Source organism: Nostoc sp. DedVER02 (assembly GCF_034530675.2).
In the GTDB taxonomy this organism is placed as follows: Bacteria; Cyanobacteriota; Cyanobacteriia; order Cyanobacteriales; family Nostocaceae; genus Nostoc.
In genome coordinates, this window is record NZ_JAVRCP020000004.1 from 26,824 (window position 1) to 142,166 (window position 115,343).

Here is a 115,343-nt window from a genome sequence, read left to right on the forward strand (position 1 = left end):
CATCTTCCTCTGGCAATTCTTCCCGTTGTAGTGAGGGAATATTGGCATCGGAAAGGGATTTCATTTGTAATTCTTCATCCTCCTCCGGCAATTCTTCCCGTTGGATAGATTGCTGATTTCCAGAAGGTTCGCTCATCCTCTGCATTACCTGCTGTGCTACTTTATCAGCTTCCTGCTCATAAACATCTCCTGGCTGGTTAACTGTAAGTTTTGTTTGTGAGCGTAATGATATTCGGCTAATGTCGTGTCCTAGAGATTTTTTAAGCTGTACCTCAGTAGTTACTTGGGACGAAGCACCAGGATTTAAACCAAAACCACGTGTCGGTTGCTTGAGTGTAGGTATTGAGAAGGAGCTTGCCGTAGCTTTTTTGTGCTGTCCTACGTGTTCTCCCATTTTATTCTCCTGATGACCGAGCAGTAAGGGGGCGAATATCTTGTTAATACCAACATACATCTAGAGTACTGCGATCGCACTGAATCAAGCAATTCATCCAAAGTATAAATTTTTGAGAAGTTGATTAATTAGTTAACACATCCGACAACAGTGATCGCAAGACTATGTAAGACAGTCGCTACAAGATCAGGCGATAGCTGCGGCGGGCTGCGCCTACGCACTAAAATGTTAAGTAAATCAGAAAAGTTTAACGATGGCAGCTAAAGATAAATTTCATGCTGTGGTTAGAATTGCTTTAGAAAAAGATCAGTGGAAGATAACCGATGATCCTCTGCGACTAGAAGTTGGCGGAACTAAGTTTGAAATAGATTTAGGTGCAGAGCAACTGTTAGCAGCAGAGCGAGGTGAACAAAAAATTGCAGTTGAGATTAAAACGTTCCTGAGTGATTCACCACTAACAGATTATCATGCTGCATTAGGACAGTTTTTGAATTATCGGCTTGCCTTAGAAATCAGCGATCCAACTCGCATTCTGTATTTGGCAGTGCCTATAGGTGTTTATGAAGCTTTTTTCAAGCGGTAATTTGCCCAAATATCTGTAGACAGATATGAGATTAAACAAATTATTTATGACCCAATTCAAGAGGTAATTGTACAATGGATACCCTAGAATCTTATCGCCATATCATTCAGTCTTTGTTGACGGCTTATGCTGCTATTCCAATAGCCAATGGTCAAATTGATTGTTACACTGTTTTTGATACAAAACAAGACCATTACATGGTTATGAATGTGGGATGGGATGGTCATCGGCGAGTCTATAGTTGTGTTTTACATTTGGATATTAAAAAGGGAAAAATTTTGATTGAGCAGAATATGACGGAAATGAGAGTGGCTCAAGAACTTGTAGAGCTAGGAGTTCCAAAAGATAACATTGTTCTTGGATTTCAATCTCCTGAAATGCGGGAATATACGGCCTATGGAGTTTTTTAACGACAACATTGCGATCGCACTACGTTAACGCACCCTACAAGATCCGCGATCGCACTCATCAGCAACTCACCCAAAGTATAAATTTTCGGGAAGTTGATTAATTTAGTTAACACACCCGACAATAGCGATCGCACTGAATAGCCTACAGATCATTTGAGTGTAGTGATTGGTATTGTTAATAAGGCTGAGACCTAGAGGTGCGACCCGACCGCGTAGTGCTTGCGGATGGACTTTTATTATACCCACTCCAGTCATCGTCATCTCCTTTATATATAGTCTTAGACGGTTTTACTTTAGTCGGTGGTGTTGTACCAGGAGCAGGAGGATACGGAGGTACATTCGGCACAATTGCGTCGGTCACTTTGTACGCTGACATTTCCGGCCAAGGTTCTTCTACTTTCGTTACCTTGTGGATACGAATAGGCGTAATTGATACCTTCAGACCACTCACGAGTAACATCTCTGGAATCAAGTTTGCGGTGCCATCTGGACTGGGGGCAATTACCTCTACTCTGTAGTCAGCCCCATGCTCATACGCTTTATCTCCATATTTTTTAGTCAAACTGACATCAGAACGCTCTATAAAATCAGCCCAATATCCTAACTTTTTCAATTTTGATTCGTAGCCCTTATGGGTATTATTAGACTTAACACTAAGTACAGTCAAATTCGGATTGTCTGCTAGTCCTGCTATTTCTTCATTCATTAAATGTCCCGCTACATAGCGACCTTTGAGAGGCCCGACATCATTGATGATTGGAGGTATCCCTACTCCCGGAATTTGCCCTCTAGGCCAACCGTTTTCTGCTCCTACTCTGGCTGTAATACCCTTACCACCTGTGTAGGGATGATCTGCATCTGTGGTGTAATCAGTTGCAAACCGTTGGATAACAATTGGCGTTACAATCCTGTCTATCTGTCGCTGCACAGCCCCCCCATTCTGCTGCACAACATGAGTCAACTCATGCGCCAATAACTCCTGTCCGCCCCGACTCCCAGGATTATATTCACCCGAACGAAAGAACACATCCTGTCCCGTTGTGAAAGCACGCGCCTGAATTGACCGATTTAACTGGTCAGATTGACCATCTGTATGAATCTTCACCCCACTGAAATCAGCGCCAAACGCCACCTCCATCGGTTCGCGGATGTTGTCTGCGATCGCCACTCCTCCCCCCCTTGCTTGGTTAATGGACGCTTCTATATCAGGCGTAGCAGCCATCCCAGCCTCAGCCTGACGCTGCACCATCGGTTTCATCTGTAATTCTTCCTCATCCTCTGGCAAAGCTTCTCGTTGCAATGTGCTACTGTCCAGAGATTTCATCTGTAATTCTTCCTCATCCTCTGGTAATGCTTCTCGTTGCAGTGTGCTACTGTCCAGAGATTTCATTTGCAATTCTTCCTCATCCTCTGGCAATGCTTCTCGTTGCAGTGTGCTACTGTCCAAAGATTTCATTTGTAATTCTTCTTCCTCTGGTGCTGCTTCTCGTTGGATAGACTGAGGATTTACAGGTTGCGCCATTCTTTGCATTACCTGCTGGGCTACGCTATCAGCTTCCTGTTCGTAAATGTCTCCCGGCTGGCTAATTGAGAGTTTGGCTTGGGTACGCAGTGGTATGCGACTGATATCGTGAGTAAGTGGTTGATGGAGTGGTTGTATTTCAGGAACCGCTTGGCGTGAAATTGCCGATGACTCCAAACCAAAGCCGGGTGTCGGATGTTTCAAGGATGGGATTGAGAAGCCTGTACTAGTTTGTTTCTTTCGGCTGACATATTCTCTCATTTTCTTATCCTGTTACCCAAGCAGTGGCTGGATAAATATTTTGTCGTGACTAACATCTAGAGTACTGCGATCGCATTTTCTACACAATTCCTCAAAAGTCTAAATCCAGTTAAAAACTAAGTTCGACTTTTGGCTACTTTTGATTCTGATGCAGTACCTTTAGCCTGGATTTAGGGAGAGTTTTTTTATTTATGGACTCAAAACAGCAACAAAAATTTTTTACCTTTGATGGAGATGTTGGTGGTACTGCTGGATACGCTGGGGTTTCGGCGGCATCTGATGCAAGCAAAGCGGCTAAAACGGCAAGCAAATATCTCAACGATTCACGGTTGATGAACCAACTTACAGAACACGTATATAAACTTTTACTGGATGATTTGCGATCGCAGCGCGAAAGGGTAGGTAGTTATGATTCTCAAAGGTGGTTGTGATGGCTACAGGCGCTAACAATGGCAACATTACTCACGAATTAAATTATGTCACTACTAATCGGTTCTACGTAGAGATAGATAGTTCTATTGCTGCATCTTTCGCTGAATGTACAGGATTAAGTGTTCAAATCAAGAAAAATGTTTTTCAGGAAGGTGGTGTTAACGACCAGCAAAGAATTTATTTAGGTCATACAGAATTTGCAGACATAACTCTTAAACGAGGATTTACCGATCATCCAGGTTTTTGGAACTGGATGAATGCAGTTTTTGATGAGCAAAAGAAAACATCTCGGCGTAATGTTAATATTCTGATTTTCAATCAAGCTGGTGAAACCATGATGAGTTGGACTTTGATTGGTGCTATTCCTATAACCTGGAAAACACCTGCACTCCAAGCAGATGGGAAAGCAGTTGCAATTGAAGAATTAACTTTAGCTTATGAAGGGTTACAAATTGCCAGGTCTACAGGAGGAGGCAGTTCTGTACAAAGAAATCAAAAAACAGGATATTTCGTTTCTAGTTAATTGGCTAATCTTCAACTATAACTATGCAAAATATTCAATCTCCATTAGGAAACAATATTCATCCACTTGGGGTAATATCATTTTTATCTAATCCTCAGAGAATGATATTGAGAAAAGCATCCCATTCTTTACATTCTCAAAACAATTTCATCAGTACAATACAAACCAAACCACCATTAGTTACGTCATCTAAATTTTTCTTGTCTCATCAGTATGAACCATCGATTCAACCGTTAATAGGTTGGGATAGCTGGGATACTGAGGATATAAGTAGTGAATTTCCGTTGATTGATTTTGATGCTTCTGATTCAATAGCTACACTAGAAAATAGTAATGAATCAGTAAAAAATAGTATTCCAGAGATAACGCCAACTCCCACTGAGGTAAATACGAGTAATGATACCTCACAAGAAGTAGATATAAAAATTAAATCTAAGTCAAAAAAAACAAACAAATCTCAACAGTTATCAGAAAAAAAATCAACTTCAAAATCTAGAACTAAGAAATCTAGCAAATCATCTACGGCTAAAAATGTTAAGCAAGTTGTTGATAAAAATAATGCTTCCATTAATGCTAAAAAGAATAAATCATTAACATCAGATGAGTCTCTACCTCTTGAGACTAATTTGGAAACACCAAATTTACAACTGGATATTGCGTCAGACATTTCTGCCAAAGAGCATAGTTATGTTAGTAACATAACGGCAGATACTTCGCCCAGTTTTCAAAATCAATCTAATTTATTCAGGAATATTACTAACGATGGTCTATCAGTAAATTCTGAGTTAATATCTAGTTTACCTAATACGGATTTGCCTTTAATAGAAAATAATTTCACATCGCAAGAAAATATTGAATTAGAAAATGAAAATAATGAATTAATAAATAGTTCATATATAGAACTTCCTTCAAAAAATAATATAGAAGAAATACTTATACCCAATACTAATTTTACAAATACCGAAGAAAAACTAATACCTGAGATATCAGAATCAGTTAAGTTATCAGGTATGCCAGTTAGCCAAACGCCATCACAACAAAACATTGAAATAGATCGATTTTCTTCTATTACTGACAATAGAAACAGCGTAATCCAAACAAATTTAATCCAAACAAAAGAGATTTTAACAACCTTAATCTCTCCATCGCAGGAAGCCGAATCACCAAATACCAATACTAATTTTGAGGCAATTACAGCCATTGAACCAGACTTAATATCAGAAAAAAGTACAAATAATTTTGTTACAGATAATGCTGTCTATGATAATTCTTCAACTTTATTTTCAGAACTTAATTCATCTAAAGTTGATGATGCACCAACTTTACTCCATTCTTTAGAGAATGATGAAAATACTGTAGAGGCGCATGTTGCTTTACCTAATTCTGAGTCTTCAGTTGCAAAAAATCCTATTACAGTACAACAAGAAATTGCTCCTGACTTTTCACATCATTTAGAAAAAACAACGCAAGATATAAGCCTTCAACCTCCTTTACTACCAGAGAAAGGAGAGAATTTAAAGCCTTTATCTTTGCAGAGGAAAGGTTTTTTAGATTCCGTGAAAAGTCAGGAAATTGATTCCATTATTACGAGTGAGTCTCTAGACAGTGCGCCTGTTCAGTTAACACATACCTCAGCAGAAATTGAAGACACCCCTAGTTTATTCGGCAACCCTGTAGCTTCAGAATTACAGTCTGCTATAGCGGTTAATGTCTCAGATATCTCAGCAAATGTGGCTCCACTACAACGTGATAGCAATGTCGAGAATACTACCAGCGAGTTGACAGAAAATTACCCTATTTTTGCATCACCTGAAATTGCTGAAACACCAATAATTACTGCTACATCACCCGAAATTGGTAAAGCATCGGTAGTTAGTGTTAGTTCAGATGAAATTAGTGAAACATTAGCAATTACTACCATACTGCCTAAAATTGGTGAAGCGTCAACAATTACCGCCACATTGCCTGAAATTGGTGAATCACCAACAATTACCGCCACATCGCCTGAAATTGGTGAATCACCAACAATTACCGCCATATCACCTGAAATTAATGAAGCATTAGTAGTCAGCGCCAGTCCCCCTGAAATTAGTGAAACACCAGGAATTACTACCATATTGCCTAAAATTGGTGAATCACCAACAATTACCGCCACATCACCTGAAATTAATGAAGCATTGGTAGTTAGCGCCAGTTCACCGGAAATTAGTGAAGCACCAACAATTACCGCGACATCGCCTGAAATTGGTGAAGCATCGGTAGTTAGCGCTAGTTCGCCTGAAATTACTGAAACACCAATCATTAGCGCCATTTCACCTGAAATTGCTGAAGCATCAACAATTACCGCCACATCACCTGAAATTGCTGAAGAAGCAAGTATTTTTAGAAAAATTATTGAGAGTGAACAAACAGTAGAATCAGAAAATCCTGAAATATCAGCCTTTACTGATACCTGGGATAATCCAGAGATTCTAGAAAACCCAACTTTTCCACAAGATGAGGTTAGTACAGCACCTAAAGTTGAGCAAAATTTGCCTGCACCTAAAGGTTATGCTACTGGTGGTCATGTTACAAACTCTCACGTTGACAATCGCCAGTATATAGCTCCCTCAGATACAATACCTGCAATGCTTACGCCTGGGGAGTTTGTCATTAATACTAGGGATGCACAGAAGAATCTACCCCTGCTACATCACATCAACACTGGTGGAACACCGCACGATATTATCCTTCCAAGTCTACAGACACCCAATCCTATAGAACCAGAAGAGACAATTTCTCCAGAGACTCCGACTAAAGTCGATTCTTTTTCAGACACTTCATTACAGCTAAAAAGCGCTGAAACTGATTCACCTGAGATATCCAATTCTTTAATTCCTCCTTCCTTGGGATTGAATATTAGTCAAAATAAACTTTCGGTTCTCAATTCTCCACAGCTTAATCCTCTCCAAAATGAAACAATAAATGTCGGTGAAGCTTCACCTCAATACTCATCGCCTCCCCTAGTTTTCCGAAAAGCAAATCCTACGACTAATACATCTTCCCAATGGTCAAACACGCCTTCTCAATGGTCAAGTGTGGAAGATTTACTAAATGGAAATAATGATGATTTCACTAGCTTCAACTTTAATGATGAAGAATCTAACAACCAAAATTATGAATTTTCTCATGGTTCGGAATCGCCACAAGTTTTTGCTAAACATCTTCCTGCACCTAGAGGCTTTGCTAATGGTGGAGAAGTCACTCTACCCGACATATCTAGAGAAATCCAACCGATAACAGAGACGATAGAGAGCGCACCCGCTTCTTCTGAAGGAGATGAAAAAGATGATACAGCCAATCTTGAAGCTCTAGCCCGTGAAATTTATCACAGATTACGACAAAGGATAGAAATTGAGCGGGAGCGTCATGGTGGTTATTCAGGTCGATTACCTTGGTAAGTTTCCATTCAATAATTAATTTTTGGAGAATATTCAAATGGCAAGTCCAGCAATTATTGTTATTCAAAAGCGTCAACCGCAACTTGAAAAAGCCAAGCTTGTAGCTTATAACGGTGAAGCGCCAGATATTGAATTAATGTTTAATCCTACAGATATTAGTTTTGCTCGGACTGTTAAGTGGGAAAGTAAGGATGGGAACAGAGGAACTACTCTACTTCCGAAAGTAAACTTTTCTGGCGTTGAACCTTACAAGTTTACACTGAAACAGTTACTTTATGATACTTATGAAACTAAAGAGTCGGTGATGAAAAAATATATAGACAATATCAAGAAAGGTGTAGAAACTATCAGTAAAGCAACTGATAAACGCCCACCTGTTTATATATTCACTTGGGGAAATGAGTATTTTTATTGCGTAATTACAAGTTTAACCTACACTTTAAATATGTTTTTGAGTGATGGTACACCAGTAAGGGCACTTGTAGATATAGCTTTACAAGAAGTGGATAAAAATAACCTTCCTGGAGGACGACAATCTGCTTCTAAAGGCAACGCTCGTGATTCAGACCAAAAGGGGCAAAAACTGAGTAAGAAAAACAAATAAAGCGATAAATTATTATTTGCTTTGTCATTCAAGGCTGCTCTGAAAATTTCATAAGTTATCAAATAATAGTTATGCCTCCTAAAAAAAGCCTTTATTTAAGCGAACCTAAAATACAAATAGATGGAAAACAAGCTTCTCCTGAATTAATGAAGGATTTGTTGCAAATTACAATAGAAGAAAGCCTTCATTTACCAGCAATGTTTACCCTAGTAATCCATAACAGCTATATTCCCACATCCGATCGACCAGAAAACAAGGCTTGGCGACATGATAAGTTGTTTAAAATTGGGAACAAAGTTAAGTTGGGTTTTACTTCGAGTACTACTCTAGATAATAATTTTCAGGAAGAGGTAGAAGAATTCCTCATTGAAGCCGAAATTACAGCGATGGAAGTTCACTTCAATGAAAAATCTGAAGCTGATATCATTGTTCGCGGCTATGATATTTCTCATCGTTTACATAGAGGTCGTTATAATCGTTCTTTTTTAAATGAAACTGATAGCGGTATAGTCAAGAAAATAATTCAAGAAGTAGGTATAAGACCTGGCAATATAGAGGCAACTGGTGAAGTTCATAAGTATGTTTTTCAAGAAAATCAAACTAATATGGAGTTTTTGCGAGAAAGGGCTGCTCGCATTGGTTTTGAATTATTTATTACAGAGGAAAAATTAAATTTTTGCAAACCAAAAACTCAGGGAGCCTTATCACTAAAATGGCTAGTTGATATTAATAAATTTAGTACTCGTGTTACTAGTGCTGAACAGATAAGTTCTGTAGAAGTACGCGCCTGGGACTATACCAAGAAAGAATTGATTAGTGGAACAGCTAAGAAAGAGAAGCAAGTAACCGAGACAGGTAATAAGCTAGGAAGTAGTACTAGTAATGCATTCTCTAATCTTAAGTCTCCCAAAATGATTGTTGTAGATAAACCTGTTGCCAGCAAAAAACAAGCAGATACGATGGCTCAGGCTTTGTGTGATGAACTGGGAGGAGAATTTGTTTACGCAGATGCCAAAGCCGAAGGGAATCCTGAGATTCGTCCTGGACGGGTTATTAATCTTGAAGGTATGGGCGATCGCTATAGTGGTAAATATTATGTTACAGAAACGCGCCATTTATTCAGTCAGCGCGTTTATGAAACTGATTTCAGCGTGCGGGGACTCCGTTCTGGTAACTTATTCACAACTCTATCCCCAGAAAAACGTCTACAGCCATCTGAGACTTTATTAGTTGGAATTGTGACTGATAATAAAGACCCAGAGAAAATGGGCAGAGTGAAAGTCAAGTTTCCGACTCTCACAGAAGATCATACAAGTGACTGGGCGAGAGTTGTAGCTGTGGGAGCAGGCCAAAACAGAGGCTTCGACTGTTTACCAGAGGTAAACGATGAAGTTTTAGTAGGTTTTGAACATGGCGATATTCACCGTCCCTACGTCATTGGTGGGGTATGGAACGGGAAGGATGCACCACCGGAAAAGGTAAGTGATTCGGTTACAGGTGGTGTAAGATTACGCACTATTAAAACTCGTGTCGGTCATGTTCTACAGTTTGTTGAAGAGGATAAAGGAAGTAGTAAAACAGGTATTCGCGTAGAAACTACAGGCGGTCATAAAATATATCTCAATGATAGTCAAAGGTGCATAGAGATTGAAACCACAGGTGGTCATAGAATCAAAATGGACGATATGGGAAAATCTGTTTCAGTGAAATCAACAGGTAATATGTCATTAGATGCTGCTGGAAATATAGACATTTCAGCCAACGGAACGATTACAGTCAAAGGTGCATTGATTCGACTTAACTAATTCGTAATGACGCTCGTTCCTCGCTACCGCTACGCTAACGTAATTCGTAATTCGTAATTAACACAATAGGAGGTTGTCATGGGTAGACCGGCAGCAAGAATTACTGACAATGTGGCGCATCCTTTACCCCCAGTTTTAACAGGAGGGCCAGGTAGTCCTAATGTGTTGATTGGATCTTTACCTGCGTGGCGGGGCGTGCTTGCCGCAGCAGTACCAGGTTTGCAGTCCGCCAAACAAGTTTCTGATACAGCTATTCAAGTGGCTGAGGCTGCTACCCTAGCGGCGGCAGGTACGCCTGGCGCACCTGCTGCTTTAGCTACCGAACAAACTACAAAGGCAACCTCAGCTGCTACTATGGGTAGTGCGATCGCAGCAGCAGCAGCCGGTGCTGATATTCATAATTGCGCTACACCTCTGCCCATACCTCCTCACGGCCCTGGGGTTGTGATTGACGGTAGCCAGACTGTGCTGATTAACAACCTGCCTGCTTCTCGCATGGGCGACACTATTCTAGAAGCATTAGGGCCACCGAATAAAATTATCAAAGGTAATCCTACTGTTTTGATTGGCGGTTGAGTGAAGATTATGAGTCGTAATCCGTAAAACCCCCGTTATTCATGCGTTGTGCTGCGAAATTTGTGGTGGGAGTAATACACAGACATTGTTTAAAGGTTTTTGGGTTACTCTGAAAGTATAGTCAGTAAGGTAGTCCTGCTATGAGTATTGTCATTTCAGACGAAATCCTGCAAGCATCTAGGCTTACACCAAGGGAGTTTCGGCAAGAAATCGCATTGCACCTGTTTCAAACAGGCCATCTAACGTTGGGCTATGCCAGCAAATTAGCAGATATGCCCCTTAATGCTTTTCGTCATCTTCTCAAGCAACAAAATATTCCGCTTTACTCTTATGATGTTGAGGATTTTGAACTGGATTTGAAGAACTTACGAGATTTAGGGCGGTTGTGATTGTCATTAGCGATACATCGGCAATCACAAGTCTGGCAGCAATCAACCACTTAAAACTGCTACCTCAACTCTACAATCAAGTCACGATTCCTGAAGCGGTGTATCGTGAACTCGCAGATATCGATCCCCCTGTTCCGGGAACCACCGAAGTTCAAACGGCTTCCTGGTTAAAGGTTAGACAAGTCATTAACCGCGAGGTTGTTGAGCGTCTTAAAAATGAAGTGACGCTAGATCCTGGAGAGTCTGAGGCGATCGCTCTTGCTCTAGAGCTTGATGCAGATTTGCTATTGATTGATGAGCGTCGTGGCAGAGCGGAAGCTAATCGTTTAGGAGTCAAGATTACTGGATTGCTAGGCATATTGGTTGAGGCAAAGCGGAAAAAATTGATTGTTGCTGTAAAACCGTTGATGGATGTACTGATTGCCACATCAGAGTTTAGAGTATCTTCAGCCTTGTACAATCAAATTTTGGATATAGCGGACGAAACTTAATTCAAAGGGAAAGGCAACCAGTCTTTAATTACGAATTACGAATCAGTAATTATCTCGACCTTTGGCGAATAGGCTTAAACCTTCTGTGCCGATATCTTTGAAGTTATCCATGTAAAAACTGTCTAAGTGCCAGATATGGTTTATGGTCGTGAACGAGCCTATTTGGGAACAGGTTGGGCTTATCCACTGCATTTAAGTGTGCAAGGCGGGATACAACTTAGCCGTGAAGATCAAAAAGTTAAAGAATCTATTTGGATTATCCTCCGCACGGGAGTAGGTGAGCGGGTTTACCGACCTACCTTTGGTTCGCGCTTGTCGGAACTGGCGTTTGCACCTTTGAATAGCGATACCCTACTCCGAATCCGTCTTTATGTTTTGGAAGCTTTAGAAGTTTGGGAACCACGCATTATTATCGATGAAGTTGTCACCGATCCTGACCCCGTGCGTGGCAGAGTGGATATCATCATCAATTATCGACTTAAAGACAGTCCCGATATTTATAGTTTTGTTTATCCTTATTATTTGGTTTCAGCTGGGGAGGAATCGTGATCCGAATTAAAAATTAAAAATTAAAAATTAAAAATTTAGAAAGCTCAATTCCATCTGGGTTTCTAGACTTGTATAGCACAAGCCTTGGTGGTTAGGACATCAACAGATGATGAAACTTAGATACAAAAAGACTTTTCACCCAGTCCCCAGTCTCCAGTCCCCAGTCCCCAGTCCCTTGCTATATCTGTCACATTCTTTTTTTTAATTGGTATGAACTTTGATTTTTTACCGAAATTACCTTCTTCTAACTTAGACGATCGCGCCTTCGATGATTTGGTGGAAGAATGTATTATGCGTATTCCTCGCTACTGTCCCGAATGGACAGACCACAATCTCAGCGACCCAGGAATTACGCTAATTGAGTTATTTGCTTGGTTAACTGACCAGATGTTGCTCAGATTTAACCAAGTACCTCGAAAAAATTATGTCGCATTCCTAGAATTACTGGGTATTCGTCTCCAGCCTCCCGCCCCAGCCCGCACGGAATTAACTTTTTATTTAAGCGCTGCATTACCCGAAGCCTACACTATTCCAGCCGGATTAGAAGCCTCAACTATCCGCACTGAAACTACAGAAGCGATTACCTTTAGCACAGATTATCCTCTAATTATCGGCAATCCTCGCATCCAACATTTCTTAACTGCCCAAACTACCGAAGATATCCCCCAATCTCTGCGCGAAAGAGTCACAACTTCATGGACTCGTCAATCTAACGGTTTCTGGACAGGTAATGAACAACCAATATTTGAAGAGGAACCCCAGCCCGGTAACTGTTTTTATTTAGCAATTAATTCTGACGATCCTTTAGATGCTAATGTTTTAGAAATTATTTTCCAAGGGGCGGCGGCTACTCCTGCTGGGATTAATCCCAATCAACCACCGCGCAAGTGGGAAGCTTGGGACGGGGAAAATTGGCAACTAGTTTTATTGCAAGAGTCGGATGATAAAACTCGCGGTTTCAGTTTTTATGAAATGGCTCAACAGGGTGGAAATCCGTCTCAAGGTGCAGAGGTACGTTTGCATTTACCTCAAATTTGGCCTGTAGCTAATTTTACTTCTTACCGAGGTCGCTGGTTGCGGTGTAGTTTTATTAGTACAGAAGCCAATGAATCTGGTTACAATCGTCCGCCAAGAATTATTGGTTTAGCAGCGCGGTCAATTGGTGGTACTGTTAGAGCTAGTCATAGTACGCTGATTCTAGATGAGCGATTGGGAATTAGTGATGGTACACCTGGACAGAGTTTCGATTTACAAACAGCACCAATTTTAGAACGCCGAGAAAATGAGTATATTTTAGTTACTCCCAGTGGTGGTTTGCCTCAGAAGTGGACTGAGGTGAGAGATTTTGCTGATTCTGGGCCGCATAATTTTCATTACACCATCGATTCGATCGCTGGTACAATCCAGTTTGGGCCGCTGATTCGGGAACCTAGCCAACTTAAACAGCATACCCAGATGCGATCGCGAATTCAAGAACCATCGCTAGATAACACATCTGTACAAGTTCTAGAAAATAATCAGTCGGAACACCAATATGGGGCGATTCCTCCCCGTGGTGCTGAGATTAAAATGGTTGCTTATCGCACAGGTGGCGGTAGGGAAGGCAATGTGCAAACTGGGGCAATCCAGTTTTTGAAGTCTGCGTATCCATACATTACGAGTGTAGTCAATCGTGTACCTGCAATCAATGGTGCGGATGCCGAATCGCTGGAGCAGGCTGTAATGAAGGCTCCCCGCATCCTCCGCACACGCGATCGCGCCGTCACTGCTGAAGATTTTGAAGTTTTAACTCAACAGGCGGGTGCTGGTGCGATCGCGCGTGTCCGGTGTTTGCCAGCAAATTCTCGTAGACAAGCTGGTATAGTTAGTTTACTGGTAGTTCCATTCGCAAATACAGATGCGATCGCCCAAGGTAATGGTATGACACCAGAAAATTTTGCTCTTAGTAATGCCCTGCAAGAGCAAATTATGAGTTACTTAGATGAAAGACGGTTATTAGGTGTACAAATAGAATTACAAGAACCAAATTACGTAGGTGTTTCTGTACAGACAGAAATTGCTTTAGAACCTGCTTATGATAATCCTTTTGCCAGAGAAGAAATTCGCCGGAATTTAAGGGTATCACTGTATAAATATTTAAATCCATTGACTGGAGGAATGGACGGCAAAGGTTGGCCATTTGGGCGACCAGTTTATACATCAGATATTGTCGCATTACTGCAACAAACCCCAGGCGTGCGTCATTTAGGCCCCGTCCTACTGTTTCCCATCCGCAAGCAAGGAGAAAATTGGCGACGACAACCATCACCAGAACAATTAATTGACCCAGGCTCGGAAGGTTTGATATGTTCTTGGGCTGATACCAATCTACGCTCAAATCACGACATTCAAATAATTCGTAATTCGTAATTCGTAATTCGTAATTTGCCATTTGTCAGTAGTTATTCTCCTTCCTATTCCCAATTCCCAATTCCCAATCCTATGGTTCAAAGTCGCTCTAGTCCGGCTGTAAGCATTCAATTAACGCCAATGCAAATACCCGAAGCTTTACCTGTGGCGGGTTTAGGATTTACAACCGCGGATATTGATATAGGTGGACGTACTTTACTTTTGCATCCTGGACATCCCAGCGAGATGATTGTGCAAGTGCAAAACTTAGAACAACGTCCTTTGCGGGTAAGCTTAAGCGTTGACGGAAACTTTCCGTCTCAATGGTGTCAAATTGGCACAGAGGGTAGTGAAATACCGCCTCGTGGACAAATGGATGCTGTTCTCTACTTCTCAATTCCTGATACATTTTTTGAAGACCAAGAAGCAATTTCTCCTGGAAAAAAAGACAAATTAACTCTCAATTTTCGCAGCCTAATTACTTTACATATAGACTCAGGCACGGAGAACGAACAAATCGAGAGAAGCGAGTATTTCGATTTATATATCCGTCCTTACACCGCCTACATGGAATTCTTGCCAATTTTGTATCGAGAAGTAGACTTTATTGGTCGCTTCATGAAGATATTTGAGCAAGCTTTTCAACCAGTAGTTGATAGTTACAATGTCATGTGGGCAAATCTCGATCCTTTGACAGCACCACAAGCATTACTACCTTTTATGGCTCATTGGGTTGCTTGGCAAGTAGATTCAGTTTGGGATCTCCGGCAACAACGGCGTTTAATTCGTCGGGCTGTAGAACTTTATCGCTGGCGCGGAACTCGTAAAGGATTGCGTCTTTATTTACATCTTTATACTGGTTTACCGCTAGACGAAGATTTACCAAATGAAGCTGATAAACATATTAGTATCACAGAACCTTTTGGCCCAAGTTTCATTATCGGAGATGCCCAATTAGGAAATGCAGTTTTAGCAGGTGGCCAACCATATCATTTTATAGTACGTTTACGTTCAACTATTTCTAGTGGCATCATCAACGAACAACTTATCCAAAGAATCATAGAACAAGAAAAGCCTGCTTTCTGTACTTATGAATTATCTATTGAAAATCCTTCTAGCCAATAAAATTGTAAACTTTTTCTCTCTGCACATCTGCCTGAGCTTTTTTGAATTTTGAATTTTGAATTTTGAATTATTTATGTCTCATCCTTTCCCACCCCCACCAATCAAATCCTTAGAACGTCTACAAGCCGCAGACGGATTACTAATCAATGCAGAACGCTGGCGCACAGCCCATGATTATCATCGAAATCGGCAAAACGCTCAATATCAAAGTTTAAACCAACCGGGGATTGTCTGTGGTTTAGGCGTTCGAGATGTGGCAGCCCCAAGCCAAGTAGAAGCTAGATATCGAGATGGGCGTTGGGTGCAAATTCAACCTGGTATTGCAATTGATTTAGCAGGTAATTTAATTGTTGTACCAACTTCTTATGATTTTCCCATCGATATAGAAGTAGTAAGTTCTGAACCACTGATGATCTACTTAGTAGTTAGCTATGTAGATCCTGATGAATTGAGGCGTGGACAGCAAAGAGATATTGTTCAAGAAACCTATCGAATTGACCAAAGAAACTCAATACCAGCCAGTTCAGAAATAGAAATATGTCGAATACTTTTGCAACCAGGACATACTGATATTACCCAACCTGCGGATGCTTTCTTTCCTGGATATAATAATATTGATTTACGTTATCGCCGTCAGGCACAAATGCGTCCTCAAGCACTTGTGTGTATGGCACAGGCAACTCATAGCGATCCTGAATGTGCGCGTAATTTTTTCAGCCTTTCGTATTTGTTACAAGCAGTAGAACCTTTATATCCCAGTTTGCGAGGGGCTGATGAACCAGGCCAGGTTTCTTTAAGTGAAAATATTCAAGATTACGATCTACTTTATCTGACAGGTGGACAGGCAATTTCTTTAAATAGTCTCGAATTTGAATCCCTCAAAAATTACTTAAATTTAGGTGGTGTGCTTCTGGTTGATGCACCAACAAATGCTACTGCTCTAATTGAGAGTACTCAAGCATTAGCACAACAGTTAGAAAGTCCTTTAAGACCTTTAGAAGAATTGCAACGGAGTCATCCTTTAAGGACAAAACCTTTCTTATTTGCTGCCTTGCCAATGGTTAATCAACAGCAAATTAAATTGTTAATCGGTGGTGGAATTATTTTAGCGATTGGTGATTTAGCGACTGCTTGGGGGCTGGATAGAGATTTGAGTTTACCCAGATTAACTATTCGTACAGCCCAGGAACTTGGAATTAATATTCTTCACTATGCTTGGAAGCGGCGACAGTTGATAGGTTTGCAACAAGAAGATAATTCAGGGCAGTGGTGATATTACTTTTTAGTATGATTTGATAGTTAAGATCAATCTTCTGCCTGTAATAACCAAAAGCCGCTATAAGTCATCCCAGAATCATCTGGTTGCACTAACAAAAAATGCAATCCTCGGCAATGCTTTTTTCGCTGTTCAAATGTTTGGGCTGCTGTTTTAACTTCTGGATCTTCAAAAGTGGCAACAATCCACCTATCTACTAAGCCAGCTTCTAATACTAAGCCGTCTGGTGTGCCAGATATATAGTTTAACGCCACAGGACGGGCTTGCTGTAACCAGCGTGCTAGGCGCATCGATTGCCGTCCACCATAAATTACCACACCAGGGACGGGCACTGTTGACGCTAAACCCAAATTGATGGGTTTGAGATGTTCTGGGATGTGCAAAATGGGAATAGGGCGATCGCTAAAACTCGTTTCTACATCACTAGCAGGTAGAGTCGCAAACCGCCATTGTTCTCCCCAGAGGTTCTCTGGTAATGGTACTGGGGGTGGTTTATCTAGGGTTGAGGGATATTGCTTTTCTTGTAACCACTGCTTCAGTGCCAAAGTATGGCGGGTTGGTTCGACATTTATACTTAAATTGCGTCCCGCCGCCTCAATTAAGCTTAGTGACTGCGGACGAAACACCTGAATCACATCTGGTAATTTTTCACCAGCCGCTAACTCAAGTTGATCTGCAACCCAATTAGAATTTGCTGCTGACTGAAGACAGGTTGCTTCATACTCAAAGCTGCGAGTTGCATCACAAATCAACAAATCCCATAAAATTTGTCCAGATGCATTTTGTGAGGGACGACGATAAAAATCAACCTGCCAAATTTTCATAAATTGGGAATGGGGAATTGGGAATAGGGGAGGAGAATTATCAGAAAAATTGGTTTAAAACCCTGTGCTTCCAGCACGGCTTTAAAGTAATGAGTAATGAGTGGATGAAAAATGGGGATTTACTCATTACTTATTACTTGTTACTCATTACTCCTTCTTAAGAGTGCGTTCACGGCGGTGAGGATGTCAAAATCAATGCCCCATGCCCAATTTATAAAGCTTGAATCCATTCTTTGACAGAATATTCAGTCCAGATGCCATTTTTCCAGTAGGGATCATTTTCAATTAACTGGCGTACAGTGGCTTCGTCTTCGGCTTCGTAAATCCCAAAAACTTTTGTGACATCTTTGGTGGGGCCAATGGTAATCAGCACACCGGATTCTTTCTGTTTTGCTAATCCGTCTAAATGAGCTTGACGGTATGGGGTGCGTTTTTCAAGAACGTCTTTGCAGTAACTTCCCCAGAGTACATATTTAGGCATGGTTAATCAATTAAAAATTTAAAATCTCAGTTTATAGGTTACAGGGTACAGGTTACAGAGAATAGTTTTTCTTTGCTGTACCCCGTCACCTGTAACCTTTTCCCGTATTTACTCCTAACTTCTCAAGTTCACGCCGAATTTTTCCACCAAGGCTTCGCGGACTTTATTGTGTACTGGTTCAACTTCAGCCTCAGTCAAAGTACGATCGCTAGCCCGATAAACTAGACGAAATGCTAAACTCCTTTGTCCTTCGGGGACATTTTCACCCCGATATTCATCAAATAATTCCACCGATTCGAGCAAATCTTTACCAGCTTTGGTAATTACTTTTTCAATTTCGGAAACTGAGATTTTCACAGGTGCAAAAAAGGCGATGTCGCGATCGCTAGCTGGATAGGTAGAATAGGGCTGGAATATTGGCACAAGAACTTCATCTTGCCCTAGAGAGTCTAAAAGCACATCTAGATCCAACTGGAAAACATAAACGGAATCTGGTAAACCTTTTTCTCGTCGCAGTTGAGGATGGAGTTGGCCAAAAATACCCAGTCTGTTACCCCGAATCCACAAAGAAGCGGTGCGTCCTGGATGTAAGCGATTATCTCGACAATCGGGTTGGAATTCTACCTGGAAGGCAAGTTGCCGAAATACACTTTCTAAAATGCCTTTGGCTTCAAACCAGGTGATGGGTTCTTCGCGTCCACTTTTTGACCATTTGCCAACGGTGCGATCGCCTCCGATAATCCCAGCTAAGGCTTCTGTTTCTTGCAAACCGTCTTCTTCTCGCCAGAAGATTTTTCCGATTTCAAAGCCGTTCAGCGCCCCATTACCCTGCTCTAAATTGTATTGAAAGGCATCAATCAACCCAGATAACAAATCGTTTCGTAGGGCTGAATATTCAGCAAATAAGGGGTTTGACAGTACTATCTGTCTGTCTTCTCCTGGTTTGACTAAAGAATAGTGAATTAATTCTGTCAATCCTTCAGCCCGGAGGAAAGCTCGTAACTTGCGAATCACTTCCTCATCTAAAGATAGATAACCACCTTCGGCTCTTTCTGGTAAGGTATCACAGAATCTGTTGTAACCGTAAAGACGGGCGATTTCTTCAATTAAATCGATTTCTCGCTCTAAGTCGCGGTAACGATAAGGTGGGACGGAAACTGACCATGTAGGTTGATTGCTGCTATCTTCACCTAAAGCAGTCAACTTACATCCCAAAGCAGTTAAGATGCGCTCAACATCTTGTCCTTGGAGTTCACCTGTATCCTCGCCCAAATCGATTGGCCCTAGTATCTGATTAACTCGGTCTAAACGCAGTGCAATAGAACGACTCCAAGTAGCAGGATCGGGGCGGGTGTCGGCAATTTCCTGCTGGACAAGAATTCCACTAGCCAATTCACTAATTAAAGATAAAGCGCGACGATTAGCTATTTCCAACTCAGCGCTGTTAACTCCCCGTTCATATCTGCCAGAAGCCTCACTTCTTAACCCTGCACTGCGGGAAGAACGGCGAATTGCCACAGAATCAAACAAAGCTGCTTCTAAAACTAGGCTTTGAGTCCCTTCATGGACTTCTGTTTCTTCTCCACCCATGACTCCCGCCAATGCAACAGGTCTGTCGTTAGCGGTAATTAACAAATTTTGGGTTGAGAGGGTGCGAGTTTGTCCATCCAGGGTTTTAAGGGATTCTCCATTATTAGCGAAACGGACACCAATGGTTAAATTTTCGCTACTTGCAACAGATTTTAGGCGATCGCGGTCAAAGGCGTGTAATGGTTGTCCCCACTCCAACAAAACGTAGTTAGTAATATCCACAACATTACTGATGGGACGTACCCCAGCCGAACGCAAACGCTGTTGTAGCCATTCGGGAGATGGAGCAATTTTCACCTGTTCAATTACTGTACCGATGTATGCAGGACAAGCTTGGGTATCGGCAATTTTTAAAGCTAAGTTTCCCGAACTTTTACTAATAGAGACTTCACCAGGTTCAGGAATGCTCAATTTTCCACCAGTTAAAGCTGCTACTTCGCGTGCTACGCCTACCATACTCAAAGCATCAGCGCGATTAGCAGTTGCTGTCAGGTCTAAAATTACATCATCTAAACCCAACAACGGACGCACATCACTACCCAACGGTAAATTTTCTTGAGTAAAAATATGAATTCCGTCTACATCGGTGGGCAAACCGAGTTCCTTTAAAGAACAAATCATGCCCTGAGATGGGACACCACGGAGTTTTGCAGGTTTAATTTTTAAATCGATGTTGGGTAAGTAAGTACCTGTAGTTGCTACTGGCACATAAATATCTGCCTTCACATTGGCAGCGCCACAGACAATATTTAAAGTTTCAGCTGCACCGATATCAACTTGGCAAACACTCAATTTATCGGCGTTGGGGTGGGGTTGACGCTCAAGCACTTTCCCTACAACCACGCCATTTGCCCAAGTGCGGCGATCTTCAATATCTTCAACCTCAAACCCCGCCATTGTCAGGGTTTCGGCTAATTCTTCTGGACTAAGTTTTATCTCTACTAGTTCGCGCAGCCAATTTAGAGAAATACGCATGGAGTGTGCTTATTTTAGGAATCTTCTTTTGTTCTTATTTTAGGGTGCAAGAAGCGATCGATGGCTACTCATCCCGCTAGGCGTACCCTTTCACTTGAACAATCCTACTACGTTAGACTGGCAGAACAATATTATTGAGGCAGAAATTTGTGGTATAGAGTTACAACAAAGGTGTATTTCCAGGTTATGGACGGCTTTGAAATATTATCGTGTATCGTTCTTAAGCTTTTAATGATGGAAGAAAACAATGAGTTTGATAGGCTTGTAAATCAAGTTAAACCTCTTGTTAAAAGTTGGACTCGCAACCGTAGTGGCTTTGGGTCTTTTCAGCATTACAAAAAACTTTTATTGTCTACTGCACTTTTAGTTATGGAGTCCGGCATCTTCGTGTCACCAAAATCATTATCAACTCCAATATTTTTAACAGAAGATTTATTACGTCTATTGATTAGCAACTACAGAGATTTTTATGAAAATATTTTGACGAATCCAAATACATTATTGAAACAAGGTTATGGGAATATGCTGACTAAAATTATCAAAATCTTTATCTGTGGTTATTATTTTGTAATTTCTCCGAGCAGCTGCGGCACAAATTAGGAAATCTGTGTTTGCACCTTGAATACCATTGCTTCTGCAAGTGTTATAAAACTCAGAAGCAAGTTCATAGTCTTCCATATCTAACTCCAGATTGGGAAATGCACGGAGATAATTTTTCAACCGATTGTATTGATTGGCATCACGAATTCCTGAGAGTATCTCTTGCCGAACAGCGCCAAGCAAAGCAACTCGACCATCAGTAATTAATTCTTGCAACACTGCAACATAGGGTGATTCATCAACTTTATAATTGCGTCTGAGAGCTAAAGACCAGACTGAAGTATCAACAATGACTTTCATCGACTCCGACGCTGTTGCTTGTAGTCATAATCATCGTCATATTCAATCATGCCAAATAGCTCCAGAATTTTCAGTTGCTTTCGACGTTGCACATACTCTCGTAATGCCTCTTCAACAACCGCGTCCTTAGTTGGATGACCACCAAGTTCGAGAGCTTCCTTAATTAAGTTTTCGTCAATTTCTAGATTAGTAGCCATGTACTGACTCTTTTAATTACGAATTATCTCTCTCACTCTACAAGAGATTTGAGCGCACTTAGTAATTGCTGTTTAGTAAAAGGCTTAGTTAAATAAACGTTTGCACCTTGTCGCATTCCCCAAATCCAGTCAATCGGCTGATTTTTAGAACTACAAATAATAATTGGTACTTTTTTGAGTCGCTGGATTTTTTTTCAGTTGGTGACAGAATTCAAACCCGCTAATTTCTGGCATTACCACATCAGTAATAATCGCATCCAGAAGATGATTTATTGCCTTGCTCATCTCATAATTACCTTATATCCGCTGTCACTTAAAAAACCATTGATTAACTCCAACTGACAAGGAGCATCTTCAACAACTAAAATTGTAGCCATATTTATTTATCCTCAATAGCTCAAAGTCGTTAGATTTTGTGGTTCATTTAACTCAAGTGCATAAAGATTATTTTCAGCAATTCGGCGCGAGTAAACGGTTTAGTTAGATATCCAGATGCCCCGACCAGTTTCGCTTTTACTTTGTCTACAATTCCTTTATTCCCCGTAACAAAAATAATCGGAGTATTTTGAAATATTGGATTATTTCGTATAATCCGGCACAACTCATAACCATCAATTCCTAACATGTTTAAATCCAACAGAATTAAGTCTGGTTTATGCCTTATAATTGATAAAACGGCTTTTACTGGATCGTTAATCGTCACTACAGAAAAATTTTCATTTTCTAAGAAATAACTAATTTCTTTAAGAATTGTCGGGCTATCATCAACAGAAACAATTTTGTGAACTTTTTTAACCGTGACAGTAGCAGCTGTTACTGTTTGGGAAACAGGATTTATGTTATTTGATGTTGTCGGTTCCTGAAAATTTTCTTTTGGAGGCTCAGAAATTTGTGGTAATTGTGGAACAAGAGCTATATTCTCCTCAGAAATATCTGGGTAAGGGTTAACGGTAGTATTTAACTCTTGCTTGATATCGGCTATATCCGTAATTAATTTTGCCAAAAGCGTAGGCATAGCCCGTCGTAGACATACCTCTTCAAATATCTTTGGTAATTTATCAAAAGGTGGATCGGGTTCATGCAAGACGATCGCACCCTTAAGTATATAAGGGTATAAATTGCGAGCTAATTGGATTTCATCTTGATTCAAAATTGTCGCCAAATGACACAGGCTAAAACCCTTCATCCAATCAGTTAAATCTGGCTGAAGTTTTGGTAAATCTTTTTCCTCAATTTTGCTGTTCATCAACAGATATGGACGTTGATAGGGAGAAGAAATTTGCGGAACCAAAGCCTGCCAATTCTGTAATCTTATTTGGCAACGTTCTAAAATTTTTTCGACATCTAGCCGACAAATTCTTGGCATTCTATCAAGAGGTTCTGTTAATTCATAAGTACCTTCTGCGATCAGCAAAAATGATTCAATTACTTCTTTAACTAATTCTTGAATCAGCACGGCTGCTTGTGTAGAATGTAGATGTTGTTGACTAACAAGCCAGGATATTGCCTGATACTCAGGAGGGTGGCTTCTGGAATTGCTGTCATCTTCGATTAACTGAGTGTGATAGTCAGGTTCAAACATCAGACGGACTTGAACACGAACCTTGCTAGTAAGCACAGGAATTTGGTGACTAAGGCGGCGCAAATGGCGTTCTAGTCTATCAAAAGGTTCTACTGAATGGGTAGCGTAAGTTATTTTTCCTTGTTCTAAGTAAATCGACCAATAAACTGAGTTACTTAATGCTTGTAAACAAGTACTATCGGAGCAATTGGATAACTGTCTTAACAAACTTAGAGGACGTAGTTTGGTGAATGCACCTGAATTATTCATATTTTTCAAGTTTTTTTGCGGAATCAATAACCGAAGATTTGTAGATTGAAAATATCAGTGATGAAGCATCCTCTTCTTTGTAATATTTATCTACGAACAAGTTATTCCTTTTAAAATATGTAGATATTTTAAAAATTATAAGTTTTATAACTTATTTGTTACATTTGGTACTTTTTACTTAACTTTTCTCAAAGAACAACAAAACGGGGATGAATAAAGATAAGCATTTATCATAGCTAAATTATCAGTAGATGTTGGTTAATACTGGATTTGACCAACTTTTGACACCTGTTGTCTTAAGACTTTAAGAATGATGTTTATTTCTGCCCACTCACTAAAACAGAAAAATTTGATTCCAAGTTCACGCAGTTACACTGGCATACTTCTATTGACGATATTAATTATCGTTAATAATGTTTGTGTAAAGGAAGAATTCTTCTACATAAAATCTTTAAAAAGTTATATAGGAAAGTCTACGTATTTATTGTACTGTAGGTTTAATGGATATAAATTTTTGGTAGATACATTACAACAGGTAAGGCTGGGTTTTGATATACTATTTTTTGCTAAACTAAAATGTACACAAGTTCTTCTTAAAGATATAGAGAACTTCATGAAAATAATTTGTTTAATAAAGATTAGAGCATCTACCACTAGGTACTATATTCTGTAGTCGCCTTAGCGATTGAAATTATATACTCTGACGAAAGGGAAATAAAGCTTTGAATTTTAACATAACACAAAAAGTTATGCATGATACGTTAAGACTTGATGAAGTCGTAGAATTTGCTGAGAACCCAGAGCCACGCTGTCCTTGCGTACTTTTACTAGACACATCTGGCTCGATGCAAGGAGATCCCATTGAGGCTTTAAATCAAGGTTTACTCAGCCTAAAGGATGAATTAGTCAAAAACTCCTTAGCTGCCAGACGAGTAGAAGTGGCGATCGTCACTTTTGATAGTAATGTCAATGTAGTACAAGACTTTGTGACTGCCGATCAATTCAATCCGCCCATTTTGACAGCACAGGGGTTGACTACAATGGGTGCAGGCATTCATAAAGCTTTGGACATAATTCAAGAGCGAAAATCTCAGTATCGTACTAACGGGATTGCTTACTATCGTCCCTGGGTATTCATGATTACTGATGGTGAACCGCAAGGCGAGTTAGAGAATGTAGTAGAACAAGCATCTGTGCGCTTACAGGGAGATGAAGCGAATAAACGGGTAGCATTTTTTACAGTAGGTGTCGAAAATGCAAATATGACACGTTTAAATCAAATAACTGTGCGTACACCTTTGAAGCTCAAAGGATTAAATTTTATCGAGATGTTTGTCTGGTTATCAACTAGTATGTCAGCTGTTTCTCATTCGCAAGTGGACGAACAGGTAGCATTACCACCTATTGGTTGGGGGACTGTTTAATTAAAATCGCAGCTTGATGTTTACGCAGCTAGCTGTTGAAAAAAAATCTATGAATATATCAAAAGAGATTGCTCAATGGCGGATTGTAGCTGCATCTGTATGTGGTACAAGCCACTTAAAAAACAAGCAGTTATGTCAGGATGCTCATCACTGGCAAATATTGTCAGATAATGTTTTAGTGGCGGCCGCAGCAGATGGGGCTGGTTCTGCTAGCCTTGGAAAGGTGGGAGCGATGATTGCTGTGGAGACAGCAATAGAAAACATTTCCAGTAAAGGAATCACGCGAAAACTTTTGAGTGATGATGCTTATGTGCGATCGCTCTTAAATGATGCCATACTAGCCGCCAAAAAAGCTGTGGAAGCTGAAGCGGCTACTTGTGAGAAACAGCTTCAAGATTTAGCAACTACCTTAATTATGATGGTTGCCACACCAGAAGTTGTCGCTGTAGTGCAAATAGGTGATGGTTTAGCAGTGGCAAAAGATAGCACGGGCAACCTTCTAGCACTGACTATACCTGATAGCGGCGAATACATTAACGAAACCACGTTTTTAACTTCACCTACGGCCCTAGATACAGCGCAGATGAGATTATGGCGCACCGACATAGTTAATGTTGGTATCATCACAGACGGACTACAAATGCTGGCTTTGAATATGGTTGTTGGTGAACCTCACAAACCTTTCTTTTTTCCGCTATTTGAATTTGTAGCCAATACCGAGGATAAGACAGAAGCAAAGGAGCAGTTAGTAAAGTTTTTACGCTCAGACCGAATTACACAACGCACTGATGATGATTTGACACTCATTATAGCTGCATTCAACTCATGAGCAATCAATTTACAGGTTTCACATCTAAATAACTTCCGTTAGCGGTAATTTCATTATGCAGGTACTACGTTGTTCCCCTAGTAGAAAAGAAATCCTCAGCCTCAATGTCAGTTTGGGGCGTGGCGGTGAGGCTTGTGTTTATGCAGTGCCATCCGATAACAACTTGGTGGCAAAGATTTACCACAAGCCAACTACAGCCCATGCTGATAAACTCCAAGCAATGCTTGCCAACCCGCCAGAAAACCCTACGGCTAGTTTGGGGCATATCTCTATCGCTTGGCCAGAGGATTTATTACGGGCGGCAGATGGCAAAAATCCCATTCTGGGTTTTTTGATGCCACGGATTGAGGGGATGCGTCCAATCATCGACTTTTACAACCCCAGAACCCGTCGCCAACACTGTCCCCTATTCAACTATCAGTACCTGCTCCGCACGGCTCGTAACTTGGCAGCAGCTTTTGCTGCTTTGCACGCTAGTGGATATTGTATAGGTGATGTGAACGAGTCAAATATCCTCGTCAGTGACACCGCACTAGTGACTTTGATAGATACAGACTCTTTCCAAGTACTCGACCCCAACAGCAATGTTGTTTATCGCTGCCCAGTCGGGAAACCAGAGTTTACTCCACCAGAACTACAGAATAAAACTTTTGCCCAGCACGATCGCGAAATTTCTCACGATTTATTTGGGTTAGCAGTGCTGCTATTCCAACTTTTAATGGAAGGCACTCACCCATTTTCGGGGATTTTTCAAGGCGCTATTGAGCCACCGCCCTACGAAGCTCGCATTGCATCAGGTCATTTTACTTACAGCCAAAAACGGTACGTACCCTACCTACCTACCCCCATTGCACCCCCTTGGGAAATTCTTCATCCTAGCTTACAAGAATTATTCGTCCGTTGTTTTGAAGAGGGTCACAGCAACCCACAATTGCGCCCCAGCGCTCAGACTTGGCTCTCAGCAATTGCTGAAGCTGAAGATTCCCTAATTACTTGTACTACAAATCCTCAGCATCGCTACAACAACCACATGCGTAGTTGTCCGTGGTGTGAACGTACCGTGCGATTAGGCGGACGCGACCCCTTCCCATCACATCGGGCTATAGAAGCTAGAGAACATCTCCAACCGCGAGTCAAAGCGAAAAAGCGCTACACCCAAACACCGCATTTTCCACAGCGAAGTATGTCACCGCACTTAAGTAATTACTGGCAGCCAGTAATGACCCCAAGCGGTTCACGTCAAAAACGTTCCAAAAAGTCAAAATTGTACCCGGTTATTTGTTGCTTACTGGGTTTTGGTTTATTGGGATATGCGGACGTAATGATTAAATTTACTCAGCCGTTGGTTTCTCAAAATGCTTACACTCAACAAACATTGAAGTCTCGCCAGACAGTTAACAAACTCAGCTTCGCTGATTACTATCAGCAGGGTTATACTGCTTACAAAGACCGAGACTATGAAAAAGCAATTGCTAGTTTTAGCGAAGCAATTGAACAAGAACCGACACATGCCAGAGCAATTGTAAATCGTGGCAATGCCCGCTATAACCTGAAAGACTACGAAGGAGCAGTTGCAGACTATAGCCAAGCTCTCAAAATCAATCCCAATCAAATCAAAGCTTTAGTGAATCGGGGTAATGCCCGCTATATGCTCGGCGAATATAGCAACGATCCTGATACCGAGTATCATCTAGCGATCGCAGACTATAATCGAGCCATCGGTCTGGATAATAACGAAGTTGAAGCTCATATCAGACGAGGGATTGTCCGCACCCAAATGGCTAAATATAGCGGTGAATCTCAACAAGATTACAAAAAAGCAATCACAGATTTTACTCAGGCGATAAAACTGAATGTATCCAAAGCAGAAGCTTACTTTCAGCGAGGTGTTGTCTATTATCAAATTGCTCAATATAGCAGCGATTATGAGCAACAGTATAAACTAGCGATCGCCGATCTGAACGAAGCATTAGCAATTAGCCCCAAACTAGCAAAAGCATATCTCAAACGAGGTATGGTTCGTTATGAGCTAGCACAATATGGTGGTAGTGAATCTAACAAGAACCAAACGAAAGCTATCGAAGATGTACAGGCATCTGCCAAAATGTTTCTTGAGCAAGATGATATGGATAATTATCAACAAGCACTAAGTAACTTATGTGTTGTTGTAGAAAACAAATGCGATCCTTTATTCCAAACCTCAAGCGATCTGGACAAAACTAACTAAAAATAAGTAAGTTTTATTACTTGTATATTATTAGTTTTGAGTGAATAAACCAAGCCTGACTAGGGTTAGCATAAGCTAATCCTAGTTATTTTATTGGCGACATTTTTTATTTAATTAAGTATAGCAAGGGACTGGGAACTGGGTGAAAAGTCCTTTTGTGTCTAAGTCTCATCATCTGTTGATGTCCTAACCACCTTGACTGTTGCTATACTTGATTTTCATGTTTATAGATATTCATATAGCTTTTATATAGAAAAGATGTTAATTTATCTTTCCTTTATAAATTTGGGGAAAATTACAGTTAGATTGTTGACGGAGAAAAACAAATCAGAAATCAATTTTTCTCAATCTAAGTGCATCCTCTTCATGTCAAAAAGTCAATCAATTTTAGATTTTGGATTTGAGATTTGCCATTAGTTATCGAATCTCACGACCGGATGAACAGATTTATTCCGCCCACTCTCAGAGCGGGGTATGTACCAAAAAACTCTTCTAATCCAAAATCCGTCTTGGTGCAGTCGCAAAGAGAAACCCATCCGCAGGGCTGCACCGCAAAATCTAAAATTGGCACGGTCAAATAATAATATCCCTACAAATCTCTGAGGTAATTGCATGAAAGCGGTGATTTTGGCTGGAGGGCTTGGTACACGTCTCAGTGAAGAAACCAGTATCAGACCCAAGCCGATGGTTGAGATTGGTGGTAAGCCAATTCTTTGGCACATAATGAAGACTTACTCCGCCCACGGCATTAATGACTTCATCATTTGTTGCGGTTACAAAGGTTACATAATTAAGGAGTATTTTGCTAACTACTTCTTACACATGTCAGATGTTACCTTTGATATGCGATTTAACCAGATGAATGTGCATTCTGGTTATGCAGAACCCTGGCGTGTTACCTTAGTAAATACGGGTGATAATACCATGACAGGCGGACGCTTAAAGCGAATCAGCGAACATCTTGGTAATGAGACTTTTTGCTTTACTTATGGTGATGGTGTAAGTAATATTAATATCACCGAGCTAGTGAAGTTTCACAAAGAACAAAATACATTAGGAACACTCACAGCCGTTCAACCAGCCGGACGTTTTGGAGCCATTTCCTTGGGATATGAGCAAACTAAAATTACCAGCTTTCGGGAAAAACCTGAAGGTGATGGAGCTTGGATTAATGGCGGTTATTTTGTGTTAGAACCAGAAGTAATCAATTTGATTGCTGATGACTCGACAGTATGGGAACAAGAGCCATTAGAAAAGCTAGCCGATATGGAACAGCTATCTGCTTTCAAACATGATGGTTTTTGGCAGCCAATGGATACTTTACGTGATAAAAACTACTTAGAGGGGCTATGGAATAGCAATCAAGCTCCTTGGAAGGTATGGTAGAAAGAGTTAGGAGTCAGAATTCAGAATTCAGAAGTCAGAAGTTAGAAGTCAGAATTCAAAAATTAAATGACCAATGACAAATGACAAATGACAAATGACAAATGACAAATGACAAATAAATTTACTGTAACTTGAAGTGCGATAATACTGATGTATGATTTTGCGATTATAGGCGGGGGAATAGTTGGACTCTCTACAGCGTTAGCTTTAGGAAAACGCTATCCAAATGCGCGTATTTTAGTACTAGAAAAAGAGAGTCAATGGGCATTTCACCAAACTGGCAATAATAGCGGGGTAATTCATTCTGGCATTTACTACAAGCCAGGAAGTTTCAAAGCTAAATTTTGTCGTGACGGTTCTCGCTCTATGGTAGAATTCTGCCAAGAGCATGGAATAGAGCATGAAGTTTGTGGTAAAGTAATTGTTGCAACTGAAGAACAAGAACTACCACGTTTAGAAAATCTCTACCAACGCGGCTTAGACAATGGCATAGAAGTTAAGAGAATTAGTCCCGAAGAAGTCAGGGAAATTGAACCTCACGTAAAATGCGTAGGTGGAATTCGGGTATTTTCAACTGGTATTGTTAATTACAAGCAAGTTTGTTTGAAATATGCCCAGCTAATTCAACAGCAGGGTGGGGATTTGCATCTCAATACAAAAGTTCTGAAAATCTCCCCAAGCGGTAAAAATCAGGTACTAGAAACAAACAAAGGTAACTTTGAAACGCGCTTTGTAATTAATTGTACGGGATTGCATAGCGATCGCACCGCCAAACTAGGTAAAGTTGAACCCCAAGCCAAAATCGTCCCATTCCGGGGAGAATACTACGAACTCACCCCAGAAAAACGCTATCTAGTCAAAACACTAATTTACCCAGTTCCCAATCCAGATTTCCCCTTCCTCGGTGTCCACTTTACCCGAATGATAGATGGTAGCGTCCACGCAGGGCCAAATGCGGTTCTGTCACTCAAACGCGAAGGCTACAAAAAAACCGACTTTGATTTACGGGATTTTCTTGAAGTCGTCACCTATCCTGGTTTTTGGAAATTGGCAGCCAAACACGCAGATGAAGGCATCCAAGAAATCATTCGTTCCTTTAGTAAAGCAGCCTTCACCAGAAGTTTGCAAAAACTAATTCCCGAAGTCCAAGCAGAAGACTTAGTTCCCACCCATGCAGGAGTCCGCGCTCAAGCCTTGATGAACGACGGCAAGCTTGTAGACGACTTTTTGATTGTTTCCGGTCAAAACTCCATCCATGTTTGCAATGCTCCTTCCCCTGCGGCTACATCTTCTCTAGAAATCGGCAAAGCGCTGGTGGCAGAAATCCCCCAACTCGCGCATCTAAATAATGTAGTAACTGCATAGATATCATAGTTACTTCCGGTGCTGCTGAATTAAGCAATGAATATTGTGGGGTGAGCAAAATGAGTGCCAGGAAATACAAGAGACGGACAAGATTGCCCATCCCACAAGAAAAAATTTAGTGCATTAATTAGGAACCGCTATAAAGTGCTGCTACCCAACGAGTAAGCCTGTAAAAGGTTTTAGTAACTACGTAATGACTCTTAGCCGATTTATATATAGCGTTTCTGGGTTGAGTCCAACGACCTAACCCTCAACCCCTTCCCTACAAAGGAAGGGGAGTAAAATTCAAAGCCTCTCTCCTCAGAGGAGAGAGGTTTGGAGAGAGGTCGAGTTATTACGTACAAACGAAAAATATAGCCGTTCCCTTCAGGATGCAACACGCTGTAGGGCGCACAGATGCGTGTCCCTACTAAACGAAAAATTTAACTCATCAATACAAAGGTATTAACCACAATGAAAATATTAGTAACTGGAACAGAAGGCTATCTTGGTTCATTATTACCGCCTCTGTTAATTGAACGCGGACATGAAGTTATCGGTCTAGATACCGGTTTTTATAAAGTTGGTTGGCTATACAACGCTAATGGGGTAACACCCAAAACCCTTAACAAAGATATCCGCAACATCACCCCTGATGATTTAGAAGGCGTTGAAGCAATAGTTCACATGGCAGAACTCTCCAACGACCCAGCCGGACAATTAGCACCGAATATTACCTACGAAATTAATCATGTAGGTTCAGTTCGTCTCGCTAGCCTAGCTAAAGCTATGGGTGTGCGCCGCTTTGTATATATGTCTTCGTGCAGCGTCTACGGCGTTGCTACCGCAGGTGATGTCACAGAAGAATCCCCAGTTAATCCCCAAACAGCCTACGCAGAATGCAAAACTCTCGTAGAAAGAGATGTTAGACCACTCGCTGACGATGACTTCTCTCCCACCTTTATGCGGAATGCCACAGCCTTTGGTGCTTCACCCAGAATGCGCTTTGATATTGTTCTAAACAACTTAGCAGGGTTGGCATGGACTAGCAAACAAATCAAAATGACCAGTGATGGTACACCTTGGCGGCCATTAGTCCACGCATTGGATATTTGCAAAGCAATAGTCTGCGCTTTGGAAGCACCACGCGACATTGTACATAACCAAATCTTCAACGTCGGAGATACAGCAAACAACTATCGCGTCAAAGAAATCGCAGAAATTATTGCTGATATTTTCCCAGACTGTAAATTGTCCTTTGGTAACAACGGCTCAGATAACCGTAGCTATCGGGTATCTTTCGAGAAAATCAACACAATTCTCCCTGGATTTAAATGTGATTGGAATGCTCGCCTTGGTGCCAAGCAGCTATTTGATTTATTCAGTCAAATAGATATGGCTGAAGATACTTTCTTATTTAGAGGATTCACCCGTTTAAAACAGTTAGAGTATCTAATTCGTACCGAGCAAATTGACAAAGATTTCTTTTGGAACAAAAAGTAGATATAGTTGCCTAGCAGCAAAGAAGAAATAATTTAAACCTCCGAATCAAATATTATTGGTTCGGACTTATTTCATCCATCAAATTATTTGCAATCAGTGAATTGGAATTTATGGCTAACGCAAAATGTCGTTTCAGTGGTCAACCTCTGCACCAAACCTTTATTGATTTAGGAATGTCACCTTTAGCCAATGCTTATCTAACAGCAGAACAGCTAAATCATGCCGAAAAATTTTATCCTCTCCATGCTTATGTTTCCGAAGATACTCTTTTAGTTCAACTAGAACAATTTGAAACTCCCGATTGTATATTTAGTGATTATGCTTATTTCTCTTCTTACTCAGTAAGTTGGCTAAAACACGCCAAGGCTTACACTGACATGATGGTAGAAAAATTTGGGTTTAATCATCATAATCAAATTATTGAAATTGCCAGCAATGATGGCTATTTACTGCAATATTTTGTAGAGAAAAAAATTCCGGTTTTAGGAATAGAACCAGCCGCAAATATAGCCAAGATAGCTCAAGATAGAGGGATTCCTAGTATCAACAAGTTTTTTGGAGTTGAAACTGCCAAAGAACTAGTTATACAAGGAAAACTAGCCGATCTTTTGATAGGCAACAATGTTTTAGCTCATGTACCAGATTTAAATGATTTCATCGCTGGAATGAAACTCATCCTTAAACCGAATGGTATTTTGACGATGGAATTTCCTCACATTTTGCAACTGATTCAACAAAATCAGTTTGATACAATTTATCACGAACATTTTTCTTATTTCTCATTCCTAACTATCGAAAAGATTTTTACAGCGCACAACTTACAACTTTTTGACGTAGAAGAATTATCAACTCACGGCGGTTCACTAAGAATTTATGCCAAACATGATGATGCTGATAACCCTGGTATTAGTGAACGAGTTAACTATCTAAAAGCAAAAGAAATTGCTGCTGGACTGCATCGGATAGAGACTTACATTACATTTGGCGAAAAAGTCAAAGAAACAAAGCGCAAGCTGTTAAATTTCCTTTTGACAGCTAAAGCAGAAGGTAAATCAATCGCTGGTTATGGCGCACCAGCTAAAGGCAACACATTGCTTAATTACTGTGGGATTGGGAAAGATTTTATCGATTATACAGTCGATTGCAATCCTTATAAACAAGACTTATTTTTACCTGGGACTCATATTCCCATCTTTGAACCAGAAAAAATCCGCGAAACTAAACCAGATTATGTCCTAATTTTACCTTGGAATCTCAAGGAAGAAATTATGGAACAAATGGCATTTATTGGCGAGTGGGGTGGACAGTTTGTTGTGCCAATTCCTGAAGTCAAAATTTATCCGTGTCCTATTCCGGATAGGCTTTTAGTAGCACAGTAATTACTAAATATAACCCAAAAAGCGCCTTTTGTTACTATTTATGTTGTCATTATGAGCATAGACAATAGGTAAATAGTAATTAAAAGGCGTAGTTTTAGAAAGCTTCTGTTACCAAATTACAAAAAAATCAAATACAAAGCAGCTTTTTAATTAATTAGGAATCTGCTGTTAATAGCCTCTTCAATACAGATTTGAGCTTAATATGAATAAACTTCTGACTATTGCTATTCCTACATTCAATCGTGCCCAGCTTTTAGATAAACAACTTACTTGGTTGGCTCACGCTCTCAAAGGTTTTGAAGATGAATGTGAAATTTTAGTATCTGATAATTGTTCAACAGATAATACTCAAGAGGTGATCCAAAAATGGCAAGCAATACTTAACAATATTACATTTAGATCCAACAAAAATTCAAAGAATTTAGGCGTAGTCAAAAATATCATGTATTGCCTAAAGTCTACAACAACAAAATATGTTTGGACAATCGGTGATGATGACCCAATTCAAGATAGAGCTATTGGTTATGTAATTAGTAAGCTCAGACAACACGAAGATTTATCATTATTATTTCTCAACTTTTCCGGTCGTAACCAAATTACCGGTGAGCCAGTTCATCCACCAACAATTGTTGGGAATCGCTGGTTTGATATTGAGAGCGAAGATGCAAAGGGTGATGGTAAAACCATATTTGAACATTGTTTTTCAAAAAGTGTCGGCGCAGTTATCTTTCTAACTGCTACAGTTTATCGCACTGACTTAGTAAAACGCGCTCTCCAAAATTGGCAAGATGCTGAGAATAACTGGATATCTTTAGCATATTTAGCCGGATATTGCGCTGCAAATGGTAGTGTAATTGTAACTAAAGAGACTTATTTAGAATGTGTTGTTGGTGTGAGTTATTGGCAGAAAGAACCAAAATCAGCGCTGTTAATGCAATACAAACACATCCCCGAAGTGATTTTGAAATTAGAGCAGAGTGGATATTCTAAGCAGTTTTGTCGGCGGATGCTTTTGCAGAACAGTAAAGAAGTAAACTTGAAAGTTTTCTTGGGTGCTTTAAGAAGATGGCCGATGTCCGCCATCAAAATAGTAGTTCCATTTTTGGCTTTAGTCAGCTTATGTGCTTTTGATGTGATGCTTTCTAAAGAATTAGCTTTAGCAGAATCAAATGAAATCTCTACTGAAGAAGTACGAATCCATAAGCCCTAATCTACTAAGTTATTAACAAATACATCTCACAAATAGAAGGGATTTACACCATGTTTAACGCTATTAAACACAAAATAGCTACACTTTCGGCTGACTTTGCATATTACCTAGCTCGTTGGAAGCATAGCAGAAATTTGCCAGCATTGGAAGAGCGCGATCGCAACATCCTTAATACTCTCAAAAAAGATGGTGTTTGCGTCACAACACTAGCAGATTTAGGGTTCAACTCTAGCTCTGAAATGCTCAAAGCTGCTCACCATCAATTATCTCAGATGGAAAATCCTACCAATGAGCATCTCAATGAACGTTTGCCACAAATTTATACAGTTACGGGTTTACCAGAATTTTATGCCTGGGGTGTAGAGAAAAGGCTACTCAACATCATCGAAAATTATATCGGTCTTCCTATAGCTTTTCATGGTATACATTTACGCAAAGATTTCAAGAGTAAACATCAGTTTGGGACGCTACTATGGCATAGCGATGCAGAAGACCGTCGGATTATCAAAATCATTATTTACTTAAATGATGTAGAAGAAAAAACTGGCCCTTTTCAATATCTTCCCCGCTCTTTAACTCCTTTCTTTAGTTGGAATTATTTTCAACTTTACTACAAACTTTATAAGTCAGGCTATATGGGTATCGATGATGAACAAGTAAAATCAGTCATCCCCAAATCAGCTTGGAAATCCTGCCCAGGCCCAGCAGGTACTGTCATTATTGTAGATACGAAAAATGCTTTGCATCATGGCACAGTTCGCACAGAAGATAGGTCAACACTATTCTTGTGTTACACCGCCAATCCCCCCGAACGGCCAGACCTCTGCACCCAATACTGGGATGATACTTATCCCAGAATAGAGTTACATTCTACATCTGATGCAGTTAAAGTTTCAACTTAAAAATGCAAATTTAATTAACCACAGAGACGCAGAGAACACAGAGTAAGAGAAGGAAAGGGCATTGCTCGACTGACACAAAACATCTCTCAAACTCTCATATCTCTGTGCCCTCTGTGCCTCTGTGGTTCGTTTCTTTCTGACGCAAATACTAAGCTTTTCTTATTCAACATTCATCTCAAAGGAATCACATGATTTTCACCGCAACCGCACTCAAAGACGCATTCATTATTGACTTAGAAGAAAAACCAGACCACCGTGGTTTTTTTGCTCGGTCTTTCTGCGCTCAAGAATTTGAAGCACACGGATTAAAGCCAACTGTTGCCCAATGTAACTTATCTTTTAACTACAAAAAAGGCACTATCCGGGGAATGCATTATCAAATTCTGCCAGCAGCAGAAACAAAGTTAATTCGCTGTACTAAAGGTGCTATTTATGACGTAATTATTGATATGCGTCCTGAATCTCCTAGCTTTTTATCACATATTGGTGTGGAACTTACTCCAGAAAACCGCCGTGCTTTGTATGTTCCAGAAATGTTTGCTCACGGCTATCAAGCGCTTACGGATGAGACTGAGGTTGTATATCAAGTGGGTGAATTTTATACGCCAGGGTATGAGAGAGGTTTACGCTATGACGACCCATTTTTTAACATTGATTGGCCTTTAGATGTGACTGAAATCTCTGAGAAAGATTTGAGTTGGCCTTTGTTGAGAATGATGACTGTTGGCGGTACTTCTAGATAAGTATTGAATGGTTCGTAAAAATATTTTTTTAACGAACCGCAAAGGACGCAAAGAGCGCAAAGAAAAGAAATAATTAGAATTGATACATATCCAGAGGTCAATTACTAATTAAAGCTGAGATATTAAGTTAATTAAATTAGGTAGAAATAAATGTCAAATATTCTATCTCGCGTTGAAAATACTATCTCTTTTGTCTCCAAAAAAGTTCAAGCTCGGATTAATTACGCGAAAACATTACAGGTTGTTTCTCTAAAGCCAAAGCAGCCTTCTAAGGGGAATGTACTTCTTTCTTATCGGATTGAGCCATTCCTGTTAAAACCTGGTCAGCCAATGCCTAATGACCATACTTGGTACTGGGAAGTTTGGCAAATCGCCCAAACTTTTTTAGATTTGGGCTACAACGTTGATGTTATCCAGTTCCACAATGATAAATTCGTTCCCCAAAAGGATTACGCTTTTTTCATTGATATCCGTCACCGGATGGAAGCGCTTGCACCAAAACTTAATAAAGATTGCATCAAAATTTTCCACGTTGACATTGCAAATATGGTGTTTCGCAATGCAGCTGAATGTAACAGGCTTCTAGAAGTACAACAGCGCAAAGGTGTAACCTTAAAACCACAGCGATTTGAGGTTCCTAATTTGGGAATTGAATATGCCGATTGTGCAATTGTGTTGGGTAACGATTTCACAACTGATACATTCAAGTATGCCAACAAACCAATGTATCGTATCCCAATTTCTTCGCCTGTCGTTTATCCCTATCCTGACAAGAAAGATTTTGAAGCGGTAAGAAAACATTTTCTGTGGTTTGGTGGTAGTGCTTTAGTCCTTAAAGGATTAGATTTGGTTTTAGACACTTTTGCCCAAATGCCGGAATACCATTTAACAGTTTGTGGCCCGGTAAGTAATGATAAAGAATTCGAGCAAGCTTTCTATAAAGAACTGTACGAAACACCTAATATTCACACTTATGGGTGGATTGATGTTAGTAGCCCTGATTTTATAGAGGTTACAAATAACTGTTTAGGACTGGTTTATCCTTCCGTTTCTGAAGGACAGTCAGGAGCAGTAATCAGTTGCTTACAAGCTGGGTTAGTTCCCATTTTAAGCTACGAATCTGGTGTAGATGTTCACGATTTTGGTGTGATTTTCGAGAACCTTTCCGTTGAAGAAATTAAGACGAAAGTTATAAGTATTTCCAATTTGCCTGTTGAAGACCTAAAGTTTATGTCTCGTCAAGCTTGGGAATATGCAAGAGCAAATCATACTAAAGAAAAGTTTGCTCAAGTCTACAGAAATGTTGTGGAGCAAATTATCGAAAATCATAGCCAGAAAAAACATACTGGTTCTATAGCATCTAGCAGAGAAACAGTTAGTAGCTATCAATAATCTTAATTCCGATGAAAATGTACTTAATATTTAGCTGTAAAAAATTATTAAGTGCAAGTTTATAGAGAATTTGTATCACAACCAACAGTTCCAAAAAGGAGTTTAGTTCATGATTATTATCGATCGCGCCTTACAAACCCGTGCAGCAGCAGGAAATCCTATCAAGGTGGGAATGATCGGTGCTGGTTTTATGGGTCGAGGAATTGCCAACCAAATTGTTAATTCCGTGCCAGGAATGGAGTTAGTTGCTATCTCCAATCGCCAGATTGATGCAGCTAAACAAGCTTATTCGGAAGCAGGAATTGAAGATATTCAAGTTGTTGCAACTGTCAGCGAATTAGAAGATGCGATCGCAAACGGTAAGTATGCAGTCACAGAAGACGCTAAGTTACTGTGTCGGGCTGAGGGCATCGAGGCCATAATCGAAGTCACAGGTGCAGTGGAATTTGGCGCTCACGTCATCATGGAAGCGATCGCTCATTGCAAACATGTGATTATGATGAATGCCGAACTCGATGGCACTATTGGCCCCATCCTGAAAGTCTATGCTGACAAAGCAGGTGTCATTCTTACTGCTTGCGATGGCGATCAACCAGGGGTGCAAATGAACCTCTACCGCTTTGTCAAAAGCATTGGTTTAACTCCCTTATTGTGCGGTAACATTAAAGGACTCCAAGACCCTTATCGCAATCCCACCACCCAGGAAGGATTTGCTAAACGTTGGGGTCAAAAGCCCCACATGGTGGCTAGCTTCGCCGACGGAACCAAAATTTCCTTTGAGCAAGCGATCGTTGCCAATGCCACAGGGATGAAAGTCGCCAAACGGGGAATGTTGGGATATGACTTCAACGGTTATGTCGAGGAAATGACCCATTTATATGATGTTGAACAACTCAAAGAACTGGGTGGTATTGTCGATTATGTAGTTGGAGCAAAACCAGGCCCAGGCGTATATGTATTTGCCACACACGACGACCCCAAGCAACGCCACTATCTCAACTTATACAAATTAGGCGAAGGCCCTCTTTACAGCTTCTATACTCCTTATCACCTCTGTCATTTTGAAGTTCCCCTGTCCGTAGCGCGTGCAGTCCTCTTCGGTGATGCCGTTATGTCTCCACTCGCAGGCCCATTAGTAGATGTTGTCACCACTGCCAAAATCGACCTGAAAGCTGGAGAAACCCTAGATGGCATCGGTTACTACATGACCTACGGACAATGTGAAAATTCCCCCATCGTCCAACAGCAAAATCTCCTACCAATTGGTTTAGCCGAAGGATGTCGCCTGAAACGGGATATTTCTAAGGATCAAGTTCTCACTTATGAGGATGTAGAATTACCTGAAGGCAGACTCTGCGACCAACTAAGAACTGAGCAAAACAATTATTTCGCCCCAGAAAAAATCTTGGTAGCAGTTGGGTAATAGCAACAAATAAATCGGCTGTAGGGGCGTACAGCTGTACGCCCCTACGTATTTGTCGCCAGAATTTCGTTAAGAGGATAGGAAGCTATACTGCGGGACACTAAAGTTGTTGATAGTAAGTTACTGGGGAGCGTTTAAACAAACCCGATCGAAACTTTAGGTCAAATTGATGAAAATTGCTCTAGTCCACGATTATTTAACCCAGCGAGGTGGGGCAGAGCGTGTATTTGAACTGCTTTGTAAGCGTTATCCCGAAGCAGACATTTTCACATCTCTGTACGATCGCCAAAAAACTATCGATTTAGGCGATCGCATCGTCAACACAAGCTTCTTACAAAAAATCCCTGGTGCAGCAAAGTATTTCAGGTCAATGGCTCCTCTATATTTTCCTGCCTTTCGTGCCTTGGATCTGCAAGACTACGATCTAATTATTAGCAGTAGCACCAGCTTCGCCAAAGCAGTCCGAAAAAATCCCAATGCTCGCCACATTTGCTTTTGCCATAACGTCACCCGTTTCTTATGGGATACAGCAACTTATTTAAGAGAATACGGAGACTATAGATATTTTGCACCTTTAATCGAACAAGTATTTCAAGTAATGAGAAAGGTAGACCTGAAATATGCACAGGAACCCGACCTTTACATAGCTAATTCTAGTGTTGTTGCCCGCCGTATTGAAAATATTTATGGCAAAAAGGCAATGATGGTGAACTATCCAATTGATACTAGTAAATTTGTTTTTTCAGATATAAAAGATGAATATTATCTGGCTTCAGCCCGGATGATTAGCTATAAACGCCTTGATATAATAGTCGAATCTTTTAACTGGCTAGGATGGCACTTATTAATATCAGGTGACGGGCCAGAATTAGAACGGTTAAAATCTAAAGCATTAAAAAATATTGTGTTCTTGGGACACGTAAGTGATAGAACCCGCAAAGACTTGTTTTCCAAAGCCAAGTCTATTATTGTCGCAGCCTTAGAAGATTACGGGTTAGTTCCAGTAGAGGCAAATGCTAGCGGCACACCAGTCATCGCTTATGGTGCAGGTGGAGTATTAGATACTCAAATACCAGGTGAAACAGGAGTCTTTTTCAAAAGACAAACACCCGAATCTCTACAAATTGCATTACAAGAAGCTAATGGCATCTCTTGGGATTACGATCGCATCCGTAATCATGCAGTAGCAAACTTCTCAGAAAATGCCTTCTTTAGTAAAGTTGAGCAAATTATTAACCAAACTTGTGGCGGGCATCAAATATTCATTTGATTCCCTAATCTCTCCCCGCTATAAGAATACCTATTTATTTTTTTCTCTCCTCCTTGGCGTACTTGGCGCACTTGGCGGTTCGTAAAAAATAGGAATTCTTCGGGATATCTCTTAGCGTAAGTCTTGAAGACAAGGATAATAAAAGTGGTTCATAGCCTAAATCCTCAGATAAATCCAGCCTCTGAAACCGAACCAAGTTACGGACAATTGTTTGCCGTATTTGTGCGAAGATTTCCTTGGTTTTTAGCAGTATTGATTAGTTCTATTGCGATTGCAGGCATAGTAACTTTAAAGACTAAGCCTACTTATAAAAGTTCAATGCAACTGCTAGTAGAACCTAACTATCAAGGCAAAACAGAAGGTGCTGGGTTAGACAACCAGTTTACCGACTCTAATGTTGTGATAGATACTGCAACTCAGCTTAACTTGATGCAGAGTTCGGGACTCATTCAAAAAGCAGTTGAGAAACTTCAATCTGATTATCCAGACATCAGTGTAGGTGAAATTAAATCTTCTTTAGTCTTAACTCAATTGAGAAGCAAAGAAGATAATGTCGCTACTAAAATCTTTCAAGTTGAATACACTGCTGGAGATCCAGAAAAGACACAAAAAGTTCTGGGTGCAATTCGACAAGTTTATGTTGAATATAACAAACAGCAACAGAGTTCGCGTTTACAAAAAGGTCTACAAATCATCAGGGAACAGTTAAGTAAAGCCAGCGAAGAAGTAAACGCGGCTGAGACAAATTTACAAAGATTTCGCAGAAATCAGAACTTAATCGATCCAGAGTCGCAAGCCAAAGCGATTGAGACAGGTTTAAATAATATTGCCCAAGAAAGACAGACAACTCGCGCTCAGTATGGCGAAGCTTTAGCACGCCAAAAATCTTTGGAAGAACAACTTAACCGTTCTCCTCAAAATGCTCTAGTTGCTTCTCGTCTGAGTCAGTCTACTCGCTATCAAGGCTTACTGAACGAAATCCAAAAAACAGAACTGGCACTAGCACAAGAACGTCTACGCTTTACAGATCAGACTCCGAGTGTGCAAAAGCTCAAAGAACAGCTTCAGGGCCAGAAGGAATTATTGCAACAAGAAGTAGGAAGAACTTTAGGTGAAAAGTCTGCTAGTGCATTCACTTCTGGAGACTCTCTTCTTGAAAAAGGACAACTTGGCCAAATCGATCTTAGCCTTGCTGGTCAGTTAGTAGAAACGCAGACAACTATAGTTGCTTTAACTGCTCGCGATCAAAGTTTAGCTCAGAAAGAAAACGAGCTACGTTTGGAAATCAAACGCTTCCCACCTCTTTTGGCTTATTACAATCGGATGTTACCGCAGTTGCAATTTAGTCGTGAAAGATTAGAGCAACTTTTAAGAGCAGAACAGCAATTGCGGCAAGAACTTTCCAAGGGTGGATTTAATTGGGAAGTGGTAGAAGATCCCCAAAAAGGCGCACAATTAGGGCCCAATCTTCAGCAGAATTTGCTGTTAGGTGCTGTAGTTGGGTTGATGTTAGGAAGCATTGCTGCCTTTATTCGAGATTCGGCTGATGATGCAGTTCATACCACTGCTGAGTTAGAGAAGCAAATGGCGCTACCATTGCTCGGAACAACCCCCAAGTTACCGCCAGCCAAACCCAGAGAATCAATGATAAAATTGCCCTTTGGCAAGCCAGAAGTTCTCGCCCCTTGGACAATTCAGGTATTGCAATCTCCACCACGTTGGGAATCGCTGGATCTGATTTACAAGAACATTGAACTTTTAAATACAGTTGCTAACTTGAAGTCTTTAATGATTACCTCAGCTTTAGCAGATGAGGGTAAGTCAGCTTTGGCGTTAGGTTTAGCGATGAGTGCTGCCCGTTTACACAAAAGGGTGTTACTGATTGATGCCAACTTACGCGATCCCAGTTTGCATCATCAACTGAATCTTCCTAATGAACAGGGGCTTTCAACTCTATTGGCGAGTGATGCAAATCTACCCAATCAGATTAGTCTTCAATATTCAGGTTCCGCCTACATCGATATTTTGACTGCTGGCCCCAAACCTGCCGATCCAGCTAATCTGTTGAGTTCCCCTCGGATGATGCAATTGATGGCAGCTTTTGAAGAAAACTATGATTTGGTACTCATAGATGCTCCTCCAGTTCTCGGTTTAGTAGATGCCATGCTTACTGCATCATCTTGTCGTAGCGTGGTCATGGTGGCAAGTATTGGTATTGTCACACGAAGCCAGTTGACTCAAGCTACAGCAATGCTGAGTAAGTTAAATCTGATTGGAGTTGTAGCTAATGGGGTATCAAATAGCAGTAATTACGTACCTTATATCAAACAACAGCAATTGGCTCTCCGTCAAGCTGTGGAAAAGTAGCAGCTTAATTCGTAATTCGTAATTACTGTTACTTAAAGTAACATGGAGTAGGGTAGCATATCAGTGTTACCCTACTTTTTAATGAGCAAAATTTAATTTTATTGCTATCAGGAAAATTTTAGTAGATTTATCCGATCTTTATGGCTTTTCCGAGAAATCACTGGCTCTTTAAAGAGTAAATAAAGAATTTATTGGAGCGATCGCTATTCCTAAATAGTCTTATATTCTAGAGATTAAAGCACTTCATAAAGGCTAGAAGATAAAAGCAGACTGGTTTTAGGAAATCTATCGATACAACAAACACTTCAGTGCAAGTAAACGTAGATATAAATTTATGGGTAATTTCTCTCTACATATTTCTACTTTCAGTAGTTACCGGAAAATACCGATTACCCATGAATATTGATAGTAACGTTGCTAGTAATTCAGCATAATTTGTCAGACCCCTAACTCCACAGATAACTCTATTTCAAATGGGGATTGAAACTTCACTTGAAACATAATTACGAATTACGAATTACGAATTACCTTTGATAGCGCCTCAGTAATTCACTCCTGTATAAACCCAAAGACATTATGACAGCTTCAATAATTCCAACTCTAGAGAATTTATATGATGTAACCCAGGAACACCAAGATAATCGTGGGTACTGCACACTCCAGTGGCGGCGGGGTCAGTTGTTGGTGAAGCAGCCTGGACGAGTGAAACAACCGCATCTGCCTGCATTAAATAGTAAGCGATCGCTAGTAGAATGCTTACAACATTCTCCAGTAAGTTTGGTAAGCATAGATCCAAAGCTGGGTGAGGCTTTGCTGAGATTTTGGGCAGATGCGTGTCAAGAAGCTCAAAAACCAATATTCCTCAGCATACCTGCTGGCAATAAACCTTCAAATCAACCCTGGAGACAATTGCAGCGATTAATTGATTGGATTGCTGCTTTAGTATTGCTGCTATTAGTAAGTCCAGTCATGCTGGGATTGATTGCATTGATGCAAGTTTACTCACCAGGGTCACTCTTTTGTCATGAATGGCGTGTCGGAGAACGGGGTAAACTCTTTCAAGCAATGAGGTTTCGCATGCACAACATCACACCGCTAGCGCATTGGATGGGTAAATACAATCTCGACAATCTGCCCCAGTTATTCAACGTGCTGCGCGGTGACATGAGTTTGACCGGATCTCATGGTTGGACTTTAGAAGATGCAGTACAGCTAAATAAACTACCAGAAATTAAACCTTCCTGGGAACTAGAGGCACAGTCTCATCTGTTACATCTAGATAGCCAAACCCTGTAATTTATATGTGCGGTATTTTATCTACCGCACTGAGACTAACGCAAAAATTGCTTACATTGCATCTATAGTACAACACGCTTCAGTTAAGCATTTCTTCCTTCTCTTCCTTTGCGCCCTTTGCGTCCTTCTCTAACGAGACGCTGCGCGAATGCGGTTCGTTCAAAAAAAGAATTAACCCTTAACTGAACAGTATTGATCTATCTACCTTCCCAAACTATTATTATAAAATCCATGAATTCTCAACTCCCTCAAAAATTCCGTAGTCTGCTCAAAGCTTCCAGCTTTTGGCAAGATAACTATTTGATATTGCGAGAATTTAAACACTTTCGCAAAATAGTAATTTTAGCTCTGACATTCTCAATTTTAGCAGCAACCTTTGAAGGGGTAAGCATTGGTTTTTTACTTTCCTTCTTGCAAAGCTTAACTAGTCCAAACGCTCAACCTGTCCAAATAGGAATAGAATGGTTTGATACTTTAATCTTAGGGTCTAAGTCATCAGCAATTAATCGTCTATACCGCATATCATCGCTGATATTATTGAGTACTTGGTTACGTGTAGCCTTCAATTATTTTGGACAAGTTTATACAGAATTATCACAACTGCATTTTGGCGATCGCTTACGCAAGCAAATTTTTGAACAGTTACAATCATTATCGTTAAGTTACTTTGCCAAAACTCGCTCTGGTGAACTGATTAACACAATAACCACAGAAATCGAAAGAATCAGACAGGGTTTTAGTGGGGGAGCATTTTTAGTAACTAGAGGCATAACAACTCTTGTCTACTTAATATCAATGTTTTTGATATCATGGCAACTAACTGTAATTTCAGCATTACTATTTACACTTTTAGGAGTAGGGTTATCCAATCTGAATGCCAGAGTTAGAGAATCCAGTTTTGGCATGACGACTGCCAATGCTAACTTTACATCAACAGCTATAGAATTTATTAATGGGATTCGCACTGTTCATTCTTGTGGTACTCAAGAATTTGAACGTCAGCGTTACTACAAAGCTAGCGACAAGGTAGTAAGTTCTACAACTAAAGTTGTATTCACTTGGACACTTGTCAAGCCAATTGCCGAAGGAGCAGCTACTACGGTACTGGTGGGGATGATTGTTTTAGCATTCACTAGCCTGGTTAGTAATGGAACGCTACAAGTCGCTTCTTTGCTAACATTTTTCTTTGTGCTATTTCGCTTTGTCCCATTTGTTCAAGATATTAATGGCACACGAGCATTTCTCAGTACTTTACACGGTTCAGCAGACAATATTAAAAATCTGTTGAAAAGTGATGATAAATATTATTTTCAGAATGGAAAACTTGAATTTAAAGCTTTAGAAAGGGCAATAAATTTAGTATCTGTAGATTTCGGCTACGATGAGCAAAATATAGTGCTACATAACATTACCCTAACCATTGAAAAGGGTAAAATGACTGCACTAGTTGGAGCCTCTGGTGCTGGTAAAACAACTCTGGCTGATTTAATCCCTCGCTTTTATAGTGCTACAGAGGGAAATGTTTATATCGATGAAGTTGATATAAGACTGTTTGAAATTAACTCTCTACGTCGCCAAATAGCTGTCGTCAGTCAGGATACATTTATTTTCAATACTGATGTTTGGCAAAATATTGCTTACGGCACTCCACAAGCCACTAATGAGCAAATTCAAGAAGCTGCTAAATTAGCGAATGCGCTGGAATTTATTTTAGAAATGCCCGAAGGTTTTAATACCCAATTAGGAGATCGGGGTGTTAGATTATCTGGAGGACAAAGACAGCGAATTGCGATCGCGCGAGCGTTACTACGGAACCCAGAAATTTTGATTTTGGATGAAGCAACTAGTGCTTTAGATTCTGTATCCGAGCGCTTAATTCAAGATTCCTTAGAAAAGCTATCTGTAGGTAGAACAGTAATTGCGATCGCTCACCGTCTTTCTACTATTTCTAAAGCAGATAAAGTTGTGGTCTTAGAAGCAGGAAGAATAGTAGAACAAGGCAAATATCAAGAATTACTTGCACGTCAAGGCAAGCTTTGGGAATATCACCAGATGCAATACTATAATTCGTAATTCGTAATACTCGCCTCTGGCGAGAAGCAAGCTACGTAATTCGTAATTTGCGAATTACGAGTTTATTCTCCTAGCTAATTATTTATAATTTTAATCAGGAAAAATAAATGGTAAACATAGGCTATCATGCTGCTAAAGTTCAGGGTAAATTTAATCGCTCCCTATATAAAGCAGCTATTTCTCAGATTGCTAGCATTCCCATCAAACAAACTCGGCAAGTTCCGATAAGTGTCTATGCATTCTCATGCGAACGCGATTTACCAGAACAAGTGGCAAGTATTCGCTCATTCATTCGTCATGTCGGCATTCCAGATACATTTGCTGTAATTTCTGATGGCAGTTACACCGAGTCTAGTTGTAATTTACTCCACCGCATCCACCCCTGCGTTCAAGTAATACTTTTACAAAATTTCCTGAGAACGGATTTACCTCAATGTGTTCTTGATTATGCTCAATTGCATCCACTGGGTAAAAAGTTGTCGGCATTAATGTCAATTCCTGTTAATGGTACTACGATTTATACTGATTCAGATATTTTATTTTTCCCCGGTGGAATTGACTTAATAGATTTGAGTAAGTCGGAGGAAAAATACTCTCTTTATCTACCTGATTGTTCTTTGTCGCTTGACAAACGAATTATTTATGATGATTGTGAAAACTTAAATCCAGTAAATGGTGGATTTATCTTATTTAGGCATGAATTTGACTGGAGTTTTGCTATCGAACGTTTAGCAAATCTTCAAGAAGCTCCTATTTATTTTACTGAACAAACGATTGTACATTTGACAATGCACCACAATCATGGTCAGCCTCTATGTACAAAAAAATATGTTCTCAATGTAGAAGATCAGTTCATCTATCCAGATAAATCTGCAAGTAAAAATATTGCTCTCAGGCATTATGTGAGCGATATTAGACACAAGTTTTGGTTTAATGTTGGCATATAAATTGATGAAGTAAACCTCTATTTATATGAGGAGTTCAATGAATAATAACGTAAAGAATGGTGGTTAATGCTTAACTCAATCAATGATGCCAAGCAAAATAATAAACAATTGCCCAGAGGAGTTTTTGAAGAAGACCTGATTTATCAATGCTCAAATTTTGATGTAGGCGAGGGTGGAGGTGTTGAAACTTATCTAGCTTCTCTGTTTGAGCATCGGCCACCTGAAGTTAGCGATCGCGTGATAAAATCGCTCAAGGGTGTTGACCAAAGCCAATTCAAGCTACTGCACATCCACAGCCCAGATTTACTATTGCAGCTTACAGGCGAATGTCCGACGGTTTTCAGCGTTCATAATCACTCATTCTACTGTCCTAGTGGCACAAAGTATCTAGCAGGGCAACGGACAATCTGCGATCGCAATTTCTCTTACTTAGGTTGTACCTGGGGTAAATTAGCAGATAAATGTGGTAGCCGTAGACCGTTAAGAACTCTTAAGGAACTTCAAAATACTCATCAGTTATTAGATACCTTAAAAAAGGTAAAAATTACTTTTGTTGCTAATAGCGAATATGTGCGTCAAGAGTTGATTAAAAATGGCGTACCCTATGAGCAAACTGTAACACTACACTGCGGTATTTCTGTACCACAAATAAAGACTGTTCCTCTGAGTTTAGAAGTTCACCAAAATCATAGAATTTTGTTTGTTGGTCGCATTGTTTCTGATAAAGGTCTGGAATGGCTGCTTAAATCCTTAATACATACAAACCCGCAAATTAAACTTGATATTGCAGGTGAAGGCTGGGAACGACCCCGCTTAGAAAAGTTAGCAAATACACTCGGATTAAGTAATCGGATTGTTTGGCATGGTTGGTGCGATGCTGACAAAATAAATCAACTTTATCAACAGTGTTTTACAGTCATATTCCCTAGTGTTTGGCCTGAACCTGCCGGTCTTGTAACTCTGGAAGCATACTCTAATTATCGTCCTGTAATTGGTAGTGCAGTCGGAGGCATCCCAGAACATTTACGAGATGGAGAAACGGGTATTCTGGTTCCGGCTAATGATATCAAAAAGCTGGTTGATGCTATTCATGATTTGTATGAAGATTATCAAAAAAGCCGGCAAATGGGCGAACAAGGCCATGCTTTATTGATGAAGGAATTTACAATGGCTGCTCATGTAAATAATTTGCAAACAATTTATGCAAAAACAATAGCTGACTTTCCTTCGAGAGCGAAAAAATTATATGGCATTCCTCAAGTGAAATAAGCTGAGTTTAGTTGAAACTTTATAAAGTGCATCTTTTCTCTATTAAATATAAAGGAAAAAAATATGTCGTTATCTCAAGAATGCCAACAGCCTTTAGTCAGCGTTATTATCCCTACCTATAATAGACCGGATTATCTCAAGCAAGCGATCGCTAGTGCTATTAAACAAACTTATCGAAATATCGAAATTATTGTTTCAGATAATTGCAGTGCAGAAAATACTCAAGCCGTTGTCGCATCTTTTGAAGATTTACGCATCAGATTTTGGCGACATGAGCAAAATCTAGGTATGCTTGCTAATCAGCAATACGCTTTTAAAATGGCGCGAGGTAAGTATGTTGCGAGTCTTCATGATGATGATATCTGGAATGAAGACTTTCTAGCAAAACTTGTACCAGTACTAGAAGCAAATTCTGAGTTAATTCTCGCTTTTTGTGACCAATATATCATAGATGCTGATAGCATAATTAATCATGCTGGAACTGAAGAAAATACACGCGGTTATAAGCGAGACAAACTAGCAAAAGGAATTCATCAACCTTTCTATAAAATTGGATTAATTGATAAAAGCATACCTACTGCTGCATCTTGTGTGATTCGCAATAATGTAGTCAATTGGGATAGTATTCCTCCAGAAGTTGGCGGAATGTGGGATTTATATTTAACTTACCTTTGTTGCATATCTGGTTATGGTGCTTACTACTATCCAGAAAGATTAACGCGATATCGTGCCCATGAGCAAACTGACACTATGCTCAGTGGTAGCCGAGATATGCAAGCAAAAATTCGTAAAGCTAAAAGCGAAATGTTCTGTTATCAAGTCTTTATGGAAGACGCTAGTTTACAGCAATTTAGGGTATATTTTCAACAGAAATGGTTAGAGGCTAATACAACTTTGGGAATTGGTTTATTGCGAAGTGAACAGATAGCAGTAGCACGTCCTTATTTTTGGCAGGCGCTGACTAAACAAAAATTTAATGTGCGGACTTTAGTGGCATTAAGTCTTAGTTTTACTCCACATTTTTTTGCAAACAAATTAATAGATTTGTCGAAATAGTAGATTTTTTTAGAGGTAATTAATGAATTGCCTCTACCTGAGAATATTTTTTTAACGAACCGCCTTCTCTGCGAGACACTACGTGAACGCGCAGCGTCTCGTTAGAGAAGAACGCCAAGAGCGCGAAGGTAAGAGAAGAAGATGGTTTTAAGTTATTTGGCTGGAGTTATGGGTGAGCTTAGATTATTAAGAGGGTAGTAGATGAAACTTTGTATTGTTACTCATAAAATTAAAAAAGGTGATGGACAGGGACGGGTAAACTATGAGGTTGCTAATGAAGCAATTCGTCGTGGTCATCAACTTACATTATTAGCTAGTGAAATCGCACCAGAACTAGAAAATAATAGTCAAGTTAATTGGGTTAGAATTCCAGTCAAAGACTATCCGACAGAATTTTTACGTAATTTCATATTTGCTCAAAAAAGTACAGATTGGTTGCACAAACATCGCTCTGAGATTGATTTAGTTAAAGTCAATGGCGCAATTAATCTGGCTGCGGCTGATGTAAATGCTGTACATTTTGTGCATAGTTCATGGTTGCGATCGCCTGTTCATATTTCCCGCAATCGCCGCGATTTATATGGTTTATACCAGTGGCTGTTTACGGCTTTTAATGCCCGTTGGGAGAAACAGGCTTTCCAAAAAGCGCAGGTTGTTGTGGCGGTATCGGAAAAGGTAGCGCAGGAATTAGTCAATATTGGTGTACCTCGTTCTCGCATTCGCGTAATCATCAATGGCGTTGACTTAGAAGAGTTTGCCCCTGGTGAAACCAATCGCCAAAAGTTAGGTTTACCAGAGAATGCCACCCTAGCATTATTCGCCGGAGATATTCGCACACCCAGAAAGAACTTAGATACAGTACTGCACGCCTTGGTGAAAGTTCCCGATTTACATTTGGTGGTAGTGGGACACACTCAAAATAGCCCTTTCCCTCAGTTAGCAGCCTCTTTGGGGTTAAGTAAGCGCGTGCATTTTGTGGGATTTCGCCGTGATATCCCCCAAATTATGCAAGGAGTAGATTTATTTGTTTTTCCTTCCCGATACGAAGCTTGCAGCCTCGTATTGTTAGAAGCACTTTCTTCAGGGCTGCCAGTAATTACTGCCTCAGCCACCGGAGGCGGAGAGTTGGTGACACCAGAATGTGGCATCGTCTTACCCGACTCAGATGATATTGATGCTTTGGCTGTGGCGTTGATGTCCTTGGTGAGTAGTCCCGCCCTCATCCAACAAATGGGTAAAGCTGCTCGTTCTGTGGCAGAAAAACATAGCTGGACTACTATGGCACAAACTTATGTGGATTTATTCGAGGAGTTAAGCAATGCGGAACACCGTTCTGATACCAACTTATCGCCGTCCACAAGACCTATCACGCTGCCTTTTGGCGCTACAGGAGCAAATTAAACCCGTCGATCAGGTGATAGTGGTTGTCCGCGATACGGATGCAGATACTTGGCAATTCCTGGCGCAATTAAACGCGCCCAATCTGCCTCTGCATACTGTGAAAGTGACACAACCAGGGGTAGTAGCAGCCCTCAATGCCGGACTAGCAGCAGTGGAGGGCGATATTGTCTCCATTACTGATGATGATGCTGCACCCCACCCAGATTGGTTAGAGCGCATCGCCGCTTACTTTACCTCAGATAGTCGCCTCGGCGGTTTGGGAGGGCGTGATTGGGTATACCACGGCAACAAATTAGAAGATGAATCCCGCCCAGTAGTGGGACAGTTGCAGTGGTTTGGGCGAGTGATTGGCAACCATCATCTGGGAGTGGGAGAACCCCGCGAAGTCGATATTCTCAAAGGCGTAAACATGAGTTTTCGTAAAGAGGCCATCGGACAATTGCGCTTTGACGAGCGGATGCGTGGTACTGGGGCGCAAGTACATTTTGAAATGGCATTTACTCTAACATTAAAGCGGGCTGGTTGGAAGATAATTTACGATCCTAATGTTGCTGTAGATCACTATCCTGCACAACGTTTTGATGAAGATCAGCGAAATAATTTTAACGAGATTGCCTTTATTAATTTAGTTCATAATGAAACCTTAGTTTTACTAGAGCATTTGCCATTCATCCGCCGGATTGTATTTTTATTCTGGGCAGTATTTGTGGGTACGTGCGATAGTTTGGGTTTCGTACAATGGTTGAGATTTTTACCTAGCCAAGGGCAGTTGGCGGGGAAAAAATTGCTGGCATCTTGGCGGGGACGCTGGCAAGGGTATAAAGAATTCGTAATTCGTAATTCGTAATTCGTAATTTTGGAATCTGCCAAATTTATGTATATGTACATCTAAAATTGAATGAATTCTAAGCAGATACTTTTCAATAGTTTTTTAGAAGAAAACTATTCTCCCCAAGAGCGATCGCAGCAGGGGTGGATGGCGATCGCAGGCTTTATACTACTAATTGTAGTTTGCTATTTTGCTGGTGCTACTGCTGCATTGCGCCTAATTTATCCGGTGACAGCTTTAGTTGTAGCGGTGTTTTTATACTTGCGGCATCCCATTCTCTACATCAGCTTTACCTGGTGGATTTGGTTTCTCACACCCTTAGCTACCCGCTTAGTTGATTATCGGGTAGGTTGGGATGCTACCCGCCAGATGCTCATAGCACCATATTTGGTGGTATTTGTAACTATCGCCACATTCTTACGACATTTTCCCCGTGCCTCACGTCAAGGAGGTTTGCCGTTTGTTATGGCTTTTATTGGAGTCTTTTATGGGTTTCTCATCGGTCTGATTTATAATCCACCAATCCCTGTAGCACGCGGGTTGCTGGATTGGCTCAGTCCGATTATCTTCGCTTTTCACTTATTTATAAACTGGCGAGATTATCCTAGTTATCGCCAGAATATTCAGCGAACATTTCTTTGGTGTGTGTTAATTTTAGGAACTTATGGCATATATCAATTCGTAGTAGCTCCTGAGTGGGATAGGTATTGGCTCATCCAATCAAAACTATTCATGAGTTCTGGAAACCCTGTACCTTTCGGGATGCGTGTCTGGAGTACATTGCACTCAGTCGGGCCTTTTGGTTCCGTCATGCAAGCTGGTTTACTGTTATTATTTACCAGTTCAGGAAGTTTAATTTTTCCTGCTTCAGCTGTTGGCTATTTATCCTTTTTGCTAACACAAGCGCGGACTAATTGGGGAGGCTGGTTATTTGGAATAATTATGATCGTGGGTTCAGTTAAGGCACGAATTCAAATGCGCTTAATTATCATAATTGCGGTGATGGCAATTTGTGTTGTGCCATTAACAACTATTGAGCCAATTGCTGGGGTTGTGTCAGCCCGTTTGGAAACTTTTTCTAATCTTCAAGATGATACAAGTTTTAAAGATAGATCGGGAAGTTATGACAAAAACCTTGGTCTAGCCCTTTCTAATGGTTTGGGTAACGGCTTAGGAAATATTTGGAAAGTTAATGAAAAGACTGGTCAAATTGAAGTTGTGGTAATTGATAGTGGCATTTTAGATATGTTTTTCACCCTTGGTTGGTTTGGAGCTATCTTTTATATGGGTGGATTAATTTTGTTAATTATTAGTGTTAGCAGTTATAGTGAGGGGCGTTTTGATAGTTTTATTAGTGCTGCCCGCGCCATTGGGATAAGTTCTGCTACACAGCTAATTATTGGTAGCGGAATGTTAAGTGTAGCAGGGATGATTCTTTGGGGATTTTTAGCTATGGCGATGGCAGGACATAAATACTATAGCAATCCGAAGAATTCTTGAAGAAGAATTCAGAAGTCAGAATTCAGGAGTCAGAATCAAGACACGACACTCGTTCCTCTCTACGAGACGCTGCGCTATCCGCAAGTCGTACAGAATTTATTTTGAATTCTGACTCCTGACTCCTGAATTCTGTTTGATAAATATGAATTGAGTTAAAAAACAAAATCTTACAACTTAAATAGGACTGATATAAATTATGAAAGCAATTATTGTAATGCCACTAGCCGAACAACGAGGCGGCGGTGAGATGATGCTGTGGGATTTGGTACAGCAAGGACGTAATGCTGGTGTTGAGTGGCTAGTGATATTTTTAGAACACGGCCCAATGGTAGAACAAGTAAAGTCCCTTGGTATTGATGCGCGAGTTGTGGAAAGTGGGCGTTTGCGCCAAATCCACCGTTTTATTGGCGCTGTTTTTCAGATAGCTGCGATCGCACGCCGCGAACGTGCAGATATAATTGTCAATTGGATGTGGATTACGCATATATCTGGAGGTTTGGCGGCAATGTTGGCAGGGCTGCCTGCTGTCTGGTATCAACTAGAAGTACCTAGCGATAAAACTTGGTTGGTGCGACTCGCTACTTTAATCCCAGCCCGCGCAATTATCACTCTTTCCCAAGATGGCAAGCAAGCACAAGCAGAGATTTGGCCTCATAGACCAACACCTTTGGTTTATCCTGGTGTCGCGCTAGACCGATTTGAGCCTAATGCTTTGCCAACTCCTGAAGAAGCACGGCGTAAACTCGGCTTACCTTTACACGGGCCGTTGATTGGAATTGTGGGACGATTGCAACGATGGAAGGGAATGCACGTATTGGTGCAAGCAATGCCCAAAATTTTAGAGAAGTATCCTGATGCCCATTGTGTGGTGGTTGGCGGTAAGCACGATTTAGAACCCGACTATGAGGAGTTCTTAAAAGCAGAAATCACAAACTTGGGCTTAAAAGAGCAAGTAATTATGGCTGGGTTACAGCGTAATATCCCTGAGTGGGTGCAGGCGATGGATGTATTCGTTCATGCCTCGGATAAAGAACCCTTTGGAATTGTGATTATTGAGGCGATGGCGCTAGGTAAGCCTGTAATTGCTGGCGATGCAGGCGGCCCGACAGAAATTATTACCGATGGGATGAATGGACTATTAACACCTTACGGCGATGCGGATAAATTAGCGATCGCAATTCTCCGTTATCTTGACGAACAAGAATTTGCCCGGAATGCGGGAATAGCTGCTAGGCAACGCGCCCTAGATTTTTCAACGCAGAATTATGCCCAAAACTTTATTAGTGCAATTCGTTCTGCAATACCAAGTGTTTCATCTGTTGAATGAAACAGTAAACTTTTTGCAAAAGTCAATTTTATGAAAATTAAACCACAGATTCACATAGATTAATTATCTATGTGAATCTGTGGTTAAAAATAATAAAAATGTCAAGCGATTGGCATAATTAGAACGATCCACCATCTACTCGGTTCAATATTGTTAGTGATAAACGCTCTTTAGTTGAAGTGCTTTCTCTGAAAGGGTTGCCGTAGTAATCACCCGCTCTTGAGGTATCTTTAAAAATTAATGCGACGATAGATTTCAGTCATAGGAATTTCTACGTTTAAACTGTGCAAAACAACTGCCCGCTCAAGGTTACAGTGAACCTGCCATAACCAGCGATCATTACTGTTACGATCTAAGTTGTGATACTGCTCAATGTAGGGTTCAGTTTGGCTCACAAGCAAATATTCACAAAAGCTGGCAAGAGAGCGATATTTTCTGAACTTCTCACCTCGGTCATAAGCTTCGGTAGAGGGCGATAAAACTTCGACAATAAGTATTGGATTAAGAATTTCATCATTGCGTATGCCATTCAACTCTGGTTCGCCATTTACAACCATCAAATCAGTATAAGTACCACATTGATATTCAGGAATCCAAACTCGCAAGTCGCTATTATATAAACGAAAATTGCTGTCTCTGAGCAAAAACCCCAAGTAAATTAATAAGTTGCTAGCGATCGCACTGTGAGCTTCGGAACCTCCCGACATAGTAATAACCTCTCCATTACGGTATTCATGGCGTTCTGGGTTAGTTTCTTCCATAGCCCGATACTCGTCTAATGTGAGGCGAGTTGCTATTACATCACAGGGACTGCTTTGAGCAAAGACCACAATCAGACCTCTTGAATAATTACCTCTAAAATTATTATCAGCAACGGCTGTCAGAATTGCCAGTTTAATGGAAAAAGCAACATGACTTGGCATCGGCAAAAAGAAACTTATGAAACATCAAGAATTTTATAACCCGCAACTTGGGTTACTAGTATTCCCGTAGTCATTTCAGATATAACTCACAACTCAATGATAAAACTATCTCGCAAATGAAAATCAGCTTCTGCACCTCTATGAGTTAGCGCCCAGTAAGTCACCTTACCATCTCTATCTTTGATGACAGTAGTAATGCCAATTTCAATAGCTTGTTTTGCTAAGATAATTTTATCCAAATCAATATTTAAAGCTAGTGCTAAACTGTTACCTTGATTTTGAACATGAAAGGGTAGGTTTTGAAAAGCAGTTTCCTCTTGCATTCCTTCACGATACCCATCAAGCCGATAGATATTCCAGTGTCCGGCGGGTGATAGGTTGAATTCCCAATATCGCGCAGAGTTCTTGATGCCAATAAATAACTCGAAGCACGTGTCTTTCCACAATTCATCCTTGCGTGATGGTGTGTTTGATGGGGGAAAAATCGTAATTTCTTTTAAATCGCCTTCAAGCATATAGCGGATGGCAAGTTGATTACCATTTCGGGTAATATTGCCTGTAATTTTCAAATTAGGCGGTGATTCATTAGAAGGAAAGGGTTGTAGAGAAAATGTCTGGTTGTTCATTTCATATCTTTGATAATATTACAAATCTGCGTTTTTTGAGATTCAATACTTTCGGTAAGCTTAAACTGGACGATCGCTCTTGCCAAGTTATGTTCTGGGTGCTTTATTTTAAAGTAGGTATTCCCAGCTAAATAATCAGCAAAAAATCTCAATCCTAATTCAAAGGCGATAAGACGGATGGCATCGTATATATATGCATAGTCATTCTCGGTAAGAAATGCTTTCGCTACAGACAGATAACCTTGCAAGATTCCCTGGCATAGATCGGTGTCAAAATAGACACTTTTCCAGTTCTCTGTTTCTTCTCCAGCCGGATTGCAGCCCGATCGCAAACAATCGCCAATATCGTAATGTACCAAACCAGGTTTAACGGTGTCGAGGTCGATCACACTCACGGCTTGCTGGGTAACAATGTCGAACATGACGTTATTAATTTTTGGATCGCCGTGCATCAAACGCAGAGGTAATTTGCCCTCAGCTTTGGCATTTTCTAGGATATGTGCAAAGCCTTGGCGATCGCTAACAAACTGTAAACAATAATTAACTTCGGCAGATTGACGCGCACTAGTTTTCGCCAACGCTTCTTGGTAATGCTGGAGATAAAGCGGTGTAATATGAAATCCTTCAAGGGTGTCAGCTAGTTTTTCTGGTGGCAAATCGCTGATTAAATTGTGGAACATCCCCAAGGCATAACCTATTTCTTGCGCTTGTAAGCGATCGCCCATAGTATCAAAAGACTGGGAGCCTTCAATAAAGCTAATCGCCCGCCAAAAGCAGCCGTCTGCATCCTGAAAGTGGTCTTCTGCATCCTTAGTTAATAGTACGCGCGGTACTTCCCAACGACGATTCAAGGGGCTGTGCTGTAACCGTTTATGAACATGGTCAGTGAAGGTACGCATATTCTGCATAATCAGTTTTGGCTGGCGAAACACCTGCGTATTGATGCGTTGCAAGACAAAATATTGTTCTTTCGAGGAATCTAAAGTCACTAAAAAGGTGTCATTGATATTACCACTGCCAAATGGTTTAACATCTGTAACCTTTCCCTGTTGGGCGAATTGCTCTGCGATCGCAACCAGATTCTCTGTACGCTGTGTACTAAATTCTTCTATCATGTTCATATTTAACCTGCACTACTCCTTACGTACATTGCATGAAGGCAATAGGGGATATAGTAGCGCAAGTGTCAAAATAATTTATACTTTTTAAAAGTACTATATGCTAGCTAGTGGTTCGTGTCATTATTTCTGAAAACTCAGTAAAATTAGTGCGATAGACCACTAGTAGTCTGTCAATAAATAATTGATGGATAAAATCCTTGTAGAGACGGCGATTTATCGCGTCTCTCTAACCGTCAAAATGAATTTGATAGACCACTAGCACAGGGCGCGACACCGAATAGCCCATCAGAGATATTGCGATCGCCGCCCCCGTGCTAATTCAATAGTTAAGAAATTTCGTCGCTATCGACCCACTCATCATAAGATGAATCATAACCAGCATAGTGAACAAAGTATTGCTGATTTTGGATTTGCTGAATCGTTGCAGAATACCAAGCCTCTTGCTCATCATCCCAGCATTTTACTTTTTGACCCACTGCATATCCATTGTCATCAGCAGCGCGAAGATCGCGAGTCCGAATGTCATCTTCGCCTACCCACTCGTCATAAGATGAACCATAGCCAAGGTAATGAATAAAGAATTGGTCATCTTGGATTTTCTCAATTGTTCCCTGATACCAATCTTCGTCTTCACTATCCCAAACTTCTACAGTTTTGCTGACTTCATACTGATTTTTATCTGACTTGACAGCAGAAGCAGACGAAACATCTTGGATCAGCTTTTGTTGTTCTTGTTTAATTTCTTCTTTTACTAAAGCGTAAGCTTCCAAAATCAAGCCACGAGCGACTGTTTGAGTTCCTGTATGTTCGTAGTAATTGGTAGTTTGATCTAGGAATGCGGCAACAAAATCTAAATTATCATCAGCAATCTGAATAAAATTACCCAAATGACTAGAAATTGATTGCGGAGTTATACCTGTTTTCGATACTAAGTTATTCATCCAGCCTTGCACGGAGTTAAAACTCTGACTGATAAAACCAACTTTATCAGAGGGATTACTACCTGGGAGAAAGTTATTGATGCCTAAGAAAACCGGATTTTGAGTGATTGCGCCAGTATCAGCACCACTAATAACGCTGTGAATCTTGCTGAGAAAATCTGGGCCTAATGGCATAATTCCGTCTATACAAACTAAAGCTACCATCCGCATTAGGGATGCATTTTGATAGTTGTTAGCAAGGGAATTAGCAAACTCTTGGGGGTTAGGTTGAGGAATACCATTTAGTTTGCAAAAGGCGATGATTTCGACGGCGATTTTCAGTGCCAAGTCAATGGATTGAGTGACATCAGCTTTGGGAGTAATGTTGCCTAAAAAAGATAGAAAGCCGATTTTCTCACTAACTTTATTCGCTAAAGCTGCTGTTGCCATAGCTGTATCTGCCTTATCAATTGTTTGATAAAGTTTGATTGCAAACTCGTAGCCTTTTTGAGGATCTTGGTATAAGACGGCAGCGCGATCGCGGATTCTCTGAATCACCTTTGCATCGGTTTCTCCTGTAATGCTGCGAATACTATTGTCAAACCCTGTCAGATTGCTCCATTCACCTGGTGCTACGTAATCAAGAGCCTTTAAAACTTTGACAGTAATATTGTCAGTTGGTAATTCGTCAACCAACTGAATAATTGATTTATCCATCAGCCGATCCTCAAAACTCAAAGTTATCCTTACAACACAGTTCAACTAAACCTACAACAACCACCTACGGAAAGCCTTTCTGTGGTTAATGCTGCACGAATTACTGAATCGTATTCATAGAGTTCCCTGACTTGAGTAAAAAATAACAAATTGCGATCGCTACTACAGCACCGCTAATCAGACATGATGCCAATAGTTTTTTAACAAAGATTGAATGACAGATATTGATTTTTGTCACTTGACTGATTATCATAGTTTTATCACCACAGTGGAGAAGTTGCTATGTTGTCGCGTCAACTCGGAAAAAACGGTTCAACAATATCGGCGCTTGGGCTTGGCTGTATGGGTATGTCTGATGTTTATGGGCCAGCCGATCGCAAGGAAAGTATTGCAACAATTCATGCAGCCCTTGATGCAGGTATTAACTTACTAGATACAGGCGACTTTTACGGCATGGGACACAATGAATTGCTGCTAAATGAAGCCTTAACAGGACGGCGGGAAAATGTCTTCATTGCTGTCAAATTCGGTGCGCTGCGCTCTCCTGATGGCAACTTTCTTGGCTTCGATGGTCGTCCTGAAGCCGTAAAGACTTCACTTGCCTATACATTGAAACGGCTGGGAACCGATTACATTGACCTTTACCAACCAGCCCGGCTCGATCCGAAAGTGCCTATTGAAGAGACTATTGGGGCGATTAGCGAAATGGTGAAAGCTGGATATGTTCGCCAGATTGGTTTATCTGAAGTGGGTGCAGATACAATTCGGCGCGCTCATAAGACTCATCCAATCGCTTTGCTTCAGATTGAATATTCCCTCCTGAGTCGTGGCATTGAAGATGACATTCTCCCAACCGTGCGGGAATTGGGCATTGCTGTCACCGCTTATGGAGTCCTCTCACGGGGATTGTTGAGCGATTATTGGTCGAAAGAACGCTCTGAGCAAGCGCAAGACTATCGAGTACATCTACCCCGCTTCTCTGGAGAGAATCTAGATCGCAATTTGTTGCTAGTGGAAGCCCTGCGCCTGATTGCCCAAGAACAGAATGCAACGGTTGCTCAAGTGGCAATTGCTTGGGTGCTGTCACGGGGGAACGACATCATACCGTTAATTGGCGCACGGCGTTGCGATCGCTTAAATGAAGCTCTGGGTGCATTGGATTTACACTTAAATAAGGATGATATCGCCCGGATTGAGGCAGCCGTGCCACTAAATGCCGTCGCAGGCGATCGCTATGGCCCAGAACAAATGGCAATGCTCGATAGTGAAAAGAGGTAAAAAAGTTATCGCATGAATGATTCACCTTTGACACCGGAGCGGATTCTCGATGCAGCAGAAGAAGTTTTGCGTCGTTACGGTCTGGCAAAGGCAACAGTCGTCGATGTGGCTCGTTTTTTAGAGGTGAGCCACGGCACGATTTATCGGCATTTTCCCAGCAAGGCTGCCCTGCGCGATGCAGTAGCAGAACGCTGGCTGCATCGGGTTTCCACACCGTTAGCAGCGATCGCCCAAGAGCCAGGTTCCGCCAGAGAACGGTTGCACCGATGGTTTGAGCAACTCATGACTCTGAAACGTCAAAAAGTTTTGAAAGAACCAGAGTTATTTGCAACCTATTCAGCGATTACCCAAGAGGCACGAGGAGTAGTTGAAGCTCACGTTACTGAACTGCTTAGGCAAGTCACTGCGATCGTCGAGAGCGGTATTTCCAGTAATGAGTTTGGGGTAACTGATCCGCAAGCAGCAGCCAAGGCAGTATTTCAAGCGACAGTTCGATTTCATCATCCAGCACACGCATCCGAATGGAGCGATCCAGATATCGATAGGGATTTTGCCCAAGTATGGCGCTTGATAATTGCTGGTCTTGTAGTGGTTCAGCAGTTTTGAGTACTCAATACCAATCAGAAGATGCGCCTAAATGAAGCAAATAAAAGAAAGGTCTCCAAAATGTTTCCATCCCCGTTAGGGGAAGTGGTTATGTAAAGTCAAGCTGTGTCTGAAGCGAACAACTTCGTAAAAAACGTTTCCATCCCCGTTAGGGGAAGTGGTTATGTAAAGTCAACAGCAGCAAATCAAATATGTCTATGACTTATTGTTTCCATCCCCATTAGGGGAAGTGGTTATGTAAAGTAATTTTTTCTATTGTTGATGGAGGATACTTAATGTTTCCATCCCCGTTAGGGGAAGTGGTTATGTAAAGTATGTTCGTTGTGAAGGCTACTGTGACATTCAGTGTAGGGTTTCCATCCCCGTTAGGGGAAGTGGTTATGTAAAGTCGATTTAAAAATCACGGTGAGCATCGGCTTGACTTCGTTTCCATCCCCGTTAGGGGAAGTGGTTATGTAAAGCTGTTTTACACATGGAGAGAATAGTCATGTCAAATAGGTTTCCATCCCCGTTAGGGGAAGTGGTTATGTAAAGACAAAAAGGATACGTTATTCAACAGTTCAACGATTTGGTTTCCATCCCCGTTAGGGGAAGTGGTTATGTAAAGATAATCAGTTCAGCTTGCTAAAATCCGCTAAACTTTTGTTTCCATCCCCGTTAGGGGAAGTGGTTATGTAAAGAACTGTTCCAACTTCTCCATCTATCTCCGCTCCTGCTCGTTTCCATCCCCGTTAGGGGAAGTGGTTATGTAAAGTCCTGAAAATTTAGATGAACAATTTGTAACTCTAGTTGAGTTTCCATCCCCGTTAGGGGAAGTGGTTATGTAAAGTTGAAGTGAAGGGGCGTACAGGCAATGGTAATGTGTTTCCATCCCCGTTAGGGGAAGTGGTTATGTAAAGCTTTCCCAAGTTCAAAGAATCGAAGCTATCGGCGTGTTTCCATCCCCGTTAGGGGAAGTGGTTATGTAAAGAGTTACCTTTTGGAAACCTTACAGAGCAAGGGTTTAAGACCCCCAAATCGGCACCACTTTTTGAATTATCAATAACTATTAATTAATTATCAATAAGCGACTAATTTTACAGCCTGAAACCCTTACTGTGCAAACAATCGACACCAGTCAACGGAATTATGCGGTTTTCAAGGTTCTGATGAGTGGTGTCGATGAGTTACAACACACTGTATAAACAGTAAAATATGTTACTTCAAATTGTCAAGCTGTGTTGCCTCTTTCCCTGTCTCCACTTGCTTCCGTTGCTCACCATACTCCCGCAACTGCTTCAACAGAACTTCTTGGGATGAGTTAGAGATAGACGGACTGGGAGTTGGTTCAAGGGTGATTTCAGTACTTTCAAAATTAGTAGGCAAAGGATTAACTCTGTAAACGGGTAGCGACTTGTCATGAGACATCGCCTGTTGGGTTGGTGCTGGGTTAGGAATTAGATTATTTTGTTTGTTCACAGCAGCTTTTACTGTATCTAAAGTAGTAGCAACTTGTATTTGTTGCTGCATCTCTTGTGTAGAAGAGACTAAACCACTTAAACCATTCACCAATTGCCGTAAATTTTTTCGGAAATTAGGATCGCCTGTCAATTCATCTAAATCAGATGTAATTTTTTGGGTATTTTCAAAGGTTACTCGTGCTGAATCTAAAGTTTGTTGCAGCAACACCGCATTTTTGGGATCGTTTAAAGTTTTAGAAGCATCGCGTAAATTAGCTGAAGCTTGCGCTGCATTTGCTGAAAGAGTTTCTAAATTGTTGAGTAATTGTCCTTGAGTCAATCGATTGACAGATGGTGATAGGCTACTGACTGTAACACGTAGTTGGTTGCTGGTTTCGGTGATATTATTTAAAGCGCCAACTAGTGAAGAACGATTTGTTGTTAAGAGATTATCTAGGTTGGTGAGCAAACGATTTGCTTGATTTGCAGTTGTACCGAAGTTATTTAGTGTTTGACTCGCCGATGCATTAAGTTGATTTGTCGCTCGTTGCACTGAATTAGCAGTGGTTGAAAATGTATTGAGTTGTTGTCGCAAGCTTTTAGTCAAACCTTGTAAATCCTGACTTAGCTCAGTAAAACTAGATGCTGCACCTGTGGTAGTTTCTAGAACCCTATTTACATTTCTATAAAATTTGGGGTTATTATATGAAGCCGATAGCTCAGTTGAACTGCGAATTAATTCATCAACACTGATGCCAATCTGACCTTTTAAGCGAGAACCATTACAGACAATGAGATTATTATCACAACTTCTATCTAAGGGTTTAGCAAGCACAATCCCAGTAGGTAAAGTTGTTTTTGGTGTAATGTCGATAATACTTTCGCTAATTAATCCACTTTGATTAGCTTCTACCACAACATTTCGCGGGATAATTAAGTCAGTTTGGGAAATATCAATTTCTACATCAATAGCATTTGGCCCTGGTAAAATTTTGGAAATACTTCCTACTTTCACGCCTCGATAGCGAACTACTGTTCCTTTTTGCATCCCGCCAGCGTTAGCAAATTCTACAATAATTTTGTATGAACGACCAGCAGCAGTCAATCTATTTAACCACAGAAAGAGTAACCCAAATACCCCCAGTCCTAGCAGGAGCAACAACCCTACAGAGCCTTCTCTAAATGTTCGCCCAGAAGCGAAGCGGCTTGTCATCAGACCTCGCATTTTTTGCCTCCACCAATAATTAGTTATGAGTTGGGAGTTAGGAGTTGGAAGTTAGGAGTTATGAGTTATGAGTTAGGAGTTGAATTTAACTCTCGCTCCTCATCTTTAGAAAATTCTAGTGGGTTAAGTCCTTCACTTCTAACAACGTCTTGTTTTGTTGCAGGGTCTAAATCCCAGTTGCAAAACTTAATTACGAATTACGAATTACGAATTACGAATTAGTTTAGCTCCTAACTTTTGACTTTCTAACCGACGACTTGAATCGGCCCATGCACACTGCCACTTATAAATTGTTTTATCAACGGATTTTCTGTGTTGTATATCTCACTAACTGTACCCTGCCACTGCACTTTGCCTTCATAGAGAAATATAAGTCTATCAGCTGTCCGCCGGATAGTGCTGTCTTGGTGGGTAACAACAGCATAAGTACTACAAACTCCATGTAAACATTGCAAATGGCGGATTAAATCTTCGATTACTGTTGAGGCAATGGGATCGAGTCCGGCTGTCGGTTCGTCGTATAATAGAACTTCTGGGCCTTCTGAGGGATTATCGGGATTAGACATAATTGCACGGGCAAAACTGACCCGTTTTCGCATTCCCCCAGAAAGTTCGGCTGGATAAAGGTCGCTGATTGATGGCAAACCGACCATTTCCAATTTTTCGTGTACCAAATCTCGAATGCGCGATCGCGACAGTTTTGAATTTTGATAAAGTAAAAATCCCACATTCTCCTCTACCGTCAGCGAATCAAATAGCGCCGCCTGCTGAAACACCATACCAATACCAACCTGCTGGCCACCATCCTCAATTAAACCGTCTCGCCGCACCCCTTGCACATAAATTTCTCCTTCATCGGTAGTCAGTAACCCCGCTATTACCCGTAAAATTGTTGATTTACCAGTCCCCGATGGCCCAATAATCCCCAGTGCTTCTCCCCGGTAAATAGTCAAGTCTACATTATCTAGAACTTTATGGCTACCAAAGGACTTAGAAACACCTTTCAGTTCAATCAATGGTTCAGTCATTAGTTATTAGTCATTAGTCATTGGTGAGCCAGTGCCTTGGGCGGGTTCCCTAATTTGTTACCTTTATAAGGAAGCAAGCTACGCGCTATATCTCCTCGTCTCCCAAAAGAAGAGGCTAGTGCCAAGAGAGAAGCAATTAGCATAGTTTCCCTAATGAACAACTGGTGTTAGACGCACCAGAAGGATCATTACCCAGAGAGACATTAATCAGTATGACTACTCACAATTAAGCAAAGGACAAATATGCCCAATCAGTGATGTCATACTTATTGGTAGGGCATTGTATAGTACATTATAAGTATATGATTAGCATTCTAATTAGCAAACTCTATTTTTCTAGCATAATATTATTTACGATGTTTGCCGTCCCATAATCCTCTCAAACTAAGCCCGACAAAGACACCGTAGTAACTTAACGTCTCAGTAAACAGAAACTTAGACCCCTATTTTTTATGGACATCAGCAAATCTATTTAATAGTATAAATATACTAATTGAGGTCATAATTACTAAAATAAAATATAGCAATTCGATTTTTTTTTGGAAAAAAGTTAAGTATAAGTCAATACGGTTCAGTTAAGGCTAAAACTCTGTTATCCAAGTCAATTTTTTAACGAACCGCCAAGGCGCAGAGGACGCAGAGAGAAGAAAGAGAAGGAAAAAATTGCTTAACTGAACTGTATTGAAGTATAAGTAATCAGACAGAATTAATTACACAAGTTTTTTCCTGTAACCTGTAACCTATTCCCTATTTCCACCAATGAATTTAATTGTGTCCGACTACTTATGTATGGGTATGGCAAGACTGAATTTATGCCTTAACTTTTTTATAGTTTATTGGGGCTAAATCCTTGCTCCCCATCTTTAGGCATTACCCTATTTTAGCTATACTACCACGTATATTTAAAACATTAAATATCAGCCTGATAAAGAAAAATCAAAGTAAAAATTATGAGTAACAACTTAGAACAGTTTGCAAGCGATAATTCTTCTGGTATTTGTCCAGAAGCGCTGGAATATATGATTAGGGCAAATCAAGGTAGTGTTCCAGCTTATGGAAATGATGAATGGACTCAAAAAGCCACAGATTATTTTCGGGAACTCTTTGAAATTGATTGTGAAGTATTTTTTACCTTTAATGGTACAGCCGCCAATTCTTTATCTTTAGCAGCCCTTTGTCAGTCATATCACAGCGTCATTTGCCATGAAACATCTCACATAGAAACAGATGAATGTGGCGCACCTGAATTTGCCTCTAATGGCTCTAAACTGTTACTAGCTCCTGGCAAAAATGGCAAGTTAACATCAGAAGCGATAGAGGGAATTGTCACTAGACGTACTGACATCCATTATCCTAAACCTAAAGTTATTAGTATTACACAATCAACCGAATTAGGAACCTTATATTCTATTGAAGAACTTCTAAAAATTAAAGAAGTTGCGAAAAAGTATAACTTAAAGGTTCACATGGATGGCGCTCGGTTTGCCAATGCAGTTGCGGCTATGAATAAAAGTCCTGCTGAAATTACTTGGAAAACGGGAGTGGATGTGTTGTGCTTTTGTGGTACTAAAAATGGAATGGCATTAGGTGAAGCGATTATTTTCTTTAACAAAGAGTTAGCAGAAGACTTTGATTATCGATGCAAGCAAGCAGGACAGCTAGCCTCAAAAATGCGGTTCATTTCGGCTCCCTGGTTGGGTTTATTAGAAACTGGTGCTTGGCTAAAAAATGCTAGACATGCTAATCAATGTGCTGAATACTTAGAAAATCAACTACTCAACATAAATATAGAAGGCGTTGAGTTGATGTTTCCCAGAGAAGCCAACGCTGTATTTGTGAAGTTACCTGAGCAAGTTATTCACAGCTTAAAAGCAAATAACTGGCAGTTTTATACATTTATTGGTGTGGGAGGAGTGCGTTTTATGTGTTCTTGGAACACGACTCAATCAAGAATTGATGAATTGATTGATGATATTAAAAAAGCAACCGTCTAATGCAAAATCGCTGTAATTGCAGTCTGAATCAGCAAACAAGGCAAAAGAAAAATTTTAAACAAATTTTACAGTATAATACACTAATTCGATAGAATTAGTGTATTATATGAGCGACACTAAAAAAGTTAGTGAAGACTTGAGCGCTGCTGGACAACTAACTCCTGAAGAATTAAAACAGGCAGCCCAAGAGGGATTTAAGTCGGTGCTAAATCTGCGTTCTCCCGATGAACCAGGTTTTCTCAGTGATGAACAGCAACAAGCCCAAGCTGCTGGACTGCAATATGCCAATATCCCGTTAAAGCCTTCAGAACCAAATCAAGAGCTAACAGATTTAGCAATTCAGGAGATTGAAAATTTACCCAAACCAATTTTAATTCACTGTGCAGCTGGAGCAAGGGCTGGTGGTATTGCCTTGATTGCCAATGCTATTAGCGAAGGTCTGACCTATGAAGAAATTAGTCAAAAAGCACAAGACCTTGGTTTAAACTTAGAACAACCACACCTTAAGCAATTCCTACTTGAGAAGTATATTTCCAAGCAAGCAGATAAAAGTCAGTAATTTTGTGCAACTACCAAGCTTTAATATTTAGCCTAGCCCTGTCAAAGTAAGTTCTAAAGTTTCTTCTTTCTCTCTGCATCCTCAGTATCTTTGTGGTTAAAAAATCTTTTATTTAACCGCTTAAAACACATATTAAAGAAGTTAAGAAGGAGGTTAGTGAACAAAATTTTTACCCACTTTCAAAGGGTTAGCCTTGCCTTAATCTTTTAGGAATAATCTAGAACTACATGAAAAATATTTCCTAGCAAAAATGACTAACTCAGCACCTAGTCCTTTAGGCGAACTCGCCAAACTGTTTTTTAAACTGGGCATTATCGGCTTTGGGGGGCCAGTTGCCCATATCGCCATGATTGAAGATGAAGTGGTTAAGCGTCGTCAGTGGTTGACAAGGGAGCATTTTCTGGATTTGCTGGGAGCAACTAACCTAATTCCTGGGCCAAATTCTACAGAAATGGCTATCCATATAGGCTACATCTATGCAGGATGGCTAGGGCTGATTGTCTCAGGTGTCTGTTTTGTTTTACCTGCCGTTCTAATTACTGGCGGGTTTGCTTGGGTTTATGTCGCCTATGGTACTTTACCCCAAGTTGCTCCCTTACTTTATGGCATTAAACCGGCTGTTTTAGCAATTATTATCAATGCCCTCTGGGGCTTGGCAAAAAAGGCTGTGAAAACTCGCCAATTGCTGGTAATTGCTTTGGCTGTGGCATTACTGACATTATTATTCAAATTAAATGAAGTAATTGCCCTATTAATTGGGGGACTGCTGGGTATGGTTTGGTTGCATTCTGGCGATAAAAACGACAAACCAGGAGATAAAGCCAATTTTTTGATTGCTAGTCTTACCACAGGCGCGACTTTAAAGGCATCAACGGTTGCTGCATCGGTAGCTACTGCATCTACTATAACCAACGTTTCTTTATGGCAGTTGGGTTGGTTTTTTCTCAAAGTCGGTAGTGTCTTATTTGGTGGTGGCTATCTTTTGGTGGCTTTTCTCCAAGGGGGATTAGTTGAAGAATATGGCTGGCTAACACAACAGCAGTTACTAGATGCGATCGCAATTGGTCAATTTACTCCTGGGCCAGTATTGTCCACTGCTACGTTTATTGGTTATATCATTGCTGGCATACCTGGCGCAATTGTTGCCACAATCGGAATTTTTCTACCTTCTTTTATTTTTGTAGCTGCCCTAAATCCCTTAATCCCCCGCTTACGAGCCTCTTCTTGGACTAGAGCATTTTTGGATGCTGTGAATGTTAGTGCTGTAGCGCTAATGATTGTTACTACCTTGCAACTAGGAGTAGCCACTTTAACATTACCACAAGCTCCATTTATAGATTTTCTCGGTTTGGCGATCACTATCGTCTGTGCCATTTTAGCCATTCACTTCCGCATCAATGCTGCATGGCTAGTCTTTGGTAGCGCTTTTATTGGATGGGGCGCTTCACTCTTGGGCTACACTCGTTGAAATTACATATTTAAAATAGATATATTAAATCTTGCTTTCAAACTATTTTCATGTGATAATACCTCTAAACTCCGGTAAATTAGTAAACTAACCGGAGTTAATAATATTAGTATAGTAATTAAGCTTTTTATCTATTGAAAAGCTGTAAACATCCTCCTTTATTTAAAAAGCTAACTGAAACTGAGGTGAAACAATATGCCAATTCAAAACACAGTATTTGACTGGGAAGAACTATTAGAAATTGCCCAAAAAAATACCCCTGCTCGACGAGTGCGTAGACCAGGGCAATCGCCTTCTACTGCTCCCATTCCTAGTAGTCTTCATAAACTGCCACCAGATACAGAGCCGCCAGTCTTGCTCTACCGGGATACTAACTCTTGGTGTCCATTTTGCGAACGGGTTTGGTTTGCTCTCGAAGAAAAAGAAATTCCCTTTGCAACAGAGTTTATTGACTTGACTAACAAACCTAAATGGTATACAGATTTAGTTCCTACAACCCTTGTTCCGGCTGCCAAAATTGAGGGCAAGTTAGTCTATGAATCCAAAGAAATTTTGTTAGCGTTAGAAGAACAATTTGGCCCTACTTTGCTTCCTCAAGACCAAAGAGAAAACGCTGTTGCTAGGCAGTGGCTTGAAGATGCTGAAACCAATGGTATCAGAGATATCGCTTACAAATTTCTCAGACAAGCCCCTGAAGATCCTCATGAATTAGCAAGCTTAAAGGCAGCTTTTGAAGCTAAATTAGACGAGCTAGAGCAACTTCTAGGAAAGTATCCTGGCCCCTACTTTTTGTCAACATTTAGCGTGGTAGATATTACCTATAGTCCTCATTTAGATCGCTTGGCGGCTAACTTACCTGTTTATCGAGGATATCACCTCAAAGGAAATCCCCGCTATCCTCGCATTAACGCTTGGTTTGAAGCACTCAAACAGCGTCCCGCCTATCACCGTGTCAAATCGGATGATACCACCAACAATTTACTTCTGCGTCGCCGATGGGGTGTGACACCAATCGGTAATCCTTTACCCCCAGATGCAGCAATTAGCCAGGAAATCGAATTTCGGGCAGAGGCGGCTGAGAGATTGACTGATAACCGAGAAGTTGCTTTAGGAGATATCTTAAAAAACTCTGGGGTGCAAGCATTGGCGGTTAATAGTGACACAACAACCGTTAAAGAAGCAGTTGATTTTCACCTCAGATTGCTGGCTGACTATCTCATTAATGGGAATAGTGCAGCATTACCGTGGGGGCGCGTGGGCGGCCAAGATAACGCCGATCCAACCGTGGCTGCGGTTGGAGCCATCACACTCGCCTATGTGAGAAATCGCATCTGTGCGCCACGGGATATGAGCGCTGGTGCAGCAACTGCATTCCGGGCAGCAGCAGATAAGGTTTTGGCATCTCTTTATTAGCGATCGCTGCGATCGGCTGATTTGCATTCAAATTACATAATCAGGGCGGGCAAAGATGCCTACCCGACAAAATATTGAGAAAATTTTAATATCCCTCTCCTAAGAAACTATTCTGTTTTCTTAGAAGAGGGCTACTGCCGTGATGCAAGCATACCCTAACAAGGCAAAGAAATACTGACAATAGTCTCTTTCTCAGGAATGCTATCGATTGTGAATTCACCACCATATAATTTTACTATATGTTGAACAATAGCTAGTCCTAAACCAGAGCCTTGTTGCTCCCATAACTTTCGATTAAACTGTACAAAAGCTCCAACTTTATTAATCTCTTCAATCGTCATTCCTTTGCCATGATCAATTATATATAAATTAAATCTATCACCTTCTACCTTACTCATAATTTTAATCTCATTACCCGATGAAGAGAACTTTAAAGAATTATCAAGTAATTCTTCAACAAGAGTAATTAATTTCTTTTCTGGTAGCTGGATCGTAGATTCTTGGATATATAGTTTTAGATCTTTTTGTCTATAATTTGCTGTACTTTTTTTGACAGCAACTTCACTAATAATTGTTTTAGCAAAGCATCGATCTCCCTCTTCTTTTATTTGACGAGCTTTTTCGGGATTTTTAGCTATCAATTCTAGATTACTATATAATAAAAATCTTTGAACTAATGTATTCAAACGATTAGCAGATTTGTAAATTAATTCTGCAATTTCGACTTCTTCCGAGGTGGGCATGATTTCACAATTTTCTATTAAAAACTGTGACATACCAAGAATACCATTTAAAGGAGTATTAAGTTCGTGAGGTAATGAGTGAGCGATATTCATTCTGAGTTCGTCTAGCTTGGCTTGGGTTTGGCGCTCAACCAAAGCGTGCTTTTCAAGGCGAGAAGCGATCGCCCGGAGTAGTTCTTCAGGACTAAATGGTTTAGTTAAATAATCATCTGCTCCAAAATCCATACCCTGACGAAAATCTGAACGCTCTGCTTTGGCGGTAACAAATATTAAAGGTATATTGATAGTTGCTTGGTTTTGACGCAAAGCAGACAATACACTAAAGCCATCCAACTCCGGCATCATAATGTCGCAGATAATTAAATCAGGTAGTTTCTTTTGGGCAATTTCTAATCCAACTTGACCGTTTGGAGCTATCAAAGTGTCAAAATCAGAAAGCTCTAAAATTTCCTGAATATTTTCCCGAACTTGAGGTTCGTCTTCTATGATTAAAATTGTGTTCATCTAACAATACTTCACAACATATAAGGTCTAGTTTTTCTGTTTTAGCAAATGGCAACTTTATTATTCCCTAAAATTATTGACTAATAACACATTAAATATTTTCAATCGACGAGATGGCTTATAATTACTGGTAGTTCCACCCTAAATATCGTACCTGCTCCCACCTGGCTAGCAAGGGTAATTCTCCCTCTATGAAGGTCTATACACTTCTTAACTATCGCCAAACCTAATCCGGTTCCTGGGGTATTCCCAACATTACTCGCTCGGTAGAATGGTTCAAATAAGCTCTGCTGTTCTTCTGGTAAAATACCAATACCTTCATCTTGAATTAGAAAAACCGCGCTTTTGTCTTGAACGAATAAATCAATTTTAACATTACTGCCATGTCGTGAATATTTGACAGCATTTGAAAGCAAATTGCTAAGTATCTGTCGCAAAATCTTCTTGTCTGTACAAGCCGTAAAGAGATCGTCTATTGATGAATTACCCCAGTATTGGGGACAGAAGATTAGAGTATGGTTGGGAGAACTTAGTTGAATTTCCTCTACCAATGAGCGACAGAAATCAACCAATTTAATACAAGTTGGCTCAAATGCTAATTTTCCAGCTTCAGCCTTATTAATTAGCAAAATATCATCTAAAAGTTGAGTAGTATGTTGAACGTAAGTCTGAATGCATTGGAGATGTTTTTGCTTTTTTCGTTCATCTAGTTTATGGCTAAAACTGTTTAAAATTCCAGCCGAAGAAGCAATCACAGCTAAAGGAGTTCTGAACTCATGGGAGGTCATAGAGATGAAACGAGATTTTAACTCATTCAATTCTTTTTCCTTCTCTAAAGCTTTACAAATATTTTCTTCAGCTTGTTTGCGTTCGCGTATATCTTTAACTACCCCAATTACATAAATAGGTTTGCCAATAGGATCTCGAATTAGAGAAACTGTTAGATTTACCCAAATTACATCACCATTCTTATGTAAATAGCGCTTTTCTATGGAAAATGTCTCTACTTCTCCTGCTATTAATTGTTGCAAATTACTCAGATGGACTTGTGTATCCTCTGGATGTGTGATGTCTCTAAAGTTTTTATTCAGCATTTCTTCTGGACTATAGCCTAAAATTTCACACAAGTTCTGATTAACTTTAATAAAATGGCCATCTAAAGTTTCCAGTTTAATTCCAACAGCTGCTTGATTAAAAATAGCCCGAAGTTCTGCCTCACTTTTTTGTAAATCTAAAGTGCGTTGTTTAACCCTAAGTTCTAAATCTTGATTGAGTTTTTGTAAAGCTTCTTGCGCTCGTTGCCGTTGCAGTTCGGCAGATGCTCTGGCTGCAAATACTTTGAGAATTCCTTCAAATTTATGGCGGTCAGGTATGGGTTTTTTATCTAATATACAAAGCGAACCAATCGGTTGACCAAAATCATCACTTAAAATAACTTCCATAAAACTTTCAGCTTGCATCGCCATCCATCTTTCAGTAGTAGGGAAAAGTTGTTGAATTTCTGAAGGATAGTAGTAAAATCCTTCCTTGAGCAAAATTTCACAAGGCGTTGATTTTGGGTCATAGTAAATATTTGGCTGTAACTGCCCATCCGACCAAAACCCCAAAGTGTGAACTTGCCCATCAATTAACTCAGTTACCAAGGTATGAGGAACATCTAAAGTAGAAGAAATATGCTCAACTAATGCCGGGAAAAAGTCGCGTCCGGTGGTAGAAGCAGTACTTTCTATCAAACCTTGTAAGGCTATTTCAGCTTGTTTGCGTTTTGTAATATCAATTCCTACTGCAACTGCTGCTGTGTTATTTTGATATTTTTGAGCAACAAGTAAGTAATTGCATATTTTGCCATTTATTTGGGTATCAATAACCTTAGAATCTGCGACATCTTGCCTATTTAAAAATTCACGCATAAATTCTGTAAATTGCCGACTGTTTTCCATAAAGCCCAATTCTTGACCAACAAAAGCATCGGTAGTCAAGTTAAAACTTTCAGCTAAATGGCGATTAACTCCTAAATAATATCCATCAGAATTGACCCAAGAAACAAACCCAGGTACTGCATCTAAAACCGTTTGTAATTGCTCTTTTGCTTGTTGCAGATTTTTTTCTGCTCGTCTGTATTCTGTAATATCCTCGGAAATACACAACAGATATTCAGGTTGTTGATCTTTGTCATACAAAGGGATTTTAGTTGTGTGTAAAATTCTTTTGCCAAAACTAGGGTTATCAATAGGTTCTTCAGGAGTATCTTGAGGTACACCGAGAACAAAAGTTTCTAGGTCTTTTTGAAAGAAAAAGTCTGCTTGTTCTTTCGAGAATAATTCGTAATCTGTTTTACCAATAGCTTGCTCTGCTGCGATCCCAAAAATGTTTTCGCAGGTATGATTCCAGAGTTTAAATGTGCCAAAACTTTCTGGTTTGGCATCTTTAACAAATACTGCTACTGGCAGATTATTAATCATCGACTGTAAAAAGTTGCGAGTATGCTGGAGTTCCTCTTGAGCTTTTCGACTCTCAGTGATATCAATACCCGTACAGACGATATACTCAAGTTGATTATCCTGATTAAGTAAAACTTTATTTGACCAAGAAATGAAGCGGCGATCGCTATCTTTGGTGACTAAACAAGTTTCGTAGCGTTGAGGAAATTCTCTCTCTTCTAAATTGTAAAAAATTCCTTTGATATATTGTGTTATTTCAGGTAGCAATAGAATATCCCAAACAAATCTTCCTTTAACTTCATCAAATGTATAACCTGTAGCTTGCTCGCAAGTATTATTAAAGCGAACAACTTTCCCCTGACAATCTAGTACAATAACCAAAGCATCGGCTAAATTCAAAATAGCCGAAATAAAATTCCGCTCTAATCGCAATTCTGCCTCGATTCTTTGGCGTTCTGCAAGTTTAACTTGTGCATAATTGTAGAGTCTGGCTTGTTGAATCGAAACTGCTAGCAGACTAGCAGGAGTAACTACTCCAACTACTTCTCCTTTTTCTCCAATAATAGGCAAATGGCAAATTTGATGTTTCTTCAGCAAATTTAACGCAGTAAAAATATCTTTAAAATCTGCTAACTTCAATGTGATTAATTCTTTTGTCATCACTTCTGCAACACTGATTTTCTCTAGATTCTTGCCTTGTGCTGTCAGCTTAATTAAATCTCTTTGCGTAATTATTCCTTGCAACTGGGAGTTTTCTATAACTAAAACACAACTGGTAGCTTGAGATGTGATGCTATCCATATTTTTATTTGAGCTTGCCAACGCATTGGTATCTTTGATTGGTAAGCTATCACAATTACCTGCCGCTTCATTGATTAGTGCAATTACATCTGGAAGCAGAATTGCAGAGTTAACAATAAGTGGATGACGAACGATCGTCAGTTGTAAATTATCAGAACTTATAGGGTTAATAAGCATTATGTATAGATGTATTTAATCAAAAAAATCTTCAATCAAGATAGTATTGATATCTTTAACTTAATTTTCAAAATGTTTGAGGTGGGGATTTTAACTCCACCACAAAAAAGCAACTTACATAAATCGCGGCTTCTTACTTCCTTGCGGGAATAGGGAAATCTTAACTATTCCCCATTCCCCATTCCCTCCCTTGGTGAATGCATTGTGTAAAAGTCTAATTTAAGCATATCTCAGGGGTTTTGTCTGTTCCGCATCGCAATTTCCTATACTAGTAGGACTCAATTTATATCAAGCTATTAACATGATATAAATCAAGGTATAATTTTTTTGAGGCGCGATCGCGTTTGTATTTTTAACTTATGAGTCATTGCTCCCCCTTGATAATTCTGCTGATTGATGATTGCGCTAGAGATCGGGAAGCATATTGTCGCTTTTTGAAGCAGGACAGCCTGTATACCTATGGCATTTTGGAGTTTGAGACAGCAGCACAGTCCATAAAATGGTGTCAACAGGAGGTACCAGATATCATTTTGTTGGATTATGGTTTGCCCGATGGGGATGGCTTGAAGTTTATTCAGCAATTGCGGAAATACCATAGCAATACCCAAGTTGCTGTAATTCTGCTGGTAAAACAAGGGGATGAAATCAACGCTGTCCGTGCTATAAAAAATGGTGTTCAAGATTATCTAATGAAAGATAAACTCACGGCTGAAGTTCTTCAAGGCGCAATTCATCATGCCGTTGAACGGATGCAGCTAACTCGACAGTTAGAAGAAAGCCGAGAATACGCCATTCAACAGGAGAGAGCATATCAGCAAGCACAGGCAGAACTGGCAGAATGGCAACGAAAAGAAGCAGCCCTCAGAAGTATTTTGGCGACCTGCTCCGATCGCGTCATTAAGTCAGATCAAGACAGCAATTCCCTCCACGTAGTTGGTTGCAACATAGACAGCAACGAGCTTCCCTACCAAACACTATGCAAACAAGCTCAACAGGAACTCATCCACAACATAGATTTGCGAGAAGCAATTTTTAATGAATCTGCCGATGCCATCTTTCTCGTCGATCCACAAACGCTGCTCACCCTAGATTGCAATCGGCGGGCGGTAGAATTATTTGAGGCAGCTGATAAAACTGAATTGCTCGATATTAATGGGCAGACACTCCAACTCCGTCCATTCACTGCTAGCGAAACAGATGCGATCGTAGCAGATATGCAGATCAAAGGTGTCTGGAGTCGAGAGATTGAATATATTACTCTCAAAGGTCAGATTTTCTGGGGAAACATAGCAGCGAAACCCATTACTGTAGCTGGACGTACCATGCATTTAATCCGGCTCACTGATATCACAGAACGCAAACAAGCCGAAGCACAAATGCGGCAGACGAACGAGCAACTTGCCCGTGCTACTCGCCTTAAAGACGAATTTCTGGCAAACATGAGCCATGAACTGCGAACACCTCTAAATGCAATTTTGGGGATGTCAGAGGGTTTACAGGAAGATGTGTTTGGCTCCATCAATGAAAGACAAGTAAACGCGATCGCCACTATTGAGCGCAGTGGCAGACATTTATTAGAACTAATCAACGATATTCTAGACTTATCTAAAATCGAATCTGGTAAACTGGAACTGCAATGGAGTGATGTTTCTGTCAGAAGCCTCTGTGATGCCAGCCTGGTTTTTGTCAAACAGATGGCTTTGAAAAAAAATATTCATCTTAGTATTCATGTTGCTGAAAATATTGACAGCATCCAAGGAGACGATCGCCGACTACGCCAAGTACTGATCAACCTGCTGAACAACGCTGTCAAATTCACGCCAGAAGGAGGATCTGTAACCCTAGAAGTCCGGCTAGAAGAAACAGGGGCACAGGAGAGCAAAGGAAATTATGCCTCATCTTCCCTAAATCTTTGCTTCTATATTAATGACACCGGCATCGGTATTGCTCATGAAGAAATTAGCAAGCTGTTTCAGCCCTTCATCCAGCTTGATAGCAGTCTCAACCGCCAATACAACGGCACTGGTTTAGGTTTGGCACTAGTACAGCAAATTGTTAGCTTACATCAAGGAACAGTCTCAGTTAGCAGTAAAGTTGGCGAAGGAAGTTGCTTTACAGTCCGCATTCCCTACCGTCCCAGCGCTAATTTGCTAACAATGCAAGTAACTACTTTATTGCCTAGTTATTGCTTACTTGGTAAGAATGCTCAAGTTTTGATTATCGAAGATTCTATGGTGGCGGCCGACCAAATTACTCGCTACTTCAGCGAAATGGGAATGCAAACTATTATCTATTCCAAAGGTGAAGGAGCCATAGAAGAAGTGCTGCGCGTTCAGCCCAGTTTAATTATTCTCGATCTGCAACTACCGAACCTATCAGGTTGGGAGGTGCTAAATCAACTCAAGACCAACCCAAAAACCAAAAATATTCCAACGATCATTATTTCAGTTGTGGATGAGCGTAGCAAAGGATTGACTGAGGGAGCATTTGAATATTTGGTCAAACCCATTACCCGCGCTCAACTTCAGGTAACTGTAGAGAAACTGCAATGTTTTAACCGTTCCGAGTCGCCAAATTTAACTGTATTGGCAAAAGCCGCGACAAAACCACCTTTGATTTTGCTGGTAGAAGATAATCAAGCAAATATTGATACCATATCCGGTTATCTTGAAAGTCGAGGGTATCATCTCATTTTGGCGAACAATGGACAACAAGCTATTGACCTGGTTAAAGTTCAACGCCCCGACTTAATTCTGATGGACATTCAAATGCCGGGAATGGATGGATTAAAAGCAATGCGCCACATCCGTGACGATGGAAAATTTGGGAATATTCCAATTATTGCACTAACGGCGTTAGCTATGGCTGGCGATCGCGAAACTTGTTTAGCAGCTGGAGCTAACGAATATCTTACCAAACCCGTAAAACTCAGGCAGCTTGCACTCACCATTCAACAAGTTTTAGCTAGGTGACAGAAATTTTTCATGGATACTCAACCTTCTATTTTAGTGGTCGATGATGAACCCGATAACTTTGATGTTGTTGAAACCTTGTTAGATAATCAAAACTACGAACTACACTATGCTTCTGGTGGTCAACAAGCTCTGAATCGTCTCAATAGTCTTCAGCCCGATCTGATTTTGCTGGATGTGATGATGCCTGACCTAAATGGGATGGAAGTATGCCAACGCATCAAAGCCGATCCACAATGGCAGATGGTGCCGATCGTTATGGTGACAGCATTAACTGCTAAAGAAGATTTGGCTCGATGTTTAGCAACAGGCGCAGATGACTTTATTAGTAAACCTCTTAATGGCGTAGAATTACGAGCTAGAGTTAATTCGATGTTGCGGATTAAGCAGCAGTACGACAGCCTGCAAGTTTTGCTCAAACTGCGAGAAGATATGGCAAACATGATTGTCCACGATCTGCGAAATTCTCTTACTAGTATTGTCCTCGCAGCTGAGATTCTCCGGTTTTCCGGCTTGTCATCCGAACAGCAACGAGGCAAGGTCGAGCAAATTTTACTTGCAGGGCAACAGCTACAATCATTGATTAATAGCTTACTGATCGTGGGAAAGCTAGAATCGGGAAAAATGCATCTCAACTATACAGAAGTAGACCTTTCTGCACTCTGTATATCAGCCTTAAGAGATTTTGAAGCGATCGCTACCCAAAAAAACCTGCTTTTGATCGGCGAATTACCTGAACCTGGTGGCATAGTAAAAGTAGATGCAACAATCTTTCGTCGAGTTCTGGATAATTTGCTCTCCAATGCCATTAAGTTCTCTCCGGCGAACTCTCAAGTTACCCTACGGGCAGAGTATTTGGCAGCAGGTGGTGCGAAAGTGCAAGTCGCAGATTTAGGCCCCGGAATCCGTGAAGACTTACGACAAATCATTTTCGAGAAATATGAAGTTGCAACCCGCATACCAGAAGTTTCGCAAATTGGTTTAGGATTAGCTTTCTGCAAAATGGCGATCGAGGCGCATTGTGGTAGGATTACCGTCGAAGATAATTATCCAAATGGTAGTATTTTTACTGTATTTACAAAATTGCATCACCAATAGTTGCAGGGAGCAGGGAGCAGGGAGCAGGGGGAACAGGGGAAGCAAGAGAAGAATAACTATGGTTATTGAGCAATTCCCCATTCCCCATTTTCCATTTTCCATATCCAGATTAACAGGGTTAATCACATATTTGGGCAATATTTCTGACTAACTGTAGTCTGTGAGTATACTGAGTCAGAAGGCAGAATTACGCTCATCTAAGGGCAGCAATCTCCCCAGGTTTTTCAACGTGGGACTTGGGCTGTGGATGCTTTATAACTACAGGTAGGAGAGTTTTTCATGGAGCCTGTCCTAGTCTGGATCTCGGTAGTAACCAGTTGGAAAATATGGGGAAAATGGTATTTGTCTATCTTCTCGGTTACGAAACTGGCTTCTCCCTTGCCGCATCGTTTTCTTCTACTGATTACTCCTATTATCTGCGCTGGAATCCTTTATGGGACTTTGCGGATTCTAGCATCACACGATGTCCGTAATAATGTTTTATATCTAACTTTCTACTTACTGATGGGAGCTACTTGGGTAGGAATAGCTGTAGAAGCCTTTCTATTTTGTGGCTTAAGCGTTCGTGATGATGCCATAGAAAGGCAGAATGCAGCTGTTTCCTATGGTATTAGCGGTGCTTTGATTGGTATAACCCTCTGCTTCGCTGGTGGAAACATTGGAGATGGCCCTGGCTGGTGGGTTGTTGCCTATTCAGCAATGCTATCTACAGGTGCATGGTTTTTGTTATGGCTGGTTCTAGAATATTTTACGCAGATTTCCGAGGCGATCGCTATTGATAGAGATAGGGCATCGGGTTTGCGTCTGGCTGGGTTTTTAGTAGCGTCTGGTGCAATTTTGGGTCGGGCTGTTGCCGGAAACTGGGAATCCTTCGATGCGACTACAATTGATTTCGTCAGGTATGGCTGGCCTGTGATTATTTTAGCGATCGCAGCAATAAAGGTCGAAAAAGTTTGTCAGCCAACAGCAAAGCAACCATCTCTACCCATTACAAGCCACGGTTTGATTCCATTGTTCTCTTATATATCTAGTAGCATTATCTACATTTTAGTTTGGGGAGGTTTGAGATGAAACCACCCTGGCAAGCAGAGATCCCAATGTCCGCAACGATATTTGAGGAAGTCAGACTCCAGACCATTTTTGACTGTTGTAAATGGGATTCTCAAGTAGAAGATGTGGCAACTCTAGCCAACTTTCCCCTGCTTTTAAATCTGGAAACATGGCAGGAGTTAGCCCAACTTGCAGAAAAATTAGCTTCGGAAACCCTCGCAGCCGAACAAGAAATTTTACTCCAATCTCGCCTGCAAAAACAGTTAAATATACCGCCAGTAATTCAGAAATTATGGCAGCATCCATCATTTATCCAGACATTATCCAAAGCAGTGCGGGTGATTCGTTTCGATTTTCACTTCACCACTGAGGGCTGGCGGATTTCTGAAGCCAATTCGGATGTTCCCAGTGGTTACATTGAAGCTTCTGGTTTTACTAACTTAGTTGCACTACATTATTCACAAACCATCCCCTTGGGCAACCCCGCCCTAGCCCTAGCTTCCGCCATCCGGGAATCTGTTGGTGAAGGCGCTCATGTTGCTTTAGCTCATGCCACTGCTTATACTGATGACCGTCAGGTTATGACTTATCTGGCGCAGCATTTCCAGCAAGCCGGATTGCAGACTTATCTAATTAGTCCCGCCCAACTCCGATGGCAGTCAGGGTGTCCGTTGTTACTTAACAACCAGTCCCTAACATCAATTGATTTCCTCTATCGATTTTTTCCTGTGGAGTGGTTGCCCAATCTGCCCAAAATCTCTGGCTGGCAACACCTGTTTAGTTCAGTCCAAATCCCTCAGTGCAACCCTACTTCTGCCTTAATTACCCAGAGTAAGAGGTTTCCCTTAGTGTGGGATGCCCTGAAAACACAACTACCAACTTGGCGTTCCCTATTGCCAGAAACTTGTGACCCCCGACAAGTCCACGACCTGAAAGACGAAGCCTGGGTACTCAAACCCGCCCTGGGTCGCATAGGAGAAAACATCGGTATTTTGGGAGTAACCAAAAAAGAGGATTGGCTAAAGATTCAACAACAAGCCAAGAAACATCCAGAAAAATGGGTGGCACAACGGCGATTTGAACTGATACCTTTGTTAACCGCAGAGGGTTATTTCTATCCCTGCATTGGAATTTATACAATTAATGGTCGTGCGGCTGGGGCTTATGGTCGTCTGGGTAGCAGACCACTAATCGATGCAACTGCCCAGGATGTGGCTATCCTAACTAAAAAACCAGTAGGTGAATAATGCAACCAAGAGAATTTTTTGCGATTTGGGCACCCAAGGAAGTAATTTGGTCGCGTTGGGCTAAACCAGTGGTCTTTAGTCAATTGACTCAGAATCGTGTTGCTGCTGCCGTTATCAGAAATGAGTTCACCATGAATACTGATAACATTCCTACACCGAATAACAGCACATTGATACTGGTAAATTTGCCGGGAGTAGAGTCGATTGAATTAGGTATGGCTTTAGCCCAACTGGGTCATCGACCTGTTCCTTTATACAATTGTTGTGAAGGTGCTAATGCAATCATTCCAATGGCAGCGATTATAGATAGCCTGGTGAGTGCAACGCCGATATTACAAAAATTGCAGCTTCCCTTACTTGCTCCCCCGGCGTTTTTGATTGATGCCAACCGAATGCGAGATATTGCAAAACCTTCTCCAGGAGATTTTGATAATCGCTGGTTAGTATTTCCCCAAGATTTTCCGTCTGGCAAGTTTCTTTTATCGCAAGGTATTCAACGGGTGTTGCTGCTACAAAGAAACGATACACCTGAGTCTGACCTCGCCCACGTCCTATTACTCTGGCAACAACAGGGAATTCAATTGCTGAGGCAGAATTTTTCAGTCTCAGGTATACCTGTACCTTTAAAGGTCAGTCGTCCTCGTTGGTTTAGATATTTCTGGTATCGTGCCTTAACGCTGCTGTCTCTTAAACGCAACAGTGCTGGTGGCTTCGGTTCGGTGATTCCTGATGAATCTACTACTGGTGGTGGGTAAACGATTTGCATGGTTCAGGGATAGATGCAATTAATTGTGCCAAACTTGATTAGCATGTTCACAAAACTGATGCAAAAATCTTCTTCTTAAACAAAAATCCAGAATATTTACAAGAAACTGGTATCATTTTTCATTGCTTTAGCTTCATTTTAAGGATTTGAAAGGGCAAGCAATATAACGATCGTCTAAGCTCGTTGTACAATTGTGCAAACTTAGAAATAAACGTTGTTAAAACGAGTGAAAAGTCCGATATGCATTTAATGGACGACCAACAGGCAAAGCGCGAGGCAGACAGAGCGCAAGCCAACAGAGACGAACTGACTCAGCACATCTCACAGGCTATCCTTAATGATGGGACGATTGAGCCGATGAAAGGATTTCACCTCAACCGCTCCTCCTCGCCTGCGGAATGCGTTTATGGTGTCTCTGTCCCTGCCTTTTGTGTGATTGCCCAAGGCAGCAAAGAAGTCCTTCTGGGCAGCGATCGCTACCAGTACGATCCGATGCATTATCTACTGGCTACGGTCGAACTACCGATTGTCAGCCAAATTCTGGAAGCGTCCCAAGCGCAACCGTACCTTAGTCTTCGTCTCGATCTCGACCCCATCCTTGTGGGTTCAGTCATGGTTGAGGCAGGCTATCCCTCACCACAAAGCCGTGCCAATGTAAAAGCGATAGACGTGAGTCTGTTGGATGCGCCTCTGCTAGATGCCGTAGTACGGCTCGTTAGGCTTCTTTCGTCTCCCGCCGAAGCTCGGATTCTGATGCCACTGGTAACACGGGAAATCATTTACCGACTCCTGATGGGAGAGCAAGGTAATCGGCTCCGTCATATTGCAGTTCTGAGTGGCTACACCCACCACATCGCTCTTGCCATCGCGCAACTTCATAAAAACTTTAAGGAGCCGCTTCGAATTGAAAGCATCGCACGAGATTTTGGAATGAGTGTCTCAGGTTTCCACCATCACTTCAAGTCTGTCACTGCAATGAGTCCCTTGCAGTTCCAGAAGCAACTGCGGCTCCAGGAAGCTCGCCGTCTGATGCTGGGGGAAAACCTTGACGCTACTAGTGCTGCCTACCGTGTGGGTTATGACGATGCCTCACACTTCAATCGGGAGTATAAGCGACTGTTTGGCGCACCACCCATGCGCGATGTGGAGCGGCTACGAGAAGCTGCTAGGGAGACTGCTAGTTAAATAGGATCTTCTCAAGACACGTCAATCTTGCCATAAGTCGCTGGGGGCAGGGGGCAGGGGGCAGGGAGCAGGGGGCAGGGAGCAGCTGGGGGCAGGGGGCAGGGAGAAAGGTACAAACAAACTCAAGCAAAATTGTGGACAAAAGCCCCCTTGCTCCAATTATGGCTTGGTTGAGAGTAACAAGCGCTGCCAACACCGAAGTTTAAGAAAATTGGCACTTTTCACGATTAGTAAAATCAAATCTTTAAATCCAAGAGAGCCAAACGAATTTGTTCCATACGCCTGCGGTTGACACCAAGATCCGACTCTCCCACACGAGATGCAGAGCGCAGATGAATTACCGACTCATTGGGAGGTAAATAAAACTCTACATCATCAACAAATTTAAAGATGCGGCTTTTAGAAAGAGCATGAATGTAATTAGGAGTCTGTTCTATAACTTCTGTGCGTGGGACAACGCTAAGAACTTTTAGTAGGATTTCTCTGGCCGCATCATGGTCTCGATGATAACTAATCGGGTCGATAGCGTGTTTAGAATCTGCGTTTTGACTTACAACACAGTTATCTGAAGCCGGACAAGAACTAAGATAACCATTATCAACTCCCAACCTAGAAGAGGCAGCCCAAGTAGTAGCAGGAAATATTAAACTACTAATCAAAGTTAGGAGTATTGCAAAAGTAATAGTCTGGAAAAATCTCTGCTGAAAACTTTTTAGCAAATGGGACATGATAAATCTATATATAAGACTCCTATATTATTATAAAAAAACTCGGTACACCTTAGTCTTCTAAAATCATCTTGCCTACTAAGCCCAATAATTTCAGTAATCAGACAGGATTGCTATAGGATTACTATTTGATTTTTGAAAAGAATTAGGTATTGTAGAGGAGCTAGTGCGTTGCGGTGAGGGGGTCGCAGTCTAGGCGGTTCCCGTCGATTGCGAACCCCCGAACCCGAAGGGAGGTTCCCGACGCTCATTTGCGTAGCGTCTCCGACAGGAGAAGACTCGTTTGCCGCCAGCGCTATCCGTTGTAGCAACTGGCGTTGTGTTAGAACGGAGTTCGTAACGCCCTATTATCAAAGGTTTGATGCCGTACTCTTTGCGCTCACATCCTACGTATATTTTCAAAAATCAAACCGGATTCCTATATATAATCTTGATTAATTACTGAATCCGCTATCATTAATAACTTTGAATGCAATAAGACCAGTTAATACTAATAAACCTAACGCTTTGCGAAAATAATTAACGCCTTCAAATAATTCTAGCCATGCCCAAGTAAATAAGGAGCCGTTTGCCAGTATGTCTAACAGTGTATTGATTTTGCCAGTCGTAAAGATTAGAGAAAGTATAGTGGTTACTATCCAAATAATCAGAGGAAGATTTGGCAATTGAGCTAGAACAATTTTGCCTTCACTGTCACGAAATATTTTATCGACAAATGTATTTTCCATAACTTTTAATTGCCTGTTAGCTAAAAATCACAAATTTACAAAGACTACTGATTAGACTTTGATAATATGCTGAATAATATTAAAACATTCACTCAATTCTATTTGAAACCATCTAATTGCATAGATGAGAGCGTTAAAGCATATTCATATATGAGTATATTGAAAGGGATACTCATGCCATTTATGTTTTAAGATGCACGGATGATAAGGTCAACGATCCGAATAGCATGAAGAAAAGGTTAAACCTCGCGTTTCCCTATTTGTTGGGTGTAGTGTTTAAGACAATTGAATTTTAGTGTGTTCCATTTATCAAAACGAGAGAGTCTTTTCACAAGTGCAATCACTTACGTTTAACTTAATTAAGCTTCTGATTAGATTTCAGTTTCCTACTGTTGAGAAAATTAATTGCGAGGAATTAGCTCAATTGCTATTAGATTCTGTAAAGCCAGAACCATTAGTACTAGATGTACGAAGTCATACAGAGTATGCAGTGAGCCATATCAAAACAGCAGTACATATAGACGCTTTTACACCTGACTTAGCAGCACTTTCAATAGTTTCAAAAGACAGAGTAATTATCGTGTACTGTGCTGTTGGCTACCGTAGCGCTAAATTAGCCCAGCAGATGGATGAAGCTGGGATGAAGTGCATTTATAACTTGAATGGTGGGATTTTTCAATGGGCAAATGAAGGAAGGACTATCTTTAAAGACGAGCATCCGACACAGCTTGTACATCCTTACAATAGAATCTGGGGAAAACTGCTGAAAGCTAGTTTCCATTTTGATTTATGTTCGCGCATTTAGCTTCAAAGGCAAGAGGTAACGCAATACGGTTCGGATAAGCATTTTTCATTTTCCTTGTGGTCTGGGGAATGGGTTTGCGGGTAAAGGGTAAAGGATGTATTCAAAACCTTTCCCCTTTAACCGAACCGTATTGAAAGGTAACGGTAAAGAAGGCTCTTTTTTTGTACTGATACCAAATTTAAAAATGATTGCGACAAATTAAATTATCCAATCCTTTAAGAGAAGAATTCTCAATCCAAAATCTAAAATGGTATGAGTTTTTCAAAAATAAAATAGGAATTCTATATCTCAATACGGTTCAGTTAAAGACTATTGGTAAAAAATTTTGGGTTTTTGAGACGCGATAAATCGCCGTCTCTACAAGTGTTTTGGTCTTATCTGAACTGTATTGTCCTATATTTTATGGGTAAAGGAAAGAAAAATTCCTTTCCTTTACTCCTTAACTAAACCGTTTTATCCACGTTCCTATTTCGTGGCTAATGATTGCTATCTAAGCATTAGTCGAGGTATTTTTATTCAAAGCTTCTGCTTTTATCTTGGCATTAACTTTGGAATATTTACTTAGGGAAGAGTGCTTAAATCTATATCTTCCGGAGAGGGTGTTGAAATTGAAGAATTAGAGCTAATTTCTTCTGGTTGTGAATTAAAAGCTGTTTTTCCTTCCCACGAATAATTGCATATTTTGGTATGAAGTAGTGTGCCAAATGTGGCATTAATTACAAAGGCAAAAGAATCTACAAAGATTATGTCTATAGCCCGATTAATCATGAGTCCCCCTTAAGCCGATGAATGCATCAAGTGATATTTAAATGTGAATGTGACTACACAAGGTATGATGCTGATTCCAGAAATCCTCCGAAATACTTTTACTTAGCTTTGGTAGTCTAAAGACATATATAAAAGGTATTATGATTACGAATTAGTTTTTGCAAATGTATGTTGTTTATAATACAGTACTTGCATAGGTAATCGAAAATTTGCAGTATCTATATCTCAGATTTATTAAAAAGTTATGGGATATAATTTTTCACTTTAAAGGCAGATAAATTTGTAAAGTTGTCCCTTCTTTGACTACACTTTTGAGACTAATCTCGCCGCCATGAGATTGAACTATTTGTTGAGCAATAGCCAACCCTAAACCAAATCCTCCAGTTTTGCGAGAGCGTTTCTTATCTACCCGATAAAACCGCTCAAATATGTATGGTAAATCCTCTTCAGGAATCCCAATTCCATTATCTATAACTTGGATAACAGCCGTATGGGATTGAGTAAATAACTGCAATTGCACTTGCCCCCCAGCAGGAGTATATTTACAAGCATTATTAACTAAATTTATCACTGCTTGACGAATCAAGTTAGCATCACCAAGCACTTTTATACTATTTTTGGACAATTGGGAAATTAAACTAAGATGTTGTGCATCTGGATGTGTGACATAATCATTTGCGATCTGCACAAGTAAGTTTTTGAGATCGACATCTTGGAGTAATTCAGTAGGTAACTGACCTTGTGAACGTGCTAGAAACAACAGATTATTCACCAATATACTCATAGACTGGGCGATGTCAAAAATCTTTTGGAAGCGTTGACGCTGTACCTCAAGGTCGGTAGATTTAGATAGAAAACCAAACTGAGCATTGCTAATAATTGCTGTCAAAGGCGATCGCAATTCATGGGAAGCATCAGCTGTAAACCGTTGAAGGCGATCGTAGCTGTGGCGGATTGGTTGCATCGCTAATCCTCCCAACCACCAACCAGTCAGAGCAATTGCACCCAAGGTAATAGGTACTGAAATCGCCAAAACTAGCCGAAATTTAGCTAAAGCATTTTCAATAGATGTAATTGGCATTGCTGCTTGCATATAACCAATTAATAAACCATCTTGGTAAACAGGTAACGTTACCTGACGCAACCATACTTTATTATCGGTCTTGATAGTATCAAATCCACCTAGTACCGAAAGGCGATCGCTTGGAGTCGCACCAAAAAATTGTACTAGTTGCTTTTGGTCATCATACCAACTTGCATAGACTAATCCTATATCTGGTAAGGGTTCTACCATGCTTCCCAACAATGGTACATGTTCCAAGTCTAGCTGTCGCTTGCCATTGTACAGTTCTGACTTCACATTCGCCGCCATCACACTGGTTTTTTTATACAGTAATATATCCAGTTCCTCTAATTCATCTATGACTTCCACATAGTAAACTACCGCCGCAAACCCAATTAAAATACTACCCATTGTCAGGGTGAACCAACTTGCAAGATTGCGACGGCTACGATTAAACATAACTTGTCATTTATCGTTGAAGGAAAGATTTTAAGGCTCCTAATTTTCAACTTAATTATTGTGGATTTAAGCGATAACCCATACCGTAAACTGTTTTAATCCAGTCTGCTGCACCCAATACTTGCAAGCGCTGCCGCAACTTGCGTACTAGCACAGTTAAAGCATTGCTTTCTGGTTCCATACCCCACTCCCATAATGCCTCTTCAATTTGGTTGCGATTTAAAACCTGATTAGGGTGACGCATCAGGTATTCTAATAATTTTGCTTCACGAGGAGATAATTCGACTTTTACATGACTTCGTTCTACATTTAATTCAGCTAAATCCAATTGCAAATCTGCTACCCGCAGGCTGTCTCCCTGCCAATTAGGAACTCTCCGCCCCAAAGCACGTACCCGCGCCAATAGTTCCAGCAAATCTACGGGTTTAACTAAATAATCATCTGCTCCCGCATCTAAACCCATGACTTTATCAGGCGTGGTATCTTTAGCAGTTAATATCAACACAGGTGCAGTCTTACCAGAGAGACGATACTGGCGGCACAGACTCAACCCGCTAATTGTTGGTAACATCCAGTCTAAAATTAATAGATCGTAATCTTTTTGGGATATCAGCCACTGTGCAATTTCCCCATCTTCGGCAGCATCTACTATATATCCTACTTCCGATAAAATACCTTGTAATGGCTCTAATTGTTCAAAATCATCTTCTACTAGTAATATCCGCATAAAATCTTTCGATGTAAAGTTATTACAGGAGAATTGCCAGCACTATTTTAATAAGAATAAAGCCAGTTTTATCTTAGGTGTCGTATTAGTACTATCCCAACTTGAGGGTTTAAAATGTTCTACCATAAGACATATTAATAATGTGTCTCATGGTAGTTTTCAGGAGTTGATAACTCTGAAATTTTAAAATAAATAATTATGCTATATAAATTAATAAATTAAAATAAATGCCTTATTTAAGACTACAAATTTTACTACTTATTCTCCCTCTTTTATTGGTAGGGATTATCTTTTGGACTGGTAGTGATTTGTTAACAAAGCAATTATTAGGGTTTTCTTATAGGACGTTGGATAAGTTACAAGCTGATACACTCCCACAGGTGGAGTTAAAACTGAATTTTACAGTGGTTGATATGAAAATAGATCAAGAGCCAAAATTTACGCAAGTGAAAATTAAAACAGCCAATTCTCTGCTAAAAAGGTTAGAACTTGAAATTCCCAACTCAAGATTTCCAGAATTAGCGATCGCACAAAAATTTGGGTTATATCCCCAACAAGAAAATCTGGAACTTAATAAACAAATGCAGGTAAATATTCCTGTGACTTTAAAAGCAATCAAAGCTGAAATTCAAAAAGAGCAAGGACTTAGCTTTATTGAAGTCAGAACCGCTAATAATACTTTGAGGAAGTTAGATTTTGTGCTGCCAGTAACAGAGATTAATATGGTAGAAACAATGACTGCTAAGTTATTAAATCTGTCTCCTAAAGAAGTTAAAAAGCTAATACGTTATCAAGTTAGAAATCAATCTTTATTTAAATCACAGCCCAAACAACGCATACAAACAAGGAAAGCTGCTAAAACTGAGATAATTTCAAATACCAATTGAAATGACATGGGAGTTAAAGCAAATCCCCAAACCAGAGAAATTGTCCCAGCTACCATTGCCGCAATACGATTAATTTCGTCTTGAGTTCTCCAAACCAAGAAAAAAGTCCCTAAACCAGTTAATAATAAAACTATGCTACTCATAACGATATTTATTGCTTAGAAGCTGAAAGTAAACCATGCAAAGCTACAATGCTCTGGCCACTTTACCAAGGATTGCCAACCATTGTGAATCCAGACCAATAATAAGGATGATTAAGTAATTGCTCCCCTTCATCAGCATCTTCAGTAGGTAAAGATAAGTTCCCCACTACTCCCAAACCTTCCAATTGACCATTCTTAACATAAATTTGCCCTTTGGCCATAGCTACCTGAGCCTGTCTGAGGGCTTCTGCCTTAATTGGAGCCGTCCTCAAGTTTTGATAAAATTTCGTCATCAAGGCTGCTGTACCAGCATCGTTGACCGACCAAAGACTGGCAACAGTAGTTTTCACACCTGCTAGCACAGCTAAACCTGCAAATCCAAGCTCTGACTCTTCATCCCCTAATGCTGTTCTACAAGCACTCAGCACCAGCATTTCAACTTCAGGTTCATTCAAACGCAACTGTCGTAATTGATTCAAGCGTAACTTGTCTTCCCACAGTTGAATATAGGAATTACTCAAAGCGCCAGCAGTAAAATCGGCATGAGTTGCCATGTGAATAATCCCAAAAGGTTGTTGACGGCGGGTAGTTTTGAGATTTTCTAAGGTGGCTTGCTTGTCTAACAATAATTTGCCCTGCCAAAGTTTGGACACGAGTGTTGATAACTCTAGGGGAACTGCTGGTAAAGGCTCTTGTCCTTGTGTACTCTGAGAAACCCCCAATGCTAAAATTTGAGATTTTCTAATGTCTTTATAAAGGGTGTTAGTCAAGCTGAGACTAGGCATCAAGCCAATGCTATATTTTTCTACTAAAAACCCCTTGCCATCATGAAGTGCTGCCATTGGGGTTGAACGTAACCCAATATCTGGTAAAAAGACCAGATTATTGATTCCTTGCGCCTGTAAATCTGCCTCTAGTGGTGCAATAATCCAGCGATAAAGTTGTTGAGATGAACGCAAATAACCAGTGCGGCGACGGTTTTGTGGACTAACTATTTGGTCACGAAATTCCTGAGCGACTTGGAGAACCTTGGCTCTGGTTGTTTCTGGGATACGCTTGCGGATAGGATTACCTTTTCCAGTTACTACGACTATTTCCAGTTGGTCGCTACTTTGCTCTGCTATGGTGTTTAACTGTTTAGTCGATTTTTGAGCTTTGCCTAAATTTCTCTCTGGTATTATCTCTACAGGGACAAAACTGGTGTATATGAATGCAGGTTTAACACCAGTAGCTTCTTGAATTTTGCGAGCAATTTCTTTAGCATCATCTAGTGTTTTCATTCTAGGACTAGCTACGCCTAAATGGTCAGCAAAATCATCTGTGAAATTGCCTTCGGGAGTTGGATCGGTATTAATAACAGGGGGTTCAGGTCTAAAGCTAGGGAGGTTAGGGTTAGGCGGTGTAATTGGATTGCACTGGAATGTGCAAGGAGAAGGAGTTGGGGTTGGAGGCGTGGTTGGAGGCGTGGTTGGAGGTGTGGTTGGAGGCGTGGTTGGAGGTGTGGTTGGAGGCGTGGTTGGAGTCTGATTGACATTAATTCCTATTTGTACAGGTGCAGAAGAGGAAACGACATCATTTGCACTAATTACAAAGGCATTTAGTGACCCATTAGTATCTGCTGGAGGTGTGTACACCAAAGTATCGTTGCTAGATAAGGTAGTGACACCAGGGACAACGGGAAGACCATTGACGGTGAGAGTTCCTGTATTCACCACATCAACCTTGATGGAGGTGATGTCATTGTTAGCATCGCTGACCAATGCAGCTAAACTAGAGAACGTAAAGGTTACTGCTTGATTGGTCTGGGTATCGGGTAGTGATGAGTTTGCCGCTAATGTCGGCGGGGTATTTACGGAAGTAATATTAATACCGCTTGGCGTGCCGCTAGCATCTCCGCCAGTGGGCAAAACTGGAAAGTTACCCGAAGTGAGTGTTGTACCGTTCCCTACATCAATTGATCCGGCTGTGCCATTAATAACACTCGTCCCATTACCTACGATAAAATCTACATTCGCTGGGCCACCATCATGTCGAATTGTGACAGTACCACTATTGCCTCCACCAAGGCTAGAAATTCCTCCTCCTCCAAAATCGAAAATTCCACCAGTAGCGATTGTGACACCTGTATCGGTTCCACCATTATTAATTGTACTTATTCCTTGAACTAGTCCGTTGGTCAGCACTTGGACATTAGCACCTTGAACAGTATTATCACCATCAGCAAAATCTGTTGTCGCCTGTGTGTTGATGCTGCTAAAGCGAATTGTGCTACCAAAGGGATTGGTAGTTTGTAAAGTAACATTGCCACCTGTAGCACTTGCAGTCCCATCGACCCCGGTGGCAGATGCCGAGGCATTAATGGCACCATTAACGGTGATATTATCTCTGGCGGTTAAAGTGACTGTGCCAGCCGTGCCAGTAAAATTGCCACCTCCGGTTTTGACTAAAGAGGAGTCAATCGCTCCTGTAGTGATACTACCGGCTGTGCTTGTTGCGACTATATCACCACCTTTACCTGAGCTATTAGCATCATTTGAAGAGGAATTAATAGTGCCTGTGAGGATATCACCTGCGGCAGTCAAATTTACTGTTCCGGCATCAATAGTATTACCGCCATAACCAAATCCAACTCCTTCATCATTGCTAGAATCGAGATTATTTAGGGTAATTTCACCATTTGTACTTTGGACTGTAATATTACCTGCCGAGTAGCCCTGACCATAGAAATCACCGTTGGTAATAATGCTGGTAGTAATGTTACCCGCAGTAATATTGCCAGTTGCAGACAAAGTTACATTGCCACTGTCCCCATTAATAGTACTTGTATTTAGATTGCCCAGCGATAAACTAGCTCCTGAAATGTTGATGGCTCCACCGTTTGTCTGGATTGTGTTGGTAGGGTCAATAAAGATTACAGAACCGCTTTGTGAGGTGAGGTTGAAACTACCACCACTACCCAAGTTTAAATTAGCAATACCATCGGCAGTAGTTACTCCGGCTGTAGCTCCGGTGATGTCATTGATGGTAATATTGCCTGTGGCCTGTAAGTCGATATTTGTACCGGACGCTGCGATCGCTTCCCATGAAACTGTATTCGCCCCAATATCTGCATTACCAAAAGCAATATTGCCTGCTGTACCATCAAAAGTCCCTACTCCACCATCGATAATGGTCAATGTGCTGGGGTCTAGCAATAATGTACCAAAGCTACCATTGGCGGCTGAAGTATCGACTAAACCGTTAAAGGTCAAGAAATTTTTGCCTGATACTTCGACAAAACCACCATTGCCGACATTTGCTCCTCCACGTGCCGAAATGTTACCAAAATATTGAGTTGTATCGTTACCCCAAACAATTACCCGTCCACCGTTTCCATTCAATTTGCTATCGGCATTAATGACGGAGTTGGAGTTAACATAAGTCTGCTCTGCGTTGGGTAAAGTCCCCTTTCCTTGGTAATCGCCGCCAATTAAGACAGTACCACCACCATTGGTTCCAGAGGCGTTAATATTGGCATCAATCACTCCGACTCGTTGACCCAAAGCAGTTACAGTACCGCCTGTTTGACTCGATACATCAACTTTACCAGAAACAATGGTTGTTCCTGGTTTTGTGGGAATTGTTACATTGGAGCCTGTCAATTTTACAGACCCATCAGAATTGGCAGTTAATCCCGTATTACCAACTGTGAGCAATTCCGGTATTGAGGTGATGGGAATTGTCCAGTTATTGGGTTGAGTGCTACTAGAGGCAAGGGGCTGAATTTCCAGACTCAACAGATTTCCTGGTTGACTCAGACGCACCCAATTTTGTCCAGGTACGGATGTGACAGAAATTTGTCCTCCCGGTGCTGAAATTTGCCCGGTGTTGACTACAGTACCGCCCAATAAGGTCAAATTCTGCCCAGTACCTACTGCCAAATTTCCAGCATTTACGATCGCTCCTGGCTGGTTTGTACTAAAGGCAAATCCGTTGGGGTTTCCAACCAAAGCATTGTAATCATTAACACCTATGGCATTGAACCAACTGCTGCCAAAACCGATGCCATTAGCTGTTGTCACCGTGAAAGCACCAGGCACATTTAAAGTAGCGTTCGATCCAAAAACAAATCCGGCGGGATTCATCAAGAAGAGGTTAGGGTTGCCTCCTGTCACCTGAATTAAGCCATTAATGATCGAAGGATTTCCACCTGTAATTCGACCGAGAATATTTTGCAGCGCCGGAGTAGCTTGAAAGTTGGCAATTTGTTCTGGTGAAATCCCAAATTGCTGAAAGCTGTGGAAGAGGTTAAGACCATCCCTAGAAGTTGTACCCCCAGTGATATCAAGTCGATTACCGTTTGGTGTGACAATTGTGTTTGTCCCATCAGCAGCAGGGACAATTGGTTGTGTTTGGGCTAATCCGGCACTCGTGGCAGTTACCAGAGGCACAATAGCTAGAACTGAAGCGGCAATTTTATGCAGTAAAGGTTTTCTTCGCCGCAATATGAAGCGACCTGCGGGCAATTCTACATCGATTTGTAACTTGTCTGCTAATCCGCGTCGCCAAAGAGCTTGAGCGATCGCCCGCTTAGACCAGAGAATTTGTTCTTTTCTTCTAGTCACAGAGATGCTTTGAGAATGAATCCGGTAGAGGTAAAGTGGCTCTGGAACGCGGCGCACTTGAGCTACTTCTGAAAGCCGCAGACATAGGTCATAATCTTGAGCGCAGAGGAACGATTTGCTAATACCTCCCACGCGATCGTAAACCGACCGCCGAATCAGGCGGAAGTGAAATGTCATAAAGTTTACTAAAATTCCTTCTGGCGAGTAAGGAATGCTACAGCGATGCCCGTAGCCGATTACTTTGCTGTGTCGATCGATATTTAAGTAATCGGTGTAAACAAATCCTGTTTCTGGATGACTGTTGAGAACTTTAGCGGTTTGAGCTAGGGCGGTGGGGGCTAGGATATCATCACTGTCTACTAAACCGAAATAAGTGCCGTTAGTTAGGTTGATTGCTGCTTGCAGTGCTGCCGTATATCCCTGATGCTGTGCTTCTATTACCCGCACCCGCTTATCTTGTTGAGCGTAAGTATGAGCGATCGCCACTGAGCCATCTGTAGAGCCATCATCCCAAATTAGTAGCTCAAAGTCTTGCCATGTTTGCGCTAAGACACTGGCGATCGCTACCCCAAGATAAGACTCCCGGTTGTAATTGACGATGACTATAGAGATCAGTGCTGACATCGGAGTATTCTCAACTTTTCTACCTATTACCACAATATAATGCTCAGGGGTATCACTTAGAATAAATTGTTATTAATTAACACGATGTGCAACTTATTCTTAGAATCCCGCTTTCAAACCTCTCCCCCACTCCTGAGAGGCTTTAATTCTTGCTCCCTAACGTTACAAAGGTTAAGGTTTGAGAGAACCTTTTAATTTACGATAATTTTTTAGTCATTTTATAATACAAATGTATTTCTTATTCGTAAATTAATTATGGTACAAACAATCCCAGCGCGGGATATCAGCCTTTACGAACTCGAAGAAAAATTTGGTTTACAATTGGTTACAAATGCTGATTTTTTTACAGAATGGACAAATGATTTACCATCGGTTAATGATGCAGAATTTCTCTCGCTAGAACGAGTTAAAAGTAACTATTTAAATTTAACTCAAGTCGTCCGATGTCAGAAGAAGCGGTGAAGATGGTAGTGCTGTCTCCACTGCTTGATTTAGTTGGTTTTTATCAGCCACCTTTTGAAATTGAAACTGAAAAATCTACTGATATTTCTGCTGTAGATGAAAGCATAATAGTCAAAGGTAACATTGATGTTTTGGTAATTTAAAAACGTCTTTGGATACTAGTTCTTGAATCTAAAAACACTAAGTTTGATGTCTTAAACGCATTACCTCAAGCACTCGCTTATATGCTTGATATTCCCAATATTGAACGACCAATGTTTGGGTTACTTGTCAACGGTAGAGAGTTTGTTTTTGTGAAGTTAGTTAAGCAAGAAAAGCCAAAATATGCTCGTTCTTATGCATTATCAATTGAACGAGATGCAGAATTCCAACAGGTACTAGGTGTATTAAAACGCATTAGTCAATTAATTTTATAAGCGCACACACAAGATAAATTTGACCGCGCAGACAACACGAAAACCTATCAGAACTGACCTTCAATGGGGACTTGGGGTGAAATAATGGAATTGTTGCGATCGCTAACTATTTCCGATTTAGAACCGTTTCTAGCTGACGCAACACAGCTTAATACTCAACCCGTCGCCTTACAACTAGCAATACCTGGTTGCACACGGCATTAATTATACTTTTAGTTACAAATCTTCTGAAATCTGGATGTCAAAAATATGATATTGAAATATTCATACACCCGTAGCATACTCAAAAACCAAAATCAGCCCAGTCGTTAAATAAGGCACCCCACTGAGGAGAAATGAGAAAAGATACAAAAACTGGTATTAAGCCGAAAACAACGACTCAGCAAAGAATTGTCCGTTTTTCTCATCAGTTAAACACTTTGCCTTTGGCTAATACTGAATGGAATAAGTACAGCTTCACTTTGAAGTGCAGCTTGCTAATTTTACCTGCGGTCTGGATTGTAACTGTAAATGGACTTAGAGCTACAGCAAATAACTTTACACCGGACTCGACTCAAAGGAGTAGTCAGCCAGGGTTACAAATAGTACAGGAGACAGAACCTTCCCCCGTAAATGTCCCCAATCAACCAGAATCGAACCCTCAACCAGAAACACCACAACGGATTCGGGTTCGTAAAATCCAAGTTGTAGATAGCACGGTATTTAATGAAAATGACTTTAATCCAGTAGTCAAACCCTTTGAAGAACGGGACTTGACTTTAGAAGAAATCAGACAAGTTGCAGATGCTATCACCCAACTTTACTTAAATAAAGGCTATATAAATTCCAGAGCAGTTCCAGATATTCAGCAACCTAGTACCGCCGATGGTGTGGTGGTAATTCGGGTGATTGAAGGGCGTTTGACAAAGATTGACATCGAAGGGACGCGGCGATTAAATCCATCTTATATTCGTAGTCGCATCCAACTAGGTGCGGGTATTCCTCTCAATAGTGGTAAGCTCGAAGAACAACTGAAATTGTTGCGACTCGATCCTCTGTTTACAAATGTAGAAGCGCGTCTGCGACCAACGGGTAAGGTTGGTCAAAGTGTTCTCATTGTCAGAGTTGAAGAGGCAAGAACTTTAATTGGTAGCTTGGGTGTAGACAATTATTCGCCTCCGAGTATTGGGGCGGAAAGATTGGGTATTGAACTGCGCGATCGCAATTTAACCGGAATGGGTGATGAGTTAGCAGGCTCATACTACCACACCCTTTCTGGTGGTGCCGATGCCTTTGATTTTAACTATCAAGTTCCCGTTAACGCGATGAATGGCAAAGTGCAGATTAGAGCCGCATTTAATCGCAATGAAATTACCGAGTCACCCTTTGATGCCCTTGGCATTCGGGCAAACCAGGATCTTTATGAAATCAATTATCGTCAACCATTGGTGCGATCGCCAAGAGAAGAATTTGCCCTATCGTTGGGATTTACCTATCAAGATGGCCAAACCTTTCTCTTTGAAAACTTGGCAACCCCCTTTGGAATTGGCCCTGATGCCAATGGCGTTAGCCGCACCAGTGTAATTAAATTTGCTCAAGATTATATCAGGCGCGAACCTCAAGGAGCTTGGTTTTTGCGATCGCAATTTAATTTTGGCATTGACGTATTAAACGCAACTATCAACAATGGCCCTATACCCGATGGTCGCTTTTTTAGTTGGTTGGGTCAAATACAGCGCGTCCAGCAACTAAGTGCCGATCATCTGCTGCTTGTCCAAGCAGACTTGCAGTTAACACCAGATAGCCTTTTACCTTCCCAGCAATTCGTTATTGGTGGTGGACAGTCTGTAAGGGGATATCGCCAAAATATTCGTTCAGGGGATAATGGATTTCGTGTAGCGATCGAAGATCGGTTCACAGTGCAGCGCAATGAATCTGGATTATCCATAATTCAACTTGCACCATTTCTAGACATGGGAGCAGTTTGGAATCAATCTAATAATCCTAATCCCCTACCCAATCAAACTTTTTTAGTAGGTGCTGGCTTAGGATTAATATGGAATCAGGCAATGGGAATTGATAATCTGTTTTTGCGCCTCGATTATGGATTTCCATTTATCGATCTGAGCGATCGCGGTAATAACGCTCAAGATGAAGGCTTTTACTTTAGCCTTCGCTATCAACCTTAGTAAGTTAGTACAGATGTGCTAACTAATCTACAGGAAATCTGTATATCTTTAAAATCCAAAATGGCATAAGTTATAGCAGAGTCCAAGGTGGTTAGGACATCAATAGATGATGAAACTTAAACACAAAAAGACTTTTCACCCAGTCCCCAGTCTCCAGTCCCCAGTCCCTTGCTATATCAATGTTTCTTGACTTATGTCAGCATTTTTTGTTTTAAAAATTACTAAAAAAGCGCATTTTCAGGTGATTGGCGATTTTTAGTCAATTTATTTTTGATTATTTACTGAGCTAATCTGCATTTGGGGTGTACTCTCAATATACGGTAACTATCACACTCGACCTTTGAGATAAATTACACCCAGAGGTGAATACCATGAAAAATTATGCTGATAAACAGGAATTTATTTTAAGTCAAATCACAAATAAATATTTTCAGCGCCGAGATTTCAGTGGATATGACTTGAGTGGAATTGACCTAAAAGGAATTGATTTAAATGGTGTTAACTTCATAGGAGCAGATTTAAGTGGAGCAAATTTGGGTGGCTGTGTCCTGACTCGTGCTAATTTAAGCGGTGCAAATTTGATGCACGCTAGTTTACGCGAAGCTAATTTGTATGAAGCATCTTTGTGTGAAGCTAATTTGACTAATGCTGATTTAACACGAGCGAATTTGTGTGGAGCTTTTTTATGGCGGGCGAAATTCATAGGTAGTAATCTTTGGGGTGCTTCTTTATGTGATGTGGATTTGAGAGAAGCAGATTTAAGTGAAGCTAAATTAATAGAAGCATCACTGATTGAAGCTAACTTAATGAGAGCAAGTCTCACAAGAGCAAAGTTATCTGGAGCAAAATTACTAGAAGCTAATTTAACTGAGGCTAATTTAACTGGCGCAGATTTGACATGGACAAATTTAACCAAGGCAAACTTGAGTAAAGCAAACCTTTGGCAGACAAAGCTAATTTCTGCAAGGTTTCGAGATACTATCATGCCTGATGGCACAATTAAGCAACCTCAAATAATGATTTATTAGTCATTTGTCATTTGTCATTTGTCATTCGTCATTTGTCATTCGTCATTCGTCATTCGTCACAAGAGAATAACTTGCTGTTTACTCCAATTCCCAATTCCCAATGACTAAAATTCGCGTTGCGAGAAGATAAAAATAGCGATCGCTAACAACATGGCACTATAAAGTAAGCCATAGCTAGCATTTGTAATCAGTGCAGTTGTGTCAGGGAGGGCTTGCAAACCATAAACTGCATCATTTTTCAAATCTAATCTAGATAAATCTGGCAAAAAGAGAAATAAAACTTGAGTTAGAAATTCTATACCAGGGTTGCGGCTCAGACGACCTAGTTGTACTAAATCTTGGGTAACATTTCCAATTAAATATACCGCAAAGGTTAAAATAGTTGCTAGGAGAGAAGCAGTAAAAACACCGAAGGTAATAGCCATAGCAGTGATTAATGACAACTGCAATAATAAGAAAATTGCAGCGATTAAAATACTCGCCGTTGGATGAGGAACGTTACTAAATTGCAGAAAGATCAGATAAATTACTGTCATTGTGGCGACAAGTACAGCTAATACTGCGGATAAACCTAAGTATTTGCCCACGATAATTTCGCTGCGACTGACAGGTTTAGCAATTAACACTAAAATAGTGCGTTTTTCAATTTCTTTATTAACCAGTCCCGTACCAATAAATATCGTCACAATTAACCCGATGGCATTCATCGCCGCCATCCCGAAGTCTAAAAGCATCTTGTTTTCAGTCGTAGCTGCAAATTCAGGAAGAACGCGGAAGGCAGTGGCGAGGATTAGCGCATAAAAACCAATAATATATAGGATGCGATCGCGTACCACTTCCTGAAACACATTCTTTGCCAATACAAAAATTCTGTTAATAGTCATTTGTCATTTGTCATTGGTCATTTGTCATTTTTCCCCTGCCTCCTCTGATCTCTTATCACTGCTGCGGAGGCGGCGATCCAGCAATCAATTTACTGGCGCGATCGCATTCAATTTCTGCAATTGTAATCTTATTACCTGAATTGCCGGTTGCTGGAAGTTGTTTAATCCGACAAGATTTTTTCAAGTAATAGCCCCGTGGGTTAGAACTCGGGCCTCTCCAAATACTTAATAAATCTAATATATATCCAGATCCAGTATCATTATAGACACGAGGTTCAACACGCCATAAATCCTTTTCCTCATATTTACCCAGGTTTTTTTGAATTACTTTTCTACCCAAAGTTACTACCTGATGTTCCCGATTTTTCTGAGGTATCAGCCATCTCTCTACTTCTGACCAAGGTTGTCCAGCTATTTCTTCTACTACTATTGGTTGAAGTTTCTCTAGAATTACAGCACCATTTTGTGGGATTTTTGCTCGTTCTTCTGTTCTGACAACAAAGGTACTGCGTTTAAAAGTATCTGCTTGCAAACTGGGATATTGTTGAAACCAATGATCCATTACAAAATAAAACTGAATCCAGCAACTTAGCAGCATACTACTAGCAACTAAAATTATGATTCTTTGACGATCTTGTGGTTTAGGAATTCTAGCTTTAGCGTCGGTGTCAGTTCCTTCAATAAATTCTGGTATTGCCGTAATTAGTGCTGAAATTGTTGGCCAAAAAACGATTGTTCTTGGTGTAATTACATCCTGTTGATTTCCGAACGCAAAAACACTTACTAAAAATCCAGTGATTACTGCCCCAACTGGCATAAAAGTACCAGGAACTCTTAAAGGATCTTGAGTTGTATACCAAGCTGTGCCAGTTATTAAAAATAACCAACCAAAAAAGGCAATAACATCTTTAATATAACCTGTCGCAAAATATGAAAGTAACCAAGAGAAAACACTCAGATAAATAAATGTCTGCCAAGAATAAGCTTTGGGTGGAACTAATACTTTTCTAATTCCCGCATAAAGCCCTTCAACAAATTTAAAAACTCCAAATACATCTTTAAGTAGCGTATTCATTTTCCTCCTTACACCCGATCAATTAATCACTCATCTTTATTTTAATGCAGTAAATTCTTGCTATTTTGCACCAAACAATAGAATAATAGTTATAGCAGTATAACTCAGAGAATTTGCCATTAGTATAGTAATAAGCAAATTGTTACTTTGTAATTTCAAATTGCTAAAACTCCGCCATCGCCGCCGTTGAAAGGTTTGAACTTCTTCTTCTTTCTTTGGAAATGTCTCATTTAATGAGAATAGTAATATCCTTAAAATAAAGAACTTCATCAAAAAAGTAGCAAAGAAAATTATAAAAGCAGTCAATATTAGCAAAGCTTGCGTATTTGGTGATTTGAAACTATTAAAAAACATGTAATTAATTAATTCTGCTCTCACCTGGATTGGCAACATTGGTTCTACTACAAAAAATATAGACCAACCAATTACACTAGAAAACAAATTGATAGAAATGGCATAAAAAATACTGGTTTTTTTGTCAAATTTTAGTCGATAGTTCAAAATATAAGCTTCAATGGGGATGGCAATCAGTACAAATAAAAAGTCAAACAGAATTCCACCAAAGGGAAAAATCCTCGGAAGCATCCAATTTTCAGTCATAAATCGTCAAGGGTAAGGTTTAACTGTAGAGAGTATAACTGGGATATTGATGATGATGGGGAAAATTATTACCAAAAAGGGGAAAAGGGGAAAGGGTAAGGGGGAAAGGAAAGGATAAAGAACTTTTCCCCACAAGGTATAAAGCCCCTATTTTTAAATATGGAGAATAAAAAAGAAGATTTTTAAGACACGTAGTGCGTTCGCTCTTAGCGTCTCGTAGAGAGAAAAATCAGTGTCCATACTTGAAACAAGAGCTTTTAAGTCACTGGAACCCTAAGATCCCTTTCCCCATTCCCCTTTCCCCTTTTCGGTAAAATTAAAGACTGCCACTTATAGGTTTTTGAGAGATGACAAGGAACGGTATCGGTATTCGCACGGCGCAAGTGCGTCATGAACGGCTCATTGGTCAAATTCACATCTATGATGGTATGGGTAAAGGCAAATCCCAAGCGGCTTTGGGGGTGGTTTTGCGCTCTATTGGCTTGGGAATAAATACGCCTAGTGATTCTAACCGTGTTTTACTACTGCGTTTTTTAAAAGGGCCAGAACGGGATTATGACGAAGATGGCGCGATCGCAGCTTTGCAGCGTGGATTTCCCCATTTAATAGACCAGGTTCGTACTGGAAGAGCCGAATTTTTTGGCCCAGAAGAAATTACCACCTTTGACCGAAATGAAGCGATGCGGGGTTGGGATGTCGCCAAAGGTGCGATCGCTAGCGGTTTATATTCGGTTGTCGTCTTGGATGAAATTAACCCCGTTCTGGATTTGGGTTTGCTACCAGTGGATGAAGTGGTAAAGACATTAAAATCCAAACCCCAAGAATTAGAAATCATTGCTACCGGACGCGCTGCACCCCAAAAATTGCTCGATATTGCAGATTTACACTCAGAAATGAAACCTCATCACCATCCAACAGCCAAAGCCCTGTTTCTGGAAGGGATTGAAATTTATACTGGTGCTGGTAAAGGTAAGTCTACTAGTGCTTTGGGGAAAGCTTTACAAGCCATTGGTAGGGGAATCAATCATCCAGGGTCTACCCGTGTGTTAATTATGCAGTGGCTTAAAGGTGGTAGCGGTTACACAGAAGATGCAGCGATCGCGGCCTTGCAGCAATCATATCCAGAAGTGGTGGATCATCAGCGTTGCGGTGGAGATTCCATTGTCTGGCGCAATTCGCGGCAAGAATTAGACTATGTAGAAGCCGAGAGGGGTTGGGAAATTGCGAAAGTTGCGATCGCCTCTGGAATGTATAAAACTATTATTCTCGATGAACTCAATCCCACCGTTGATTTAGAATTACTCCCGGTTGAACCTATTGTCCAAGCTTTACTCCGCAAACCCCGCGACACTGAAATTATCATCACTGGCCGTTGTCAAAATCAACCAGCCTACTTCGACTTGGCTAGCGTTCATTCAGAGGTTTACTGCCACAAACACTATGCAAATCAAGGTGTAGAACTTAAACGAGGAGTGGATTTTTAAATTAGTCATTAGTCATTTGTCATTTGTCATTTGTCATTAGCTATTCTTGGTGCTGCTAATTGTGTCACGGAATTAGTCATAGGTCATCCCCATCCCTTAAAGGGAGATCGGGTAGGTGAATTTGCAGTCAACCTAGAAGGTGGTAAACGACTTGTATTTAAGCCAATACAGTTCAGATAAGACCAAAACACTTGTAGAGACGGCGATTTATCGCGTCTCGAAAACCAAAATTTTTGATCAATAGCCCTTAACTGAGCCGTATTGGTTTAATAAGTAATCAAGCGGACATGATATAACAGCAGAAAAACTAAACTCTCCCAAATACAATAAACCAAAATTTGAAAAGGCGGTGCGGGAAATTCTCGCTTTGACGGTGTTATACCATTTCACGAAATACCTGATACAAATATATTTATCTCTAATTCTTTCCCTCCTGCTCCCCTGCTCCCTATTTGTATCAACCTTAAAGTGATTTTTGAGTAGTTAGAATATTTTGCACAAAGCGATCGCGTCCTGCTGCCTTTGCTTGATACAATGCTCGATCGGCTGCGGCAATCATTTCTTCCAAGTCAGAATCTGGCTGAGGAATTTCTGTTGTAAACCCGGTACTAATAGTTACATAAGCACTAACTTGGGAACTTTGATGAGGTATGGCCAATGTTCGGACAGCATAGCAAATTTTCTCGGCAACATGAATTGCCCCTTCGGTTTCTGTGTCAGGTAAAATTACAGCAAATTCTTCCCCACCATAACGGGCAACTAGGTCTGCGGGACGGTTAATAATATCTTTGATGGCTTTGGCAATTTCTTGAAGACAGCGATCGCCGACTCGATGCCCATAAGTATCATTATATAATTTGAAGAAATCAACATCGCAAAGAATCAGCGAAAGTGGCCGTTGCTCCCGTTTCAGGCGTTGCCACTCTTGGTTCAAATACTCCTCAAAGCGTCGGCGGTTAGCGACTTGAGTTAATCCATCAATAGTAACTAATCGTTGCAATTCCAGATTAACGGTTTCCAGTTTTTGCTGTAGCTGAGATTGCTGAATCAAGCGTTTTACCCGTTGTCGCAAAACTGGCCAGTGAATCGGTTTGGTAACATAGTCCATTGCCCCAACTGCAAATGCCCGATCGACTGACTCTTGATCTTCAAGTCCTGTAATCATTAAAACTGGAGTGTGCTTACTACAATCAAGAAGTTCCAAATGAGTGCAACATTCGAACCCATCCATATCCGGCATTATGGCATCAAGGAGGATAATGTCAGGGTGCAGTTGGTTAAAAGCTTTTATTGCCTCTCTACCATTTTGAGCTTCCGCTATTTTATAGCCTTCACGCTCTAAAAAATGCCGAAGTATCATGCGGATAAAAGGCTCATCATCAACAATTAGAACTAAAGATTGGCTTTCTTGAGCAGTGGTTATCATGGCGTTTCCTCCGCAAGTTCTTTTTCTAAGGCAGTTTTAACTTGTTGATATTCCTGGTATAATTGCGTGAGTAATTCTACGCTGTTATCTAATTCACTGCTACGTCCTTGTGCTTCTAACAGCTTGCAAACCTGCGCTAAGGCGATCGCTCCAATAGAGGCACTACTAGACTTCAGTTGGTGGGCTGTCTTCCATACAGTCTGGGCATCCTGAGTTGCGATCGCTGTGCTAATATCTTGTACTAACTTCGGTGTTTCTGTAAGATAACACCCAATCAGTTCAGCAAATACAACACGATCTCCTCTGACCATATTCCTTAAAGATTGAAGAATTTTGGCATCAATTTTGTCACTTTTTAATGTCTGCTTTTGCCCTTCTTGGAGGATATTTTGCGAAGGTTCCAATACTTTATCAACGAAGGCAAGAGGAAGACTACCCGATGCAATCGGTAAACCATCTATATCTTGCTGCGAACAGACGGATCTTAGATTTAAGAACTCTCCTGAACTCTCGTATGGCTCCGAATCATCCAGGGTCAAATCCCCTGCCCCCTGCCCCCTGCCCCCTTCATCTTGTTTGACTGTGAAAGTAACTTCCAGACTCCTTTGGCGTGGGCATTTACTGAGTGCCTGAGCTAATTCTTGGAACTGAACAGGTTTGCTGATGTAGTCATCCATACCAGCAGCAAGACAGACTTCGCGATCGCCTCGCATCGCGTTAGCGGTTATCCCAATGATATGGGGGCGAAAACCTGACCATTCTTGACAGATTCTCCGAGATGTTTCTAACCCATCCATCTCAGGCATCTGGACATCCATCAACACTACGTCATAAGGCTGTTTTTGCAAAGCCTTGAGTACTTCTACCCCATTGGTGACAACATCAGCTGAATAACCCATTTTCTGTAGCATTAGTAAAGCAACTTTCTGATTAACAAGCGTATCCTCTGCCAGAAGAATCCGCAGTGGCAGTTGATGGACTAAATGCCGATCGAACAAGGGAAAATCAGAAATATTCGCTGGATTTGGCTGATTTCCTAAAATACGTGTAATAATATCGTGGAGTTGAGACTGTTTGATAGGTTTGGTCAAAGAGGCAGCAAACTCTACATCATTAAAGTCAGAGGAAGTTTCTTCTCTACCTAAAGAGGTGAGAATCACCAAAGGCAGATTTTGACACCCAGATTGCTTGCGGATATGACGAGCCAAGCTAATACCATCCATTTCCGGCATTTGCATATCTAAAATGGCAATATCAAACTGTGTTCCTTGAGCAAGTTGAGCTAAAGCTTCTTTACCAGATTTGGCAGCATAAGTTTCCATCTTCCAAGACTCTGCTTGCAAGCTGATAATTTTGCGGTTGGTCAGATTGTCATCCACAATCAACACGCGCTTTCCTTCAAGCTGCATCGGCGAATTAATAAATTCAGTTTCTAGTAGAGTCGGTACTTGGGCAGTAATGGTGAAGTAAAATGTTGAACCTTGCCAAGAGTAAGAAGATGATAATAATTTTTCACTTTTCCATCTAGGGCTAGGATTGCCACCGACAAACCCTTGGCTTTCCACCCAAAGAGTGCCGCCCATCATCTTACTTAGCCGTTTGCTAATTGCTAGTCCTAGTCCTGTGCCGCCATATCGTCGAGTCATGGAGACATCAGCCTGGGCAAAGGGGTGAAATAACCGCTCTATCTTTTCTGATGTGATGCCAATACCTGTATCTTGGATGGCAAATTGAATTTGGATTGGAGACTTGGAAGAGGCAGAGGGGCAGGGGGAAGGGTGCAGAGGAGAGGAATTTTCCCCGTGTTTACCCCAATCCCCAGCCCCCAGTTCAACATAAAGTACCACTTCTCCATGTTCGGTAAACTTAATTGCGTTGTTGAGGAGATTCATCAAGACTTGGCGCAGACGTGTCATATCGCCAATAATCTGAGTAGGAACTTGGGGCTGAATTAGGTAAGCTAGTTCGATATCTTTTTGAGCAGCTTTAGGGGCTAATAAAGAAATAGCCTGTTCAACACAAGCTCTCAAATCAAAAGGCTGTTCTTCTAATTCCAGCTTTCCTGACTCAATTTTAGAGAAATCTAAAATGTCGTTGATGATGGTGAGTAAAGCATCTCCGCTACTGCGAACTGTTTCCACAAAGTCTTGCTGTTGGGGGGTAAGGTCAGTATCCAGCAGTAAATCGGTCATGCCAATAACAGCATTCATTGGAGTCCGAATTTCGTGGCTCATCATTGCCAAAAACTCACTTTTTGCCCGATTTGCAGCTTCAGCCTGACGTTTTGCCCGCTCCAAGGCAAAGTTTTTTAAAGTAAGTTCTTCCCGGCGGCGTGTTTCTTGTTCCAGTAAGTAAGCCTGTGCTAGAGCAATACCCAGTTGAGCCGCCACTGCTTCTAGTAATTCGATTTCGTCTGGTGTCCACTGGCGAAAGTAGCTGCACTGATGTAAACCGATCGCACCATTGGGTTCTCCTTGATAGGAAGTGCGAATTGACAGCATAGACTTTAGCCCAATTTCTCGGCAGATAGCTTCTGTTTCCTGAAGTAAAGGATCGGCATACACATCCGGCGAAGCGATCGCACTTTCTTGTGCCATCATCTGCTCTGCATGGGGATTGTTAGTCATGGAGACTTCTAATTCCAACACTGAGCAGGAGGGAAGTCCATTATACTGTGCTACTAAGGGAATTTGGGGAATGGGGTCGCTAATGTAAGAATGGATTAAACAGCGATCGACTTTAAACGCTTGTCCAATTTGGGTAGCAGCCGTCTCAAAGATTTTGCTGGTGTCAAGACTTTGACGAATTTCTTGAGTAATTTGTTCAAGTAGTAGGGTGCGATGCAATTGCCGTTGCAATGCTTCTTTAGCGCGTTTATTTTCGGTAATGTCGTGATTGATGCCAACAGTGGCAATAACTTCTCCTTGTTCATCCTGTAAAGGGACTACGGTTGTTTTGCTAATTCCCTTAGTGCCATCTTTACGAAGAAAGTGTATTTCCCCTGACCAGCGTGCTTGCTGCTTAATTTTTTCGAGAATTTTGGCGCTTAATGTTGTGGATACTTCCGGCTGATGTAAAATACTGATATGTTTAGCCAAAATTTCGGCTTTGGTATAGCCAAATATGCTTTCGGCAGCAGGATTCCAGTCAACAATATTTCCGGTTAAATCTGTGATAATTACGCCATCATGCATATTTTCAAAAGTGAGGGCTTGCCGACGCAGGCTAGCTTCAGCTTGCTTGCAGTGGCTAATATCTGTTTGAATTCCAATAAAGTGGCTTAATTTGCCATTTTCGTCATGTATGGGAGAAACACTCAGTTCATTCCAGAACAAGATACCATCTTTGCTATAGTTGCGGAAAATAACTTTACAACTTGTTCCATCTTGAAGAGATGAGTGCAGTTCATTGAGTGATGATTGCTGTATATCTGCGCGTTGCAAAAATCGGCAGTTTTGCCCAATCAGATCAGTAGCACTGTAGCCTATTATTTGCTCAAAGGCACAGTTGACGTAGATAACCGGATTACAAGGAAGTTTGGCATCGGCAATAATAATTCCATTACTGGTAGCAGCAAGTGCCCTCTCTTTCAGTCTCAAGGTTTCTTCAACCTGTCTTAAATTAGTAATGTCAAACATAAACCCCTTCAGCGTCATAGGAGTTTCTGCTGGTTCAACTACGGTAACAACCTCTCGCAGCCAAACAACTCGCCCATCGGCTGCTAACATTCGGTATTCCAACTCGTGATTTTCACACTTAGCAGTTGCTTGTTGGTGAAAACGAACGGACTTTTCCCGATCGTCTGGATGCAGATGATCGATCCAAAAGTTTTCTTCGTACCATTCTGCGATCGCATAATTTAGCAAGTTTACCGCTTGCACCCCAATGTAAATAAATCGCCCAGTTTTCAAGTCTAATTCCCAAGGGATGACTTTGACGCTTTCTAGTAACTGGCGCAGACGATTTTCGCGATCGCGCAAGGCAAGTTCTACTTGTTTCTGCTCAAAAATCTTGTGAGTTAACTCTTGATTTATTGCTTTCATTGCCAGGGCAAAACAGATTGATAATGTCAGCGAGACAACAACCAAGAACCCTGCTATCAATACTACTTGTGTTAACGACCCCGGAGTTTGGATTAAAAGTCTCTGGCAGAGTAGCACTACAGAGATTGAGAAGAAAATCCCCAGCAACAAAGCTAGTAATTTTCGTTTGCGGAAAAATATCACAGCTTTTAACCATTTATATCGTTGCTGTTTAATCACTTATTAACCCTCAAGTAGTTTCAGGGCTTATTGCACTGACTTTTACTTTTAAGTAATCTAAAATATCAATGGCAAGGGGGCAATTACTGAATTTTGTTAGCTTAAAATATTTGTATATTATGCTTGTTGACAACATCCAGAATTTTTAAATGAAGCGTGAATTGCAATCTGAAGTTGTAAGGGATATTTCTGACGGGTTATGACGCTATTTAAGAAATGCTGCGCGTAGGTTGCTTCTGGTAGGGTACGCTATCGGCGTTGCATTTGGAATTCTTTAACAAGTGTTGAGACACCCAAACCCAGAGTTTTTATACTCCTACTTTTAAACTAGCTATGCCAATCAATATAAAAAATAGATTAAAAACAAGGGTTAAAGGGATTGAATTTTCCCCTTAACCCTTCCCTTTTCAGCACAATAGTGCAAAAAGAAGCTGATGAACAGAGCAAGGACAAAGCACCCCCTACACGAACACAATTTAGTACAAAAATCTTTTTCTCTGTTCCCTATTTTCCAGATAGGTCTGTTGCCTAAATTTGTGCTTTAAATCACAGATGCTTCGCGTTGACAATCAAAAACCACCATGTAGGAAGCATTTGGTATTTCTTGAGGGAGGTGTCGCATGTAGCCATCTGCATCAGAACGACTGCGGAAGCGAGCCACAATTTCTCGTTGCGTATTAGGAAGCTGACGAGCGATCGCCCAAGAATTGAGGCGTTCTTTATAAGCAATACCTTGATTGTCTGATTTAGAAGCTTGGATACCCGTATTTTCTGGCATAATGATGTTAACCGTATGAAGTTTAATGAAGGACGTTAATTAGTTTCTAGGTAGTAATGCACTAACGCTTTTTTTAATGCTGCTGCCACCTTGTTATTCGATTATTAATAAGTTGTCAACACTTAGCGCTATATTTTAGACCAACTAAGTTGCAATTTGTAGATAGCGATGAATCTCAAAGCCTTAATTTGCAATGGTTTTCAGCAAACAACAATCCTCAAGCAGAAAGTTTGGCAAATATTGGGTTTACATGATTTTTATGCATACACATCAGTAAAATCAGTATCAGTAGTAAAACTAAATCCAGTGTCTTAAAAAGAACTATTAAAACTCGATCTGTAAACAAACATTACCGTGTATACAATTAATGGGCGGCAATACACTCTTGTTTTCGAGCAATGCGATATCTCTGGCGGGCTACACGCCTACGGTAAAGTTTTATTGTAGACATTTATGTTTTTTATAAATACTTGATAACAATTAAAATTTCATAATTTTTAGAACTTACGCGCTGTACAAATTAATCATGCTATGAACTTACGAAAATAGGTTGTTTCAGGTTTTATGAATTATTGATGGTAAATATACCTGCAATTTAGGGACATAGTACTGCTATGCCTTTACGACAGATATAGTTTTTCAAAACATTCATATTTAGTATTTTATGTCAATGCGTAATTCCTAATTTTTATAGATAATAAATAAATTTTTATTAAGCTTTTCCCATAGTTATAGGAACAATACATAGTGTAATTGTTTAATTTATAAAATCTTGACTAATTACCCTAGAAAAGTTAAAATTTCCCGGTTAAATTATAGTTATGATAATGGAAACACCATTTTTAACATCAATAATTCAAAAAGTAGCAGAAGAAATAGGAGCAGTAGTTTTAGTAGACCCAGAATGCCCCTTTATGGGACTGATTACCTTTAGAAATGGAAATAAAACTTTTTTTCGGACTACCAGATTTAGTATTAACTCTTCTGGTTCCACAGCAATAGCTAAAGACAAAAGTGTTTCCAGCTTTTTTTTGAATCATTTTGGCTACAAAGTTACTGAAGGAAAAACCTTTTTTAGTGAAGAATTATGCGAAGAAATAGTTAATATCAGAAATATAGATGCAGGATTCGCTTATGCTAAAGAGTTAGGATTTCCCGTAATTGTCAAGCCGATTAATCTCAGTCAAGGTATTTTTGTAACAAAAATCCATAATAGGCAAGAATATTATCAAGTAGCTAAGAAAATATTGCAAAAAGTTTCAGGTTTTATTGTTGAGCGATTTTATAGTGGCAATGACTATCGAATTGTAGTACTTGATGATGAAGTAGTTTCGGCATATCAAAGAATTCCTCTATTGATAACGGGAGATGGTAAATCTAATGTTTTAGAACTTATGCAACAGAAGCAAGAAAGTTTTATCAAAAATGGTAGAAAAGAAATTATAGATTTTGAAGATTATAGAATTAAAAAGAACTTGCAAAGACGGAAGTTAAATTTTAGTAGTGTTATACCTAAGAATAATATTGTCTATCTTTTAGATAATGCAAATTTATCGACTGGAGGCGAGGCGGTAGACTTTACAGAAACTATCCATCCTGATTTTAAAAAATTAGCAGTAAGTATTACAAAAGATATGGAACTGAGATTAGCAGGCGTGGACATTCTGACTAGTGATATAACGTTACCAATCGGAGATTATACAATCATTGAAGTAAATGGCGCTCCTAGCTTAAGTCACTATGCATCATTTGGTGAAGTTCAGACTAAAAGAGTAGAAAATTTATATCTCAAAATTCTCAAAATACTTGAAAATGAGAATAACTGACAAAAGTAATGATTTAGGCTATAAATGGAGCAATTCATACTCCTATGTAGCTATCTTTTTACCACTCCTTATCTAGCAAGGATTCAAATTCAGCTTGTAAGGCGGTTATATCCGCCAATCTTGCGACTAGTAAATTATCTTTACCAGCATTACTTAAAGATACTTTCCAATAGCTAATACTGTCTGAGTTGTTCAACCAAAACTGAATCACGGTATCTACTACTTGATCTAAATTCCAACCCCACTTGGCTGGAACGGGTTCAACCGATTCTAGAAACGTATCTAGCGTACATGTATGCATTCCCAAGTATTCTACGCCTTGGTGCGGTGGTTTGTGCCCATTTTGCTGCTGATGATTAAAAAACTGTAAAAGTGGAGAGACTCCAACAATATCAAAAGTGTATTTCATACTTAGTACTGCCAATTTTTAATTACTTCCAGGAAAGCTTTAATTTTTATATAGCATAATATTTTATAAATAAGTTAGTATCTATAAAAAGTATAGTTTTAATATATAGTATAGCAACAGCTAAGGTGGTTAGGACATCAACAGATAATGAAACTTAGACACAAAAAGCAAAAAGACTTTTCACCCAGTCCCCAGTCCCTAATCCCCAGTCCCTTGCTATATATTATAGGTATTAAATCTTATTCAAGAATTAGCACTAAGAATCATTGAGTGCTAATTTATGGCTGAGGTTTTGATTTATTACTGGGAAATTTTATGTAAGAAATTTTTGGTTTCCCTGGGCTGGTTGAGAATAATAACTTGCTGGTTTGATGTTAGTTGACTAAGTTTTTCTAAAATTCAGGACAGCGAACAATTGGGTATGACCAGATATATTTGATAAATTCCCAATTCAATCTTTCAGGACAATCGGAGGCGATATCAGGTCTGGATTGTCTCGCATACATAAAGCGACGTTTAATCACTCGTAACAGACATATTAGTTTTGTAATTTGCTTTTCAAGCCTATGACGGTAAGCATTACTCGCCCAAATAACCGTCTTCAGCACAAGTCAATACGCCGCTACAATAGTACCACTACAAGGATTATGCCGAAATTAGTGATATTATGACGACTGCTACAACTGTAAAAACTGAGTATGAAGCGATTATTGGTCTAGAAACCCATTGTCAGCTGAGTACCAAGACCAAGATTTTCTCTAATAGCTCTACTGCATTTGGTGCTGACCCAAATACTAACATTGACCCGATTTGCATGGGCTTACCTGGGGTCTTACCTGTACTCAATGAAAAAGTATTAGAATACGCTGTCAAAACTGGTTTGGCACTGAATTGTCAAATTGCTAGATATAGTAAGTTTGACCGGAAACAGTATTTTTATCCTGACTTACCCAAAAATTACCAAATTTCTCAATACGATCTACCGATCGCAGAACATGGTTGGTTAGAAATAGAATTGGTAGATGCTGAAGGCAATCCAACTCGCAAACGTATTGGTATCACACGTCTGCACATGGAAGAAGATGCTGGGAAATTGGTACATGCTGGTAGCGATCGCCTTTCTGGTTCTTCTTATTCTCTGGTAGACTACAATCGCGCAGGTATACCCTTAGTAGAAATTGTCTCGGAACCTGATTTGCGTTCTGGATTAGAAGCTGCTGAATATGCCGAAGAGTTACGCCGGATTGTCCGGTATCTCGGCGTGAGTGATGGGAATATGCAAGAAGGATCTCTGCGTTGCGATGTTAATATTTCTGTGCGTCCTGTGGGACGAAAGGAATTTGGCACTAAGGTAGAAATTAAAAACATGAACTCCTTCAGCGCCATCCAACGGGCGATTGATTACGAAATTGAGCGTCAAATTGCCGCAATCGAAGCAGGTGAGCGCATTATCCAAGAAACTCGGCTATGGGAAGAAGGCGCTCAACGCACAAGTAGTATGCGGGTAAAAGAAGGTTCTAGCGATTACCGCTACTTCCCCGAACCAGATTTAGCACCAATTGAGGTGACAGATGCTCAATTAGAGCAATGGCGTAGCGAATTACCAGAATTACCAGCCCAAAAACGCCATCATTATGAAAATGAGTTGGGGCTTTCAGTTTATGATGCGCGAGTATTGACAGAAGATCGTCCAGTAACAGAATACTTTGAAACTGCGATCGCATCTGGAGCAAATCCCAAAGCTGCTGCAAACTGGATTACTCAAGATATCGCCGCCTACCTTAATAAGCAAAAACTCAATATTACTCAAATTGGGCTGACTCCCACCAATTTAGCTGAGATCATTAACCGCATTGAAACCGGCAAAATTAGCAATGCTCAAGCTAAAGAAAAGTTGCCAGATTTGCTCAATGGGATTTCTCCTGAAAAAGCCTTTGCAGGTCTTGAGTTAATCACCGATCCTAGTGTACTAGAACCCATTGTTGATGAAGTCATAGCTGCCAATCCCAAAGAACTAGAAAAGTATCGCAACGGTAACACCAACCTCAAAGGCTTCTTTGTCGGACAAGTTTTGAAAAAGACAGCCAAACGTGCCGATCCTAAGCTGACTAACGAATTGGTGGAGAAAAAACTGAACGCCTCGTAATTTGTAATTCGTAATTCGTAATTCGTAATTCGTAATTACTGTTCAGTAAGGGTTTTAAAGATTATTGGGTGAAGGGCAGAGATACTTACAGTAAGTCTTTCCCCAATTCCCCATTTCCCATTTCCAATTCCCCATTCCCAAGTAAGTATTTTCCCGTATTTCTTTACCAAATCTTTATATAAAACCTGGTGACAACCCGCATACCCAAAATGGTATGCTGTGGTAAGTAGATGCACCCTGATGATCTGGAGAGCTGCCTAAGTAGCTCTCTTTTTTATCTTGTGTTGCGGTATTTACGGTAAAAGCTCGTCAAATTTTTAGAAAAAATCTTAATAAATAAGTATTAACCCTTAGATTATAAAATAGATACTGTAAGTAAAAGATGTACCGTAACGATCTGGAGAGCGACCTAAGTTGCTCTCTTTTTTCATTTGTCTTTCGTCATAAGAAAGGTAAAAACAATTATGCTAATCGCCAACTGGTGCATTATTATTGCCATCAGCAAATAAACTCACAATGGGAATTGAAAATTGGGAATTGGGGATTGGGAATTGGGGGAAACTCCCACCTTTTGTACAGACACAGATTTTTCGCGTCTCAATACTTCGCACTTTTTTAAAGCACAAATTGATTTATCCAACCTGATAGTTTAGAGAGAAGAAAATGGCAGATTGGCAAAGAATCACAGGTGGCATCACAGCACCAAGGGGGTATCAGGCGGCAGGAATTACCGCAGGGTTGAAACCTTCGGGGTTGCCGGATTTAGCTTTGATATTCTCAGAGGTGGAAGCGATCGCAGCTGGTGTATTTACCACTAGTCAAGTCAAAGCTGCCTGTGTAGAATATTGTCGCCAACGCTTGCAAGCCAAACAAAGCGCTCGTGCCATCCTCTGCAATGCTGGACAAGCAAACGCCGCTACAGGATCTCAAGGCAACCTTGATACTCTAGAGTCTGCTCTAGCAATAGCCCAAGCCCTGAACATCTCGTCTGAATCTGTCTTATTAGCTTCTACTGGCGTAATCGGTCAAAGAATTAAGATGGATGCTTTGCGAAGTGGGATTCCCAAGGTAGTAGCAGCATTATCAGCAACAGGTTCAGATGCCGCCGCCGGAGCAATTATCACTACAGATTTAGTCACAAAATCCATTGCCCTAGAGACAACCATAAATGAGCGCCCTGTCAGAATTGGTGGCATTGCCAAAGGTTCGGGCATGATCCATCCCAATATGGCAACCATGTTAGCATTTGTTACTTGTGATGCTGTGGTTTCGCCAGCCCTTTGGCAACAAATGTTAGCAAGGGCGGCTGATAGAAGCTTTAATTCCATTACTGTGGATGGTGATACTAGCACCAATGACAGCTTAATCGCCTTGGCAAACGGTCAATCTCGCACCCCAGCAATTATCGAATGGGGCGCAGAAGCAGAGAAATTAGAGGCGATGTTAACAGCAGTTTGTCAGCATTTAGCCAAAGCGATCGCTCGTGATGGTGAAGGCGCAACTTGTCTAATAGAAGTGGAAGTAACAGGGGCCCATGATGAAATTTCAGCCCGACAAATAGCTAAAACCATTGCTGGCTCATCCTTAGTTAAATCTGCAATCTTTGGACGAGATCCCAACTGGGGACGCATCGCTGCCGCCGCCGGACGTGCAGGTATACCCTTTGAGCAAGAAAACCTGCAAATCAAGCTGGGAAATTTCTTAATGTTAGAAAATGGGCAACCCTTAACTTTTGATCGTGCAGCAGCGAGTACTTATTTGAAAAAAGCAGCGACAAGTGCTTATCTCCAAGAAGATACGGTGTTAATTTCCGTTAACGTTGGTAATGGTTATGGTGTGGGTAAAGCTTGGGGTTGTGATTTGAGTTACGACTATGTGA

89 protein-coding genes, 2 pseudogenes and 1 CRISPR repeat array (1 of these 92 running past the window's edge) are annotated in these 115,343 nt (G+C 40.6%); of the genes and pseudogenes, 61 read left to right on the forward strand and 30 right to left on the reverse strand.

From position 1 onward, the window contains the following. On the reverse strand, positions 1–394 hold a 394-nt coding region (locus tag RMZ41_RS07115; protein ID WP_409874875.1), incomplete at its 3' end, for a hypothetical protein. 253 nt (positions 395–647) lie between these two features. Between RMZ41_RS07115 and RMZ41_RS07120 the strand changes: the two are divergent. Beyond that, positions 648–1,064 (forward strand): annotated as a pseudogene (locus RMZ41_RS07120) (XisH family protein). Next, positions 1,052–1,387: a XisI protein gene (locus RMZ41_RS07125; protein WP_322645477.1), complete on the forward strand. Its 336-nt coding sequence runs from the start codon at positions 1,052–1,054 to the stop codon at positions 1,385–1,387. The pseudogene RMZ41_RS07120 and the gene RMZ41_RS07125 overlap by 13 nt, the downstream one beginning before the upstream one ends. Positions 1,388–1,562: 175 nt before the next feature. On the opposite strand, the gene RMZ41_RS07130 is transcribed toward RMZ41_RS07125, so the two are convergent. Beyond that, positions 1,563–3,170: a DUF4157 domain-containing protein gene (locus RMZ41_RS07130; RefSeq protein WP_322645476.1), complete on the reverse strand. Its 1,608-nt coding sequence runs from the start codon at positions 3,168–3,170 to the stop codon at positions 1,563–1,565. 191 nt (positions 3,171–3,361) lie between these two features. On the opposite strand from RMZ41_RS07130, the gene RMZ41_RS07135 reads away from it, so the two are divergent. The 12 genes from RMZ41_RS07135 to RMZ41_RS07190 all read left to right on the forward strand — a co-directional run bounded on the left by RMZ41_RS07135 (position 3,362) and on the right by RMZ41_RS07190 (position 16,765). Continuing rightward, entirely contained in the window at positions 3,362–3,601 is a 240-nt protein-coding gene (locus RMZ41_RS07135) for a hypothetical protein (protein ID WP_322645475.1), read from the forward strand. Next, entirely contained in the window at positions 3,601–4,125 is a 525-nt protein-coding gene (locus RMZ41_RS07140) for a phage tail protein (RefSeq protein ID WP_322645474.1), read from the forward strand. Before RMZ41_RS07135 ends, RMZ41_RS07140 begins: the two co-directional genes overlap by 1 nt. Before the next feature lie 23 nt (positions 4,126–4,148). Beyond that, positions 4,149–7,565 carry a hypothetical protein gene (locus RMZ41_RS07145; protein ID WP_322645473.1) on the forward strand — a complete coding sequence of 1,139 codons (3,417 nt, stop codon included), beginning with the start codon at positions 4,149–4,151 and terminating at the stop codon, positions 7,563–7,565. Between the two features lie 37 nt (positions 7,566–7,602). Beyond that, positions 7,603–8,169: a hypothetical protein gene (locus tag RMZ41_RS07150; protein ID WP_322645472.1), complete on the forward strand. Its 567-nt coding sequence runs from the start codon at positions 7,603–7,605 to the stop codon at positions 8,167–8,169. A 71-nt stretch (positions 8,170–8,240) separates the two neighbouring features. Then, positions 8,241–9,974, forward strand: a complete 1,734-nt coding sequence (locus RMZ41_RS07155) for a VgrG-related protein (RefSeq protein ID WP_322645471.1) — start codon at positions 8,241–8,243, stop codon at positions 9,972–9,974. A gap of 78 nt (positions 9,975–10,052) precedes the next feature. After that, positions 10,053–10,550 carry a PAAR domain-containing protein gene (locus tag RMZ41_RS07160; RefSeq protein ID WP_322645470.1) on the forward strand — a complete coding sequence of 166 codons (498 nt, stop codon included), beginning with the start codon at positions 10,053–10,055 and terminating at the stop codon, positions 10,548–10,550. A 140-nt stretch (positions 10,551–10,690) separates the two neighbouring features. Then, positions 10,691–10,939 (forward strand): UPF0175 family protein, encoded by a 249-nt coding sequence (locus tag RMZ41_RS07165; RefSeq protein ID WP_322645469.1) that lies wholly within the window; start codon positions 10,691–10,693, stop codon positions 10,937–10,939. Beyond that, positions 10,936–11,430 (forward strand): DUF3368 domain-containing protein, encoded by a 495-nt coding sequence (locus RMZ41_RS07170; RefSeq protein ID WP_322645468.1) that lies wholly within the window; start codon positions 10,936–10,938, stop codon positions 11,428–11,430. Before RMZ41_RS07165 ends, RMZ41_RS07170 begins: the two co-directional genes overlap by 4 nt. Before the next feature lie 135 nt (positions 11,431–11,565). Further along, complete coding sequence (locus RMZ41_RS07175; RefSeq protein WP_174710058.1) at positions 11,566–11,979, forward strand: GPW/gp25 family protein; 414 nt, start codon at positions 11,566–11,568, stop codon at positions 11,977–11,979. A gap of 210 nt (positions 11,980–12,189) precedes the next feature. Further along, complete coding sequence (locus tag RMZ41_RS07180; protein WP_322645467.1) at positions 12,190–14,388, forward strand: putative baseplate assembly protein; 2,199 nt, start codon at positions 12,190–12,192, stop codon at positions 14,386–14,388. 72 nt (positions 14,389–14,460) lie between these two features. After that, positions 14,461–15,492 (forward strand): phage tail protein, encoded by a 1,032-nt coding sequence (locus RMZ41_RS07185; RefSeq protein WP_322645466.1) that lies wholly within the window; start codon positions 14,461–14,463, stop codon positions 15,490–15,492. A 73-nt stretch (positions 15,493–15,565) separates the two neighbouring features. Then, a complete protein-coding gene (locus tag RMZ41_RS07190) occupies positions 15,566–16,765 on the forward strand; it encodes a DUF4159 domain-containing protein (RefSeq protein WP_322645465.1) in 1,200 nt (399 codons plus the stop codon). Positions 16,766–16,797: 32 nt separating this feature from the next. Here RMZ41_RS07190 and RMZ41_RS07195 read toward each other — a convergent pair whose 3' ends face one another. The 7 genes and pseudogenes from RMZ41_RS07195 to RMZ41_RS07225 all read right to left on the reverse strand — a co-directional run bounded on the left by RMZ41_RS07195 (position 16,798) and on the right by RMZ41_RS07225 (position 23,566). After that, positions 16,798–17,592 (reverse strand): Tab2/Atab2 family RNA-binding protein, encoded by a 795-nt coding sequence (locus RMZ41_RS07195; RefSeq protein ID WP_322645464.1) that lies wholly within the window; start codon positions 17,590–17,592, stop codon positions 16,798–16,800. 211 nt (positions 17,593–17,803) lie between these two features. Then, positions 17,804–18,073: a YciI family protein gene (locus RMZ41_RS07200; RefSeq protein WP_322645463.1), complete on the reverse strand. Its 270-nt coding sequence runs from the start codon at positions 18,071–18,073 to the stop codon at positions 17,804–17,806. A 114-nt stretch (positions 18,074–18,187) separates the two neighbouring features. After that, positions 18,188–20,638 carry a phenylalanine--tRNA ligase subunit beta gene (pheT, locus tag RMZ41_RS07205; protein WP_322645462.1) on the reverse strand — a complete coding sequence of 817 codons (2,451 nt, stop codon included), beginning with the start codon at positions 20,636–20,638 and terminating at the stop codon, positions 18,188–18,190. Positions 20,639–21,136: 498 nt separating this feature from the next. Next, positions 21,137–21,538 carry a PIN domain-containing protein gene (locus RMZ41_RS07210; RefSeq protein ID WP_322645461.1) on the reverse strand — a complete coding sequence of 134 codons (402 nt, stop codon included), beginning with the start codon at positions 21,536–21,538 and terminating at the stop codon, positions 21,137–21,139. Beyond that, entirely contained in the window at positions 21,535–21,735 is a 201-nt protein-coding gene (locus RMZ41_RS07215; protein ID WP_322645460.1) for a type II toxin-antitoxin system VapB family antitoxin, read from the reverse strand. The genes RMZ41_RS07210 and RMZ41_RS07215 overlap by 4 nt, the downstream gene beginning before the upstream one ends. A 32-nt stretch (positions 21,736–21,767) precedes the next feature. Further along, positions 21,768–22,112, reverse strand: a pseudogene (locus RMZ41_RS07220) (PleD family two-component system response regulator). A gap of 47 nt (positions 22,113–22,159) precedes the next feature. Beyond that, positions 22,160–23,566, reverse strand: a complete 1,407-nt coding sequence (locus RMZ41_RS07225) for a response regulator (protein ID WP_322645459.1) — start codon at positions 23,564–23,566, stop codon at positions 22,160–22,162. 749 nt (positions 23,567–24,315) lie between these two features. On the opposite strand from RMZ41_RS07225, the gene RMZ41_RS07230 reads away from it, so the two are divergent. The 23 genes from RMZ41_RS07230 (at position 24,316) to RMZ41_RS07340 (ending at position 54,663) form a co-directional block, all read left to right on the forward strand. After that, positions 24,316–24,990, forward strand: a complete 675-nt coding sequence (locus tag RMZ41_RS07230) for a vWA domain-containing protein (protein WP_114082323.1) — start codon at positions 24,316–24,318, stop codon at positions 24,988–24,990. 49 nt (positions 24,991–25,039) lie between these two features. Next, on the forward strand, positions 25,040–25,819 hold the full coding sequence (locus tag RMZ41_RS07235; protein ID WP_322645458.1) for a PP2C family serine/threonine-protein phosphatase: 780 nt from the start codon (positions 25,040–25,042) through the stop codon (positions 25,817–25,819). A 55-nt stretch (positions 25,820–25,874) separates the two neighbouring features. Beyond that, positions 25,875–28,046, forward strand: coding sequence for a tetratricopeptide repeat protein (locus RMZ41_RS07240; protein WP_322645457.1), 2,172 nt, complete (start codon positions 25,875–25,877; stop codon positions 28,044–28,046). Between the two features lie 612 nt (positions 28,047–28,658). After that, complete coding sequence (rfbF, locus tag RMZ41_RS07245) at positions 28,659–29,432, forward strand: glucose-1-phosphate cytidylyltransferase (RefSeq protein WP_322645456.1); 774 nt, start codon at positions 28,659–28,661, stop codon at positions 29,430–29,432. A 150-nt stretch (positions 29,433–29,582) separates the two neighbouring features. Further along, on the forward strand, positions 29,583–30,797 hold the full coding sequence (gene lhgO / locus RMZ41_RS07250) for an L-2-hydroxyglutarate oxidase (RefSeq protein ID WP_322645455.1): 1,215 nt from the start codon (positions 29,583–29,585) through the stop codon (positions 30,795–30,797). 453 nt (positions 30,798–31,250) lie between these two features. Continuing rightward, positions 31,251–32,279 (forward strand): SDR family oxidoreductase, encoded by a 1,029-nt coding sequence (locus RMZ41_RS07255; protein ID WP_322645454.1) that lies wholly within the window; start codon positions 31,251–31,253, stop codon positions 32,277–32,279. A gap of 110 nt (positions 32,280–32,389) precedes the next feature. Further along, entirely contained in the window at positions 32,390–33,658 is a 1,269-nt protein-coding gene (locus RMZ41_RS07260) for a class I SAM-dependent methyltransferase (protein WP_322645453.1), read from the forward strand. A 202-nt stretch (positions 33,659–33,860) separates the two neighbouring features. Continuing rightward, a complete protein-coding gene (locus RMZ41_RS07265; RefSeq protein WP_322645452.1) occupies positions 33,861–34,868 on the forward strand; it encodes a glycosyltransferase family 2 protein in 1,008 nt (335 codons plus the stop codon). A 50-nt stretch (positions 34,869–34,918) separates the two neighbouring features. Then, positions 34,919–35,770, forward strand: coding sequence for a phytanoyl-CoA dioxygenase (locus tag RMZ41_RS07270; RefSeq protein WP_322645451.1), 852 nt, complete (start codon positions 34,919–34,921; stop codon positions 35,768–35,770). 188 nt (positions 35,771–35,958) lie between these two features. Further along, positions 35,959–36,513 carry a dTDP-4-dehydrorhamnose 3,5-epimerase gene (gene rfbC, locus RMZ41_RS07275; RefSeq protein ID WP_292701878.1) on the forward strand — a complete coding sequence of 185 codons (555 nt, stop codon included), beginning with the start codon at positions 35,959–35,961 and terminating at the stop codon, positions 36,511–36,513. A 150-nt stretch (positions 36,514–36,663) separates the two neighbouring features. Further along, entirely contained in the window at positions 36,664–37,905 is a 1,242-nt protein-coding gene (locus RMZ41_RS07280; protein WP_322645450.1) for a glycosyltransferase, read from the forward strand. 109 nt (positions 37,906–38,014) lie between these two features. Further along, positions 38,015–39,328: an NAD(P)H-dependent oxidoreductase gene (locus RMZ41_RS07285; RefSeq protein ID WP_322645449.1), complete on the forward strand. Its 1,314-nt coding sequence runs from the start codon at positions 38,015–38,017 to the stop codon at positions 39,326–39,328. A gap of 169 nt (positions 39,329–39,497) precedes the next feature. Further along, positions 39,498–40,598, forward strand: a complete 1,101-nt coding sequence (locus RMZ41_RS07290) for a glycosyltransferase (protein ID WP_322645448.1) — start codon at positions 39,498–39,500, stop codon at positions 40,596–40,598. A 144-nt stretch (positions 40,599–40,742) separates the two neighbouring features. Further along, a complete protein-coding gene (locus RMZ41_RS07295) occupies positions 40,743–42,965 on the forward strand; it encodes a polysaccharide biosynthesis tyrosine autokinase (RefSeq protein ID WP_322645447.1) in 2,223 nt (740 codons plus the stop codon). A gap of 576 nt (positions 42,966–43,541) precedes the next feature. Then, complete coding sequence (gene hepC / locus RMZ41_RS07300) at positions 43,542–44,261, forward strand: heterocyst development glycosyltransferase HepC (RefSeq protein ID WP_322645446.1); 720 nt, start codon at positions 43,542–43,544, stop codon at positions 44,259–44,261. A gap of 231 nt (positions 44,262–44,492) precedes the next feature. Beyond that, positions 44,493–46,334, forward strand: coding sequence for a heterocyst formation ABC transporter subunit HepA (gene hepA / locus RMZ41_RS07305; RefSeq protein WP_322645445.1), 1,842 nt, complete (start codon positions 44,493–44,495; stop codon positions 46,332–46,334). A 107-nt stretch (positions 46,335–46,441) separates the two neighbouring features. After that, a complete protein-coding gene (locus tag RMZ41_RS07310; RefSeq protein WP_322645444.1) occupies positions 46,442–47,281 on the forward strand; it encodes a hypothetical protein in 840 nt (279 codons plus the stop codon). Between the two features lie 66 nt (positions 47,282–47,347). Beyond that, positions 47,348–48,550 (forward strand): glycosyltransferase family 4 protein, encoded by a 1,203-nt coding sequence (locus RMZ41_RS07315; protein ID WP_322645443.1) that lies wholly within the window; start codon positions 47,348–47,350, stop codon positions 48,548–48,550. Between the two features lie 63 nt (positions 48,551–48,613). After that, a complete protein-coding gene (locus RMZ41_RS07320; RefSeq protein ID WP_322645442.1) occupies positions 48,614–49,606 on the forward strand; it encodes a glycosyltransferase family 2 protein in 993 nt (330 codons plus the stop codon). Between the two features lie 201 nt (positions 49,607–49,807). Further along, a complete protein-coding gene (locus RMZ41_RS07325) occupies positions 49,808–51,007 on the forward strand; it encodes a glycosyltransferase family 4 protein (RefSeq protein ID WP_322645441.1) in 1,200 nt (399 codons plus the stop codon). Beyond that, on the forward strand, positions 50,925–51,854 hold the full coding sequence (locus tag RMZ41_RS07330) for a glycosyltransferase family 2 protein (protein WP_322645440.1): 930 nt from the start codon (positions 50,925–50,927) through the stop codon (positions 51,852–51,854). Before RMZ41_RS07325 ends, RMZ41_RS07330 begins: the two co-directional genes overlap by 83 nt. A gap of 51 nt (positions 51,855–51,905) precedes the next feature. Further along, positions 51,906–53,336 carry an O-antigen ligase domain-containing protein gene (locus RMZ41_RS07335; RefSeq protein WP_322645439.1) on the forward strand — a complete coding sequence of 477 codons (1,431 nt, stop codon included), beginning with the start codon at positions 51,906–51,908 and terminating at the stop codon, positions 53,334–53,336. 196 nt (positions 53,337–53,532) lie between these two features. Beyond that, entirely contained in the window at positions 53,533–54,663 is a 1,131-nt protein-coding gene (locus RMZ41_RS07340; protein ID WP_322645438.1) for a glycosyltransferase family 4 protein, read from the forward strand. A gap of 230 nt (positions 54,664–54,893) precedes the next feature. Here the strand turns inward: RMZ41_RS07340 and RMZ41_RS07345 are convergent, their stop codons facing one another. From RMZ41_RS07345 to RMZ41_RS07360, 4 genes are all read right to left on the reverse strand, one after another. Beyond that, positions 54,894–55,493 (reverse strand): Uma2 family endonuclease, encoded by a 600-nt coding sequence (locus RMZ41_RS07345; RefSeq protein WP_322645499.1) that lies wholly within the window; start codon positions 55,491–55,493, stop codon positions 54,894–54,896. Positions 55,494–55,672: 179 nt separating this feature from the next. After that, positions 55,673–56,212: a DOMON-like domain-containing protein gene (locus RMZ41_RS07350; protein ID WP_322645437.1), complete on the reverse strand. Its 540-nt coding sequence runs from the start codon at positions 56,210–56,212 to the stop codon at positions 55,673–55,675. Continuing rightward, complete coding sequence (locus RMZ41_RS07355) at positions 56,209–57,327, reverse strand: aminoglycoside phosphotransferase family protein (RefSeq protein ID WP_322645498.1); 1,119 nt, start codon at positions 57,325–57,327, stop codon at positions 56,209–56,211. The genes RMZ41_RS07350 and RMZ41_RS07355 overlap by 4 nt, the downstream gene beginning before the upstream one ends. Positions 57,328–57,659: 332 nt before the next feature. Continuing rightward, positions 57,660–58,970, reverse strand: coding sequence for a Tudor-knot domain-containing protein (locus RMZ41_RS07360; RefSeq protein ID WP_322645436.1), 1,311 nt, complete (start codon positions 58,968–58,970; stop codon positions 57,660–57,662). A gap of 282 nt (positions 58,971–59,252) precedes the next feature. On the opposite strand from RMZ41_RS07360, the gene RMZ41_RS07365 reads away from it, so the two are divergent. Continuing rightward, a complete protein-coding gene (locus RMZ41_RS07365) occupies positions 59,253–60,248 on the forward strand; it encodes an aldo/keto reductase (protein ID WP_322645435.1) in 996 nt (331 codons plus the stop codon). Between the two features lie 12 nt (positions 60,249–60,260). Next, on the forward strand, positions 60,261–60,854 hold the full coding sequence (locus tag RMZ41_RS07370; RefSeq protein ID WP_322645434.1) for a TetR family transcriptional regulator: 594 nt from the start codon (positions 60,261–60,263) through the stop codon (positions 60,852–60,854). 62 nt (positions 60,855–60,916) lie between these two features. Next, a CRISPR array of direct repeats spans positions 60,917–61,824; the repeat unit is 36 nt; unit sequence GTTTCCATCCCCGTTAGGGGAAGTGGTTATGTAAAG. 227 nt (positions 61,825–62,051) lie between these two features. Here RMZ41_RS07370 and RMZ41_RS07375 read toward each other — a convergent pair. Together RMZ41_RS07375 and RMZ41_RS07380 are read right to left on the reverse strand one after the other, a co-directional pair. Continuing rightward, the gene (locus RMZ41_RS07375) at positions 62,052–63,518 is read right to left on the reverse strand and encodes an MlaD family protein (RefSeq protein ID WP_322645433.1); all 1,467 of its coding nucleotides are present in this window, start codon (positions 63,516–63,518) and stop codon (positions 62,052–62,054) included. A gap of 245 nt (positions 63,519–63,763) precedes the next feature. Continuing rightward, the gene (locus RMZ41_RS07380) at positions 63,764–64,546 is read right to left on the reverse strand and encodes an ABC transporter ATP-binding protein (RefSeq protein ID WP_322645432.1); all 783 of its coding nucleotides are present in this window, start codon (positions 64,544–64,546) and stop codon (positions 63,764–63,766) included. Positions 64,547–65,496: 950 nt separating this feature from the next. Here RMZ41_RS07380 and RMZ41_RS07385 point away from each other — a divergent pair. The 4 genes from RMZ41_RS07385 (at position 65,497) to RMZ41_RS07400 (ending at position 69,980) form a co-directional block, all read left to right on the forward strand. Further along, the gene (locus RMZ41_RS07385) at positions 65,497–66,540 is read left to right on the forward strand and encodes a low specificity L-threonine aldolase (protein WP_322645431.1); all 1,044 of its coding nucleotides are present in this window, start codon (positions 65,497–65,499) and stop codon (positions 66,538–66,540) included. Between the two features lie 106 nt (positions 66,541–66,646). After that, entirely contained in the window at positions 66,647–67,099 is a 453-nt protein-coding gene (locus RMZ41_RS07390) for a beta-lactamase hydrolase domain-containing protein (protein ID WP_322645430.1), read from the forward strand. Positions 67,100–67,349: 250 nt separating this feature from the next. Next, positions 67,350–68,567 carry a chromate efflux transporter gene (gene chrA / locus RMZ41_RS07395; protein ID WP_322645429.1) on the forward strand — a complete coding sequence of 406 codons (1,218 nt, stop codon included), beginning with the start codon at positions 67,350–67,352 and terminating at the stop codon, positions 68,565–68,567. Between the two features lie 195 nt (positions 68,568–68,762). Further along, positions 68,763–69,980, forward strand: coding sequence for a glutathione S-transferase family protein (locus RMZ41_RS07400; protein ID WP_322645428.1), 1,218 nt, complete (start codon positions 68,763–68,765; stop codon positions 69,978–69,980). Positions 69,981–70,135: 155 nt separating this feature from the next. Here RMZ41_RS07400 and RMZ41_RS07405 read toward each other — a convergent pair whose 3' ends face one another. Further along, entirely contained in the window at positions 70,136–71,227 is a 1,092-nt protein-coding gene (locus tag RMZ41_RS07405; RefSeq protein WP_322645427.1) for a response regulator, read from the reverse strand. Between the two features lie 101 nt (positions 71,228–71,328). Beyond that, positions 71,329–74,646 carry a PAS domain S-box protein gene (locus tag RMZ41_RS07410; protein ID WP_322645426.1) on the reverse strand — a complete coding sequence of 1,106 codons (3,318 nt, stop codon included), beginning with the start codon at positions 74,644–74,646 and terminating at the stop codon, positions 71,329–71,331. 359 nt (positions 74,647–75,005) lie between these two features. On the opposite strand from RMZ41_RS07410, the gene RMZ41_RS07415 reads away from it, so the two are divergent. The 6 genes from RMZ41_RS07415 (at position 75,006) to RMZ41_RS07440 (ending at position 82,964) form a co-directional block, all read left to right on the forward strand. Then, positions 75,006–77,618 (forward strand): response regulator, encoded by a 2,613-nt coding sequence (locus tag RMZ41_RS07415; protein ID WP_322645425.1) that lies wholly within the window; start codon positions 75,006–75,008, stop codon positions 77,616–77,618. 12 nt (positions 77,619–77,630) lie between these two features. Then, positions 77,631–78,716, forward strand: coding sequence for a response regulator (locus tag RMZ41_RS07420; protein ID WP_322645424.1), 1,086 nt, complete (start codon positions 77,631–77,633; stop codon positions 78,714–78,716). Between the two features lie 279 nt (positions 78,717–78,995). Further along, positions 78,996–79,787 carry a hypothetical protein gene (locus RMZ41_RS07425; RefSeq protein WP_322645423.1) on the forward strand — a complete coding sequence of 264 codons (792 nt, stop codon included), beginning with the start codon at positions 78,996–78,998 and terminating at the stop codon, positions 79,785–79,787. Continuing rightward, positions 79,784–81,013 (forward strand): glutathionylspermidine synthase family protein, encoded by a 1,230-nt coding sequence (locus RMZ41_RS07430; protein WP_322645422.1) that lies wholly within the window; start codon positions 79,784–79,786, stop codon positions 81,011–81,013. The genes RMZ41_RS07425 and RMZ41_RS07430 overlap by 4 nt, the downstream gene beginning before the upstream one ends. Next, positions 81,013–81,768: a hypothetical protein gene (locus RMZ41_RS07435; RefSeq protein ID WP_322645421.1), complete on the forward strand. Its 756-nt coding sequence runs from the start codon at positions 81,013–81,015 to the stop codon at positions 81,766–81,768. The genes RMZ41_RS07430 and RMZ41_RS07435 overlap by 1 nt, the downstream gene beginning before the upstream one ends. Before the next feature lie 368 nt (positions 81,769–82,136). Then, positions 82,137–82,964 (forward strand): AraC family transcriptional regulator N-terminal domain-containing protein, encoded by an 828-nt coding sequence (locus RMZ41_RS07440; protein WP_409874935.1) that lies wholly within the window; start codon positions 82,137–82,139, stop codon positions 82,962–82,964. 236 nt (positions 82,965–83,200) lie between these two features. Here RMZ41_RS07440 and RMZ41_RS07445 read toward each other — a convergent pair whose 3' ends face one another. From RMZ41_RS07445 to RMZ41_RS07455, 3 genes are all read right to left on the reverse strand, one after another. Next, the gene (locus RMZ41_RS07445; RefSeq protein ID WP_322645419.1) at positions 83,201–83,692 is read right to left on the reverse strand and encodes a DUF1499 domain-containing protein; all 492 of its coding nucleotides are present in this window, start codon (positions 83,690–83,692) and stop codon (positions 83,201–83,203) included. Between the two features lie 192 nt (positions 83,693–83,884). Beyond that, complete coding sequence (locus RMZ41_RS07450) at positions 83,885–84,094, reverse strand: hypothetical protein (RefSeq protein ID WP_322734356.1); 210 nt, start codon at positions 84,092–84,094, stop codon at positions 83,885–83,887. Positions 84,095–84,126: 32 nt separating this feature from the next. Then, entirely contained in the window at positions 84,127–84,420 is a 294-nt protein-coding gene (locus RMZ41_RS07455; protein ID WP_322645417.1) for a hypothetical protein, read from the reverse strand. Between the two features lie 424 nt (positions 84,421–84,844). Between RMZ41_RS07455 and RMZ41_RS07460 the strand changes: the two genes are divergently transcribed. Continuing rightward, positions 84,845–85,225, forward strand: coding sequence for a rhodanese-like domain-containing protein (locus RMZ41_RS07460; protein ID WP_322645416.1), 381 nt, complete (start codon positions 84,845–84,847; stop codon positions 85,223–85,225). A 1,027-nt stretch (positions 85,226–86,252) separates the two neighbouring features. Here the strand turns inward: RMZ41_RS07460 and RMZ41_RS07465 are convergent. Both RMZ41_RS07465 and rppA read right to left on the reverse strand, forming a co-directional pair. After that, on the reverse strand, positions 86,253–87,515 hold the full coding sequence (locus tag RMZ41_RS07465) for a sensor histidine kinase (protein WP_322645415.1): 1,263 nt from the start codon (positions 87,513–87,515) through the stop codon (positions 86,253–86,255). Positions 87,516–87,570: 55 nt separating this feature from the next. Beyond that, the gene (gene rppA / locus RMZ41_RS07470; protein WP_322645414.1) at positions 87,571–88,242 is read right to left on the reverse strand and encodes a two-component system response regulator RppA; all 672 of its coding nucleotides are present in this window, start codon (positions 88,240–88,242) and stop codon (positions 87,571–87,573) included. 227 nt (positions 88,243–88,469) lie between these two features. On the opposite strand from rppA, the gene RMZ41_RS07475 reads away from it, so the two are divergent. Further along, positions 88,470–89,129: a hypothetical protein gene (locus RMZ41_RS07475; protein WP_322645413.1), complete on the forward strand. Its 660-nt coding sequence runs from the start codon at positions 88,470–88,472 to the stop codon at positions 89,127–89,129. A 205-nt stretch (positions 89,130–89,334) separates the two neighbouring features. Here RMZ41_RS07475 and RMZ41_RS07480 read toward each other — a convergent pair whose 3' ends face one another. After that, positions 89,335–94,500: a CHAT domain-containing protein gene (locus tag RMZ41_RS07480; protein ID WP_322734355.1), complete on the reverse strand. Its 5,166-nt coding sequence runs from the start codon at positions 94,498–94,500 to the stop codon at positions 89,335–89,337. Positions 94,501–94,755: 255 nt separating this feature from the next. On the opposite strand from RMZ41_RS07480, the gene RMZ41_RS07485 reads away from it, so the two are divergent. From RMZ41_RS07485 to RMZ41_RS07510, 6 genes are all read left to right on the forward strand, one after another. After that, complete coding sequence (locus RMZ41_RS07485) at positions 94,756–94,962, forward strand: hypothetical protein (RefSeq protein ID WP_322645411.1); 207 nt, start codon at positions 94,756–94,758, stop codon at positions 94,960–94,962. Beyond that, a complete protein-coding gene (locus RMZ41_RS07490; RefSeq protein WP_322645410.1) occupies positions 94,944–95,105 on the forward strand; it encodes a hypothetical protein in 162 nt (53 codons plus the stop codon). Before RMZ41_RS07485 ends, RMZ41_RS07490 begins: the two co-directional genes overlap by 19 nt. Before the next feature lie 81 nt (positions 95,106–95,186). After that, positions 95,187–95,378 (forward strand): hypothetical protein, encoded by a 192-nt coding sequence (locus tag RMZ41_RS07495; protein WP_322645409.1) that lies wholly within the window; start codon positions 95,187–95,189, stop codon positions 95,376–95,378. Positions 95,379–95,441: 63 nt separating this feature from the next. Further along, positions 95,442–95,582, forward strand: a complete 141-nt coding sequence (locus RMZ41_RS07500) for a hypothetical protein (RefSeq protein ID WP_322645408.1) — start codon at positions 95,442–95,444, stop codon at positions 95,580–95,582. 131 nt (positions 95,583–95,713) lie between these two features. Then, on the forward strand, positions 95,714–97,546 hold the full coding sequence (locus RMZ41_RS07505; RefSeq protein ID WP_322645407.1) for a ShlB/FhaC/HecB family hemolysin secretion/activation protein: 1,833 nt from the start codon (positions 95,714–95,716) through the stop codon (positions 97,544–97,546). Positions 97,547–97,917: 371 nt separating this feature from the next. Beyond that, the gene (locus RMZ41_RS07510) at positions 97,918–98,574 is read left to right on the forward strand and encodes a pentapeptide repeat-containing protein (protein WP_322645406.1); all 657 of its coding nucleotides are present in this window, start codon (positions 97,918–97,920) and stop codon (positions 98,572–98,574) included. A 104-nt stretch (positions 98,575–98,678) separates the two neighbouring features. Here RMZ41_RS07510 and RMZ41_RS07515 read toward each other — a convergent pair whose 3' ends face one another. From RMZ41_RS07515 to fraC, 3 genes are read right to left on the reverse strand one after another with little or no spacing between them, the layout of a single operon-like run. Further along, a complete protein-coding gene (locus RMZ41_RS07515; protein ID WP_322645405.1) occupies positions 98,679–99,458 on the reverse strand; it encodes an ABC transporter permease in 780 nt (259 codons plus the stop codon). Between the two features lie 55 nt (positions 99,459–99,513). Beyond that, the gene (fraD, locus tag RMZ41_RS07520) at positions 99,514–100,533 is read right to left on the reverse strand and encodes a septal junction protein FraD (protein WP_322645404.1); all 1,020 of its coding nucleotides are present in this window, start codon (positions 100,531–100,533) and stop codon (positions 99,514–99,516) included. Positions 100,534–100,593: 60 nt separating this feature from the next. Continuing rightward, entirely contained in the window at positions 100,594–101,133 is a 540-nt protein-coding gene (gene fraC / locus RMZ41_RS07525) for a filament integrity protein FraC (RefSeq protein ID WP_322645403.1), read from the reverse strand. A gap of 347 nt (positions 101,134–101,480) precedes the next feature. Between fraC and RMZ41_RS07530 the strand changes: the two genes are divergently transcribed. Continuing rightward, positions 101,481–102,617, forward strand: a complete 1,137-nt coding sequence (locus RMZ41_RS07530) for a cob(I)yrinic acid a,c-diamide adenosyltransferase (protein ID WP_322645402.1) — start codon at positions 101,481–101,483, stop codon at positions 102,615–102,617. A 463-nt stretch (positions 102,618–103,080) separates the two neighbouring features. On the opposite strand, the gene RMZ41_RS07535 is transcribed toward RMZ41_RS07530, so the two are convergent. The 3 genes from RMZ41_RS07535 to RMZ41_RS07545 form a co-directional block, all read right to left on the reverse strand. Then, the gene (locus RMZ41_RS07535; protein ID WP_322645401.1) at positions 103,081–104,043 is read right to left on the reverse strand and encodes a PleD family two-component system response regulator; all 963 of its coding nucleotides are present in this window, start codon (positions 104,041–104,043) and stop codon (positions 103,081–103,083) included. After that, entirely contained in the window at positions 104,040–108,305 is a 4,266-nt protein-coding gene (locus tag RMZ41_RS07540; RefSeq protein WP_322645400.1) for a PAS domain S-box protein, read from the reverse strand. Before RMZ41_RS07540 ends, RMZ41_RS07535 begins: the two co-directional genes overlap by 4 nt. Before the next feature lie 541 nt (positions 108,306–108,846). Then, entirely contained in the window at positions 108,847–109,083 is a 237-nt protein-coding gene (locus RMZ41_RS07545) for a hypothetical protein (protein ID WP_322645399.1), read from the reverse strand. Positions 109,084–109,910: 827 nt separating this feature from the next. On the opposite strand from RMZ41_RS07545, the gene RMZ41_RS07550 reads away from it, so the two are divergent. After that, on the forward strand, positions 109,911–110,909 hold the full coding sequence (locus tag RMZ41_RS07550; protein ID WP_322645398.1) for a cyanophycin synthetase: 999 nt from the start codon (positions 109,911–109,913) through the stop codon (positions 110,907–110,909). Between the two features lie 58 nt (positions 110,910–110,967). On the opposite strand, the gene RMZ41_RS07555 is transcribed toward RMZ41_RS07550, so the two are convergent. Then, positions 110,968–111,318, reverse strand: a complete 351-nt coding sequence (locus RMZ41_RS07555) for a hypothetical protein (RefSeq protein ID WP_322645397.1) — start codon at positions 111,316–111,318, stop codon at positions 110,968–110,970. A 667-nt stretch (positions 111,319–111,985) separates the two neighbouring features. Between RMZ41_RS07555 and gatB the strand changes: the two genes are divergently transcribed. Next, the gene (gene gatB, locus RMZ41_RS07560) at positions 111,986–113,464 is read left to right on the forward strand and encodes an Asp-tRNA(Asn)/Glu-tRNA(Gln) amidotransferase subunit GatB (protein ID WP_322645396.1); all 1,479 of its coding nucleotides are present in this window, start codon (positions 111,986–111,988) and stop codon (positions 113,462–113,464) included. A gap of 663 nt (positions 113,465–114,127) precedes the next feature. Beyond that, positions 114,128–115,343, forward strand: the 5' portion of a protein-coding gene (gene argJ, locus RMZ41_RS07565) for a bifunctional ornithine acetyltransferase/N-acetylglutamate synthase (protein WP_322645395.1). The gene runs 26 nt beyond the window's last position; the window shows 1,216 of its 1,242 coding nt (coding positions 1–1,216); its start codon is at positions 114,128–114,130; the stop codon falls past the right edge of the window.

Coding starts and splice junctions, on each gene's coding strand:
- RMZ41_RS07125 (WP_322645477.1), top strand. CDS start 1,052: ATGGATACCCTAGAATCTTATCGCCATATCATTCAGTCTTTGTTGACG.
- RMZ41_RS07130 (WP_322645476.1), bottom strand. CDS start 3,170: ATGAGAGAATATGTCAGCCGAAAGAAACAAACTAGTACAGGCTTCTCA.
- RMZ41_RS07135 (WP_322645475.1), top strand. CDS start 3,362: ATGGACTCAAAACAGCAACAAAAATTTTTTACCTTTGATGGAGATGTT.
- RMZ41_RS07140 (WP_322645474.1), top strand. CDS start 3,601: ATGGCTACAGGCGCTAACAATGGCAACATTACTCACGAATTAAATTAT.
- RMZ41_RS07145 (WP_322645473.1), top strand. CDS start 4,149: ATGCAAAATATTCAATCTCCATTAGGAAACAATATTCATCCACTTGGG.
- RMZ41_RS07150 (WP_322645472.1), top strand. CDS start 7,603: ATGGCAAGTCCAGCAATTATTGTTATTCAAAAGCGTCAACCGCAACTT.
- RMZ41_RS07155 (WP_322645471.1), top strand. CDS start 8,241: ATGCCTCCTAAAAAAAGCCTTTATTTAAGCGAACCTAAAATACAAATA.
- RMZ41_RS07160 (WP_322645470.1), top strand. CDS start 10,053: ATGGGTAGACCGGCAGCAAGAATTACTGACAATGTGGCGCATCCTTTA.
- RMZ41_RS07165 (WP_322645469.1), top strand. CDS start 10,691: ATGAGTATTGTCATTTCAGACGAAATCCTGCAAGCATCTAGGCTTACA.
- RMZ41_RS07175 (WP_174710058.1), top strand. CDS start 11,566: ATGGTTTATGGTCGTGAACGAGCCTATTTGGGAACAGGTTGGGCTTAT.
- RMZ41_RS07180 (WP_322645467.1), top strand. CDS start 12,190: ATGAACTTTGATTTTTTACCGAAATTACCTTCTTCTAACTTAGACGAT.
- RMZ41_RS07185 (WP_322645466.1), top strand. CDS start 14,461: ATGGTTCAAAGTCGCTCTAGTCCGGCTGTAAGCATTCAATTAACGCCA.
- RMZ41_RS07190 (WP_322645465.1), top strand. CDS start 15,566: ATGTCTCATCCTTTCCCACCCCCACCAATCAAATCCTTAGAACGTCTA.
- RMZ41_RS07195 (WP_322645464.1), bottom strand. CDS start 17,592: ATGAAAATTTGGCAGGTTGATTTTTATCGTCGTCCCTCACAAAATGCA.
- RMZ41_RS07200 (WP_322645463.1), bottom strand. CDS start 18,073: ATGCCTAAATATGTACTCTGGGGAAGTTACTGCAAAGACGTTCTTGAA.
- pheT (WP_322645462.1), bottom strand. CDS start 20,638: ATGCGTATTTCTCTAAATTGGCTGCGCGAACTAGTAGAGATAAAACTT.
- RMZ41_RS07210 (WP_322645461.1), bottom strand. CDS start 21,538: ATGAAAGTCATTGTTGATACTTCAGTCTGGTCTTTAGCTCTCAGACGC.
- RMZ41_RS07215 (WP_322645460.1), bottom strand. CDS start 21,735: ATGGCTACTAATCTAGAAATTGACGAAAACTTAATTAAGGAAGCTCTC.
- RMZ41_RS07225 (WP_322645459.1), bottom strand. CDS start 23,566: ATGAATAATTCAGGTGCATTCACCAAACTACGTCCTCTAAGTTTGTTA.
- RMZ41_RS07230 (WP_114082323.1), top strand. CDS start 24,316: ATGCATGATACGTTAAGACTTGATGAAGTCGTAGAATTTGCTGAGAAC.
- RMZ41_RS07235 (WP_322645458.1), top strand. CDS start 25,040: ATGAATATATCAAAAGAGATTGCTCAATGGCGGATTGTAGCTGCATCT.
- RMZ41_RS07240 (WP_322645457.1), top strand. CDS start 25,875: ATGCAGGTACTACGTTGTTCCCCTAGTAGAAAAGAAATCCTCAGCCTC.
- rfbF (WP_322645456.1), top strand. CDS start 28,659: ATGAAAGCGGTGATTTTGGCTGGAGGGCTTGGTACACGTCTCAGTGAA.
- lhgO (WP_322645455.1), top strand. CDS start 29,583: ATGTATGATTTTGCGATTATAGGCGGGGGAATAGTTGGACTCTCTACA.
- RMZ41_RS07255 (WP_322645454.1), top strand. CDS start 31,251: ATGAAAATATTAGTAACTGGAACAGAAGGCTATCTTGGTTCATTATTA.
- RMZ41_RS07260 (WP_322645453.1), top strand. CDS start 32,390: ATGGCTAACGCAAAATGTCGTTTCAGTGGTCAACCTCTGCACCAAACC.
- RMZ41_RS07265 (WP_322645452.1), top strand. CDS start 33,861: ATGAATAAACTTCTGACTATTGCTATTCCTACATTCAATCGTGCCCAG.
- RMZ41_RS07270 (WP_322645451.1), top strand. CDS start 34,919: ATGTTTAACGCTATTAAACACAAAATAGCTACACTTTCGGCTGACTTT.
- rfbC (WP_292701878.1), top strand. CDS start 35,959: ATGATTTTCACCGCAACCGCACTCAAAGACGCATTCATTATTGACTTA.
- RMZ41_RS07280 (WP_322645450.1), top strand. CDS start 36,664: ATGTCAAATATTCTATCTCGCGTTGAAAATACTATCTCTTTTGTCTCC.
- RMZ41_RS07285 (WP_322645449.1), top strand. CDS start 38,015: ATGATTATTATCGATCGCGCCTTACAAACCCGTGCAGCAGCAGGAAAT.
- RMZ41_RS07290 (WP_322645448.1), top strand. CDS start 39,498: ATGAAAATTGCTCTAGTCCACGATTATTTAACCCAGCGAGGTGGGGCA.
- hepC (WP_322645446.1), top strand. CDS start 43,542: ATGACAGCTTCAATAATTCCAACTCTAGAGAATTTATATGATGTAACC.
- hepA (WP_322645445.1), top strand. CDS start 44,493: ATGAATTCTCAACTCCCTCAAAAATTCCGTAGTCTGCTCAAAGCTTCC.
- RMZ41_RS07310 (WP_322645444.1), top strand. CDS start 46,442: ATGGTAAACATAGGCTATCATGCTGCTAAAGTTCAGGGTAAATTTAAT.
- RMZ41_RS07315 (WP_322645443.1), top strand. CDS start 47,348: ATGCTTAACTCAATCAATGATGCCAAGCAAAATAATAAACAATTGCCC.
- RMZ41_RS07320 (WP_322645442.1), top strand. CDS start 48,614: ATGTCGTTATCTCAAGAATGCCAACAGCCTTTAGTCAGCGTTATTATC.
- RMZ41_RS07325 (WP_322645441.1), top strand. CDS start 49,808: ATGAAACTTTGTATTGTTACTCATAAAATTAAAAAAGGTGATGGACAG.
- RMZ41_RS07330 (WP_322645440.1), top strand. CDS start 50,925: ATGCGGAACACCGTTCTGATACCAACTTATCGCCGTCCACAAGACCTA.
- RMZ41_RS07335 (WP_322645439.1), top strand. CDS start 51,906: ATGAATTCTAAGCAGATACTTTTCAATAGTTTTTTAGAAGAAAACTAT.
- RMZ41_RS07340 (WP_322645438.1), top strand. CDS start 53,533: ATGAAAGCAATTATTGTAATGCCACTAGCCGAACAACGAGGCGGCGGT.
- RMZ41_RS07350 (WP_322645437.1), bottom strand. CDS start 56,212: ATGAACAACCAGACATTTTCTCTACAACCCTTTCCTTCTAATGAATCA.
- RMZ41_RS07355 (WP_322645498.1), bottom strand. CDS start 57,327: ATGATAGAAGAATTTAGTACACAGCGTACAGAGAATCTGGTTGCGATC.
- RMZ41_RS07360 (WP_322645436.1), bottom strand. CDS start 58,970: ATGGATAAATCAATTATTCAGTTGGTTGACGAATTACCAACTGACAAT.
- RMZ41_RS07365 (WP_322645435.1), top strand. CDS start 59,253: ATGTTGTCGCGTCAACTCGGAAAAAACGGTTCAACAATATCGGCGCTT.
- RMZ41_RS07370 (WP_322645434.1), top strand. CDS start 60,261: ATGAATGATTCACCTTTGACACCGGAGCGGATTCTCGATGCAGCAGAA.
- RMZ41_RS07375 (WP_322645433.1), bottom strand. CDS start 63,518: ATGCGAGGTCTGATGACAAGCCGCTTCGCTTCTGGGCGAACATTTAGA.
- RMZ41_RS07380 (WP_322645432.1), bottom strand. CDS start 64,546: ATGACTGAACCATTGATTGAACTGAAAGGTGTTTCTAAGTCCTTTGGT.
- RMZ41_RS07385 (WP_322645431.1), top strand. CDS start 65,497: ATGAGTAACAACTTAGAACAGTTTGCAAGCGATAATTCTTCTGGTATT.
- RMZ41_RS07390 (WP_322645430.1), top strand. CDS start 66,647: ATGAGCGACACTAAAAAAGTTAGTGAAGACTTGAGCGCTGCTGGACAA.
- chrA (WP_322645429.1), top strand. CDS start 67,350: ATGACTAACTCAGCACCTAGTCCTTTAGGCGAACTCGCCAAACTGTTT.
- RMZ41_RS07400 (WP_322645428.1), top strand. CDS start 68,763: ATGCCAATTCAAAACACAGTATTTGACTGGGAAGAACTATTAGAAATT.
- RMZ41_RS07405 (WP_322645427.1), bottom strand. CDS start 71,227: ATGAACACAATTTTAATCATAGAAGACGAACCTCAAGTTCGGGAAAAT.
- RMZ41_RS07410 (WP_322645426.1), bottom strand. CDS start 74,646: ATGCTTATTAACCCTATAAGTTCTGATAATTTACAACTGACGATCGTT.
- RMZ41_RS07415 (WP_322645425.1), top strand. CDS start 75,006: ATGAGTCATTGCTCCCCCTTGATAATTCTGCTGATTGATGATTGCGCT.
- RMZ41_RS07420 (WP_322645424.1), top strand. CDS start 77,631: ATGGATACTCAACCTTCTATTTTAGTGGTCGATGATGAACCCGATAAC.
- RMZ41_RS07425 (WP_322645423.1), top strand. CDS start 78,996: ATGGAGCCTGTCCTAGTCTGGATCTCGGTAGTAACCAGTTGGAAAATA.
- RMZ41_RS07430 (WP_322645422.1), top strand. CDS start 79,784: ATGAAACCACCCTGGCAAGCAGAGATCCCAATGTCCGCAACGATATTT.
- RMZ41_RS07435 (WP_322645421.1), top strand. CDS start 81,013: ATGCAACCAAGAGAATTTTTTGCGATTTGGGCACCCAAGGAAGTAATT.
- RMZ41_RS07440 (WP_409874935.1), top strand. CDS start 82,137: ATGAAAGGATTTCACCTCAACCGCTCCTCCTCGCCTGCGGAATGCGTT.
- RMZ41_RS07445 (WP_322645419.1), bottom strand. CDS start 83,692: ATGTCCCATTTGCTAAAAAGTTTTCAGCAGAGATTTTTCCAGACTATT.
- RMZ41_RS07455 (WP_322645417.1), bottom strand. CDS start 84,420: ATGGAAAATACATTTGTCGATAAAATATTTCGTGACAGTGAAGGCAAA.
- RMZ41_RS07465 (WP_322645415.1), bottom strand. CDS start 87,515: ATGTTTAATCGTAGCCGTCGCAATCTTGCAAGTTGGTTCACCCTGACA.
- rppA (WP_322645414.1), bottom strand. CDS start 88,242: ATGCGGATATTACTAGTAGAAGATGATTTTGAACAATTAGAGCCATTA.
- RMZ41_RS07475 (WP_322645413.1), top strand. CDS start 88,470: ATGCCTTATTTAAGACTACAAATTTTACTACTTATTCTCCCTCTTTTA.
- RMZ41_RS07480 (WP_322734355.1), bottom strand. CDS start 94,500: ATGTCAGCACTGATCTCTATAGTCATCGTCAATTACAACCGGGAGTCT.
- RMZ41_RS07485 (WP_322645411.1), top strand. CDS start 94,756: ATGGTACAAACAATCCCAGCGCGGGATATCAGCCTTTACGAACTCGAA.
- RMZ41_RS07490 (WP_322645410.1), top strand. CDS start 94,944: ATGTCAGAAGAAGCGGTGAAGATGGTAGTGCTGTCTCCACTGCTTGAT.
- RMZ41_RS07495 (WP_322645409.1), top strand. CDS start 95,187: ATGCTTGATATTCCCAATATTGAACGACCAATGTTTGGGTTACTTGTC.
- RMZ41_RS07500 (WP_322645408.1), top strand. CDS start 95,442: ATGGGGACTTGGGGTGAAATAATGGAATTGTTGCGATCGCTAACTATT.
- RMZ41_RS07505 (WP_322645407.1), top strand. CDS start 95,714: ATGAGAAAAGATACAAAAACTGGTATTAAGCCGAAAACAACGACTCAG.
- RMZ41_RS07510 (WP_322645406.1), top strand. CDS start 97,918: ATGAAAAATTATGCTGATAAACAGGAATTTATTTTAAGTCAAATCACA.
- RMZ41_RS07515 (WP_322645405.1), bottom strand. CDS start 99,458: ATGACTATTAACAGAATTTTTGTATTGGCAAAGAATGTGTTTCAGGAA.
- fraD (WP_322645404.1), bottom strand. CDS start 100,533: ATGAATACGCTACTTAAAGATGTATTTGGAGTTTTTAAATTTGTTGAA.
- fraC (WP_322645403.1), bottom strand. CDS start 101,133: ATGACTGAAAATTGGATGCTTCCGAGGATTTTTCCCTTTGGTGGAATT.
- RMZ41_RS07530 (WP_322645402.1), top strand. CDS start 101,481: ATGACAAGGAACGGTATCGGTATTCGCACGGCGCAAGTGCGTCATGAA.
- RMZ41_RS07535 (WP_322645401.1), bottom strand. CDS start 104,043: ATGATAACCACTGCTCAAGAAAGCCAATCTTTAGTTCTAATTGTTGAT.
- RMZ41_RS07545 (WP_322645399.1), bottom strand. CDS start 109,083: ATGCCAGAAAATACGGGTATCCAAGCTTCTAAATCAGACAATCAAGGT.
- RMZ41_RS07550 (WP_322645398.1), top strand. CDS start 109,911: ATGGAAACACCATTTTTAACATCAATAATTCAAAAAGTAGCAGAAGAA.
- RMZ41_RS07555 (WP_322645397.1), bottom strand. CDS start 111,318: ATGAAATACACTTTTGATATTGTTGGAGTCTCTCCACTTTTACAGTTT.
- gatB (WP_322645396.1), top strand. CDS start 111,986: ATGACGACTGCTACAACTGTAAAAACTGAGTATGAAGCGATTATTGGT.